This is a genomic window from candidate division WOR-3 bacterium (genome assembly GCA_039804165.1).
In the GTDB taxonomy this organism is placed as follows: Bacteria; Hydrothermota; UBA3072; order UBA3072; family UBA3072; genus JAFGHJ01.
In genome coordinates, this window is record JBDRZZ010000001.1 from 115,343 (window position 1) to 222,642 (window position 107,300).

The following is a 107,300-nucleotide window of genomic DNA, read 5'->3' on the forward strand; positions in this document are numbered from 1 at the left end:
AAATAATCGGAGAAGTTTTGAAGTTGAGGATAAGAAAACCGGCATTAAATTAGAGTTTTATATTTCGCCTATTGGCGTTATGGAGGTGAGGAGAAAATGAAAAGAGGATTTACTCTGATAGAACTTATTGTCAGCATATTAATTTTTACTATTGTAATGGTTGGGGTTGTTATGTTTAATGCCCAGAATAGCCGTTCGATTACGAAGTCAGAAAGAGACGCAAGGAAAGCTCTTCTTAGAGAAAGAGCAATTGAGGAATTTAAGGGGTGGTTAAAAGCTTCACCTGTTGCGGGAGAAAGATTTGATTTTATTTGGAATAATCTTGCTATAGGAGACTCTATTGGAGGAGCTATTGATTCTGGAACAGGGATAAGAGTGAGATTAGAAGTTGGTTCATTTTATCCTGAGAAAGAAGTTAATTTAGGTAGACCAGGGGTATATTTAGGAGTTAGAACGATAACTTCTGATCCAAGGAGTAAGGTTGATACACAGCTTGTTTTTATTTCCAGGCATAATTAGGAGGAAAGATGAAGAATAAAGGTTTCACTCTTATTGAAATTGTTGTAGTTGTGGTTGTGCTTGGGATAGTGGTTGGGATGATATATGAAAATTTCTTTTATAATGAGAAGGCTTTACGAAGGCAAAGATCGTGGTCTGAGATGAATACAAAAGCAAGAAAAGCTTCTACATATATTTCAAAAGAAATTAGAATGATTGGTTATTCTGGAAAGGATCCTGGGAGACCTTCGCAGTCTTTTGGAATAATAAGTGGAGAGCCAAATAGACTTGTTTATTCTCACGATATTGATGGTCCTGAGTTAGGAGTTGTTGATTCGGTAGATATTCATTCTATAGAATTGAGGCATGATACATTATATATAGATGGGAATTTTGCAATGGATAATGTAATTTCGCTTAGATTTACCTATGTGGATGAAGCTGGAAATGAGGTTAATAATTTCCCTATTAGAGAAGTTGATCCCTCAGGAAATTGGATTTTTCCTCCTGGAGCTTCTTTAGTAGACCATATAGAATATCATCTTCAAATTTTGAATCCTTTTGTTTCAGTTAGAGACACAATTCATTATAGAGGTCTTGCATCTTTAAGAAATAGTAGACCAAATTAGGAGGTTCAAATGAATGAGAAAAGCAAAGAAGGTATTTCAATGGTAATTATCCTCTGGATTATGGCAATTCTTACAATTTTAACAACTGCGACAGCTCTTATGACAAAAGGAGATATAGCTTCCACTTTAAACTTAATAAAAAGAAAAGGAGCTCTTCAACTTGCTGAAAATGGAGCGGAATATTTTATTGCAATGATTCCAGATGTTAGTTTAATAGATTCTGTGATAACTTCTAATGATTCAATGGAGGTTTTTCCAGGAGATGAAAAAATAGGTGTTCACAGAGTTTATATGGAAGGCGATACGATGAGGTCTTTTATTATTGCTCCAGTCCCAATAGTTTACAGCAACGAACGAGGAAATAATCCTTATGGGCCTGTTTCTTCGGGTGGTTCTGGAAGTTATTGGGTTTATGAATTTACCACAGGAGGATTAATGGGTAGGCCAGAGGCACCCCAGAAAGTTGTTGAAGTTGCAGCAGGTTGGTGGACGCCTCTTGGTGAGAGTTCTTTTGGTCATACAATGTATTAAAAAGGAGGGAAGATGGTTTTATTTTTATTGTTCTCTATAGGATTAAATGAGATTATGAAGCCTATTGAAAAAGAGATATTTAAAGGATACCGGGGGACAGTTATGGTAACTTACGAACAAGGCGGGGGAGAAATGCAGATAATAAAGTCAGGGAAAGAGATATTGATTCAATATGTAATTCCGACTGAACAGTTGGAAAATATGCCCTTAGATTATTTTTCTCTCGATATACCCCCTATAAATGAAGAAGTGGTTCAGATGAATAGGAAGGATAAGAGTGCAAGGAGAACCACGATAGAAATTCCTGTTATTTACTCTAATGGTGAGACTTTTATTGGAGGAGACATAAGTAAACTTCTCTCTTATATATTTATAGGTTATAGAAGCTCTCTTTTACATTTAATAGATGAATACAGAGAGGAGGACTTCAGATTGATAGGAGAGAAGTATGGATACAGAATTGAGTTTGAGCGTGGTTCATGCTTACCAATGTATATTAAAACACCAGGAAAAGAAATAATATTCGATGGATGGAGAAAAGTGGAAGGATTGGGCTATTTACCTGAAAATGTGGAAGTCTGGATAGGTGGTAAAAAAGCTGGAGAAAGAAAATTGAAATCTGTTACCAACCCTATGCTCGAAACTTCGTTCTTTTCTGTTAAAAAGAACAAAATTCCAATAGTAATGGAGTAAGGAGGGGCCTATGAAGAAGATATTTGTTATTTTAACTTTATTGTGTTTTGTGCCAAAGCTTGGCAGTCATCTACAGGATGAAAAATTTTTCTCTCAATTTGTGGCTCCTTATGTTATGATAATTTTAGACTCTTCCGGCAGTATGACTGAGAATATGGCAGGTGAACTTTGTGACGGTGATGGAACGGTTGGGGGAGCGAACACTATAGATGGTCATTATATTGAAAATCCGTTTTACGGAAGATCTCCGGGTAAACCAAGATGGCAAATTAGAACGTGGCCTAGGAGAGATTCTACTCTTATAGAGGATCCTGATCGTTATGGAGACAAGTCAAGACTATATATAGTTAAGAAGGCAATTTGTCAAGTTTTGGATGAGATCGGAGGTGATGTCCGGTGGGGTCTTGCAACATTTTATCAGCAGAAGAATCCAGAGGCTCACTGGACTGTGAATTTTTATAAAGGTTATTACGGTCATAGAGATAATCAATATGTAACGCCTGAGCTGCAATGGAATGGTGCTAAAACCACTTACGCAAATGAGCAGTTTATGTTAAGAGTAACCATTTCTGAAGCAAAGGGTGAAAACGAATCTCATATAAACAATATAAAAAAATTTATGGATAGTAAAGTAAATAGCTACGAAGACCAAAATGAAGTGAGGGGTTCCTGCTGGACTCCTATAGCTCCGGCTCTCCGTGGTGCGAGATACTGGTATGCAAATGAAATCAAAAATCTGAATAGTGAAGAAAAATGGTGTAGAAAATATTATGTTATCCTTCTAACGGATGGAGAACCTACAGTCGGTATATTGCAGACAGATTATGGGAAGAAAGGTGATAAGGCAGGATTAAGTGGAACGGACGGAAGTAGCCCTCAATGGATGAAAGACCAGTGTTACTGGGAAGCCGAGTCCCTCCGTAATACTTTAGTTCCTGCGCATGGAGGACATCCTGCTACAACTTTTGATATTAAGACCTTCGTTATAGGAATTGGAATTGCAACTCAGACCCTTGATAATATCGCCATAAGAGGGGGAACTAAGCATTATTATTATGCTGGTTCTCCTGAAGAGGTTGTTAAGGCATTAAGAGATATTTTGGCTCAGATTATCGAAGAAGCGCATTCATTCGCAGCTGGAGAAGTTACAAGCATTGAAGAGGAGTTTATCTCTACTAAATATGAAACAAGGTTATATCTTGCTTCTTTTTATCCGAGTTCGGGGCCATTCTGGGAGGGACATTTTAGGGCAATAAAACTTGATTCTTTGAGCTCAATTAATTTTGATTCTATTCCTTCAAGGTTTGTTGTTTGGAACGCAGGAGATTTACTTAGAAAAAGGGATCCTTCTACAAGAAATATATATGGAATAAAAAATGGGAGTATGATTCCATTTACTGCTTCATATATCACTCCGGCAGACCTTGGTGTTTTTTCAACTGCAAGTAGGGATACAATAATAAATCTTGTTAGAGGAGGTTCTCCTACTTCTACTACTACTTCCTATCTGGGGGATATCTTCCATTCTTCTCCTCTTAGAATTGGAACTCCTAATTTCTTTTATCATGATGATGATTTTTATAAATATAGAGAATTAATGAGTAAATCAAGGTCTGCTGTTATTTATGCTGGAAGTAATACTGGGATGTTGCATGCCTTTTCTGATTCTACAGGAGAGGAACTATTTGCTGTTATTCCTGAGAATTTACTCCCTGATTTGAAGACTTTAAAAGATTCTCATAGATTTTATGTAGATGCAGAGCCAATGGCAGCGGACGTCTGGTTTCCTTCCAGTTATGATGACGATTTTAAAGATGCAACAGAGTGGAGAACAGTTCTTGTGGCTTCTCAGGGTGAAGGTGGTAGAGGAATGACTTTTCTTGATGTCACAAATCCAAGCTCACCTTCCCATCTATTTAGTTTTTATCCTGCTTTAATGGATGGAAATATTTTAGGATTTACAACTTCTGTCCCTGTAATACATAAGGTGAAGAGAGAAATTTTAGGAGATACTGTTGAGAGATTTTTTGCTTTCTTTGGAGGAGGGGAATGGCCAGATTCCTTGAATGGGAAACCTTTGTTTAATAGATATGATCCTCTTTCTTCTGATTCTCTAAGAGGAAATGTTATTGTTGCAGTTGATGTTTATGATGCTGCTACTAGAGGTCTTTCTTATGGGAATAATTATTGGTATATACCTCCTGCACCTGGAGACGAGAACAAGATGTTATATCCTTTTGCTGCAGCAGGAAGTATGATAAATTTGAATCCGAAAATGGATAATTGCTATGATTTGTTATATATTCCGGATCTTGCAGGACAACTGTGGAAAGTTGATGTTCGTTCTCCTGATGTTTCAAGTTGGAAAGCAAGATGTATCTTTAAGCCTCCAATACCAACTAAGAAAGCAGATGATACTCCTTCCAAAGTTCCTTCTCAACCTGCCTTCTTCCATCCAATAATTCATAGAGATGCTATTGGTTTCCTCTGGATATTTTATGGAACTGGAGATAGGGCTAAGGTATTTAGGAAAGGTGTTTCAAATAGATTCTATGCTATAATAGATAGTTTGGGAATAGGGGAAAGCTATCCCTTGACAGAAGGGGATCTCAAGAAGGTTTCTCCAGGTGGTTCTTTTGATGTATTTAAAGATTTTCCAGGAAAGAAAGGTTGGTATATCTTATATGATGATTATGGAAGAGTTGATGAAAAGACAGTGGCTGCTCCTATTATGTTTTTAGACACCCTTAATTTTGTAACTTTCTCTCCAAGTACAACAAATGATCCTTGCAATCCTTCTGGTGGTTTGGCAACAGAATATTCTATTCATTTTAGAAGTGGAACCGGAAGGATGAGAAATATTGGAACTGGGATTCCACAATCTCCAAAGTATCATATTGGTATTGATGGAGAGGTAATTAAGATTGGACAGACTTCTGATTCTCTATGGATTGAGAGAGGAAGAGGAGTTGGAGCTCTTAAGAGGATTTTGAGATGGAAAGAAAGATAAAAATTTTGATTTTCCTTCTTTTTCTTATATCTGGATGCGGAGGGTCTTCCTCCGCATCTAAAAAAGAAGGGAGAGTGATTTCAGGAGATTTTTCTCCTACGAATCCTACTTCTTCAGATGTTATAACCCTTAAAATCACAACCTTAACTTTAAAATCTCCCGAATTTCGTTGGACTGTTAATGGGGGTCTTGTTCCTGTTAATAAGAATCAACTTGAGCCAAAATATTTTTCAAAAGGCGATACTGTGTGGTGCTCTATTTTAATTGAAGGGGTGGAAAAGAAAAAAATCGGTCCAATTGTAATTAGAAATTCTCCCCCAAGGATTAATTCTGTTGAGATTTCTCCACCCGGTCCAAGAGCAGGTAGAGAACTTTCTGTGAAAGGAGAGGCTGTGGATGTGGATGGAGATGAGGTGGAGCTTATTCCGAGGTGGTTTATAAATGGAAAGGAAGTTGGAGAGAAAAAGATTTTAAGCGGGTCTGAGATTAAAGCAGGTGATGAGGTTTATGCTGTTGTTACACCTTTTGATGGGGAGGAGAAGGGTTTCTCGGTTAATACAAATTTGGTTGTTGTTCAGAATACCCCTCCTGAATTTGTTTCTTTTTCTTCTTCTACGGAAGATAAAATATTGAGGTATGAAATTCAGGTTAAGGATATAGATGGGGATAAAGTTGAGTTAGTTCTTCTTGAAGCTCCTTTAGGGGTAAGACTTGATGGGAGCACCCTTATTTTGGATGCTCCAGAAAGGGATACTTCTTTTCTTGTTAAGATAAAAGCAAAAGACGAAAGAGGTGGTGAGACCACTAATACTATTAATCTGAATATTAAAAAGAGAGAAGAAAAATAAATTTCCTTCCTTTCTTGCGGTTTTCGGGGCTTGTTCTTAATGAACAAGCCCCCTTTTTAATTTTGGATATGGTTGTATGGTTAGTATAAAATAAATGAAAAAATAAAAAAAGAAATTTAGGAGTTCAGCGAATTATACAAAATATTTTTATTTGAATAAATGATAAAGAAGGAAAATTCATTTTTGGAGTCTACATTTTAAGCTTTATGGAAAACTCTTTAGATTTTTTTAGAATTTCATAATTTAGAAGCTAAAAGAGCTTTTAAAGTTCAAAAAGATAAATGATTCTATTTTTGAATTATTTTTAAAAATTCTTCCTCGGTAATGGTTTTTACGCCTAATTCTTGGGCTTTTTTGAATTTTGAGCCAGGATTTTCTCCTACAACCACAAAATTAGTATTTTTTGAGACAGAGCTTGTTGCTCGCCCTCCTAATTTTTCAACAATCTCTTCGGCTTCTCTTCGAGTGTATTTTTTTAACTCTCCAGTAAAGACAAATATTTTTCCTTTAAGAGGGAGATCTTTTTCTTCTATTTTTTCGCTTTCCATTTTAACGCCAACCTTTTTTAATTCCTCGATAACTGAAAGATTCTTTTCGTTTCTAAAGAATGAAAATACAGAGGAAGCCGTGTTTTCTCCAATTCCTTTTATTCTTAATAGTTCTTCCATTTTAGCGTTTTTGAGTTTTTCTATACTTGGAAATGCTTCTGTTAAAAGTTTTGCCGCATAAGTCCCTACAAATGGAATTCCAAGAGAATATATCAGACGATCAAAAGGTCTATTTTTGCTATCTTCAATGCTATTTAAGAGATTTTGGGCTGATTTCTTTCCCATTCTTTCAAGATTTTCAATCCCTTCAATTTTTAAATGATAGAGATCTGCGAAATTACTTACTAATTTTTTTTCTACCAATTGATCTACAAGAACATCTCCTAATCCTTCTATATTCATTCCATCCCTACTTCCATAATGGAGAATTTTCTTTTTTATTTGAGCTGGGCATTGAATGTTTATGCACCTATAATAAGCTTCTCCTTCGGGTCGAATTAATTTTTCTCCACATTCAGGACATTTTTCAGGGAATTTGAATTTCCTTTCTGTTCCTTTCCTTGCAAGCTTATTAACCCCGACCACATATGGGATTATGTCTCCACCTTTTTCTACAAAGACTTCATCTCCAACCCTTATATCTTTCTTTTTTATTTCATCTTCGTTAAAAAGAGAAGCCCTAGAGACCGTTGTTCCTGCGATAAGAACAGGTTCAAGAATTGCAACTGGAGTTGCAATTCCGGTTCTCCCAATAGAAATTTTTATTTCTTTTAGATAAGTGGGCTTTCTTTCTGCAGGAAATTTAAAGGCAACAGCCCATCTTGGAGATTTCGTTGTTGTGCCGAGGCGTTCTCTAAGCTCAAGGTCATTTACTTTGAAAACAAGGCCATCTGTTTGGTAAGGTAACTCAAATCTTTTCTCTTTCCATTCTTCTATTAAATCTTTCGCAAGTTTTACACCACGCCGCACTTCCCTTAGGGGGCTAATTTTGAAACCTAATTTTTCTAAGAAATTGAGGGCTTCTATATGGGTTCTGATTTCTTTTGGTAGCTTTCCGTATGAATGTATATAAATGTCGAGATTTCTTTCTGCCACGACTTTAGGGTCAAGGCTTTTTAGTGTGCCTGCTGTTGCGTTTCTTGGATTTGCAAAAAGAGGCTCTCCTTTTTCTTCCTTTTCCTTGTTTAGGGTTATAAAAGAAGAAATTGGCATAAAAACCTCTCCTCTTACTTCAATCCGGTCATACTTTTCTCCTTCTTCAAATAATTGGAGAGGAAGACTCTTAATTGTTCTTAGGTTTTGGGTTATATCGTCTCCTGTTGTTCCATCTCCTCTAGTTGAACCCCTTACAAATTTTCCTTTTTCATACTCAAGAGAAACAGCGACTCCATCAATCTTTTGTTCAATTACCCATTCTATAACTTCAACGCGGTCCTCAAGATGTCTTAGAACTCTTTTCTCAAACTCTTCAAGCTCTTTTTCCTCATAAGTGTTGTCTAAAGAAAGCATTGGAGGATCGTGGATTACATGGGAGAAACCCTCTAATGGTTCTCCTCCCACTCTTTGAGTTGGAGAATTTGGATCCCAGGCTTCCGGATATTCTTCTTCAAGTTTTTTTAATCTCTCCATTAATTTGTCAAATTCGTAATCAGATATTTCTGGCTCGTTCAAAACGTAATATCTGTAATTGTGGTAATTTATTTTTTTTCTGAGTTCTTCAATCTCTTTTTTTATCTCGGGTGGAATCATTTTATCAATCTATTTGTTTACGTAAAAATGTTGGAATGTCAAGATCTTCCACAACCTTTTTCTCAATATTTAAGTTTTCTTTTAATTTGTTTAATTCCCCTAAGCCATCGAACTCTTTTTGGGAAAAGATATTTTTAAAGTCAATCTTTTCTATTTCGTCTTTTTCTGGTTCACCGATACCAGTGGCAATTAAAGTTATTTCTGCTTCCCTTTTATTTTCTTCAAAAACTACTCCAATGAATATTTCATTTTCATCATCATTTACATCAAGAGCTTCTCTTATTACTTCCATTGCTTCTTTCATATCTTTTACAGAGAAGTCTTCTTTGTCAACTGTGAAATTAACAAGAGCTGCTTTTGCATTAGATATATCTGTGTCTTCAAGTAAAGGAGAATTGATTGCACTTTGGGCGGCTTCTAAGGCTTTGTTTTCTCCAGAACCAGTTCCTATTCCCATTAAGGCTTTCCCTCTTTTTGACATTACGGTTTTCACGTCGGCAAAATCCAAGGTCCAATATGCATCTTTAAATAATAGTCCTGTAATACTTTTTACTGCTTTCATTAATACATCCATAGAAACTTCGCTTAGAGCTTTTGAAAGGGGAGTATTCCCCATACTCATTAGTTTGTCGTTTGGAACCACAAGAAGTGTATCAACGATTGGACTGAGTTCCTGGAGACCTCTTTTAGCTTTCTTTATTCTACTTGATTCGTAATAGAAAGGAGTAGTTACAACTCCTACTGTTAAGATTCCTTTTTCTTTTGCCAAAGAAGCAATTACAGGGGCAGCTCCTGTTCCTGTTCCGCCTCCCATTCCAGCAGTAATAAATAACATATCAACATCTTCTGTTAGAATCTGAAGGTCTTCAATGCTTTCTTCTGCGGCTTTTCTTCCAAGCTCAGGATCTCCTCCTGTGCCTCTACCTTTCGTTAATTCTTTTCCTATTTGGATTTTGTCTGTTGTTGGGACTAAATTTAAGTCATGGACATCAGTATTTACAGCCCAGAAATCAACACCTTCCATTCCTGAGTTAACCATTGTTGTAACTGCATTTCCTCCACATCCTCCAACTCCAACAACTCTAATTTTAACCGGACAATAAGTTTTTGCTTTTGATTTAAACATTTCTTTCCTCCTTTTTAAAAGAATTCTTCAAACCATTGATTCATTCTTTTTAAGATTGAATCAAACATATTTTTCCCTTGGAGTTTTTTTAATTTCTTATCTGCATTTTCTAAGGCATATTTTATAAGACCAACTGATGTTGCAAAAGCAGGATCTGCGACAGCATCACGAAGTCCAACAAGACCCTCAGAAGGCACTCCAACTCTGACAGGTAATCCAAATATATCTTCTGCCAGTTCTGTAATTCCTTCAAGTTTTGCAGTCCCCCCTGTTAAGACAACACCTGCAGAAAGTAATTCGTATATAGGATCACTACTCAATTCTCTATGGGCTAACATTAGGATTTCTTCTACTCTTGGCTTTACAATTTGCTGGAGGAGGTCGAGGGTTACTTGTTTTTCTTTAGTTCCAGAAACTCCTTTTACAGAGATCATTTCTTTTCTTTTTTCTGGAGAAAGTTCTTTAACTGTTGCAAATTCGGTCTTTATTCTTTCTGCTTCTGGATGGGAACATCTTAGACCCACTCCAATGTCGTTTGTAATATTTTCTCCACCTAAGCCAATCACCGCAGTTTTTCTTAAAGTTCCGTTATAAAAAACCGCTAAATCTGTTGTTCCCCCTCCAATATCAATGAGGATAACTCCACTTTCTTTTTCTTCTGGAGATAAAACAGCATAAGAAGAAGCAAGGGGTTGAAGTACAATATCATTTACCTCATAACCTGCTTTATTCACACATTTGCAGATGTTTTTGGCAGAAGTTACTGCCCCTGTTACTATTACAACATTTGCTTCTAATCTTTGGGCAAACATACCCACTGGATTATCTATCCCTCCTTGGCCATCTAATATGAAGTCCGTAGGGATTACATGGATTACTTCTCTATCGATGGGTAAGGCCATTGATTTTGCTCCTTCTAAGACCCTTTCCACATCTTCAGGGGTTACCTCATTATCTGGACCGGTTACCGCTACAACTCCTCTACCTTGGACATTTCTTATATGGTCGCCTGCAATTCCTGTAAAAACTCCATCTGCTTCTCTTCCTGCCATCATTTCTGCTTCTCTCATTGCTTTAAGTATTGATTGGACAGTTTTATCTATGTTTATAACAATTCCTTTCCTGAGTCCTTCTGATGGGTATTTACCTACACCTATAATATTTACCTCTCCATTTTCTACTTCTGCAATTACAGAAGCAATTTTGGTTGTTCCAAGATCAAGACCTACAACGATATCATTTTCTTCTGCCAATTTTTACCTCCTTAAAATTGCCATATTTTTGAACCTTAAATCAATAGTGCCTTTGAGATTATTTTCTTTTTTCTTTAAGATGGCTTTTAGAATTTTGTATTCTTTCTCAAATTCCTGGGTGTCCCATAAGACTATAAAATTAGGTAATTCCGTTTTTATTTCTTTCTTTTTTATCTCAAGATTTTTTATTTTTGATAACTCAGGAAATTCAAGAATTTTAATTGCCCTAGCCAATTCTTCTTTAGAGAGTCTTTTTTCTATTTTTATGATTGGTAGGTTCTCAATATTATCAGCGTTTTTAAAAGTCACTCCTTCTTTATCTATGAATGTGCTGTTTTGCCCTGCAATTTTTCCTATTGGTTCTCTTGGGATGAGGTTTATTTTTAATTTCCCTAAAAGACTTTTTTCCATTTTTACCGATTTAATCCAAGAAAGATTTACAAGAGAGTCTTTTAATTCTTTTAGATTGTCCAACTCTATTCTTTTAATTATTCCGCTCACCTCCGCTTGTTTTTCTTTGGAAACCATTCCTCTATAAGAAACTTCTGCATTTTTAATTTTAAAAGAGAAAGGTCCAATTTTATATAAGAAATATATAAGTCCAATTATCAATATGTAGCGGAGCCTAAATTTTAATTTCTTTTTCTTTCCCAATTATAATCACCTCCAATTCTAAATCGATTTTAAACAAGTTTTTTACTTTTTCTTTTACAAATCTTACAAGCTCAAGAAAGTCGGAAGAAGAAGCCCCAGGTTCTACAAGGAAATAATTGCAGTGATCATTGGAAATTCTTACTCTTCCAATTTTCGTTCCTTTAAGTCCAGCTTTTTCTATTAATTCTCCTGCAGAAAGACCTAATGGATTTTTAAATACAGACCCGCAGGTTCCTATTCCTTCTGGTATAAAAGGTTGTTTTTCTTTTCTTAGTTTTATTACTTCTTTAATTTTTTCTTCTATTTTTTCTTTCTCTTCTTCTTTTAAGATTAACTCAACCTCCAGGACAACTTCTCCTTTAAGGTTTGAGCTTCTATAACCAAACTGAATTTCCTTGATCTTCTCTTCTTTATTTTTTCTTAGGACTTTTATAGAACTAACAAAATTACCAATTTCGCATCCGAAAGCTCCTGCATTCATAACCACAGCTCCGCCGATGCTTCCTGGTATTCCCCAAAGGGATTCAATTCCTGAAAGAGAGTTTTCTTTTGCAGTATTTATGACTTTTGATAAAGAGGCTCCAGCCTCGGCTATTAATTTAGGAGGAATAACAGTTATTCTTTCTAAATTTAATGTGCTTATAACAATTCCAGAAAATCCTTCATCTAAGAAAAGCAAATTTGTTCCTTTTCCTATTATAAAGAAAGGAATTTCTTTTTTTTCTGCAAATGATATTGCTTTTGCAATATCATTTGTGGTTTCTGCAAATAAAAAATATTTTGCCTTTCCTCCCAAGTGAAGAGAGGTGTGAGACGAGAGAGGTTCATTCATTAAAATTTTACCCTCTGTTTTTAATTCCATTAAGGATCTCTTTTCCAATCTCATAAATATTTCCTGCTCCAAGTAGGATTACCATATCTCCTTCTTTTAGTTGAGGTATTAAGAATTCTGGAATTTCTTCTTTTTTTTCTATGTATTCTACATCTTTATGCCCAAAATTTTTACATTGTTCTTTTATTATTTCTCCAGTGATTCCTGGAATTGGTTCTTCTCTTGAGGGGTAAATATCTGTAATTATTACTTTATCAGCTTGGAAGAAAGCTTTCCCGAATTCTTTTTTTAAGAGTATTGTTCTTGAATACAAATGAGGTTGGAAAACAGCTATTATTCTTCCATTCCATCCCGCTCTCGCTCCAGAAAGAGTTGCTTCGATTTCTCTTGGATGATGAGCATAATCGTCTATTACAAGGATTCCCTTTTCAAAACCTAATTTTTCAAATCTTCTTGCTATACCAGTGCAGCTAGTAATTCCCCTTTTTATGTTCTCTCCATCAATTCCTAGTTCTCTTGCGACAGAACAAGCAGCTATTGCATTTATTACATTGTGCGCACCAGGTAAGTTTATCTTGACATTTTCTATCTTCTCTCCGTTTGTAACAATATCAAAGTAATGGATGAATCCCTCTCTTCTTATATTCAAAGCTCTAACATCTGCATTTGGAGAAAGTCCAAAGGTTACAACTTTTCTTTCAATTTCTGTTCTTATGGATATAGAAGAAGGATCATCCATTGAAAGATGCACAGAACCATAAAATGGAACAGAATTGGCAAATTTGCAAAATGCATCTTTAATATCATCAAGATCTCTATAAACATCGAGATGTTCTGCATCAATATTTGTAATAACTGCTATTGTTGGAAATAATTTTAAGAAAGAACGATCACTTTCATCTGCTTCAGCCACAAGATAGTTACTTTCCCCTAATTTTGCAGTATTGCCTGTGCTTCTTAAAATTCCTCCAACAATTATAGTAGGGTCAAGATTGCTTTCTTTTAAAATTGAAGCGATAAGAGCCGTTGTTGTTGATTTTCCATGAGTTCCTGCAACTGCTATAGAGAATTTTATTCTCATCAACTCTGCTAACATTTCAGCTCTTCTACTTATGGGTATCTTTCTTTCTCTTGCTTCTTGAAGTTCCACATTGTCCTTAGGGATTGCAGAGGAATATACAACAACATCCGCCTTTCCAATATTGTCTTTGTGATGGGGAATGTAGATTTTTATTCCTAAAGCTTTTAGTCTTTTTACATTTTCAGACTCTCTAATATCACTTCCTGTTATGATAAAACCCATATTGTGGAGGAGTTCTGCGATTCCGCTCATTCCCATCCCACCAATTCCAACAAAGTGAATTTTTTTAAATTTTCCAAACATAATTTGAAATCCTTTCTGCGATTTTTTGGGCAGAAGAGTTTTCTTTTGGTGGTTCTTTTCTTAGATAAAGTTTCTCTATTAATTCTGGTAAATCTTCTACGACAACCTCTTTTTCTCTAATAACAACTATATTTTTTCTTCTTGAAGCAAGCCTTTTCGCGTTATAAAACTGATGGTCAGACGCAGCAAAAGGATAAGGTATTAGGATGGCTGGTATTCCTAAAGCTTCAATTTCCGCTATAGTTATAGCTCCTGCTCTTCCAATTATTACATCACTTATGGAATAAGCAAGGTCCATTCTATCTATAAAAGGAAATTCTCTTAGAAGTTTGGATTTGATTTTTAGGTTAAATTCACCTCTTTGGACAATAAACTGCCAATTTTTGCCCATTAGTGGGATTAACTTTTCCGCAAGTTGGGCAAGGAACCTTGCTCCTCTACTTCCTCCTATTATTAAAAGAGTTTTCTTACCCTTTTTAAGAGAAAAATATTTTAGAGCTTCTTCTGGATTACCTTTTAAGATTTCCTCTCTTAGAGGAATCCCTGTTATGGTTTTTTTCTTTCCAAAAATTAAAGGAAAAGTTCCTTCATAAGGTAAAAATATCTCTTTTGAAAAATGGGAAAGTAAAGTTGCGGCCTTACCAGGTTTTGAATCAAGAATTAAAGTAAAGATCGGGACTCTCAAGAAGATTCCGGCTATACTAATAGGTAAAGATACAAAAGCTCCTGTATTAAAGATTGCAAAGACTTTTTTTCGCCATACAAGAAAAAGAGAAAAGATAAATCCGGGAACAAATCGAAAACTTGAAAGCACTTTCTCAATAAATGTTTTACCTACCCAACCTGTTGTTGGTAGAAGGAACATTTCTTCCATTTTGACAATGCTTTTTTCCAGGCCACTTTTACTCCCTATATATATTACATTAAATCCTTTTTTTTCTAATTCCTTGGCTACCGCGAGTGCCGGATAAATGTGGCCTCCTGTTCCTCCACCCGATATAATTATTGTTTTTTTGGATAGAGACAATAATACCTCCTGCCATATAGGCTATTATTAAAGCTGTTCCTCCACTTGAAATAAAAGGTAGGGGTATTCCGGTTACTGGGAAAATTCCTGTTGATACATAGATGTGAATCAGGGTGAAAGCTCCTAAAAATATTATTAATCCTAACCCTAAGAGCATTGTATATTGATCTTTGGCTTTCAAACTTACCTTTATAGCACTTATAAGATAAATTAGAAATAAGCCGGCCACAAAAATACAACCTGCAAATCCCAATTCTTCTCCGATAATTGAAAATATAAAGTCTGAATCTGGCAGAGGGATATAGAAAAATTTTTCCATTCCACTTCCTAACCCAAGGCCTGAAAAACCTCCATGAGAGATAGCTTGAACAGTTGCAGTAATTGCTTCTTTAGAGAAGTGGTTTGTGAGCCTTCTAATTGCATATCCTTTTGTACTTATGAAAAGTATCCCTAAGAGCATTGTTGTTAAAAAGAAAATGCCGAGATTTCTAATTTCCGTTCCATTTAAGAAAAGCATTATTGTGCCAAGAAGTAAGGAAAGAAGAGCCATAGAGATGTCAGGCTGAATAATTATTAAAGCCATTATGATGGAGATAATGGAGATGGAAGTCCAGAAATTTCTCTTCTTTGCCAAAAAGAGGATAAGAGAGAATTGAGCAAAAATAGAAGGTTGAAAAGAGAACTTTAAATGGAAGGCTTTTATTAATAGCCATCTTTTTGCTCCGTTTATTTCTACTCCACAAAGATGGGTTAAAATTAAAAGGAAAATTGCAAGTATTGTGAAGAATAGACTGAATTCTTCCCAAAATTTTGGTTTTATTTTTGATATTAAAAAGAATAATGTAAGGGCAAATGCAAATATAATTAATTGCTTGATGAAAGAGTTTGGGATTACAGTCTTAAAAATTGATATTCCAGAGCTAGCAGAGAAAACCATAACAAGCCCAAAAGCTCCAAGAATTAAAGGGATAATTTCCACAGGTGTTATGCTTACTCTTTTTATTTTATACATAATAATCTCTTTACCTCTTTTTTAAAGATATTACCTCTTTCTGCAAAATCTTTGAACCAATCAAAGCTTGAAGCTCCTGGAGAGAGAATAATTTTTTCGCAATTTGAATTTAAAGCCTTTTCTATAGCTTCTTTCATTGAGGAAGCGGAGGAAAAATTATTAAATTTTGCCCTTTTTAGAGCTTTTTCCATTTCTGGAGTTGACTCTCCAATTAACACAACAAACTTAGCCAAATTTTTTATTGCGAAGATAATTGGGTTAATATCTTTTACTTTCATTCTTCCTCCAACTATAACGCAAGAAGCGGGAAAACTCTGGAGAGATTTTACAAAAGCGATTGGATTTGTGCACATAGAGTTATTTATTATCCATAAATCTTTTCTCTTAACCACCGTTTCCATTCTATGAGGGACTCCTTTAAATGTTTTAATTCTTTTTCTTATTTCTTTTTTATTTACTCCTATAATACTTGCGATTAGAGACGCAATCATTCCATCTTCAATAAATGCTTCTCCCTTGATGAATAAATCTTCTTCCTTAAAGATTTCTCCCCCTTCTCTATCTTTTATAGATGAACCATTAAGATATATGTCTGCGTTTCCCTTAAGGGAGAAATATAGAGTTTTTGAAGATAACTTTAAAGAAGATAAAATTTTATCGTCTTTATTGAGAATGGAATAATCTTCTTTTCTTTGATTTTTAAAAATGTTTAATTTTGCTTTTAGATACTCTTCTAAGCTTGAATGTCTATCTAAATGGTCTGGGGAGATGTTAGTAATTGTGGCTATCCATGGGTGAAATTTTTCTATTCTTTCAAGTTGATACGAGGAAACTTCTATCACGGTTATAGAATCTTCTTTTGTTTTTTCTACAAGGCTACTTAAGGGTTTTCCTGGATAGATGTTTCCTCCTAAAAGAACTCTTTCTTTGAGGGGTCCTTTTAGAATGTGGTGAGTTAAAGCTGCTGTCGTTGTTTTCCCATTTGTTCCTGTTATTGCTATAATCTTTCCTTTTATGTATCTTGAGGCAAATTCTATTTCTCCAATAATAGGGATTTTTTTCTCTTTCGCTTTTAGAAGAATTGGGATATTAGGAGAGACTCCAGGAGAAACAACCAATAAATCCATTTGGAGTAATTTATCTGTGTGTTTCCCTGTTTCGTTAGGATATGGGATCTCGGAAGGCTTATGAGTTAAATCACTCACAAAAGGAGTTTCTCCTAATTTTTCTATTAGTTTTGCAACCGCTTTTCCGCTTCTTCCAAAACCTATAACACCAATCATTTTATCTTATTTTTAAGGTGCTTAGTCCAAGTAAGGCAAACATAATTCCAAAAATCCAGAATCTTATTACTATTTTTGATTCAGCCCACCCTAATAGGTGAAAATGATGATGAATGGGTGCCATTTTGAAAATTCTTTTTTTTCTCAATTTGAAAGAGCACACTTGAAGAATTACAGATATTGTTTCTATTACAAACATTCCTCCAATTATAAATAGAAGAATTTCGTGTTTTAGAAGAACGGCAGTAAGCCCTAAGATTCCTCCAATACTAAGAGAACCTGTGTCACCCATAAAAATTTCTGCCGGATGAGAATTGAACCACAAAAATCCAATAGCGGCTCCTACAAATCCGGCACAGAATACAGTTATTTCTCCGCTTCCTGGTATATAAAGAATGTTAAGATATTTTGCGAATTTTGCATTTCCAGTGACATAAGCAATTATTGCAAAAGCAGATGCTATAATTCCAGAAAGACCGATTGCAAGCCCGTCCATTCCATCTGTTAAATTCACTGCATTTGTTGTTCCTAATATAACAAGAATGATAAAAGGTATATAGAAGAAACCAAGATTAATAAATACATTTTTAAAAAAGGGTATGGTTGTTAAAGTTTCGTAGCCAATTTTTGATGGGAACAAAATAAGAAGGAACCCTAAAAAGATGATAGGAATACTCTGGATAACTATTTTGGTAAGCACATTAAAACCTTCACCTCTTTTGACTTTTATGTAATCGTCAAAAATTCCGGCTCCGCCCATCCAGATAGTAATCCCAATAAGATATAAGATGAAAGGATTTCTTATATCTGCCCATAAGAGGACAGAAATAAGGAGGGAAGTTATTATTAAGATACCCCCCATTGTTGGAGTTCCTTCTTTTTCTTTATGAGTAGCTTTTATCCATTTTGAGATCGATTCTTTTAGGTTTTTTCTTTTTAAAAAGGCGATAAATTTTCTTCCAAAAATTAAAGAAAATAGCAAAGAAGTTATTGCGGCATAGGCGGCTCTAAATGTGATATAGCGCAAGAGGTTGAAGATTATGTGATTTTCCCTTAAAGGGGAGAGTAAGTAGAACAATTTTTTTCCTCCTTTATTAATTTATCCACTAAAGTTTCAAGTTTTAATGCTCTTGAGGATTTAAATAAGATTGTATCACCACAACGAAGAATTTCCTTAAGAATCTGGAGGGCTTCTTCTTTATCTTTTGCAAAGTGACCACCTGAGAATCCTTCTAAGAAACCTTTTGCTTCTTCTCCAATCACAATTAATTCGTTTATTAAAAGTTTAAGTCGTTCCCCCATTCTTTTGTGAAGGGAAAAGCTTGCTTCTCCTAATTCTAACATTGGTCCAAGGACAACGACTTTTCTCCCGGGCATAAGGGGAAGAAAAGCAATGGCATTTAAAAGGGAATCAGGATTACTATTATAGGTATCATCTATAATGTTATAGTCTCCTGTAATTTTTATTTCCATTCTATGAGGAGAATTTTTTATTTTTAAAAGCCCTTTTTGAATTTTTCTTTTTTCTAATCCATAATAAAGACCAATGCTAACCGCAAACATAGCACATCTAAGAAGTCCTCTGCTTGGAAGTTTGATTAAGAATTGTTTATCTTTAGTGGAAAAAATAGTGCCATTTATTGATTCCTCTATTATTTTAAAAACAAAATCATTGCCTTCAGAGAAGCCTACTTTTATTAGTTTATCCATTTTGATTTTTCTGAGGAGGGGGTCATCTCCATTTATAAATAAAGGCCCCTTAAGACCGCTTATTATATCGAGTTTCTCTCTCAGGACTCCTTCTTTATTTTTAAAAGCTTCTAAATGAGTTGAACCAATTCCTGTTATAACTCCAAGATCAGGTTCAACAATTTCAGATAATCTTTTTATTTCTCCAAATTTGTTTGTTCCTAATTCTAAAACTGCTATTTTCTCATCTTCTAATCTAAAAAGATTTAAGGGAACCCCGATAAGATTATTGTAATTTTTAAAACTTATAAGGGTTGGATAAGAAGTGCTGAAAACTGCGCCAATAAAGTCTTTTGTGGTTGTTTTACCTATTGAACCTGTCACTGCGATTGTGAAGACGTTCCTTTCTTTTTTATAATAAGAAGCCAAATCTCCTAAACTTTTTAAAGAGTCTTTAACAAGTATTATTTCACTTCCTTTTATTTCTTTTTCAGACACGGCGGGGAGTTTTGATTTTTTTGTCGCTTCTTTAATAAAATCATGCCCATCGAAGTTTTTACCTTTTAAAGCAAAAAATATTTCTTTCTCTTTTATTTTTCTTGAATCTACAGAAACTCCAGAAACAACTCTATTTTTTAAACTTTTATTTCCTATATACTTTCCCTTTAAGACTTTTATCACTTTTTCAAGAGTTATTTCTTTCATTTTTTATAAAACTCCTCAACGCATTCTTTGTCAGAGAAAGGGAATCTTTCCCCTTTTATTTCTTGATAATCTTCATGTCCTTTTCCTGCGATTAGGATAAAATCTCCTTCCTCTGCAATTGAAAGAGCTTTAAAGATGGCTTCTTTTCTGTCCACCAATCTCGTAGCGTTATTTTTTTCAATTCCCTTAAATATGTCATCAATTATCGCTTCGGGTTCTTCATCTCTGGGATTGTCTGAAGTTACAATTATTAAATCTGAAAGATTTGAAGCCACATTACCCATTAAACTTCTTTTTCCTTTGTCTCTATTTCCACCCGCTCCAAAGACTGTTATTATTCTTTTGGGATTGTATTCTCTAAGACACAAGATAGTAGAGAATAAAGCATCTGGAGTATGAGCGTAATCTATGAATACAGAAATTCCTTCTTTCGCTTTAACTTTTTGGAGCCTTCCAGGAGGAATAGGAGAATTTTCTATCCTCTCTTTTATTTCCGAGTCTTGTAGCTTCTCTAAAATTCCAATAGACGTAGCAGCGAGAATATTTAAGGCATTAAATTTACCCAAAAGGGGACTAGATATTTCAAAACTTCTTCCAAGACCTTCGATTTTTAAAACAATTCCATCTTTAGAATTTTTAAGAATTTCTCCTCTAATATTTCCTCTGTTTAGTCCAAAAGTCACAACCTTAGATTTTGAATTTCTAATTATGTTTGAAGAATTAGGGTCATCAGCATTTATTACAGCTATTTTATCCTCTTTAAGAGTTTCAAAGAATTTTGCTTTTGCATCAAGATAATTTTCGAAGGTTTTGTGATAATCCAAGTGATCTCTTGAAATGTTTGTGAATATAGCATAATCGAAGTCTATATCTTTAACTCTATCTTGGTCTATACCGATAGAAGAGACTTCAATAATGGCTGTTTTTAAATTATTCCTATAAGCTTCTTGTAATTCTTTGTGGAGAAGGATTGGAGAAGGGGTTGTATTTATGGCTTTTATATTACTTTTAATTCCAAAGTATTTCACTGTGGTGAAACAGATGGATGAGGGGAAGAGAGAAGAGAGGAGATAACAAGTTGTAGTTTTCCCGTTCGTTCCTGTTACTCCAATTACCTTTAATTTTTCTGAAGGATTACCATAATAATTAGAAGCAATCTTAGAAAGAGCAGTTCTTGTATTAGGAACAAGGATATAAGGAAAATTTTCCGGTGGTTCTTTCTCTACAACAAGGAGAGAAGCTCCTTTATTTAAAGCTTCTTGACAGAATTCGTGTCCATCAAATTTTTCTCCTCTTATAGCTATAAAGAGATTCCCCTTTTTCACTGTTCGAGAGTCTGTTGATATTCCTGTAATTTCTTCTATATTATAATTTCTTTTTATAATTTCAATTCCATTTAGTAGTTCTTCAATTTTTTTGTTCATAATAAATTTTCTCTATATCCTTTATATAAAATGATTCTTTTTACAATTTCTTTGAAAGCGGGACAGGCGGTTTCAGAAGCATAATAAGGAGTTCCAATATCATCTATAAATATTCCTAACACAAATTCTGGATCTGGGTAAGGAAAGAGTCCAATGAAAGAAGAAACATATCTCCCTTTTACATAATTCCCATCTTTTACTTTCCAGGCAGTCCCAGTTTTTCCCGCAATGGGAAGAAGAGAAAGATAAGCAGTGCTTCCCGTTCCCTCTATTGTCACCTCATGTAAGATATCAAGAAGAATTTTGCATTCTTCGGGATATGCAATTTTCCGAATTTCCTCTTTTTTACTTCTCTTTATGATTTTACCTTCTTTTCCAATGGCTTTCATAATTCTTGGTTTAAGAAGAATACCATTATTTCCTATAGCTTGGTAAATCATTACCATTTGGAGTGGAGTTGCTGATACTCCTTGGCCAAAAGACATTGTGGCAAGTTGGATGTTTTTCTCTTTTGGGAGATTTGGGAGTCTTCCTGGATATTCTGCGGGTAGATCCACTCCTGTTTTACAACCTATTCCCATAAGTCTTGCTGTATTGTAAAACGCTTTTTTCCCAATTTTTTCTCCGATTGTTATAAAACCAACGTTGGATGAATAAATTATGGATTCTCTAAAAGTATAAGCAGAATGAGGATGGACATCTTTGAATGTTTTTCCTGCAAATTTTATAATAGAGGTATCTACAATGGTGTCCTTTATTGGAAGCCCTTCTTTTATATAAGCAAGAGCAGGGATTAACTTGAAAATGGAACCTGGTTCAAATTCCCAAGAAATACAGGAATTAAGTTTCCATCCATTTTCTGGATTAAATTCGGGGATGTTTACCATTCCGAAAATTTCTCCTGTTTTTACGGAAACACAAATCCCCATTACTTGAGCCGCATTAGTTCTTTCTTTAAGTTTTTCTAATTCTTCATTTATGATATATTGGATTGGAAGGTCTATTGTAAGATAAATGTCGTAACCCTTTACAGGCTCTTTATGTCCAAATTCATATCTTTTTAGAAGACTTATCCCTGAACTCCTTGGAACCTCTAAAAAGTAAGCCCATCCATCCTTCCCTTTTAGAAACTCATTATATTCAGACTCAACGCCTGCTATACCTTTTCTTTCCCAATTAAGAGCTCCCAGAAAGCTTCTCCCTAAAGATTTTGAGGGATAGAATCTGAACCATTCTTTAACAGCGTATATTCCGGGAATATTTATTTTTTCTATAGTTGAGTCTGGAATTCCCCGGGCTATTTTTATAAATTCAGAATTGCTTTTAAGAAGGGAGAGGAGTTCTTCTTTTTTCCCTAAATTATGATAAGAGAGTTTTGTTGCAGTTTCTTCTAGATTTTTAATTGAGCCTTTTTTTGCGTAAAGAGTAAACATTTTTAAATCTGTGGCGAGAATTCTTCCATTTCTATCTAATATGTCGCCTCTACGAGCTTCTAACGAAAGTAATCTCAGCTGTTTTTCCTTTGTATATTTGCTTATTTCTTTAGATTTTATTAGTTGAAGGTAAAATAGCCTTCCCAAAATAAGAAACCATAAAAGGCAAAATAAAGTAATTATGATTTTTGCTTTTAATTTTGATTTTTCTATTTGCATAGTTTTTTTAAAAATCTTCAATTTTTAAAACCTCTCCTTTTTCTGGATATTTCATATTTAAAATATTTTGCGCCTTTTTCTCTATTGCTTCTGGATGAGTTTCTTCTCTCCACATTGATTCAAGAAACATTACACTTCTTTCCAGATTTTGGACTTCTGTTGTTAATTTAGATATTTTTATATTTAGGGAATTAATCAAATTTTTTTTAAAGATATGAAAGATAAAAGGAGATACAAGGAATAAAATTAAAATTAGTAGCTTTATTATTTTCATTTTTCAAACACCCTAAGATGAGCACTTCTACATCTTGGATTTTTTAAAAATTCAGCTTTTGAGGGTAAGATGGGTTTCTTTGTGATAAATTTCAAATTGTTTTCTCTTGTTTTACTACACACTAATTTTTCTTCTTTACTATGATAAGTTATTACAACGAGTTTTCCTTTTTCTTTTAAGAGATTTGCTGCAGAGTTAATCCCTTTTTCGATATTTAAAAACTCCTCATTCACTGCGATTCTTAAGGCTTGGAAAACCTTAGAAAGATGTTTGTGGGCTCTTTCTCTCGGCACACTTTTTCTTACAATAAGAGCAAGTTCAGAGGTGCTTTGGGGGATCTCTTTTTTTATTTTTTGAGCTATTACTTTGGAAAATTTCTCTTCTCCATATAGATAGAGTATTTCTGCTATTTTTTTCTCACTCCAGTTTTCAATTATATCTTTTGCGGTTGTTCCTCCTTTTCCGTATCTCATGTCAAGAGGTCCTTCTTTTCTGTAAGAAAAGCCTCTTTCAGGATCGTCCAATTGGTAAGAAGAAATACCGAAATCAAAGAGGATACCATCAACTTTAATATTTAGAAATCGATCCATATATCCGTAATTCCCTATAACTAATAAAACTCTTTTACCAAAGGCTCTTAATCTTTCAGAAGCAAGTTTAATTTGTTTTTTGTCAAGGTCAATCCCAATTACATTAGATTCAGAATTTTTTAATATTGCAAGAGTATGACCTCCCAAGCCAACTGTTGCATCAATATAAACTCCTTTTTTATTCCATAAGAGATTTTTAAGAACTTCATCCACCATTATAGGTAAATGGATGAGATTTTCTCCTCTTTTCATAAAATTTTTATATTCCAAGCTTTGAATACAAATCATTTATATCCTTAAATTCTTTTGAGGAATGTTCTTTAAAAACAATTGGAGACCATAATTCGATTTTGTCAATCGCTCCTAAAAAGAAAACTTCCTCTTCTATTTTGGCGTATTCTCGTAATTCTTTTGGGAGAACTACTCTTCCCTGAGAATCCATAGATAGCTGTTCTGCACCATAAGAGAAGGCTCTTATTGCTTCTCTAATGCTTTTTTGGGAATATTTTTTTTCAGAAAGACTTTCTATAAATTCATTCCATTTTGAAAGAGGAAAAAGTAGAAGAGAAGTCTCAAAACCTTTTACTATATAAAAACTATTTTTGTCTTCTTTTTTTAAAGCCACCCTGAATTTAACGGGAACAAAAACCCTTCCCTTGTGGTCTATTGAATATATTTCGTTACCGATAAAATACATAACCTCTCCTCTCTTTAATAAAATTCCCCACTTTTCCCCACTTATCCCCACTATTATAAACAAAAATATTTATTTTGTCAAGGGGGAGGTTTAAAAAATTTTTCTCTTGACATATTTTAATATTGTATTATATTTTTAATACAATATTAATGGAGATAGAGAAAGATAAGCCAATTTGGAAGCAGATAGTTAAGGAAGTTAAAGGAAGGATTGTGAGGAAGGAGATTATTCGAGAGCTTCCCGCGGTGAGGGCTTTTGCAGAGGAAATTAGAGTGAATCCGAACACGGTTGCGCGTGCGTATAGGGAATTGGAGAGAGAAGGAGTTGTTGAGAGTTGGGTTGGGAGGGGGACGTGGGTAAAAGAAGGGGTAACAGAGAAACTGAAAGAGAAAATGATTAAAGATGCTGTAGATAAATTTTTAAGGGATCTTATTTCTATAGGGTTATCAAAAAGGGAAATAAAAAAAATAGTGAGGGATTTATATGATAGAGATTAAAAATCTTGTGAAAAGATATGGTTCTATTTATGCAATAAATGGAATTAATCTTAGAGTGGAAGATAATTCTTTTGTTGGTTTGGTTGGCCCAAATGGTAGTGGCAAGACAACGCTTCTTAAACTTATTTTCGGTTTTTTGCGTCCAAGTTATGGAGAGATTAAGGTTGATGGAGAATTTCCTGGTGTAAGGTTGAGAATGAAAGCTGCTTTTTATTCTGAGAACGATTCCGTTTATCAGTGGATGAGGGTGGGAAGTTTAATTAAATGGTATTCAAGTTTCTTTCTTGATTGGAATAGAGAAAAGGAGGAAGAACTTCTTGATTTTTTTAAAATTCCTTCTCGTATGTATGTAGTTCATTTATCAAAAGGATTAAAGGCAAAACTGAGAATGCTCCTTATTCTTTCCAGAGATGCAAAACTCTTTCTTTTTGATGAACCTTTTTCAGGGGTAGATCCTGCTTCAAGAGAGGCAATTGCGGAAGGAATTTTAAAAGCTTATAAGGAGGGCAAGACGTTTATTTTATCTACTCATATAGTGAGGGATGTAGAGACGCTTTTTGAAAGAACCATATTTATGAAGGAAGGTAACATTTTAATTGATGATGAAACTGATAAACTAAGAGAAGAATATGGAAAATCAGTAGAGGAGATTTTTAGAGAGATTTTTAAATGAAAAAATTATTTAAAAAAGAACTTTTGGGAGAAAAGAACTGGATTATTGGTTTCTGTTGTTTTGTTTTTGGAGTTAATTTTCTTCTTTTCCCTTTAACAAGAATTACTGAAGGGTTTATGGCTATAATGGCAATCTTTTTAACTTTACCTGGTTTCTTTCTTATGTCTCTGGTAAGAGCTTTTCTTATATGGAAGGACGAATGGGACTCAAATACAGGCTTTACTCTTTTCTCTTTACCTGTGAAAGGATATAATTTAGTTTTAAGTAAAATGGGAGTTCTTGGAATAGAAATATTCCTCTATATTCTTTTTGTTTTTTTGGTTCCTTATCTAATATTAAAAGGATATTCTTATAATTTAAAAGTGGATTCTTTGACTTTTTTTAAATTGTGGTTCTTAACTGGTTTTAGGATTTTTCTTTTTGTGCCTTTTGCTATGGTATCATATCTTTTAGGTAGAGTTTTTTCTTTAGGAAGGGGATGGATTACCGCTGGGAGTTTTGTTGGGTTATTGATAATATATTCTCGTTATTTGTATTTTGGAAGAAAGATTTTTTCGAGCCTTCCAGAGGTTTTTATGAAAGTTACTATTATGGGAGATGTTGAAACTTTTAGTTTAAGTTTGGCAACCTTAATGGCTACATTTATATTTAGCGTTTTTCTTACTTTTGCCTCTTGCTTTTTGGTGGAAAAAGTAGAAATTTAGTTTAAAATTAGAAAGGAGGAGAAATGGAAAGTCATATAAAAGCTGTTGGAATAATTCATATAGTTTTTAGCGCTTTATTAATATTACTTGCAATTCTTGTATTCGGAGTGCTCACTTTGGTGGCGAAGTTACCCACTATAAATGAAGAAGCGGTTCGTATTCTTGAGATAATTGCATTGGCTATTTTATGGTTTTTTTTAATTCTTTCTTTACCGGGAATTATTGGAGGAGTGGGTCTTCTAAAATTTCAAGGATGGGCAAGGATTGTTGTTCTTATTTTATCATTTATTGAATTAGTGAAATTTCCTATTGGAACTGCAATTGGGATTTATTCAATATGGGTACTACTGGACAAAAAAACAGAGAAACTTTTTAAAAAGTAAAAAGATTTTAATTTAACTGGGTAAAAGTAGAAGAAAAGACTTTTAAAAATGGAATATAAGAATTTAACCCAAGAGGTAAAGATTCCTGTTCTTGGTCTTGGAACTTGGGAAATTGGAGGTAGGTTAAGTAGAGATACATCAAAGGATAAAGAGGAAATTGATGTTATAAAGAAAGCGATAGAACTTGGATATACTCATATAGATACAGCAGAAATGTATGGAGGAGGTCATTCAGAAGAACTAATTGGAATTGCGATTAAAGATTTTAAAAGAGAATCTCTTTTTATCACAACAAAAGTTTCTCCGGAAAATCTTCGTTACAATGATGTAATTAAATCCGCAGAAAAAAGTTTAAATAGGCTTAAAACTGATTATATAGACTTGTATTTAATCCATGTTCCAAATCCTAAGATTCCTATAAAAGAAACAATGAGAGCAATGAATTTCTTAGTTAAGCGGAAGATCATAAAATTTATCGGTGTGAGTAATTTTGGGGTAGAGCAATTGAAAGAAGCTCAAAGTTATTCTGAAAATAAAATTGTAAATAACCAGATAGAGTATAATCTTCTTACTAGACTTAAAGGTATGTATAACGATAATATAGAGTCGGAAATAATCCCTTATTGTCAGGAAAATAATATCATTATAACAGCGTGGAGACCTTTAGCCAAAGGTAAATTAATAGAAGGAAGATTCCAATTGTTAGAAGAGTTGGAAAGAAAATATAATAAAACAAGGGCTCAAATAGCAATAAATTGGTTAATTGGGAAAAAGAATATAATCACAATTCCAAAATCTACAAACATAGAGCATCTAAAGGAAAATTTAGGATCTCTTGGTTGGAGACTTAGTGAAGAAGACAATAAACGGTTGGATGAAGAGTTTTTATGAAAATTGGTTGCTTAGTAGGAAGGAAACGCTTGACAAAATCTCAATATTTTATATTTTTTGTATAGATGGCCCCATCGTCTAGTCTGGTCTAGGATATATGGTTCTCAGCCATAAGACAGGGGTTCAAATCCCCTTGGGGCTATTTATCTTGGGGAGTCGTCTAATGGCAAGACCCAGGACTCTGGATCCTGTTATCGGGGTTCGAATCCCTGCTCCCCAGCCAATTGAAAAATTCATATCTTAGATTGAAAGTATTGACTTTTATTTTTTAAATATTATTTTGTTTCAATCAAAGGGAGTTTTTAAAAGGAGGTATAATTTGGCAATTTCAGAAATTAAGCCATCAGATTTGTTTAAAAGATATGCAGGTAACCCAATATTGACTGCGAACGAATGGCCTTATTCTGTTAATTCCGTTTTTAACCCTGGAGCTACAATTTTTAATGGAGAGACGTATCTTTTGGTAAGGGCGGAAGATCATAGAGGTTTTTCCCATCTTACACTTGCAAAAAGTAAAGATGGGGTAACAAACTGGCATATCGATAATGAACCAACGCTGGATTATTATAAAGGTCATCCTGAAGAAAAATGGGGCCTTGAGGATCCAAGAATTGTTTGGCTTGAAGATTTGGAAAAGTATGCAATAGTTTATGTTTCTTTTTCTTCTGTGGGACCAAAGGTTTCTTTAGCATTAACAAAAGATTTTCAGGTTTTTGAGAAATTTGGAGCACTTCTTCCGCCTGAGGATAAGGATGCTTCTCTCTTCCCAAGGAAGTTTGATAATAGATTTGTTTTGATTCACCGGCCAATAGTGAGGGGAGAAGCCCACATTTGGATGTCTTTCTCTCCTGATCTCATTCATTGGGGAGATCATAGAGTCCTTTTAGAAAGAAGAGGAGGGTTATGGGATAGTGTGAGAGTTGGATTGGGTCCTCAGCCAATAGAGACTCCTGATGGTTGGCTTATAATATACCATGGGGTTCGTACTACTGCTGCTGGGGCTATTTACAGGGTTGGTCTTGCTTTACTTGATCTTGATGAACCTTGGAAAGTTTTAAGGAGAAGCGAAGAATGGGTTTTTGGACCAAAAGAATCTTATGAGTTTATTGGAGATGTTCCTGGGGTTGTTTTTCCTACAGGGGCTGTGATTAATGGAGATAAAGACGAATTGAGGTTGTATTATGGAGCCGCAGATTCAAGTGTTTGTGTGGCTTTCGCAAGTTTAAAAGAGATTCTTCGTTATTTAAAAAAATGTCCAAGGGAGTAGGGCTTAAACTACCTTTAATCTTTTGAAATCATAAAGATGCCAACAAGGGCAAAGAAATTTGGAAATAAATAGACTCTTTTTTTGAAACCCAAGAAATTTGCTTTTTCTATTTTGATTTTTCTTTCTTTACAGTAATCTATAAAGTCCGAAATACTTAGAAAATGAAGATTAGGAGTATCGTACCAGGAATAAGGAAGAGAAGGAGTAACTGGAGTTTTCCCTTTGAAGAAAATTTGGAATCTCGCTTTATAATGAGCAAAATTTGAAAAACTAATTATTACTTTTTTTCCAACCCTAAGAGCTTCTTCTATTACTTTCTCAGGCTGTTTAACAACTTCTGATAAGCTCTGTTGAAGCACAATATAATCAAAAGATTTGTTTTTGTAATCTGGTAAACCATATTCAATATCTTCATGGAGAACAGGAACTCCTCTTTCTACACATTTGTATATTTTCTTCTCATCTATTTCTATTCCTTGCCCTTTTACATTTTTATTCTTTATTAAGCGTTCAAGGAGTTCACACTCTCCACAACCTAAATCAAGAACAGAGGAACCTTCTTTTATGTAACTACATATTGTTTGAAATTCAAGTTCTCTAATATACCTTAACATATCAACTTTCTTTAACCACTCTTTCTAAGAAATGTTTGATTAATTTAGTTTCTTCTTCTACTTCAAGCAAAAATGCATCATGCCCATAAGTGGAATGAATTTCACAAAAAGTTGTATCTATCCCTGCAACTTTACATGCTTTCACAATTTCCTTAGATTGATAAGTAGGATAAAGCCAATCGGATTTAAAAGAGAGGACCAAAACTTTTGCTTTTACCCCATAAAGAAATTCTGCTAAGTTCCTTCCTCTTGAGGCATCAAAGCAATCTATTGCTTTTGTTATATAAAGATAAGAATTAGCATCAAACCTTTTTACAAAATTACTCCCTCTATAATGAAGGTAATTTTCCACTTCAAAACCTGTATTGAATTTGTGCTTACCTTTCTCTTTTCTAATTCTTCTGCCAAATTTTTCCATCATTGATTTATCACTCATATATGTTATATGTCCTACCATTCTAGCAAGAGCAAGTCCAGAAACAGGTCTTTTCTTTCCATAATAATCTCCGTTATTCCAAGCTGGATCAGAAATTATAGAGACTCTACCTACTTCATTAAAAGCTATTTGCTGTGGAGAGTGTCTGATTGCAGAGGCTATTATTATTGCGCTTTTAATTCTTTCAGGATAATTAGTTAACCAAGATAGAGCTTGCATTCCTCCCATTGATCCTCCTGCAACCGAGAGTAATTTTTGAATACCAAGATAATTAACTAGTTCTTTTTGGACTTTTACCATATCATTGATGCTTATAATAGGGAAGTCTAACCCATAAGGTTTTCCTGTTTCAGGATTTATAGAAGAAGGTCCAGTAGTTCCTGCGCAGCCTCCTAAGACATTGGAGCAAATCACAAAAAACTTATCCGTATCAAAAGCCTTTCCAGGACCAACCATTGAGTCCCACCAACCAGGCTTCTTATCTCCTTTATGGTATCCTGCAACATGAGCATCTCCGGAAAAGGCGTGGGTTATAAGAATGGCGTTTGATTTTTCCTTATTTAAGGTTCCGTAGGTTTCATAAGCTACTGTAATTGGTCCAAGTCTTTCACCACTTTCTAGTCTTAACTTTTTAGGAGGGTGGGCAAAAGTATAATACTTGGTTTCAACAATTCCAATACTTTTACTTTTTCTCATTTTGTGGCCTTTCGAAGAGCTCTGTCAAGGTCTTCTTTTATGTCTTCTATATTTTCTAAACCTATTGATAGACGAATGTAATCTTCTGTTACTCCTGTTGCCAATTGTTCTTTTTTTGTTAATTGTTGGTGAGTTGTGGAAGCAGGATGAATTACAAGGCTTTTTGCATCTCCTATATTTGCAAGATGGGAAAACAATTTTAGAGACTCAATAAATTTTTTACCTGCTTTTATTCCACCTTTTATTCCGAATCCTACCAGACCTCCATATTTACCATTTAAATATTTTTTTGCTGTTTTGTGACTTGGATGCTCAGGAAGTCCTGGATAATTAACCCACTTAACAGCTGGATGATTCTTTAGAAATTCTGCAACAGCAAGTGCATTTTCACAATGGCGGGCCATCCTTAGATGAAGTGTTTCAAGCCCTTGTAGAAATAAAAAAGCATTAAATGGACTTAAACAAGGCCCTAAATCTCTTAAAAGGTGATACCTTATTTTTGTGATAAATGCAATATTACCAAATTCTTTCCAGAAACTTATTCCGTGATAACTTGGATCTGGATCAACAAACTGGGGAAATCTTCCGTTATCCCAGTTGAATTTTCCAGAGTCCACAATCACTCCTCCAATTGATGTCCCATGTCCACCAATCCATTTTGTGGCGGAATGAACAATTATATCGGCTCCGTAGTCTATAGGTCGAGTAATTCCAATTCCAGCAGTGTTGTCAACCACTAAAGGAATTCCTTCTTTATGGGCTATTTTTGCAATTTCTTCAAAATCTGGCACATCAAGTTTTGGATTGCCAATTGTTTCAACATATAATAATTTTGTTTTCTTTGTTATTGCTTTTTTAAATTCTTCTGGTTTTGACGAATCAACAAAAGTAGTCTTTCTACCTAATTTTGGGAGAGTATGGTTTAGTAATTGATAAGTTCCTCCATAAAGATTATTTCCCGCCACAATCTCTTCGCCTAATTCTGTGAGTCCTAAAAAAGTAAGAGTTTCAGCCGCTTGTCCAGAAGCCACAGCTAAAGCTCCTTTTCCTCCTTCTATATCAGCCATTCTTTTTTCAAAGACTTCCACAGTTGGATTTGAGATTCGAGAATATATATGTCCTTCTTCTTTAAGTTCAAATAAATTTGCTGCATGTTGAGTATCTTTAAAGACAAAAGAAGAGGTTTGGTAAATAGGAACAGCTCTTGCCCCTACTTCTTTATCTACTTTTTCTTGTCCTGAATGTAAATTAATGGTTTCCGGTTTTCTTTTTGACATTTTCCTCTTTTAGATATATTAGTTTTTATTGATTAATTAGCAAGTCCTAAAAATTATCTTGAATTATTTTGCCTTTCTCCAAATATTAGAGTTCCTATTCTTATCATATTTGCACCTTCTTCAATTGCAATTTTATAGGAGTTACTCATTCCCATTGATAGGATTTCCATTTTAGAATTTATCGTTTGGACATCTTTTAGTTTTTCGAAAATTTTTCTTGTTGAGACAAAATAAGGTCTTATTTTTGAAGGCTCTTTTTCAAGAGGACCCATTGTCATAAGACCTCTAATTTCTATATATCTTAAATTTTCCATTTGAAGTAATGCTTCTTTTATGACTTCGAATTCAGGCATAAAGCCTGTTTTTGTTTTTTCTTTTGCGCTATTTATCTCTAAAAGGATTGGAACCATCACTCTTCCTGTTTCTTCAACTCTTTTATCAATTTGAATTGCTTTTTCCACAGAGTCTACTGTCTGAATTAGGTCGAAAATAGATAGAGCTTTATTTATTTTGTTTGTCTGAAGATGGCCAATTAGGTGCCATTTTACTTTAAGGGCAAGATCCCCTAATTCTTCATATTTTTTTAGAGCCTCTGGATAAACGTAATTTTCTCCTATATGTTCTGCCCCTGCTTCAATAACTTCTGAGATCTCTTTCACACTCCTTGCTTTTGTAGCCACAACTATTTTTATATCTTCTTTAATAGAATCGCGGAGTTTTTTGTAGTTATCTCCAATCCTACCCATTTTTAATCTCCTTTTTTAAATTTCGCAAGAAAAATTTATTTTTTCTAAATTTCACCATCCTTATTTCTCCCTCTTTAATTAAATTTTCTACAAGACTCCAATCCTTATTTGCTTTTTTGAGGATTTTTTGGACGTCTTCTTCTTTTAGAGGATGAACTGATGTAATATTAAGAATTTCTTCTTGAACATTGCTTATCTTTGGAAATCCATGTTCTGAAAAACCTGTTAGGAGTTCAGGATTAAGATTTTTCTTTAGGAAAATATCATAGGCAGTTTTAATTATCTCTTTTTTTGGTATTTTTATCGTTTTAACAGCAGGGGGTCTTGTGGGAACCGAAATATAAACCTTCTCTCTCTTTATCTTAGAAATGAAATCAGCAGTCTCTTCTATTTGTTCTTTATTAGTATTTATTCCTTCAACTAACATGGTTTCGGTGTTAAGACTTCCTTTATATTTATCGCTAAACTCTAAAATTCCCTCAAGGATTTCTTTAAGATTTAAATCTGGATGTGGGCGATTTATCTTTTTCCATATTTTCTCGTCCACTGTGTCAATTTTAATGGAAATCCAATTTGCTTTTAGCAAGTCTTCTTGCACATCTTTTAAATTTATAAGAGAGGAGTTGGTAAATACTGCAATTGGTATTTTTATTTCTTTGAGAAGCTCTATTTCTTTCCCTAAGTTTATGTCCAAAGTAGGTTCTCCATCTGAGACGAAACTTAAGAAATTAATTTCTTCTTTTCTTTTTCTTAATTCTGAAATTTTCTTAAGAACTTGAGTTTGAATTTCTTCTATTTTATAAAATTCTTTTCTTTCTTTAGAGAGAAGATAAGTTTCTCCTATTTGGCAATAAATGCAAGAATAAGAGCATATTTTAGGAGGAATATTATTTATTCCTAAACTCTTTCCCACTCTTCTTGAAGGGATAGGTCCAAATACTATTCTATTCTTCATCTTCTTCTAATCGCATATACTTTTTCTGTCTTTTCTGGAGTTTTTTTATTAACTCATGTTCAAATATTTCTCCAGAATAAAATCCAACACCTTTTCCCAAGTAATCTATTGCGATTACTTCTGCAATGGTTGCGATATTTTTTCCAGGAATTAGAGGAATTGTTATTTTTGGAATAGGCACACCTAATATTTCTGTTTCTTCCATTTCAAGACCTGTTCTTGTATAATCTTTACTTTTTTCCCACCTTACTAAGTCTAATTGCATTTCTACTCTTTTTTTCATTCTTATTGCTTTTACTCCAAAAAGTGCTGCCACATTTAGGATTCCTACTCCTCGTATTTCAATATTATGTCGTAGGATATTTTCTTTTTCTTTCTCTTCGCCAAAAAGAACGTCTCTTTTTCTTTTTATACAGACGATATCATCAGCAACGAGACGATGGCCTCTGTTTACTAAATCTAAAGCCAACTCGCTTTTTCCCATTCCGCTTTCTCCGGTAATAAGAAGCCCTATCCCAAATACATCAACTAGATCTCCGTGAATATAAACAACGTCTGCTAACCTTTCTTCCAAACAGTATTGAATTATCTCAGAGACTTTGGCAGAAGGAGCATCGGTTCTCATAAGAGGGATTTTTAGTTCTGAACACCCTTTTATTAAAGGAGAAGGGGCCTCATGACCCCATGCTATTACAATTCCTGGGGGATTAAAAGAAAGAAATCTTTCGATTTTCTTTTGGAGTTCTTCTTTATTGAGAGTAGAAAGATAGCCGATATCTCTATTTCCAAGAATTTGGATTGAATCAGCCGGGAAATGTTCTTCATAACCTGCTAAGAGGTATCCCGGTCTACTAATGTATTTTTCTGAGACTTTTCTATTTAACCCTTTTTCTCCAGCAATTATTTCTATATTAATATAACTCTTTACATCCTCGATTAACTCTTTAATTGTTATTTCATTTTTTCCCATGATGGTTAATTATTTTCTCCTCCACTTTTTTGAATTGTCTTATGATTTTATCAAAAGCTTCTGTAACAGTCTTAAAATCGTCTTCTCCTTCGGCTTTTGCATTTATTTTTTTGTGGTTCATTGATAGATTTATTTCTGTTTTCTTTCTACTTCCCTCGCTATCTATTATTATTTCAAGATGATTTATCCACTTTGAAAATCTTGCGAGTTTTTTAAGTTTTTTTGCTATGTGTTCTTCCAATTCCTTGGTTGGTTCAAAATGTCGGGTTATTAATTTGTAGTCCATAAATCCTCCTTTTTTAAAAAAGTGTGTTTTTTAAATTCTCTTTTCTCTTCAGGATGATCTTTATTGTAATGGAGGCCTCTGGATTCTTTTCTTGTTATAGCTGATTTTGTGATTAGGTAAGCTACTGTAGCGAGAGAGCGTAGTTCTATTAAATCTTTTGAAAGGCTACTTGTTTTATACAAATCTTCAATTTCTTCTAAGTACAATTCGAATCTTCTTAAGGCTCTATTTAAAAGATAGTCTCTTCTTACAATCCCTACGTAATCCCACATTGTTTGTTTTATTTCTTTTTTTGTGTGAATAGCCAGAACACTTTCTTCCATTATGGCTTTTTTCTTATTTTTAGACCTTTCTTTTTTAGGAAAAGTTTCGTTCTTCCATTCTTCTACTATACTAGCAGCTCTTTTTGAAAAAACTAAAGCCTCAAGCAAAGAATTACTTGCAAGCCTATTTGCTCCGTGAACTCCAGTGAAGGCCACTTCTCCAGCTGCAAGAAGTCCTTTTAAGTCTGTTCTTCCATATAGGTCCGTCCAAATCCCTCCACACATATAATGAGCTGCCGGAACAACAGGTATTGGTTGTTTTGTAATGTCAATTGAATATTTAAGGCATTCTTTATAAATGTGGGGAAAAGTCTTCTTTATAAATTCTGGGTCTTTATGGGAAATGTCAAGCAAAACATACTCATATCCCTTTTCTTTTAAGACATAGTCACAAGCACGAGCCACTACATCTCTTGGAGCAAGTTCCAGTCTTGGATCAAATTCTTTCATAAATCTATTCCCTTCAAGGTCCAAAAGAATTCCTCCTTCTCCACGAATAGCTTCTGAGATTAAGAATTGTCTTTCCCCATGGGTTGGCGTCCATAAAGTTGTTGGGTGAAATTGAAAAAATTCCATATTCACAATTCTGCATCCAGCATTATATGCAAGAGTTATCCCATCCCCAGTTGCAACTGAAGGATTAGAGGTATATTGATAGACTTGACCTGCACCTCCTGTAGCAAGGAAGGTTACTTTTCCAAGAACCTGGATGATTTCTCCTGTAGATACATCTAAGGCATAGGCGCCTTGAACACTATTATTTTCTTTAATGAGTTCAAAAGCAATGTGATGTTCAAAAATTCTTATATTTGAATGTCTTTTTATTACCGACATTAATTTTCTTTCTATTTCTCTTCCTGTTAGGTCCCCAGAGTGGACAATTCTTCTATGGGAATGTCCTCCTTCCATCCACAGCTCAATTTTTTGGTTTTCGTCTTTTGAAAATTCAACACCCCAATTAATCAAATCTTCTAAAACCGAGGGGCCTTCTTTAACCATAACTTCAACAGCTTCCTTTATGCAAAGTCCTGCTCCAACTTTGCAGGTATCTTCAATATGCGAAGAGAAGGAATCTTTGCTATCTAAAACAACAGCTATTCCTCCTTGAGCGTAATTTGTGTTGGCTTCCGTTCTTTCTTTTTTTGTAAGAATAAGAACATTCCCCTTTTCGGAAACTCTAAGAGCAAAATTTAAAGCTGAGATCCCGCTTCCTATTATTAAGAAGTCGGTTTCTATCCTTTTTGTCTCCATATGTGAGCACCTAATCTCCTTAATCTTTCTTCAATGCTTTCGTAACCTCTATCAATATGGTAAACCCTGCTTATTTCTGTAATTCCTTGTGCTGATAAACCTGCTAAAACAAGAGCAGCAGAAGCTCTGAGATCCGAAGCCATAACTTTTGCACCATATAGAGAAGGGACTCCTTTTACAATAGCACAGTCACCTTCCTTTTTTATATTTGCTCCCATTCTGACCAATTCAGAAATGTGCATAAATCTGTCTTCAAAAATTGTTTCTTTTATAACCGAGATACCGTCCGAGAGGGAAAGAAGGGCTGTAAATTGTGCTTGCATATCTGTTGGGAAACCAGGGAAAGGAGCTGTTTCTATATCTGTACTTTGGATTTCTTTTTCCATTTTTATTCCAATACCATCTTTTTCTATAATTATTTTTGCTCCGATTTCTTGTAGCTTCTTCAAGATAGATTGAAGATGGATTGGGATTGCACCCTTTAGGAACACATCACCCTTTGTTATTGCTGCGCCCACGGCAAAAGTTCCGGCTTCAATCCTATCTGGAATGACTTTATATTTGCAACCGTGAAGTTTTTTTACTCCTCTTATTTCTATTCTCCTTGTCCCATGACCTTTTATGTTTGCCCCACATTTATTTAGGAAGTTAGCAACATCTTCAACCTCTGGTTCCATTGCAGCTCCCTCAATAATTGTTTTTCCTGAAGAAAGAGTTGCTGCTGTCATCACGTTTATTGTTGCGCCAACTGATGGTCCATTTGGTCCTTCTAAGAAAATTCTTTTTCCTTTTAATCCATTTGCATAGGCATCTATATATCCTTGAGTGATTGAAATCTCTGCTCCTAATTCTCTAAGCCCTTTTATATGTAGATCCACAGGCCTTGTTCCAATCGCACAACCTCCAGGAAGAGAAACAAGAGCTCTCCCAATTCTGGCAATTAAAGGTCCAAGAACATAATAACTTGCTCTCATCTGGCTTACTAATTCATATGGAGCTTCATAACCAACAGCTCCTCTTGTGTCTATTTTTACCGTATTTTTTTCTATCTTTACTGAAGCCCCAAGGACCTCAAGAAGTTTTTTTATGGTGAAAATGTCTCTTACCATAGGGACATTTTCTATTAAGAATTCGTCTTCACAGAGTAGTGTTGCGGCAAGAATTGGAAGGGAAGAATTTTTTGCTCCTTTTATTTCTACTTCTCCTTCTAATCTATATCCACCTTCTATAATTAGCTTATCCATTCTTTTTAAGAAATTTTGAAATATCGTTAAGAGGGTAAGAATTTATAACCGCCTCAGCAGGAATCCAAGCTCTTCTTGCTATTCCAATTCCTAATTTTATCCATCTAAACATATCAAAATTGTGAGCGTCTGTATTTATACAAAATTTTATTCCTCTTTTATAAGCTTCTCTTGAATTTATTTCATCTAAGTCTAATCTATCATAGTAAGCATTTATTTCAAGGATCTTTCCTTTTTCTTTTGCTTTTTCCATTACCCTATCTAAGTCAACTTTGTATCCTGTTCTACTTGAGATTAAACGACCTGTTGGATGTGCTAAGATTGTAAGATAGGGATTTTCCAAAGCTCTTTCCATTCTTTCAGTTACATTCTTTTTGAATCCTGTATGAATAGCCCCTATTACAAAATCAAGTTTTTCTAATAGCTTGTCTTCAAAATCAAGAGAACCATCAGGTAAAATGTCACTTTCTATACCTTTTAATATTTTAAAATCTTTTGTTTGTTCGTTTAATTGGTCTATTTCATCTATTTGGCGTTTTAGCTCATCTTCTTTTATTCCTTTTGCATAAGAAGCTGATTTTGAGTGGTCAGAGATGCCTATATAGGAATAACCAAGATTTTTTGCGAATAGAGCGAGTTCTTTAATACTATTTTGCCCATCCGAGTAATCACTGTGAATGTGTAGGTCTCCTTTTATTTCAGTGTAGTCTATTATGGATGGTAAGCTATTATTGAGAGCTAATTCAACCTCTCCTCTGTCTTCTCTAAGTTCAGGGGGAATAAATTCCATTTTTAATAGTTCGTATATCTCTTCTTCAGTTTTCCCTGCTACCATTTCCTCTCCTCTAAAAACGCCATATTCGTTAATTTTTAATCCCAATTTCATTGCCAAACTTCTTATTTTAACGTTATGATCTTTTGAGCCTGTGAAATACAAAAGAGCTGCTCCGTAAGAAGAAGGAGAAACGATTCTGAGATCCATTTGTATATCAAGACCCTTTAATAAGACTGAAACTTTGGTTTTCCCTTTTTCTAAGACTTTTTTGATAATAGGAAAGGAAACAAAATTCCTTGCAACTTCTTCAGGATTTTCTGATTCTACAAGAATGTCAATGTCTCCTACAGTTTCTTTCATTCTTCTAAAAGATCCTGCAGGAGAAACTCTTTTAACTGATTTTAATTCTTTTAGTCTTTTTACTACTTCTTCAACAAGGAAAAAAACTTCTCCAAGAGTAAATCTTTTATTCTCACCAATCTTTTCTTCATATAATTTTATATTTTCCAAAATTTTTTCTGCTTTTTTATCGCCAAGACCTTCTACTTTTGCAAAACTTCCATCTTCAATGACTCTTTTAAGATCCTTTAAGTTTTTGACTCCTAATTCCTTATAAAGAGCGTTAATCGTTTTAGGACCTAAATCTCTTATCTGAAGAAGTTCAAAGAGGGATTCAGGTATGTCTTTTGAGACTTCTTCAAGCTTTGTCATTTTTCCTGTTTTTAGATATTCTTCTATTTTTTTTGCAATTCCAGAACCAACACCTTCAATTTCAGTGAGTTTTCCTTCTTTATATATTTTTTCAATGTCTTCTGGTAAATCTTTTATTGCTCTTGCTGCTCTTCTATAAGCGCGAATTTTAAAGAAATCTCCATTTGATAAATCCAGAGCATCAGCGATTTTAAATAGGAGATCTGCAATCTCACGATTCTTCATTTAGTAATATTATAAAAATTCTTTTATGAAAAGTCAAGATTTAAAAAACTTGGTGTAATTTGAAAGAGTTACGAGATTGAAAAAGATAAGTTATCAATAATTGTATTTAAGAGTAAATCCAATAATCTATTTTTAAATAGTTCTATTTTCACCTTCGCAACGCCTTGTTGGTGTAATTTCATGCATTCAAAAGTCTGAATCTGTGTTTTTATTAAATATTCAAATTCTTCTTGGTTGATTTTACCTTCTTCCAAAGCATTTGTCCATATTTTTACATCTTCTTTTAGGGAATCTAAAAATGCTTCGCACTCTTTTTCTGCTTGAATTATGTTTTCTTTTAACAAATCTTTTGCTAATTCAAGAACTTTCTTTTTTAAATCTTCAAATATTACTTCAAAGTTTATCATAAAGATTATTGTTTATAATTTTCAATAAAAGATTGAACTTCTTCTTTCTTAATTTTTTTGCTTTCTAAATCAATGATTAAATTAAAAATCTTTTCTACTTTTATCTTAACTTCATTAATAAAAAAATCATTCAGCCTTTCATTTTTTCTCCATATTTCAATAAACCCATTGAACATCTCTAAAATAATTTCCCACATTTTAGAGGTTTCGTAATTTTTAGGCTTATTTTTCTCGTATTCATATTGTTTTTTTAAGTTCAGTAAAACTTTCTCAATTTGATCTTCATACTTAAGATATTCTTTAGTTCCTTTACCCATTAGCTCCAAGGTTTCTACCTTAGCAGAGATAGTCTCTTTGTATGAATAACTGTCAAAATAGGAGATTGTTGGAGCACATTTAATAAAGAAAATGCTGAAAAAAAGAAAGAAAAAATTTTTCATCTTACTATTTTTGTGGCACCTGATAGAGCATCTATATTAACTGTTGAATCAAACATTGTTTCTAAGGGTGTTTTTTTGGTAACCTTCAAAAGCTTCCAATGACTAATTTTTATAGGTCCTTTAATCAATTCTGGGACATTATAATTTTTAATGTAAGTGTCGTAAAATGTTGGATCTTTTTGTGGCATTAAAAATGGCTTATAGGCATTTCCAAGAGAATCAACATAACTGAAATATAATCTGGAGCAAAGACCATCTTCTCTTTTACTTGCAAAAACAAACCAATGACTATTACTTGACCAACTATGATAGCTTTCGCTTTGTTCGCTATTTATATTGAGTTTCCAATACTTTTTTGTTTTAAGATCCAACATATAAAGATCACTGGATTTAAAATGTATTGAAAAATATCCATAATCACTCATACAGAATAGTAAGAATTTCCCGTTAGGGGAAATTCTTGGGAAAGAAATGCTTTTTCCTGTTTCTTTTGAAGTGAGAACTGGTTCCACTTCCCCCCATTCATTTTTTTCGAAATCATAGGGAATTCGCATAAGATCATATTTCAATTTTAATTCTTCTTTTCTTTTAAATTCTGGGGCACTAGTGAAATATAAATATTTCCCACAAGGGCTCCAGGTCGGTGTATTCTCTAATCTTTTTGTTGAAACTTTTGGGGATGTAGTTATTGTATTTGTTTTTATATTGTAAATAATTATATCAGAAGCCTTATCCCAAACATAAATGCTTTTGTCTTTTTGAGCATGGAATGATTGATATATTTTGTTAACCGAAAATGCAATGAGATTTCCATTTGGATGCCAGGAAGGATAAACCCCAGGAGACATTGTGTATTTTGTGCTAGTGTTTATTTTATTTATGCTACCATTTTTTACTAAAATTGTTCCAGGAAAATCGCCTCTTATATGGAAAATCATTTCCTCAGGGTTATTATTACAAAAAGAATGACAATTTATACAATTATGTTTTATAGCTCTATTTGTGAAAATTGGAGTTTCCTTAAAATTTTCAAGATTGCGCTCATAAATGCCCATTTCCCACCACAAAACATAGCCAGGATTTATTAATCTATAGACTACATAACTATCAATTTCTTCTTTTGCAATTTTGTTCTGAATTGTTTGAAACTTGCTCCATTTATTATTTTTACTTTTCAAGTATATATCTATATATAGCTCTTTTCCCCGATTCTCAGACAAAAGTTTTTTCCATTTTTTTATCGGAATCTTTACAATATTTTTATGGGTTTTTATCCAGATATGCTTTTTATTCTCTCCATAAATATCTATAAAGAATTCTAAACCTTCTTCTTCAATCTTGAAATTTAAAGGGGCGATATTTGGAGGAATAATTATTTCAGTGTAATCAGGGCTAATATGGGGGGGACGGTTATTCTCTATGTAATTTGAAATAGACTTGGTACAACTAAAGACAAGGGTTATTAGGAGTGCTATTATTAATTTACAAAATATCCTCATCGGCTATTTTACTCCTTAATTCAAGTTTTGTTCTTTTGGGGTTAAGATAAAGTAGGTAATACCAATAAGTGTTGTGAAATTCTTTCTCAAGATATTCTTTTGCCTTTTTGTCTCTTTTTGATTTAATTTTAGCTATATTGAAAAGTTTAAATTTTTCAATTGTCTCTGGACTGATTCTCCATTCTTTCATATTGATTTTTGATGGCGCACCAATCATAATTACTAAAATAGCTTCTTCTATATGACGAGGGAGTTTCTTATAACCTAAATTTTTAAATTTATCAAAATATTCCAATAGGTCTCCTAACCTTCCTTCCAGTAAATAATATGCAATTAAGTATTCAAAAGCCATTTTGTTTTTTTCGTCTTGCTTTAATAATTTTATTAGATCAAGATTTGGAGTTTTATTAGTAATGAAGAAATCAAAGTCAGGCCTTTGCATTCTTTTCAATTTAATCAAGCTGTCTTTTTCTATTAAGGATTTGTCAAAAATATAGTTTTTGTAATATTTGGCCCATTTTCTATGTAATATACTTTTATAAAGAAGATCTAAAAATTTCTTTGCGGCCACGTAATTTTCATTTATAATATTAGTTAAAGCCAATCTTTTTAAAACCCTTGGATTATATTTAAATTTTGTCTGAGCCTCATAAGCCATAACTTGAGATGCATTTATATGTCCTAAATCAAAATATAGGTCGCTTGCAGGGATTGCAACTTGACTTGCAATTATTCTGTCAATAAATAAGCCATCACTTCCTAAAAGTTGAGGATAATCAAATAGTGAATCAAGTAATTCTCCTTTATGATATAATGCTCTATTTACATTGAAATTTACAAGCCTATCGTAACTTTTTATACTCTTGGAGATATTTAAGAGTTCTTTCCACTTACCTTTATCTGCGAGGTAATCAATTTGAATTTTCTTTTTTTCTTCTTCTTCAAAAGAGAAATAAAGGATAAGAAATCCAAAAAATATTATAAAGATCGATTGTGCTAATAAACTATGAGGTATTTTTGCCAATAATTTATTTTGCTTTCTCTTTTTGCTTTTTATATATTTCAAATAAACAAAAAGACCAATTTTCAAAATTGGTAAAGAAAGGAAAAACAGATAAAAATATAAACCTGGTTTAAATAGAAAAGGTTCACGATAGAATTCATAAGGAGCAATGTAAAAATAAGCTTCTTTAAGAGTAATTATAAAGAGAAATTTTGCAGCAATGTAAGGGTATAAGAGACATCCTATAAGATTGAAAATAATGTTAATATATTTTCTTCTTTCTTTTGAGAAAAGTATTTCGTGTAAAATAGATAGAGCCACAAAAAATAAAAATACCCATCCTCCTAAGAAATAATAAATTAAAAAAGAAGGAAGAATCATAAATATTCTGTATCTATTTGGAATTTTTATGTAAAGGGAGTAAAAGAGAAGAGCAATAAAGAATTTAAAACTTATTACAAAAGGGAAATTGTAACGGTTTTGTCCGATAAGGTAAAATATAATAGGAAAGAAAGAGAGAATTAAGGAATATTTGAAATCTCCAAATTTTTTAATAAGGTTATAGATAATAATGAAAATAGATAAAGAAAGGATAGAAATTATTATTGACCCAACCAGATTAAAATATAAGAATTGGGAGAAGAATTGAGCAATCCAATCTGATAATCCTCCAGGATACATAATAAATTCTCTCAAGAATGTGTTCTGAAAGAGAAAAATAGGTTGATAAAGATGATAGAATAGAGATGGTTTAAAGACAATGAGAAAGTAAAAAAATATTAAAAGAAAGAAAAAAATAAAAAAGGAATTTGGATTATAGATTAATTCTTTTAACTTCATAATCATTTTAAATTTATTAGGGCTCAGAAAAAAGTCAAGCTTTATGATCAAATTTAAATTGGGTTTCCCAAAGTTGTAAGGCATTGACAAATTTTTTATTTTTTTTAAATTCCATAGAAAAATAGGAGGTTTTATGAAAAAATTTTTTATAATCTTTTTGTTTTTTTGCTTTTTTCTGTTGACCTGTGGTTCTTCTAATGAGGTGCCTACTCAACCAGAGCCAGATACTACACAGCCAGACACTACACAACCTGCACCTAAGAAGCTTTGTGCTCTTACCTTTGACGATGGACCTGATTTGGTTAAGACTGCTTTAGTCTTAGATAAGTTGGAAAAACATAATGTTGTGGCTACTTTTTTTGTTATAGGAAATAAGGTAAATAAAAATACGAAGTCTGTCTTAGAACGCGCTGTTTTGAGGGGGTGTGAGATAGCAAACCATTCTTTTGAACATGCAACTATGACCTCCTGGAAGCCAAAACAGATTAAAGAGTCAGTCCAAAAAACCAATGATTCTGTATATAAGTATGCTAAAGTTCTTCCTAAGTTCTTTCGTCCTCCAAACCTTGCTGTAAATAACACAATGTTTGAGGCAATAGATCTTCCTTTTGCTGAGGGTATTCTTGGATATGATTGGGCAGCATGTAATACCACAGCTTCAGAGCGAGCGGATAGCATTCTCAAATATATAAGAGACGGTGCTATAATTCTGCTTCACGATTTTCAACCTGATCCTCATCCAACACCCGAAGCGTTGGATATTCTTATCCCTGCTCTTAAGGACCTTGGCTATGAGTTTGTTACGTTGAGTGACTTATTTAGTAGAAAAGGGATAAATCCTTTTGTTGAATACAAAATGTGGAAATATGTAGAATAGCAGTTTTCTTTTTTATCTAATTAAAATCATTTTTTTCGTCTCAGAGAATTTTTTGTCTTTTGCTTTAATTATGTAGAAATATACACCGTTGGGTAATTGCGATGCATCAAATTTTGCAGAATAAATTCCTGGAGATAACTCCTCTTCTCTAAGGACTGCGACTTCTTCACCAAGAAGATTATATACTTTCAAGGAGATAAAAGATTTTTCAGGAACTCCAAAATTAATAGTCGTATAAAGAGAGAAAGGATTAGGATAGTTTTGCTCTAAGATGTAGGTTTTGGGAATTTTAGATGAGAAATCCTCTTCCACATAGGAAAGAGAGGTATCTCCTTCGATTAAAAACTTGATAGTTTTAAGTTGGAAAAGTCTATCCGTGCCACTTCCTTTGAATTTTAAATAAACGTCGTGGTTACCAGAAACAGGATCTACTTTTGTCTTAAATACCTTAAAAGTTTGCCAGTCACCTGTAGTGGTAATCTCACATTCTGCAATTTTTCTCCCAGTGTCAAGAGAATCAAGCCAAACTTCAATAATTCCACCAGAAGTTGCGGATGAGGCTGAAAATCCAAGAGAATCCGGGGCTTTTGGATAATCAGAATTTCCTCCAAATTCAACCCCTGCATATAAAGCCCAGTCATTATTATGAATGCTATCTAAGAATTGGGGTCTTCTATAAGTTCCAAATTGGTTTGCTGGGCAAGCAGCCATCATTGGTGTGTATGCATCTCGATAAATATATAGATCAAAAAATGCAGGAGTATCCCCTTTAACATATAATCCCTGCCTTGTTCCAGTGAATGTCGTGTAGTCAGAATATGAATCAATTATAGAAATATTAATGTTTCCCCCCAGTTTTATCCAATTGATTCCATCTTCGCTGTAAAAACCACTAATGTTGTGGTTATTCCTAATAATTCTGAGCCATAAAGTATCTCCTATTAAATTAGGGACTTCGTATTTTGTATTTTCAAAACTAAATACAATTACTTTTTCTCCATTATCATTTACAGAGCTATATAATTTTAAAAACTTTGTTTCATCTCCTCTCATAATCCAGAGTCCTGCCTCATCATTTTGTGATTGTGGAGTAAAGTCAAGGCGGGTTATAAGTGAATAATTATGTTCTCCATCATTCTTTATAATTGTGGTTGGTTTTGAACTGCTCTTAGGAGATAACCGCAACCATCCAGGACGTTCAGTAAGAGAATGTTTTTCTTCTGGGGTGTAACCTAAAAATGACCATTCTGGATTTAACTCTAGAGAATCAAAGAAATCAGAATGTGGGACCATCCATGGAATGCCACTACTTGGCAGATTTGGTGCGGTGAAATAAGTATTTATGGGATAATCGGCGGTGGGTTTTAAATTTTCGTCATAATGAACTTGATTTAAAAGTCCTTGTCGCCCTTGTCCTTTCCAATCATCTTTTGCATAAAGAGGATGGAGAACCCAGTGGGTGCTATCATCAAGCATTACAACAGGGGAAGCGTGATTTGGTCTTGTAAAAAGAGAAGTGTTTTTCTTAGGGTCATTCTCATTGAAAAAATCACCCAACATTTCCCATGAGGAAGAATCATCAGTAAGAATAGGGCTTCTCATTACATATTGCCCTCCACCTAAATCCCTCGCAAATGAATAATAGTAATAACCTTTATATTTCCACATTACAGGTCCTTCTGCCCAACTGTATGGGTAATTAGGTGCTGGATTTAACCAGGATAGATTATAAACCACACCTGTAGGTTGTCCCGTAGAGTCCAATTCTACAATTGCATTATTCGGTTGGAGATTTTTTACAAGAAGATACCATTTACCATCATCGTCAATGAATATTGAATTGTCATAGCCTAATGTGTAGGGAAGTTGTGGAGGATCGTTAATTGTTACTGGATCGCTCCAAGGTCCTCTGGGGTCCTCTGCTGTCACATAGCGCATATGCCCTCCAAGAGAGAAGAAATGCCAGTATTTACCTTTATAGTAAACCATATGACCTCCCCAACATCCACCCCCAGGTTGATCCCCATACTCTGGCCAGGAGGCCCTTACAGGTTGAGCAATTGCTTCCCAATGAACTAAGTCTGTAGAGTGATAAATAACTGGTGTTACGTTAAAAGAGGAGCCTGTTGTATAAAAATCGTTTCCAACTCTTGTTAAAGTGCAATCCGGATGGTCTCCAGGGATTACAGGGTTTATATAAGTTTGAAAAGATGGCGACCCCCCATATCCATATATTCCGATAATTAAATAACAACTTACTAATACAAAAAATCTTTTCATTTTTCCTCCTTTTTTCTTCCTAATACCCTTTTTATAATTATAAATATTATTCCAGATTTGTCAAGATTTTTATTATTTGGATAAAAAATTAAGTCAATCAAAAAAGTTCCAACTTGACATATTGGAAATAAAATCTAATATTCCTATATGGATTTAGTTATTAGGGTAGTTAAGAAGAGATACTTTCCTAAGTTTGTATGTAAATTATTGATAAAAGAGAGTCATAAGATTGAAAGTAAGATTTCTCTCTCCTTATTGTTTTTTGCTTCTATTTTGCCTTATTATAAGGTTTTTTTGAAAGGAATCTCTCTCAAAGAGTTTTGGCTTGGAAAGAAGGATTCTATTTTTGGTCAAACTTTAGATCTTTTGAGTTTATTGAAGGAGGAACTGTAACAATGGAGATCTTTAAGAATGGATAGAGAAATTCATGTTTCAGTTTCTATTCTTGCTGAGGATTTTTCTAAACTTGGAGAGATTTTAAGAATAATAGAAGACTCTGGAGGAGATTCTGTCCATCTTGACGTGATAGATGGGGTTTTTGCTCCAAACATTACTTTTGGGCCAGTTGTAATAAAAGGGATTAGAAAATTATCAAAGCTCCCTCTTCATGCTCATTTAATGATAAAATATCCTGAAAAATATCTTGAAGATTTTGTAAAAGCAGGGTGTTCTTGGATTTATTTTCATCTTGAGGCAGAAGGTGAACCTTTAAATATAATAAACAAATTAAGAAAAATGAATGTTAAAAGTGGAATTGTATTAAATCCAGATACTTCAGTTGAAACTGTAAAGCCTTATTTAAGGGAGGTCGATTCTATCCTTGTTATGAGTGTTTATCCTGGTTTTTCAGGTCAGAAATTTATTCCTGAAGTTCTCAAGAAGATAAAGGAACTTAGGCAAAGTTCTCCTACTCTTGATATAGCTGTGGATGGGGGAATTAATGATGAGACAATCGATTCGGTGCTTAGTGCAGGAGCGAATGTAATAATTGCAAATTCTTATATATTTTCTTCTAAGGATAGAGCTTATGCCATAAGGCGACTTAAGGGGTTAAAGTGAAAGAAAGAATTGTAATTCTTGATTTTGGCTCTCAATATACTCATTTAATTGCAAGGAGAGTTAGGGAATTAAAGACTTATGCTGTGATTCTACCTCCGGACACTCCCCCAGAAGATCTCGCTGACGCTAAAGGAATAATCCTCTCTGGAGGACCTTGGAGTGTTTTTGAAGAAGGAGCTCCTTTCCCTCATAGAGAGATTTTTGAGTTAGGTTTGCCAATTCTTGGTATTTGTTATGGATTACAGATTTTGGGTAAAGTTTTTGGTGGGGAAGTTTTAAGTTCTAAATTAAGAGAATATGGAGGAGCAGAATTTTTCCCCGGAGAAGATCCGATTTTTAAAGGATTGTCAAAAAAAACAATTGTATGGATGAGTCATGGAGATAAATTAACTAAAATTCCTCCTGAATTTAAGGTTATTGGGAAAACACTTAACTCAGAATTTGCAGCAATAAAAAAGGGAAATATTTATGGGCTTCAGTTTCATCCTGAGGTTACTCATACTAAGGAAGGGAAAAAAATTTTAAGAAATTTTCTTTATTCAATTTGTAAGGTTGAGGGTGAGTGGACTTCTTCTTCTTTTCTTAAAATTGCTAAAGATACAATAGTAAACGGATATAAAGGAGATGGTAAAGCTGTTTTGGCTTATAGTGGTGGGGTTGATTCTACAGTTTGTGCTGTCCTTGCAAGGAAAATTTTGGGAGAAAAATTTATTCCAATATTTGTGGATACTGGTCTACTAAGGAAAGGGGAAAAAGAGGAAATAAAAATGATGGCCGAAAGATTGAGCCTTGGAATAAGAGTTATAGATGGAGAGAAGACCTTTTTGGATGCTTTAAGAGGAATTGTAAATCCTGAGGAAAAGAGAAGAATTATAGGAAAAAAATTCATAGAACTTTTTGAAGAAGAGGCAAGAAAAATAGGAGCTAAGTATCTTATTCAAGGGACCTTATATCCAGATAGAATAGAGAGTATGCCGAGTGTAGGACCTTCTCATACGATAAAAACCCATCATAATGTAGGAGGTCTTCCAGAAAATCTCAATCTTATTTTGATAGAACCCTTAAAAGATTTCTTTAAAGACGAGGTGAGGAAGATTGCCAAACTTTTGAAGATCCCAAAAGAGTTTTACAAAAGGCATCCTTTTCCAGGACCAGGTCTTGCTGTTAGAATTATAGGTGAAGTAACTAAGGAGAGATTGGAAATTTTAAGAGAAGCTGATTATATATTTATAAATACTTTGAAAAGTCTAAATCTTTATAACTCAATATGGCAAGCTTTTGCAATTTTTGTTCCTGTTAAGACTGTTGGAGTAATGGGAGATACAAGGACCTATGAGAATCTAATAGCTCTTAGAGCTGTAAAGAGCTCTGATGGAATGACTGCCGATTGGTTTCCTTTTAAGAAGGAAGCTCTTAGTAATATTGCCAGGCGAATAATGAATGAGGTTCCGGGAGTTAATAGAGTTGTTTATGATGTAAGTTCAAAGCCTCCAGCTACTATTGAATGGGAATAATAAATTTTATTTTATCAATTTCTGAGTTAATTCTTCCTTCTGGTGTTCAAATTTTTAAAGACGAAGAGTGTTCTGTTCCAAAGATTTCTGTGGGTTTTGAGCTAAGCCCAATAGCTAAAATTATTCAAGATAAGATAGATCTTTTCGAGAGAGATGGATATAATTATTATTATCTCAAAAATCCTCAATCTATTTATAGCTTTTCTGAGTTTATTTCTTTACTTTGTAAAGGGGAAATTTTTTTTGTTGAGAAAATTGAAGAACCTATAAATCTTCTTAGACTTGTCCTTAAGGATTTTCCTCATTGTTCTTCTCCTATTGTGAATCTATCAATAGGGATTACTGGAGATATAAATGAGGAGGAAGTTATAGAATTGGCAAGATTAATTCCGGATTCAATTATTTCTTTACATAATTCATATTATAATTTGGAGAGAGTTTTTGGAAAACACATATATAGAGGCAAAGAAAATTTTATTGCCAATTTTTCTCCTCCCCCTTATTCAGAAGATTTCTGTTCTTTCCTGGTTTTTCTTAAAGTTATGAATAATAGAGAATTTAGAGTTAGGTTTTCTCCAGAGACCGCTCCCTCTCCTTTTTTTATTTATCTATCTATAGAGAAAGTTCCTTTTCTGACTTTATATCCCTCAGAAAAAGAAATAAAAAGGGCTGCTTTAGACTTGTTAGGTTGGGTAGTTAGTTTAACAAAAGAAGAAAGTAGAAGTAAACTTTTAGTTTTTATGGCCTCAATGGGTGTTGAAATGGACACTTTTAAAAATTGGATTCTTGAACTTGAAAGTTTGGAAGAAGAGAAAGTTATTAATATGTGGAAGAGATATTTGATGGATGGATTTGTGGCTTGTTGTGATTCAATTCTAATTAAAAAGCTTAAGGAAGTTTTTCCTGAAAGTGAAGTTTTAGAATGAAAATAAGGCTAACTCAATGGTTTATTTTGTTTCTTCTTTTAATAGGAATTTTTCATCCCGTTTTTCTTTTTAAGAAAAAAGTTCCTATTTATGGGGTATTGCTATTTGATAGAAGTGAGTCAATGAAAGGTGCTAAAGATGTTGAGATTGTTTCTCAATACCCACTAAAAAAGGTTTATTTTGGGGAGGGGAGAGAGGGGACGGATATTGGAGAAGCTCTTCTTGATGTAAAAAGAAAATATGAAGAGGCGAGGTTCATCATTCTTTACTCTGATGGTTCTAATACAAAAGGAGAAAATCCTGTTGAAGTGGCAGCAAGACTTGGGATTCCTGTTTATTTTTTAATTCCAGAGTTTGATAAAGGTGTTTCTGGATTTATTTCGGTTTATGGCCCTTCTTCTAGTACCTTTGGAGATTCTGTTAAGCTTACATTATACTATTATAATGTTGAACCAAAAGCTTTATTAGAAATAAATTATAACGGAACGATTGAAAGAAAAGAGGTAAGAAAAGAAGGAATCTTTGATTTTTCTTTTTTCCCTTTTGTTGGGGAAAATAATATTGAGATTTTTCTTTTGAGTGGAAAAGACACTGTGGATAAGGTTAGTTGGACGGTTAAAGTTAAGGATAAGAAAAAGCTTCTAATTGTGGAAGAGGTTCCTTATTGGAACCATAAATTTATAAAGAGATATTTTGAAGATAAAACTTGGAAAGTAGAGGAAGGGAGAAATTTCAAGATAGATAACGATAAATATGATATTATTTGTATTTTGGAAGATCCTTCTAAATATATTGAGGAAATAGAAAGGTATCTTGGGAAAGGAGGGAATGTTATTATTGTAAGTGAGGTTCCTGTAGAACTTAATTTTTTACCTGTGATTGCCGGAAATTTAAGTAAGTCTTCTGGGAAGCTTCCTGAAAGTTTTTGCATAAAACCCGGAGGAATAAAAAGGGCTTCGAAAGAGATTGAGGTGGAAGGGGAGATTGTGGGCTATAAGATGCTTTTTAAAAGAGGAATGGTTATTCAGTTTACTTATCTTGAACTTTGGAGGCTTGCTATTTTAGGAGGTCTACAAGAGGAAAATCTTTTTAGAAAGGTAATGGATAATTTAGTGCGGGAGTTGATAGAGGAGGAACCAAATTTTTCTTATTCTAAGAAAATACTTGAAGGGGATGATTTCATTCTCCGTTTTAATAAGCCTCTGGAAGGTGTCTATTCCTTTTTCTGGGATGGGAAGAAAAAATTGTTAGGGGGCGATTCGGTAATAGTTAAGAGTCTAAAAAGAGGAAAACACTATTTTAAAGTTGAATATGATGGTGGGGTAATGGAAGATGAGATAGAAGTTGTGGAAAGAAAGAAGGATAAAATTGGGATAGATACTTTTCTCCTCTCTGGGATAGGGAAAGTTAGTGGAGGTGGAGAATGGAAAGGGGAGGTAAAAATGGAAGATTTTATGTTTAAAGAGAGGGAAATTTTAATAAATCTTCGTCACAACTGGTTTTTTATTTCTTTTTTAATCTTGCTTTTGTTTTTCGATTGGTTTTTGTGGCTAAAGGAAAAAAGTTAAAAGGAGGATTATTTTGCATGAATGGGCTTTAGCAGAAGCTATTGTAAATACTGTTTTAAGATACAAAGAAGAAAATAGGCTTTTAAAAGTTAATAAGGTTCTTGTTAAGCTTGGAAGTTTACAAGAGATAGAGAAGGAAGTTTTAATTTCCGCATTAGAAGAATTTTTAAAGATGAAAAAATTAAAAGTGCAATTTATAATAGAGGAAGAGGAAGCTTCTTTTAAATGTAGAATTTGTGGAGAAAAATGGAATTTCAGGGGAAGTCCCTTAAATGAGAGTGAGAGAGAGAGAGTTCATTTTATTCCAGAATTGATTAAAATTTATTGTAAGTGCCCTTCCTGTGGGAGCTCTGATTTTGAGGTTTTAAAAGGAAGAGGAGTTTGGATTGAGTGGATAAAAGGAGAAAGTCTACCTTAAAAATTTATTTTTATGGATCCAAGATTTAATATTATTGATGAGAGACTTAAAGAAGTAAAAAGAATAATTGGTATTACAGGAGGAAAGGGAGGTGTTGGGAAGAGTTCGGTTGCTTCTCTTATGGCTCTTCTTTTTAAAGATCTTGGAAAAGAAGTTGGGCTTTTAGATCTGGATTTTAGTAGTCCAGCTCTTCACATAATTCTTGGATTTGAAGACGTTTTCCCTAAGGAAGAGAAAGGAATTATTCCACCCATTGTAAAAGGAATTAAATTTATGTCTATTGTTTATTTTGTAGGAGATAACCCTTTACCTCTTAGAGGGGAAGATTTCTCCAATGTTTTAATTGAACTTATGGCAATAACAAGATGGGAGAAGCTTGATTATCTTTTTATTGATATGCCTCCTGGAATTGGAGACTTAATGTTAGATGTTATTAGGGTGATAAAAAATATAGAATTTGTTATGGTTGGGAATCAGTCTAAGTTGAGTTTTGAAACTTTGAGGAAAGTTCTATTAGTATGTGAGAAGCTAAGTAAAAAGGTAATTGGATTAATTGAAAATATAAATCTTCCGAAAGTAAGTTATGAAGAAAACAAATTGAATTTACTTAAAATACCCTTTTTGGGAAGAATAAATTTTGATAAAGAATATGAAGAATGTTTTGGCGATCCCGAAAAACTTCTAAGTACAAATTTTGCAAAGGATTTGAGAAAGATAATTAATATGAGTTTATTGAAAAATTCTTCAAAACTGGGGATATAGAGAATCTCGTAAAAGAGCTTTTAGGAAATAACCTTTATTATTGAATGGGATAAAAATCCAGCCTTTTTGACTTTTGATGTAGAATTTTTGGGTGGACAACTATTCCTTTGCACTTGACAAAAATATAAAATATGATACTTTCAAACAAATATATTTTTAAAGGGCGCTTTTCGGACCTAAAAGGAGGAAAAATGCCTGATAAAGTTTATGTTTTTGATACAACCCTTAGAGATGGTGAGCAGGCCCCAGGGTTTAGTATGAATGTAGATGAGAAAATAAAAATGGCTCTCCACCTTCAAAAATTAAATGTAGATTGTGTGGAAGCAGGTTTTGCAATTGCTTCAGAAGGAGATTTTGAAGCGATTACAGAAATTTCGAAAATTTTGAAGGGTCCGGAAGTAGCCAGTCTGGCTAGGGTAAAAGAAGTAGACATTGATCGCGCTTGGGAGGCTTTAAAATACGCTAAAAGACCCCGTATTCATGTGTTTATAGCAACATCTCCTATTCATATGAAGTATAAGTTAAAAATGGAGCCTGAGGAAGTTCTTGAAGCAGCTGTAAAAGGTGTTGAATATGCAAAGAAATACACAGATAATGTTGAGTTTTCTGCAGAAGATGCAACAAGATCAGAGCCAAAATTTCTTGCAGAAATTTGTAGGGCTGTGATAAGGGCAGGGGCAAGATATATAAATATTCCTGATACTGTTGGATATACAACTCCAGATGAGTTTGCCAATTTGATTTCTTTTCTTAAAGATGAGATAAAGAATGAGGCAGTTATAAGTGTTCATTGCCATAATGATCTTGGGCTTGCTGTAGCGAATTCTATTGCAGCTGTGAGAAGAGGGGCAAGACAAGTTGAATGCACAATTAATGGGATTGGAGAAAGAGCAGGAAATGCTTCTATGGAAGAGATTGTAATGATAATTAAAACAAGAAAAGATATTTTTGATGTTAAAACAGATATAAACACAAAGCAAATTTATCCTGCAAGTAGAGCACTTTCTTTAATTACAGGCATTCAGGTTCAGCCTAACAAAGCTATTGTTGGGCGAAATGCTTTTGCCCATGAGGCAGGTATTCACCAGGATGGAGTCCTTAAAGAAAGAAGCACATATGAGATAATAAAGCCTGAGGATATTGGACTTCCTTCGAATAATTTAGTTCTTGGAAAGCACTCAGGTAGACACGCTTTTAGGAAAAAATTAGAAGAGCTTGGGTATCAATATTCCGATGAGAAAATAGACGAACTCTTTAAAAGATTTAAGGATCTTGCTGATAGTAAGAAGGAAATATATGATGAAGATATTGAAATGCTTGCAGCTTCTGAGCTTTTTGTAAAGAAGGAAAAATATAAACTTATTTCGGTTAGTTTTTATGGGGGAACAAATATTATTCCTTCTGCTACTGTGGAACTTGAGGTGGAAGGAAAGTGTTTTAAGGAAACCGGTTCTGGAGATGGTCCTGTTGATGCGGTCTATAATGCTATTCGTAAGATCGTTCGTGATAAGGTTACTCTTAAGCAATTTAGTGTTAGTGCAATAACTGGAGGTTCAGATGCTCAAGGAGAAGTTACTGTTCGTATTGAAGAAAAAGGGATTGATTCTGTAGGAAGAGCTGCGAAAACTGATATTGTTATTGCAAGTGCTGAGGCTTTTGTTAATGCTTTGAACCGTCTTGAGATAAAAAAGAAAATGAGAGAAAAAGAAGGAGAGGGAGTTTAATTTATGGGGCACACAATAACGGAGAAAATTCTTGCTGCACATGCTGGTTTGGAAGAAGTTAATCCTGGAGACCACATTTTTGCTTCCGTTGATTTTATGGTGGCAAATGATATTACTGCTCCATTAACAATTGATATTATAGAGAAGATAGAAACAAAAAAAATAAAAAATGATAAAATTGCTCTTACTCCAGATCATTTTACGCCTAATAAGGATATAAAATCTGCGGAAAATGTGAAAAAACTTAGGGAGTTTTCGAGAAAGTGGGGGGTTAAATATTTCTTCGAAACAGGTAGATGTGGAGTTGAACATTGTCTACTTCCTGAGTTAGGTCTTGTTGTCCCTGGAGATCTTGTAATAGGAGCTGATAGCCATACTTGCACATATGGAGCTCTTGGATGTTTTGCAACTGGTGTTGGTAGCACTGATCTTGCAGGAGCGCTTTTGACAGGGAAAATCTGGCTTAGAGTTCCTGAGACAATTAAAATTGAATATACGGGAAAGTTGAAAAAATGGGTTTATGGTAAGGATTTAATTCTTATGACACTAAAAGAGCTTGGAAATATTTCTGGAATATATAAAGCTTTGGAGTTTGGGGGTGAGGTAGTTTCATCTCTGAGCATATATCAGAGACTCACAATGAGTAATATGGCAGTAGAAGCAGGAGCGAAAAATGGAATATTTATTCCGGATGAAGTGGTTGAGGAATATGTAAAAGGAAGAGCAAAAAGGGAATATAAGTTCTATAAAAGTGATCCTCAAGCTAAGTATTCGGAGATAAAAAATTTTGATGTTTCCGAACTTGAACCTCAAGTTGCTTTACCTCATCTTCCTTCTAATGCAGAAAGTGTTTTAAATATAGGGAAGATAGAAATTGATCAAGTATTTATTGGTTCTTGCACAAATGGTTGGTATGAGGATCTTGAAATAGCTGCTAAGATTCTGAGAGGTAAAAAAGTTGCTCCCTCTGTTAGGTTGATAATAGCACCTCCAACACCCGATATTTATCTTAAAGCTCTTAAGAATGGATTACTTGAAATTTTTGCCGAAGCTGAAGCGGTAATTGGTCCCCCAACTTGTGGACCTTGTCTTGGAGGTCACTTTGGAGTTCTTGCTGAAGGTGAAAGAGCTCTCGCAACCACAAATCGTAATTTTGTGGGAAGGATGGGTCATTATAAAAGTGAAGTTTATCTTTCCAACCCCGCAGTTGCAGCAGCTTCTGCAATTGCAGGAAGAATTGTTCATCCTGAAGAGGTTGTATAATGAATAGAATAAAAGGCAAAGTCTGGAAATTTGGAGATAATATAGATACTGATGTTATAATTCCAGCTCGTTATCTTAATATCACAAATCCAGAAGAGCTTGCGACACACATTTTTGAGCCTCTTAAAGGGGAGAACTTTAATAAGGTGATCGCAAAGGGAGATATAATAGTGGGAGGAGATAATTTTGGTTGTGGTTCTTCAAGGGAACATGCTCCTATTGCTATAAAGGAAAGCGGGATTTCGTGTATTATAGCTAAAACATTTGCGAGAATTTTCTATAGGAATTCTTTTAATATAGGGTTGCCTCTTATAATTCATCCTGAAGCTTCCCAGGAAATCCAAGAAGGAGAAGAATTAGAGATTTCTTTTGAAGAAGGAAAAATTCTCAATAAGTCTCAAGGGAGAGAATACTCTTTTCCACCATTTGGGGATATGATTTTAGAACTTATAAAATGTAACGGATTAATTCCGTATATTTTAAAGAATTATCCTGAAATTAAAAGAGATTGGAGGGAAAGTTGAGAAGTGATGCAATAAAAAAAGGTATTGAGAGAGCTCCTGCAAGAGCTCTTCTTTATGGATGTGGATTTGATCCTAAGGATATAGATAAACCTTTTATTGGAGTCATTTCTTCTCTTACTAATATAATTCCGGGGCATATCCATTTGAGGGATATTCAAGAAGCTGTTATAAATGGTATTTATGCAGGGGGTGGAGTTCCTTTTTATTGTTCTGTTCCTGGAATTTGTGATGGAATTGCAATGGGGCATAGTGGAATGAGTTACAGCTTACCTTCAAGAGAGTTAATAGCTGATTTTGTTGAGACTTTCATAAATGCTCATCAGCTTGACGGTATTGTCCTTATTACTAATTGTGATAAAATTACTCCAGGTATGATAATGGGTGCTGCAAGACTTAAATTACCAACAATAGTTGTAACAGGTGGTCCTATGTTAAGTGGAAGATATAAAATGAGGAAACTTTCTCTTGTTCGCAATACTTTTGAAGCAGTTGGTGCTTATAAAGCAGGTAAGATCACTCAAGAGGAACTGTTTGCTCTTGAGAAAGAAGCTTGTCCTGGAGCAGGATCCTGTCAAGGCTTATATACTGCAAATACAATGGCTTGTCTCACCGAGGCTATGGGTCTTTCTTTACCTGGTTGTGCCACAGCTTTAGCTGTTTCTGCTGAGAAAAGGAGAATAGCTTATCGCTCTGGAGAAAGGATTGTTGATTTAGTTAAGAATAATGTCACTATTGATAAAATTTTAACAAGAAAGTCTATAGAGAATGGGATCAAAGTAGATATGGCTTTAGGAGGTTCTACAAATACAGTTTTGCATATTCCTGCTATTGCATACGAAGTGGGTATAGATTTGCCATTAGAAGTTTTTGATGAGATAAGTAAAGATACACCAAATATAGTTAAGATTGAACCAGCAGGAGATTATTATATGGAGGACTTAAATTATGCTGGAGGGATTCCTGCCGTTCTCAAAGTCCTTAAATCGAAGATAAATGATTGTATCACTGTTAGTGGACTTACCACAAAGGAAATAGCAGAGAATGCTGAGGTTTATGATAGTAATATAATTAGGTCAATTGATAATGCTTATGGTCAAGAAGGTGGGATTGCAATTTTAAGGGGTAATCTTGCTCCTGGAGGAGCTGTTGTAAAACAATCCGCTGTAGATGAGTCTATGAGATGTTTTACTGGGAGAGCAAGAGTTTTTAATTCTGAGGAAGAGGCAATCGAAGCTATTTTAAATAGGAAAATTAGAGAGGGTGATGTTGTTGTAATTAGATACGAAGGTCCAAGAGGTGGACCTGGAATGAGAGAAATGTTAAATCCTACTTCTGCAATTGCCGGTATGGGTCTTGAAAAGTCAGTTGCTCTTATAACTGATGGAAGATTTTCAGGAGGGACAAGAGGTCCTGCTGTTGGACATATTTCTCCTGAAGCTGCTCTCGGAGGCCCAATTGGACTTCTTAAGGAAGGGGATGAGATAAAGATTGATATTCCTAACAGAAGGATTGATGTTTTAGTGGAAGATGCTGAACTTGAGAAGAGGAGAAAAAAATTTAAGCCTTTGAAAAAACCTCTTTCCCGTGGATACCTTGAGAGATATTCCAAGATGGTTAAATCTGCTGGAGAGGGTGCAGTTTTTGAATAAAAATAATTCATAAAAAATACCCCTTGCATTTCTTTAAAGTGTGTATATTTTGTGGGCGTTAAAAATAAGATTGTCTTTTAATTTAATGTAAATTAATTTGTTTTTCCAAAGCAAAAAAGGAGGAAAATGAGATGGAAAAAATGGTGTACTTCTTTGGTGATGGGAAAGCAGATGGTAATATTAAAATGAAAAATATCTTGGGAAGTAAAGGGGCGGGGCTTGCAGAAATGACAAATATTGGAGTTCCTGTTCCCCCAGGTTTTACAATCACAGCAGAATGTTGTATTTATTATGAAAAACATAAGAAATATCCTGAAGGTTTGGAAGAACAGATAGAAGAGAATTTAAGGAAATTGGAAAAAGTAATGGGACAGAAGTTTGGATCTGAGGAGAATCCTCTCCTTGTTTCTGTTCGCTCTGGTGCGGCTATTTCAATGCCAGGGATGATGGATACGGTTTTGAATCTTGGATTGAATGAGAAAATAGCAAAAGCTCTTGCCGAAAAGGTGGATCCAAGATTTGCTTATGATAGCTACCGCCGCTTGCTTCAAATGTATGGAGATGTTGTTATGGGAGTTGATCATGATGATTTTGAAGAAATCATTCAGAAAAAGAAAGATGAAAAAGGTGTGAAGTCTGATTCTGAGCTAAAAGGAGAAGACTGGAAGGAAATTGCCGAGAAATTTAAGGCTCTTATTAAGGAAAAAACAGGGAAAGATTTTCCGGAAGACCCAAAGGAACAACTTAGAGGAGCAATTAACGCTGTTTTTGCCTCTTGGGATAACAAAAGGGCAAGAGAATATAGAAGAATTCATAATATTCCGGAAAATTTGGGAACGGCTGTAAATGTTCAGGCTATGGTTTTTGGTAATAAGGGAGAAGGGAGTGGAACTGGGGTTGCTTTCACAAGAAATCCCGCAACAGGAGAAAATACTTTTTATGGAGAATATTTGCTTAATGCTCAAGGAGAAGATGTGGTCGCAGGTATTAGAACTCCAGGGCCAATTACTCATAAACAGAAGATAGAGTCTGGTTCTCCTATAGAGGCTCTTGAAGACCTAATGCCAGATATATATGCTCAGCTTGAGGATGTTAGAAAGAAGCTTGAAACTCACCTAAAGGAGATGCAAGATCTTGAATTTACAATAGAAAATAATAAACTTTGGGTTCTTCAGACAAGAACAGGTAAAAGAACAGCGATGGCAGCTGTAAGGATTGCTGCGGATATGGTAGAAGAAGGGCTCATTACTAAGGAAGAAGCTATTATGAGGATTAGCCCTGAGCAGATTGATCAATTACTCCATCCGATGATAGATCCAAAAGCAAAGGTAGAGGTTATTGCGAGGGGACTTCCAGCTTCTCCTGGAGCGGCTTCAGGAGAGGTTGTTTTCACTGCGGAAGAAGCCGTGGAAAAGGCTAATAGTGGAAAAAAAGTGCTCCTTGTGAGGCATGTGACGTCTCCTGAAGACATTGCTGGGATGCACGCTGCTGAAGGGATATTAACTTCCAGGGGTGGAATGACGTCTCATGCAGCTGTGGTTGCGAGAGGAATGGGTAAACCTTGTATTGTTGGAGCAGAAAGTATAAGTATAGATTATAATAGTAAAAGTTTTAAAGTTAAAGATATTGTCGTAAAAGAAGGAGATTTTATAACAATTGATGGTAGCACAGGAGCTGTGATGTTAGGCGAAGTTCCTACAATAGAACCTGAAATTTCTGGAAGTTTTCAAAAAATAATGGAATGGGCTGATGAAATTAGAAGACTTGGGGTTAGGGCAAATGCTGATACTCCTACGGATGCTAAAAAAGCGAGAGATTTTGGAGCGGAAGGAATTGGACTTGCAAGAACAGAACATATGTTCTTTGGAGAAGATAGAATTCCTGCTATGAGAGAGATGATTTTATCTGAAACTCCAGAAGAAAGAGAAAGAGCCTTAAAGAAAATTCTTCCAATGCAAAGAGAAGATTTTGAAGGCTTATTTAGGGTTATGGATGGTTATCCTGTTATAATAAGGCTTCTTGATCCTCCTTTACACGAATTTTTGCCAGAGGATCCTAAGGCAATAGAGGAACTTGCTCAAAATATGGGTATTTCAGTGAAGAAAGTTGAAGAAAAGATAAAAAGTCTTGAAGAAGCTAATCCGATGTTAGGACTTCGGGGTTGCCGCCTTGGAATTTTAATGCCTGAAATTACAGAAATGCAAGCAAGAGCAATTTTGGAAGCAGCTGTAAATGTGGCTAAAGAGAATGTGAAAGTTCTTCCTAAAATTATGATTCCTCTTGCGGCAAGGAAGGAAGAAGTAGCTTCTCAAAGAGAAATCATTGATAAAGTAGCTAAACAAGTTTTTGAAGAAAAAGGTATGAGTGTGGAGTATCAAGTTGGGACGATGATAGAACTCCCAAGAGCAGCTTTGACAGCAGATGAGATTGCAGAAGTTGCTGATTTCTTCTCTTATGGGACAAATGACCTTACTCAGACAACCTATGGATTTTCCAGAGATGATGTTGGTAAATACACTCCTGAATATATAGAAAAGGGTATTCTTCCTAATGATCCTTTCCAAACATTGGACCAGGAGGGTGTTGGGCAGTTAATTGAAATTGGTCTAAAGAAAGGGAAAAAGACAAATCCAAAACTTGAGGTTGGTATCTGTGGAGAACATGGAGGAGATCCTGCATCAATTGAGTTTTGTCATCGTATAGGTCTTGACTATGTGAGTTGCTCACCATTTAGGGTTCCTGTTGCAAGACTTGCTGCAGCTCAGGCTGTTCTGAAAGAGAAAAATAAATAAAAACTATTTTGTTTCTCGTACACCTCTAGCAAAACAAGGGCAAGGGAGCCCTTGTTTTGTTTTTATAGGCCTAAATCTTCATATAAAATTCGGTGATTTAGAGGGATTGATTCATACATAAGAAAAGCAAGCTTTCTGATTTCCCAGAGAGCATTTTTACTTGTTCTTAACTGGAGAAAATTTCTGAAACTCCGCACATTTATACTCATAACTAACTCGGTTTTGAAAGATTCGGGTAGAAGATACTTTGCAATGTCATTAGGGATTTTGTACTTATTTAGAAATAAAAAAATGGACTTTAAATTCTGAGCGGTTGTCTTATAAAAACTTTTTAGAATTTTTTCTGGTAATTCTGGAACAACACAATATCTCTCAACAATTTTTTTATAGTCATTAAAGCTCTTTGCTTTTCCTATTTCTTCATCTTTTATAAGATCTTTTAAGGTGTATCTTGTTGAACGAACAGTATAACTTGCCATTCTATGTCGAACAAGCTCTTGGAGAAGAGCCCGTGAAACTCCTTCTATCTTAAAAGTATAATTACAGTGTTCAAAAATAGAGGTATGTCCCCATTTTATTAAATTCTTAATTAGATTTTTATCTTTTGGCCCCATATTGTCTGAGGTTGAACCGTGAGAAGTCCTTGCAGCTATTATGCATTTTTCTATTGGATCTGAGTCTATTAGAGAAACTTTCATTTTTATTTAACAAATTGCTTTATTTCGTTTCTGACAATTGCAGATATTTTGTAAGTTTTTTTTAAATCACTCAAGACCAAAGGAAATCTTTCTTTGGTAATTAAGATATTGACTTGAGAAAATTTTTCTCCTTTTATTATTGTTGGTTCATCAGCGCATAATTTGTTAGAAATTAGATAATTTCTAACTTTCTCAATGTTATTATTTGGAACATTAAATTTCACATCAAAATATTTTTTTGCCACAACTGCTCCATACAAATTTTGGAATATATCCTCAGCTTTTTTCCTTTTCCATTCTTTACAGGTTGGCCCTCCATAAAGTCCTGCAGAAGATTGCATAATTTCCTCTATTTCTTTCAGCCCATATTCTTTAAGTGTTTTTCCACTTTGGGAATTGTCTACTATAACATCTGCACCTTTTGCGATGTAACCTTCTGTTACTCCATCAGAGTTAATAATCTGAACCATTTCATTTTCTCCTTCTACAAGACCTCTAATTTGGACGATTGGGCTTTTTTCTCCATAAATTGAGGCATATGCTTCATTTTTTAAAATATAATCTCTTGTGATGTTTATGTATTCGGTAAAGCACAAAATTGGTTCATTTTTTCTCATATAGAAAAGTTCTTTAAATGAGTTATATGGTTTCTCTTTTGGAACAGCTGCAACCATTCTTATTTTTCCATATTCGAGATCTCCTATTTTAAAAACATTGTTTTTAGAATTTGCAAGACTTTCTTCTCTTACCCAGTCTTCTCCCACAATTGCTATGTCTAAGAGCCCTTTATTTAATTCAACTGGAGCACTTTGAGGTCTTACAAGATAAACTTCAATTTCTGGATCATTTAAAATTTTTAGATTTTTGTCTGATTCTTTTCCAGGTTCATACCCCCTTATTTCATAACCTGCGTCTACGAATAACTGATATGTGTTACCTCTATCTACACTATTTAAACTTCCTTTTGGAAGCCCCAATCTAATCTTATTCATTTTCTTCTCCTTATTTTTCAAAATATTAATTGTTTAGATCAGTATTGTCAAGTTCCAATTGTTGACTTTTTATAAAATTATTGTTATTATTTATTCAAATGAATAGGAGAGATTTCTTAAAAAAGTTATTTTCTATAGCAGTAATTGCAGGGGTTTCTTCTACTTTTAAAGGAAAATCTTTATTCGCAGAAGAAAGAAAAGAAGAGGTTTTCCCAGATCTTGTTGCGGTTAAAGGTGGGAGTCCTGAAAAAATGTTTGATGAAGGAATAAAAGCTCTTGGAGGGATGAGGAGATTTGTAAAAAAAGGAGAAATTGTTGTAGTAAAGCCAAATATTGCCTGGATTGCAAAACCTGAGAGTGCGGCGAATACAAATCCAGGATTGGTTAAAAGAATTATTGAGCATTGTTTTTGGGCAGGCGCAAGAAAAGTTTATGTTTTTGACCATACTTGTGATGACTCTTTTACAACCTATAAGATTAGTGGAATCGAGAGTGTAGCAAAAGAAGCTGGTGCCACTATTGCTTATGCAAATAAAGAGTCTTATTATCAGGAGGTAGTGATTCCAGAAGCTTATATTCTGAAGAAAGTGAAAGTTCATGAGTTAATTTTAGAAAGCGATGTTTTTATAAATGTTCCTATATTAAAACATCATAGTAGCGCGAAGATGACTTCTGCCTTTAAGAATTTAATGGGAGTTGTGTGGGATAGATTTTATTACCATAGAACAGATCTTGATAGATGTATTGCTGAGTTTCCTTTATATAGAAAACCGAACCTCACAGTTGTGGATGCTTATAATGTGTTAAAAAATGGCCCAAGATTTCGTTCTATGGAGGATGTTTTGAAGAAGGAGATCCAGCTTTTAGGAGTAGATATTGTAGCTTTGGATGTTGCTTCTTCAAAAATATTAGGGGAGAATCCGGAAAACATAAAATATATAATTTATGGAGAAAAACTTGGTCTTGGTAAAACTAATCTTGAAGAATTAAATATAAAGAGAATCACCCTCTGATGGAATGGTGAAAAATAAGTTAAGGTTTTTTCGTATTTTTTTTGAAATTTCTTTTTTTGTTTTTATAACCTCTTCTTTTTTTTGTTTTCCTTTAAGAGGGATACCTTCTAAAACTCAAATAGTTCCTATTTTATTTTCTGTTTTTAGTAAAGAGTTTTTCTTAAGTATTTTTTTTGTGATTTTTTTTATTTTTGTGACTTTCTTCTTCGGAAGAATATATTGCTCATTTTTTTGTCCTTTAGGAGGCTTTCAGGATATTTTTATAAGGGTTGGGAGATATATTAAAAAAAATAAATTTAAATATCAGAAGCCTTTGCTTTTTTTCCGTTTTACCATCCTTTTTTTCTTACTTATAAGTTTGTTTTCTGGTAGTTCTTATTTAATTAGTTGGCTAGATCCCTATAGTATTTTTGGAAAAATGATAAATTATTTAATAAAACCAATTTTTGTTGTGATTAATAATTTGGGAGAGTTTTTTCTTAGAAAGAGAGGGTTTTATTTTTTTCGAATATTGGATTTTCCTGACTTTAATCTTTTTATTATCTCAATCCTTGGGTTAATTTTAGGTGGAGTTATATATTTTTCTTTAAAAGAAGGAAGGTTTTATTGTAATTCTATCTGCCCTCTTGGGACTTTCTTAAGTTTGGTTTCTTTTCGGTCCTTATGTAGAATAGAGATAGATAAATTAAGATGCACTTCTTGTGGAATTTGTGAATTCAATTGTAAGGGAAGCTGTATAAATTCAAAAGAAAAAATAATTGATGATTTTTCTTGTATAAGATGTTTTAATTGCCTTTCTATATGTCCTTTTTCTGCGATTAGATTTAGATTTGTCTCATTTATAAAGAAGAGAAAAGAAAAAAATATAGAAAGAAGGAAATTTATTCTTTATTTGACTTATATTTGTTTTTTAGGAATTAATTTGTTTTTGAGAGAAAAAGGCAAAAAACTTTCTAATTCTTCACCACCTACTCCTCCTGGTAGTATAAGTCTAAAGAGATTTCTTAGTAAATGCACTTCCTGCTATCTATGTGTAAATAGATGTCCAACAGGTGTCCTTCGCCCTTCTTTATTTCAATACGGGATTTTCGGAGCTTTCGTTCCTTTTATGGATTTTAGAAGTGGTTATTGTTCTTATGAGTGTAATGAGTGTTTAAATATATGTCCAACCAATGCAATTTTACCTTTTAGATTGGAAGAGAAAAAGAAAATTCAAATAGGAAGGGTTAATTTCACTCAAGATTTTTGTGTTGTGTATAAAAACAAAACCAATTGCGGAGCCTGTGCTGAGATATGTCCTACAGAAGCCATCAGAATGGTTCCATATAAGGGTTTATTATCAATACCTTTTACAGAGCCCTCAATTTGTGTTGGATGTGGAGGATGTGCGTTTGTTTGCCCGGCAACTCCAAAAGCAATTGTTATAGAGACAAACCTCGTACATAGAGAAGTAAAGAGCTTTGAGAGATCAAAGAACAAAAAGGAAAACAGAAAAGAAGAATTCCCCTTTTAAAAATGGGTTGATTTTTAGAGATTATTTATTAGATTGATTTAATTAAGATTAAAAGTTTTTAAGGAGGAGTTTATGAGTTTTGGTGAAGGAAAAATTTGGTTTGATGGTAAATTTGTAGATTGGGAAGAAGCAAAGATCCATGTTTTGTCTCATGTGGTTCATTATGGTTCGAGTGTTTTTGAGGGAACCAGATGTTATAATACAAAAAAAGGTCCTGCTATTTTCCGGCACAAAGAGCATCTGAAAAGATTATATGATTCTGCGAAAATATATAGAATGGAAATTCCTTATACAATGGAGGAATTTGGAGATGCGATAATTGAAACCATTAGGGTTAATAAGCTCAAAGAGTGTTATATAAGGCCAATTATATTTAGGGGTTATGGACCAATGGGAGTTAATCCTTTAAAGAACCCAATTCATTGTGTTATAGCTGTTTGGGAGTGGGGGACCTATCTTGGAGAGGGAGTCCTTGAGAAGGGAATTTCGGTTCAGGTTTCTTCTTGGAATCGTTGTGCTCCAAATACAATGCCTTTTCTTGCAAAAGCTGGAGGAAATTATCTTAATTCTCAGTTGATTAAGATGGAAGCCACTATGAATGGTTTTGATGAAGGGATTGCTTTGGATTCTTATGGGTATGTCTCTGAGGGTTCTGGAGAGAATATATTTGTTGTAAGAAATAATGTGATTTATACTCCTCCCTCCAGTTCTTCCATTTTGCCAGGGGTGACCCGTCATAGCATTTTTATTCTTGCAAGAGACCTTGGCATCCGGATTGAGAAACATTTTATTCCCCGGGAAGCTTTATATATTGCAGATGAAATATTTCTTACAGGGACAGCAGCAGAGATAACTCCTGTTACTAAGGTGGATAATATAGTGGTGGGAGATGGAAAAAGGGGGCCAATTACAAAAAAGCTTCAAGATGAATTTTTTGGGATCGTGAGGGGTGAGAAAGAAGATCGACACAATTGGCTCACGTTTGTTTATGAATAAGGAGGGAAATTTGAAAAGGTCTTGTGCTCTTTTCCTTATAATTTGTCTTTTGTCCTTTTTCTGTAGCAAAGAAAAAGCCTCTTCAGTTACTCAAAGGGAAAATTTAAGCGAGGAAGATTTGATGGGAAAATATGGACCAAAGGATCTTTCTAAGGAGAAAGTAGATAGTATTATTGAATCTATAAAATGGACAACCAATGAAAATCCAACAGTTCTTGGAGATAAAAATGCAAAAGAGGGAGGGACTTTAATTATAGGAGAGACAGGGTATCCTGCAACATTAAGGCCAGTAGGAGAAAATTCAAGTTATGTTTTTAATTCCTTACTTCAAATGTTAATTTATGAAACTCTTCTTGATTTAGATCCTATAACTTTGGAATATAAACCTGTTATTGCAGATAAGTGGTGTATTACGGATGATAAAAAAACTTATTTTTATCACATAAACCCTGAGGCGAAATGGGAAGATGGAACTCCAATAACAGCATTTGATTTTGTTGCAACCTGGGATCTTTTAACAAATGAAGGGATAAAAGAACCCTTCCAAAATGATTTGTGGAATAAGTTTGAAAGGCCGGTTGCTCTTTCTAAAGAGATTTTAATGGTTAAGCCTAAGTTTCTTGAATGGAGACTATTTTTGAATTTTAGTGTAAATTTTCCTGTTTTTCCTGAACGGATTTTAAGCTCAATATCTATCGAGGATTATATGAAGGAGTTTAATGATAAAATGATGATGGGTTCAGGACCTTATGCTTTTGAGAAGGCGGAGATGAATCAGTTTGTGAGTTTAAGGAAGAATAAGTCCTGGTGGGGTAGGAATCTTAAGTGGAATAAAGGATTATTTAACTTTGATAGAATTAAGTTCATTTTTTATACAGAAGAAACCGTTATGGATGAGAAATTTAAAAAAGGTGACATAGATGTGATTTATGTAAGAGTTGCCAGAAAATGGGTTTCTGATTTTACTCCACAGAAAATAAATGCTATAAAAAATAACTATATTGTAAAACAGAAAGTTTATGATAACTCTCCAATTGGAATTTCAGGATTTCATTTTAATATGAGAGAAGAGCCTTTTAATGATATAAGGGTTAGAAAAGCTTTTTGTTATCTTTTAAATAGAGAAGAAATGATGGAAAAGTTGTTCTTTAATGAATATGAATATTTAAACTCCTTTTACCCAAATTCTATTTATGAAAACAAGAACAATCCTAAGGTTAAATATAATCCTGAAGAAGCAATTAGACTATTAGAGGAAGCTGGTTATTCTGGGAAGAGTTTAAATGAAGAAGGGTATATTGTGAAGGATGGAAAAGTTTTTGAGTTAGAATTAAATGATTATGATGGTGATACGAGAATAGAAACCATATTTCAGGAGGACCTTAAGAAAGTTGGTATAAAGCTTAATATAAAGAAAGTTACTTGGGCAAAACATATGAGAAGTCTGCATGAGTTTGATTTTAAAATAACAGGTATTGGCTTTTCTGGTTCTTTATTCCCAGATCCTGAGTTTGTATATCATTCTAAATACGCTGATAAAAAGAATTCTAATAACATATGGGGTTTAAAAAACAAAAGAGTGGATGAGATTTGTGAAGAATATTCAAGAGAATTTGATATAAATAAAAGGGTGAAACTTCTTAAAGAACTTGATTCTATTCTGGTTTCTCAATATATGATGGCTATGTTTTGGTATTCAGATAATGTTAGAATTTTATACTGGAACAAATTTGGAACTCCAGAATTTGTTTTGGATCGTTTTTCTGGTTCTTCCTATTGGGAACTTTCACCTATAAAATACTGGTGGTATGATGAGGATGCTCATAGTAGACTAAAAGAAGCGATGAAGAGTAATATTCCTCTACCAGAGAAACCGAAAGAAGTAAAATATTGGTTAAAATATAAAGGAGAAAATTTTATTAAGAAGTAATTTTTTATTTTTTGAGAAATACACAATTTAACTATTGACAAAATAGAGGTTTTTTTTATATTTATATTAATGGATAATGATTTAAAAAGAATAAAAGAAAGATTAGAACGAGATCCAAATTCACTTCTTTTTGCTCAATATGCAGATTTATTAAGAAGAGAAGGGAATATTGAAGAAGCCATAAAAGTTGCAGAGGAAGGTGTAAAAAAACATCCTGAATACGCTACTGGATTTTTAGTTTTAGGTAGGTGTTACAGTAAAAAGGGGGAAGTAGAAAAAGCAGTAGAAAATCTTGAAAAAGCTATAAGCCTTGACAAGCAAAGTATAATTGCTCTACAAGAATTAAGTAAACTTTATATAAAAACTGGGGAAAAGGAAAAGGCAAGAGAAACTCTTAAGAAGCAACTTGAGCTTGACCCTTTAGATAGAGATGCAAAAAGATTATTAAGGGAAATAGAAGAGGAAGAAAAAGAGGAAGATAGTGTGGGAACTCTTTCTTCTTTCTTTGAAGAAGAACTGGAAGAAGAAAAGATTTCTGGGGAAGAGAAAGAAGAAACTGAGGTTGAAGAAAGCTCTCCTGATATTGAAAAAGAGCTCGAGGAGATTTCTGAAGATTTAGAGTTTGAAAGTGTATCAAAAGAAGAATTTGAACTTGAGGGGAAAAGTGAGTTAGAAGAAGAAATTTCTGAAGAGGAAACGGAAGAAGAGGAAGAAGGAATTCCTAAAGAAGAAGTAGAAGAGGAATCTTTAGAAGAAGAGGAGGAATGGGAAGAGGAAGAAGAGGTTGATGAAAAAAGAACTTCCGAGGAGGAAGAGTTAGAGGAGATAGAGGAAGAGGAGGAGGAGGAAGAAGAAGAAGAAGAAGAAGAAGAAGAAGAAAAAGAAGAAGAGCCGAAAGAGGAGATGGATATTGGAGAAATTTTCGGTAAGAGTAGAGAGAAAGAGACTGAAGCGGTTGAAGAAGAATTTTTTGAATTGGAAGAGGAAGCCCCTGAGGAAGTAGAGTTAAAGGAGATAGAAGAAGGACCTCTTGGCAAAGTTGAAGAGGAGCTAAGCGAAGAGAAAGAAAAAAGACTTAGGGAACTCGCTAAGATATATGAAAAACATGGGTTTAGAGAAAAGGCAATAAATATATACGAGAAGCTTTATCAAGCCACTAAAAATGAAGAGTTTAAAGAAAGAATAGAAAGAATAAAGAGTTCTAAGGCAGAGGGGATTTTACATTTAGAAACTGAGGAAGAAGAGAGAGGAGAAGAAAGCCTTTTTGAGGAGTTGGAGAGTGAAGCTCCGTTAGATTTAGAAGAAGAAAAGTTAGAGAAAGAAGAGAAAAGAGGCGAGGAAGAAATAGACGAAAGTTTTCGTGAATGGATTGAAGGTTTAAACGGAACATCAAGTGAATGAAAGGATAGAAAAGCTACAAGCCCAATTTGAAGAAGAACATATTGATAGTTTCCTTGTAACCTCAAAAGAAAATATTTTTTATTTGACTGGATTCAGAGGAGATGCTGGAATACTATTTATTACTCCAAGAAAAGTATTGTTAATCACTGATTACCGTTTTCAAGGGGAGGTCGTTAATAATTTAGGTGAAGTAGAAGTTTGTTTAACTAGGAAGGGTTATATAGAAGAATTAGCAAAACACCGAATTGTGAGGAGAAAAAAGAGAGTAGGTTTTGAATCCAAAAACATTAGTTATAGTCTTTATTGGGAAATGAGAGAAAAATTAAATTGGTTAAAATTTAAGGGGTTTGATTCTTTTGTTGAAAATTTAAGGATGATAAAAGATAAAGAAGAGATAAAAAAAATAAAAAAGGCTTCAGATATATTAGATAAAGCTTTTGTTGAAACACTTAATTATATAAAAGAAGGTTTAAGCGAAAAAGAAATAGCGATTGAACTTGAATATAGAGTAAGAAAGTATGGGGGTGAAAAAATCTCATTTGAAACAATAGTAGCATCTGGATACCGTTCTTCAATTCCACATGGGGTGGCTACTGATAAAAAGATAAAAAAAGGAGATTTTATAACGATTGACTTTGGAACCGCATATGAGGGATATAACGCGGATATGACAAGAACGACTTTTCTTGGAGAACCAAAAGAGAAAGATAAAGAGATTTATGAAACAGTATATAAAGCTCAGGAATTGGCAATTCAATCGATAAAAGAGAATATAAGAGCTAAAGATTTAGATAAGATTGTGAGAGATTTCCTTTCTAAGAATGGTTTTGGAGAATATTTCTTGCATTCTTTAGGACATGGGGTAGGTCTTGAGGTTCATGAACCACCTTATATTTCTAAAAAAGGTAATTATTCCCTAAAAGAAGGAATGGTCTTTACAATAGAACCTGGAATTTATTTGCCTCAATATCAGGGAGTAAGAATAGAAGATACAATTGCTCTTAAGGATAGTAAACCTATATACTTGACAGAAACTAAAAGAGAATTAATTATTTTATAATGCCTACTATAACTGATATAACTAAAGGATTAATAATTAAATTTGAGAATTCTATATATGAGGTTTTGGATTTCCTCCATGTTAAACCTGGGAAAGGTCATGCTTTTGTGAGAACAAAAATGAGAAATTTAAGAGATGGAACTATAATTACAAAAAGTTTAAAAAATGGGGATTATTTTGAAATTATACCGGCAGAGGAAAGAGAAGTGCAGTTCTTATATAAGAGTGGAAAAGAGTATTTTTTTATGGATCTTGAGACCTATGAGCAATTTCCTATTAGTGAAGAAATAATAGGTGAGAATAAATTTTATTTGAAGGAAGAGTTGAATTGTAAAATTAGAATTGCAAAAAATGAAATTTTAGGTGTAATTATTCCAAACTTTGTTACCCTTAAGATTGTATCTACAGAACCAGGGGTGAGGGGTAATACAGTTCAGGGCGGTTCAAAGCCAGCTCTTCTTGAGACAGGACTTAAGATTAAAGTTCCCCTATTTCTTAAGGAAGGAGAGGAAATCGTTGTTGATACAAGAACGGGAGAATATATAGAGAGAAAACAATAAGGAGGGTCTTATGGAGAAGGTTAATGAGAGTATTGGATATGAAAGAGAATTGAAAAAGGGAGAGGTTTTATTTAAAGAAGGGGATACGGGAGAAGAGATGTATCTTATTAGGTCCGGGAAGATAAGGATTGTGAAGGAGATAGAGGGAAAAAGTAAAACACTTGCTATTATAGGCGAAGGGGAGTTTTTTGGAGAAATGGCTCTCTTGGATAAGAGTCCACGTTCTGCTTCTGCAATTGCTGAAACAGATGTAAAGCTTATTATAGTAGATAGAGAAGCTTTTTTAAATTCGGTTAATAAAAATCCTTTTATAAAATATATTATAGAAACTTTAACTAACCGATTGAGAAAAACAAACAATATGTTAAAGTATTTCTCGGTTCCAAACGAGAAGATGAGGGTGCTTTTATTTATTAAGGATAGATTGAGTAGGAATGAACCCCCAGATATGGATACAGGGTTAGATGCTGAGGGGCGAGAAATAGCAGAAGTTACTGGAGTTTCTTTGGATAAAGTAAAGGAGTATTTGGAAGAACTAAAAGAATACAATATTGCTGAATTAGGATCAACAATTACAATAAAATCTCCTGAAAAACTTAAAAAATACGAAGAGTATATTGCGCTTCAAGAGGAATTTAAAAGAGAGTAAGGAATAAAAATAACATTTTTGAATCAAAATGGATAAATATAATTTTATTAGTTTTGTAGGGATTTTCATTTTATTAGGTTTTGCTTGGCTTTTTTCTAGAGATAAAAAGAATATGAATTGGAAGGTTATTTTTTGGGGTATAGGTATTCAATTTATTTTTGCCTTTTTTATTTTTGTTTTTCCTCCTGGTAGTAAAATATTTCTCCTTCTGAATAATTTAGTGGTTAAAATCTTAAGTTCATCTACTAAAGGAGCAGAATTTATTTTTGGAAGATTAGCTCTTCCTCCAGGAGAAATGAATGAAACTGGTGAACAATCTTTAGGTTTTTTTCTTGCTTTTCAGGCATTTCCAACAATAATATTCTTCTCTGCTCTTATTTCTATTCTTTATTACTTTAACATTATGCAGTGGATTTTAAAAGGTTTTGCCTATGTTTTTACAAAATTGATGAGGCTTTCTGGAGCTGAATCTTTATGCACTGCAAGTAACATTTTTGTTGGGATTGAGTCTGTTTTAACTATTAAACCTCATCTAAAAGAAATGACACAATCAGAATTATGCACAATTCTTACGGCAGGGATGGCAACAGTGGCTTCGAATGTTCTTGCTATTTATATCTTTAGCTTGAAAGAACAATTTCCATCTATTGCTGCGCATCTTATTTCAGCTTCTATTCTCTCTGCACCCAGCGCTCTTGTAGCTTCAAAGATTATTTTCCCGGAAAAAGAATCTCCAAAGACACTTGGGGAATATGTTGATGTATATTATGAGAAAGAATCAAGCTTCTTTGAAGCAATAATAAATGGAGCAAATAGTGGAGTAAAATTAATTGTAGGCATTGTTGCTTTACTAATAGCTGTTTTAGGTCTTGTCTCTTTGGTGGATTTATTTATTGGAGGACTTGGTAATAAGATAAATGCTCTTTTTGGCATTAATATTGATTGGAGTATTAAGGGGTTTCTTGGATATATTTTTTATCCTTTTACATTGATACTTGGCGTTCCTCCTTCAGATGCTTTAATAATATCTAAGATTATTGGAGAAAGGGCAATCCTTACAGAAGTTCCTGCATACCAACATTTATCTATAGCTATCTCTTCCGGGTTGATTAAGAACCCCCGTTCTATAGTAATTGCAACTTATGCACTTTGTGGATTCGCCCATCTTGCTTCTATGGCGATTTTCGTTGGAGGAATTGCTACTTTGATCCCGGAGAAAAGAAAAATTCTTGCAAAACTTGGACCTAAGGCTCTTCTTGGAGCTACTATAGCTTGTTTACTTACTGCTTGTGTAGCCGGAACATTTTTTACTAAAAATTCAATTCTAATTAGGTGAGTCTTAAAATCAAAAGTCGGAAACTCTTAATATCAGGACTTTAAAAGGTTTCTGGGCTCAAATCAAATAATTGACAAATAATCGAAAATTAATAAAATTAAGAAGTGAATGAGCAAGTTAAAGTTAATGCTTTTATTTTCAGTAACTTTGTTATTTGTTTCTTGTAGTAGAAACAAATCTTTAATTGTTGTGAAGTCAAAAACCAATACATTGTCAAAATTTGAAACTTTTTATATTGAATTTTTTTTAAAATCTTCTTTTGTTAATCCCTACGATCCTGAGGATATAAAAGTGGATGCGATTATAAGGACTCCTTCTGGCAATATATTAACCTTACCCTCCTTTTATAAATTTGGTTCAAGTGGGAACTCTATCTGGGAAGCCAGATTTACACCAATGGAAGTTGGAACACATTCTTATCATATAGAGGTTGTAAGGGAGGGACAAACTTTTAAATCCGAAGAATTTTATCTTTCTGTAAAAGACTCTGATAAAAATGGATTTTTAAGAGTAAATAAAAATTCTCTTTATTCTTTTGTTTTTGACTCTGGGAAACCTTTCCGAGGTGTTGGAATAAATGTGGGATGGGAGGGTGGAAAGGGTTCAGATTATTCTTATGAGGCTTATCTTGATGCATTTAGAGAAAATGAGGCGAATTTATTTAGAACCTTAATGTGTCCTTGGAATCTTCCTTTGGAATGGACAAGATTTGTAAAAAGTTATGAGAATATTATTGTAGATGAGTTTGAAAATTGGAATAAAGTATTTTCTCATTCTGATGGATTAAAGATAGAGTTTAGTAAAACTCCATTTACAGAAGACGATACAAATAGAGTGCTGATTGACTCTACTCAAAACGAAGTGATAATTTATCAATTTAGAGATATAAAAAGATTTAAGATTAAATTATTTTATAATAAAATTCTCTCCAAAGATATGATAAGATGTTATTATTCTTCGGATAATGTTATATATAAACCTATTAATGTTGAATTTAGTGAAGTATGGGAAACTTCTTCAGGTTGGTATAGAATTTTTGTTGTTTATTTTTATGAACTTCCTTCTCAAGCAAATTATCTCAAGATAGAATTTTTGAAAGGGATTAAAGGTTCCCCACAAATTGGAAGTGTTGAGATTGAATATGGGAAGGAAAAGGAGGTTATTAATGCGCTAGGCCTTGGTAAGTATTACCAAGAAACAGCAGAGAGAGTGGATGAGCTTATTAGATTAGCAGAAGAAAGAGGGATTTATCTTATTCTAAGCTTTGATTATCATGGTATTTTTAATTCATTTGTTGACCGTTATGTTTCTAAGACAGAATGGAGAGAAAACCCTTATAATGTTGCTAATGGAGGACCTTGTGAGAATCAGGTGGATTTTTTTACAGATCCTATTGCAAGGAAAATATATAAAAATAAACTAAGATATATTGTAGCAAGATGGGGTTATTCTACAAGTATTGCGTTATGGGAATTTTTTAATGAGATTGACAATATTATTGATAGGATGAATGTTTCACCTCAAGATGTAGTAAATTGGCATAGAGAAATGGCAAACTACTTAAAGGAAGTTGATCCTTATAAACATATGATTACAACAAGTGTAAGAGATAAAGAAATAATAGAACTATGGGAGATTGAAAATATAGATGTTATTCAACTTCATATCTATGGTTCTACTGAGGAAATGAGAGAGATCCTCTTGAGAGACACCAAGAAATTTAAAAAGCCTGTTATTGTAGGAGAATTTGCTGTTGGAGATAGAGGTCCAGGAAGAGATTTCTCTTTTGAGTTTTATGAGAGTGCATTCCATGATGGCTTGTGGGAAGGAATTTTTTCTCCCACTCCTATTGTACCTCTTTCATGGTGGTGGGAATGGTTTTATCAAAAGGATCTTTTTTTTCACCTTAAAGGAGCCTCTATGTTCGTTTCTCTAATGTTGGAAAGCGGAGGAGATTTTGAGGAGATTTTTGTGGATGTTAAAGATAAAGAAGTGGGAGTGATAGCCCTTAAGTCTGGAAATGAGATATTTTTATGGTTCAAAAACTTGGGAAATAAAGATAAAAATAGTGTAGTTATTGATCTACCTGATTTGGATTATCCATTATACCTTCTTAGGTACTATAACCCTTGGCTTTGTGAATTTTCTGAAGATAGAGAGGTTAATATTTTGAATAATGAATTAAGATTAGAGAATATTTCTCTGAAAATTGGAAAAGACATAGCTGTTTGGCTTAGGCCAAATATTTGAGTGGAGAGTACTGATGCCTGCTAATTTACCTCAAATTTATCATAAAATAGAAGCAAGGCTCAAATTTGCAACAACGCCTGAGGAGAAAATTTCTATTTTGAAAGAAATGCTTGCTGTGATGCCAAAGCATAAAGGGACAGATGGTTTACGAGCAGAATTAAATAGCAAAATAGCAAAATTGAAAAAAGAAGCAAAGAAAAAACCTCAGGTTCAACGTCTTGATATATATAATGTTCCAAAGTTAGGAGTTGCACAGGTAGTTCTTATGGGTCCTCCAAATTCTGGAAAATCAACCCTCCTTTCTTACCTTACGAACGCAAAACCAGAAATAGCAGCTTATCCTTTTACGACGCAAAAACCGAATGTTGGTATGATTGAGTTCGAAAATATCCAAATACAACTTGTAGATACTCCTCCTCTTTGTGAAAGTTTTCACCCTCCTTGGCTTTTTGCGCTTGGGAGAAGTGCAGATATTATTATAGGGATGATAGATGGAAGGAGTGGAAGCCCGGAGGGAGAGCTTAATTCTCTTCTGAATAGATTAGAAGAGGGTAGCATCTTTCTTCAGTCTAAAGATATTTATAAAGGAGAAGAATTGATGAAGAAAAATGGCTTTATTGTGGTTTCTGGAGGTGAAAGAAAAATTATTGAGAATTTGGAAAAATTATATGGAGCGAGATTAGATATATGGCACTTTAGTTTAACTTCGGATCCTCAACCATTGAAGAAGAAGATTTATGATTCTCTTCATATCATAAGAATTTATACTAAACCTCCAAGGAAGGAAGCGGATTTTACAGAGCCAATCGTTCTTCCTGAAAATTCTACAGTTCTTGATGCTGCTTATGAAATTCATAGAGATTTTGCAGAAAAAATGAAATATGCAAAATTATGGAGGGGGAGTAATAATCCTAGGCAAGTAGGTCCGGAAGAGATTTTGAAGGAAGGGGATATAATAGAATTTCATAACAAATGAAAGTGTTTTTCGCTCTTGACTTTTTGAAAAGCCCTGGTAATATTGAGAATAGAAGGAGGGTTAGTCTAATTGGTAAGGCACCGGATTTGAAATCCGGCGGGTTTTATAAACCCTTGGGGGTTCGAGTCCCTCACCCTCCGTTGGAGAGGTGGCCGAGTGGCCGAAGGCAACCGATTGCTAATCGGTTGAGGGGTCAAAAGCTCCTCCCAGGGTTCGAATCCCTGCCTCTCCGTTAGAAAGGAGAAAAATGCGGAAATTTGCTTTTTTTACATTTTTTTTATTATTTTCTTTTAACTGTAAAGGGAGGTCAGAAATGGTGAGAAAACCAGTTTTCGCTGGAAGCTTCTATCCCAGAGATTCTTCCCTACTTTCTGGAACAATTGATCAATATTTAAATCAAGCTGAGGTTAAAGTGGAAGAAGAAATTTTTGGATTAGTATCTCCTCACGCAGGTTATGATTATAGTGGCCTTGTAGCAGCTTTCGGTTATAAAGCATTGAAAGGGAAAAATAAAAAACTTGTGATACTTTTAGGACCATCCCATCGTTACTATGTTAAAGGCTTTTCAGTTTATGGAGGAGGTAAATGGGAAACACCTCTGGGGGTGGTGGAGATAGATAATGATTTTGCTTCAAGGATTGTTAGTCAGAGTAAATTGATAATTAATGAACCAGAGGCACATTCTCAAGAACATTCTCTTGAAGTCCAAATACCTTTTTTGCAAAAAATTCTTAATCGAGACTTTAAAATAGTTCCAATTGTTTTTAATACTGAAGAGAATTCAAAACTTAAAGAACTTGTGAATGCTTTAGCCAAAGAATTAGAAGGTAGGGAAGACTGGATTATTATAGCTTCTTCAGATCTTTATCATGGTTATGACTACGAGGAAGCAAAAGCGGTTACTGAAAGGGTAAATAATTATATAGAGAGGTTAGATTATAGAGGACTGCTTGAGTATGATAGATTGAAAAGAGAGGAGAGCACTTGTGCTGCTTGTGGTTGTTCTTCTATTGCTGTTTTGCTCCAGGTAATGGAAAAATTGGGGATGAAAAAAGTAAAACTTTTGGCTAAGACAACTTCAGGAGATGTAACAGGGGAGAAAAAAGGTTATGTTGTGGGTTATGGCAGTTGGGCTTTTTTGAAAGAGAAAAAAGGAGAAGAAGAAAGCAAAGAGTTGGAAAGTCTTGGATTTAATTTGACCTTAGAGGATAAGAAAATTTTATTAGATATAGCTCGTAAAACGATTGATGAATATGTAAAGAATAATAAAGTCTTAGAAGTTACGGTGAAAAGTGAGGTTTTAAAAAGACCTTGTGGGGCTTTTGTAACGTTAAAAAAGAAAGGGAATCTACGGGGATGCATTGGGAGAATAGTTGCAGATGAGCCTTTATACCTTGTAGTAAGAGATATGGCAATTGCCTCAGCTACGGAGGATCCAAGATTTCCTCCATTGGAGGTTTCCGAATTAAAAGATATTAAGATTGAAATATCTGTTCTTACCCCTATGCAGAAAGTTAATAATGTGGATGAGATAGAAGTTGGAAGAGATGGTCTTATGATAAGGAAAGGTTTTAGAAGTGGTCTTCTTCTTCCTCAGGTTCCTGTTGAGCAGGGTTGGGATAAGAAAACGTTTCTTGAACATACTTGTTATAAAGCGGGTCTTCCATCCGATGCGTGGAAAACTTCAGAACTTTGGAAATTTCAAGCAATTGTGTTCTCAGAGGATTAATTAAGGATTGGTCTTATCTTCTTCTTTTTTCTCCCAACCCTTATAAATAAGAGAAACTGGTATTAAGATTGCATATCCAAGAACTAATAAGATGGGAGATAAAGTGAGAGAACCTCGAGCAAGAAATATATATCCCAAAATTATTGAGAGAATCCCGCTTAAAAAAATAATTGAGTTTATTTTGCTCCAGTAAATATCAGCTTCTTTTTTCTTTTTCACAAAGACCTCCCTATTTTATAAGTTTAAAAGTCCCATTAGTTATGAGATAAAAACGAATTCCTTTTGATGCTTTAGAGAGATTGATAGAACCTGCAGTTAATGGAATATTATCTAATTTTTTGTTTGGATTTTCTAATAATTCACTCATTAAAATTGCGGCGTCATAACCAAGGCAGGCATATCTATCGGGTTCTTTTCTAAAGAGAAACTTAAACTCTTCTAAGAATGATTCAGACGGATTAAAAGGATTATCTGTTATTATAATTCCTTCCAAAGCACTTGGATCGACTTGTTGTTTAAAGATCTTTTCGGATTTCCAACTGTCTGTACCAAGAATTTGGGATTTTATTCCACAATATTTTATATGACTGGCAATTGCAGGAACATCTTGGGTGCTTGCAGGAATATATATGGCTTCAGGTTCTGTGGATTTTATTCTGTTTAATTCGCTTTGGAAATCTCTTTCTCCTTCTCCATATGAAATAGAACTTACTATTTTCCCCCCAAGTTCTAAGATTTTATCAGAAAATACACTTTCAAAAGTCTCTCCATAATCGGAGCGAGGATATAATATTGAAAAGGTTCTAAGACCTAACTCCTTAACAGCGTATTCTGCCATAGCAATAGCCTGTTGTTGGATCGTTTTATTAATTATAAAAACTTTTGGACCAACAGAGTCTATGAATTCCTTTGTTGCAGTTGGAGATATAAAAGGGATTCCTTTATAATCGGCAACGCAGGCAATAGCAAAACTATTTTTAGAAAGAAGAGGCCCAATAATTCCAGACACTTTTTCGTTTTCTATTAATCTTACTGCTTCTTTATAGCTTTTTAAAGGATCTTCTCTTGTATCTACATATATTGGAATAAACCTTTCTTTTGCCCCTATTTCTATTCCATTTTTTACAGAGGTTCCTTCTTCTATATAACTTCCTGAGAGAGGAAGTAATACTCCGACTTTCTTTTTCCCCTTAGGATAAGTAATATATTGGGCCTTTCTTGCATATTCGCTTTTTGGAAATTCTATTATAATTTCTTCAAAGTATTTCTTACTTTCTTCTGTTCTCCCTTCACTTTGTAACTTCCTGCCGATTGTATATAAAAGAAAAGGCTTGAGTTCTTGGGATGCATAAAGAAGAGATTTCTTTAAAGAATTTTCGTCTACCAAGATTGCCAATTCTTTTACACTCTCGGTTGTATTTATTCCATATTTACTTGCAGCCACATAGTTTACAAGAGCTTCTCCATTATTTCCAATCGCTTTATTAATTTCTCCAAGGTAAAAGAAGGAATTTCCCATTAGTTCTCTTGGAGGATTTGTCTTAGTTACCTCTGCAAATAACTCTTTTGCTTTTTTGTAATTCTGATCTGTATAAGCTTTCATTGCTTTTTCATATAACTTTTTGCTATCCTCAGGGGGGCTCACCTCTGGGATGCAATTTAAGATAAGGAATAAAATCCCTATAGGAATTGATAATTTTGCCCTCATTTTAAGAGAATTTACTCGGTGAAGCTAATTTGTCAAGATGAACTTTTTATTGGCTTATCTCTAAAATTTTTTTTCTCATTGCCTTAGGATCGAAGCTTCTTTCTCAGACTTTTTGATTAACGCCCATCCTTATAATTATCACAGGAAAATAAAAATTATCCACTTATTTTAAGTTATGAGTCTCTTGGTGCTATAATGCTTTGAGTTTATAAAGGAATAGAGTCAAAATCCATTTAAGCAAATTTCCTTTGTATTTAAATTAAATAACAATCCTTAATACAAATCTGTTTATTTTTAACATTTCTCTTTTTGAGGAAGAAAATAATTGAATTGTAATCAATGGCTTGACATAGTTAAATTTATTTTTATAATTAGCCGGAAGTTAGATGAGAAAAAATTACATTGTTTTCCTGTTGGTAACAATTTTTATTGGAAAACTCAAAGGGGCTGATTCTCCCACAGGTCGCAACCCAATGTTGGCGTGGACACAAGACCAACAAGAGATATGGAATAGGATGAAAACTGATAATCATATATGGTATCAGGCGGTAAAATATGTTGCGGATGCAAATGTTGGACAAATCTGGAATGATTATGGCCAAGCTAATGTAATGATGTACCAGATCACCGGCGATACTAATTATGCCAGAACAGCAATCCAAAAGATGCGAGCAACCTTGTTTACAATAAATTGGAGTCTTGATAATACAAGAGAGTGGTTCATACACTCTGTAATTATGTATGATTGGTTGAAACCTTATTTATCACTCCCATATCATACTGCGGATAAGAATGATTTTCTCAATTGTCTTAAAAAATTGGCTAATGCAGCTCGGTGGTCTTGGAGAGAATACAGATGGCCTTACTGGTATTTGGATACGGACCAGCTTATTGGTACATATTTTGGCACTATTCTTTATTACTATGCTACAAAGGATGAAAATCCGCATGCAGATACGATCTATTCTGATCCCGTAGTGGGAGGAATACAAGCAACAGGATGCAATTTTGAAACAATGCGGAATACCATTGCAAAGTACTGTGAAATGGGAAAAGGTGGTGAGTTTATTCCAGGTAGTCAATATTCTAATGGAGATACAAGATTACTTATGATGGGATATTATGCAATAAAAACATGCTTAGGACAGGAGTATTTTCCAGAGGTTCGGGATTTTATCAGGGAGCTTGGTCTACAAAAAATATATTGTATGGCAGGCAATCTCGAGCATGTCTTTGTTTGGGGAGAGGCTGAAAGTGGCTATTGGGATTATGGCAAGTTTTCTCCAGATTCGTGGCTTGTAAGTGTTGCAATGGTTCAAGGTTTAACCCAAAACGATTTTCAGGTTGGACCATACCTTACTCAACTTATGGAGGATCTTACATCGAAGTATAGCTCGAATATAAAGAATTGGCTCAATTCCCGCGCTTTGTTGACTTACAACCCATATGCAAGTAAGTCAGACTGGCGAACGCTTCCTAAGTTCTATCAATCGCCTTCGCAAGGGTTAAATTATTTTCATAATGGTTGGAATGCAAACAGCACTTTTGTTGGCTTTCATATGCGTCCAAAACAAATGGAAGGCATGGATCACGCGAACTATTTCTTCTCTGATCTGCAAATTTTCAGAAAAGGTGAATGGGCTTTTCATCACCCTTTATATTACTCTAGTGTAATTTCCCATAGTGAATTTGAAAATTCCATAATTATTGGTGGCTTACCAGCGATGGAGGAAAATAGGGTTGTGTATGCGAATGAATCGGGTGAAGATTATTTTTATGCATCTGGAGAAACTAGTGGACATTTTAGGCCTGAGACTTATGGCGAGTGGTATCCAACACCGAATTTTGTCCCCGAATGGACAAGGAGTATGATATATCTGCCGTCTGGTGATGGAAAGTCGGAAACAGTTGTTTTACACGACAGAGCTAATGTGCTTGATCCTCGTTCCATGCCAAATTTCAATAATTTCTGGTCAACCCATAAAACAAGAATACTTGAGGCGTTCGAAAATTTTTCAAGAAGCCAGCTCGTTTTTCACTCTCCTGTGCCTCCAACAAAATCATTTGGGAATACATATACATGGTCAACAAGTAGTGGCCAAAATGTAAAGGTCGTTAGTCTAATTCCTTTAATACCTAGAGATACAATAATAAATGAAAAATTACGATATACAAGTGATGATTGGGGATATATTGATACAGCATTACTTAAATGGCAATTTCGAATAATGCCAATAACGGAAAAAGTGTGGAATACTTTTTTAACAGTTGTTCAGGTGTTAGATAATGGGGTGTCTGTTACGAGCTCGTTGGTCAAAAGCTCTGATAACAAGTCAGAGGGAGTGCTAATTAAAAATTTTGGTAGAAATGATTGTCTTGTTATGTTTAATGCAGATTCATCCACAAGATTTTTAAATACTGGTTATTCTATTTCGTGGGCTTCTGAGACAAGCACAGATGTCTTCTTAGCCCAACTGAATCCGGCTCGTGAATGGAATGTGTCTATAGATGGTTCCTTACCCATTCATATGTCGGTAAGTGAAGGCGGTTTAGGCAGAGTGACGGTGTCTGGGCAGGGTAACCATCAACTGGTTTTGAATCCGGGCAATGAAATTCCCTTACCTTCTGCACCAACAAATTTAGAGATAAATTCGGTATCCGTGGCGAGTGTAGAACTCAGTTGGCAGGATAATTCCAACAATGAAACAGCTTTCTATGTTGAACGTTCTTATGATGGGGCCAACTTTACAAAAATTGGAGAAACTTCTTCTAACGAAACGAGTTATGTTGATTCTTCTATTTCTCCTGGAAGTGATTACTTTTATCGGGTTAGAGCTCATAATTCAGCAGGTAACTCAGCTCCCTCTAACATCGTTCAAGTAACAACTCCTAGTGGTATTGATGATAAAGAAAAAGAGAAGGGCTCTTCTAAATTCTTACTTGGACAAAATTATCCCAATCCATTTAATTCAAGGACAACTATAAATTATAGTGTAGCAACAAAAAGTTATGTAAGTCTAAAAATATATGATCTCTTAGGTCGTGAAATCGCTACACTTGTAGCTGGTGTAAAAGAAAGAGGAAAATACTCGGTAGAATGGGATGGGAAAAAAACATCTGGACAAGAGGTAGAGAGTGGGATATATTTTTATCAATTAAAGACAAATACCGGTTTTAGAGAAACAAAGAAAATGATATTTTTTAATAAGATTTAACCTAAGTTGAGAGATTTTTGTCTTAATTTCCATAACTCAGCTTTGAAATAAATCCTAATCCCAGACTCGGGAACCAGAAATTTAATGGTTAGGTCTTATTTTCAACAATGAAAGTAGGATTTATGTCTAAAAATAGTAAACCGAAGAAACTGTTGGTCTTTCTTCTCACATCTTTGATTTTAATCCTCGGATGTTCGGGCAACATGTTGGAAACCAAAAGTGTGTGGTTGAGAGGTAATATAAACATAGATGGCTCACTCGGGGACTGGGAAGAAATCCCTGTGGTTTCTGCCGACGATAATGGTATTTTTAACTTCAAATTATGCAATGATAACGACTATCTCTATGCGGCTTTCTATTCAAGAAATTTGCGGTTAGGAGGTCAGATAAAAATGATGGGCATGAAACTCTGGATAGATAGTGCCGGTGAAAAAAATAAAAGAATAGGACTTTTTTTCAGAGGAGGGCCAGAATTTTCCCAAAAGAGAGATTCGACTATGCCGAAGAAAACATTTGGAGGTAAGGGAATGGAATTCCCGGGAAAGAATGACCCAATCGAAAGAGAAACATTTGCCATAATAAATAACAAAGGTGATGCGGATTTTATTTTAAAAGACGGTTCAAACGGTCCTGCAATAGAATACGGGATTTTTAATGGGGCTCTTGTTTATGAATTTAAAATACCCCTGAGGATAAAGAGTGTAGAAAGTTTTGCTATTGGAGCTAATCCCGGAGATATTGTAAGTCTTTGTCTTGAACTGGAAGGAGGGAGACCCGAAGGTATGAGGCAAAGACCGGAAGGTGGACCACCAGGTGGATGGGATATGATGAATGAACAGATGGGAGGGGGTATGCCACCCGGAGGTGGAATGCATGGTGGTGGAATGCCGCCTGGAGAAAGCAAATCTTCGGGAAAAGAGATTTGGATAAAAGTCCATCTTGCTTCGAATCCTGAAGATTATAAAACAATTGATTAGATAAGTTTAAAGAGTGCTCTATTGAAATTTAATGATTCCTTAGAGCTTCTCGTTTCAAAAAATTTCCTTGACAACTAGGTTTTAATCATTATAATATTTGAAATATTATTATAATCATATTTTTTATGATTATAATAATATTTTGTATTTTAACCATTTAATAAATAGGAGGTATTATTATGTTTAAATTTATTCTCGTAATCCTTGTTGTTGGGTTATCCCTAGTGGCGGAACAGTTGAAATTCGTTGAAACAATCGGTATCGGCCCATGGTACTACGAGAACGGAGCTCTGGAGATTATAAAAACTTCTGATGATGGTTATGCTATTGCTGGTAGAACAAATTCTTATGGAGCAGGTGGGTATGATTTAATCCTCTCGCGATTTAACAAAATCGGTAAACATCTCTGGACCCGGATAATTGGAGGACCTGGAGAGGAAAGTCCTCTAAACTATGACGCTCTCTCATTGGTTGAAACAAAAGATAGTGGTCTCGTAATTGCGGGAGTAACCAATAGTTTTGGTGCAGGTGATTATGATATTTTGCTGGCGAAGTTTGACGCTTCTGGAAATTTTCTCTGGGCTAAGACAATCGGAGGAGCAAGTGGTGACGATACTCGGCACATAATTCAAACCGATGATGGTGGTCTTATAATGACTGGTTATACTTGGAGCTTTGCCTATCGTCGCTCAGACATATTTGTTGTCAAACTTGATTCCCTATCAAACCTTTCATGGGCAACAAGCATACACTGGGAGTATTGGGATGAATGTGGTAATGCCATTGTTCAGACTCAGGACAATGGTTATGTGGTAGCCGGTGGTTCCTGGAGTTTTGGTTCTAACCATATGTGCCCGGTTCTCACCAAACTCGATAGTGCAGGTAACTGGGTGTGGTCCACACAGATAGACATCGGGGGAGGTGTTAATGTTAATTCTGCCAATACCATCCTGGAGGACCCTGACGGTAATTTGTTTATCGCAGGAATAACGGAAGAATTTAGTTCTGGTGGTGCAGCAGATTGCTTCCTTTCCAAGTTCGATGCCTCGGGAACATATCTCTGGACAAGAAGCTGGGGTGGTACCAATAAGGAAGAGGCATCCCATATGGTAATGACTCCTGATGGCAGAATTGTTATTACGGGATATACCGAGAGCTATGGTGCTGGTTCGAAAGACATCTTTTTAAGTAAATTCGATACCGCCGGAAATCACCTATGGTCGAGGACTATCGGCGGAATTTACTCAGATTATGGATACTCCGTTACCTTAGCCGGTGATAGTGGTCTTACAATTGCCGGATATGCCGTAGGTTTCGGTCCAGATTCTATTGATATGATTCTGGTAAAATGTGATTCTCTTGGTATGACATGCATAGGCGATACCGTAACCCCTGTCGTGGGTTCCCCATCCCCCAATAACGGCTCGGATGCTCCTTATATAACAAACTCCACACCAACAGTGATGGATATAACACCAGAGGTAGCCGTTGTAACTCCCGATATCAACTTCATCTGCAAGGAGTCATCGCCACCAATTCCTTTTAACCTTATCTCTCCTCCAGATTCAACTGAGTTTGCAATTGCAAGACCAACATTTGTCTGGGAATCATCATTTGCTTTAAGTGGTCTGGCGAATTATGAAGTGTATATTAGAGATACCTTGAGAGCAACAACTCTAGATACCTTCTGGACTTCGGATTACAATCTCAGCGAAGAGTTTAACGATTGGTATGTGATTGCTTATGATAATTTTGATAATCCAAGAAAATCCAATCAAACCTGGACTGTTATTGTTGATACCTCTGGTCCATTTATTGACTCTACAACAATATGGAAAGACTCGACAACTTATAAAGGACCTTACCCGATATATACGAAAGTTACGGGACTAAATCAAATTAACAAGGTGAAACTTTGCTACAAAAGAAGAGGAGACCCAGGCTGGTTTTTCAAGGATATGACTCCGGGAGAGAAGAACTGGTACTACGAAGAGATTCCTGGTGTTTTGGAATATAACGATACAGTTAAATATTATATATATGCGGTAGATAACTTACCGGACGAAGCAACCGACCCTAAAAAAGCTCCTTCAAATTACTACTCTTTTATTGTTGTGGAACCCTCCGGTGTAGAAGAGAATGAAACCCCCGGAAAATTCTCACTCTCGGTCAATTCTCCTGCGAAAGACAAATTGCTTTTCAGATTTTCTCTACCGGAAAAAGCAAGGATTTCGTTGGTTGTCCGTGATGTAATAGGTCGAACTGTCTGGGGGGTAAAATCGTTTGAATACCCAGAAGGAGTTCACGAGATACCTTTTGTTCCTAAAAGAAAAGGTATTTATTTCTACGAGTTTAACTCTCCATTTAAGGTTATGAAAGGTAAGCTGGTTATCTTATAGGCAAAGGCATTTAGAGTTATACTCTTAATCGAGAGAAAAAGAGGATAATTTGGTTTAAACCAAATTATCCTCTTTCCATATTTTTTACTTTTTCCAGAATGGAGGGTCGAGCCGATTCCATCATTTCCCGAAAATCTTCATACCTCATTGTTCGGCTTTCGAAAGTTCACTTCTCAAGAGCCGTAAGGAAACGGGCTTTGTAAGCATTGTTGGAGAGAAAGAGGTAAAAGATTGTTCTATTTCGTATTTCCTCTTCTTTAAAATTACATAATTTTTATATTTTAGGAAAAGACTAACCTCTTTTTCTGATTATTTGCAAAAAATTGGGTTGACAAAAATCAAAATTGAATTTATTTTTGATTGAAAAATATTAAACTTAGAAAGGAGGTTTAAAATGGGGATTTTGTCTTGGATTATTATGGGATTGGTAGTCGGTGCTCTCGCAAAGTTAATTATGCCTGGTAAGGATCCTGGGGGAATTATTATTACCATCCTGTTGGGAATTGCTGGTGCTTTTGTAGGAGGCTTTATTGGCTCACTTCTTGGTATTGGAAAGGTGACTGGATTTAATTTGAGAAGTTTTTTGCTCGCTTTGGGTGGAGCACTTCTCTTGTTAATTATCTATCGTGCTGTAAAAAGGAAATAAGGCTTCTTAATCTCTTTCTATTGTCCTGCGATAATTAAATCTGTTAGGCGATTAATATTTCTGTTTTTAAGAGTTTTTAATCGCTAACTAGAAAAAAGGAGATATTTTTTAATTTAGATAATTTGAGAATAATAGTTTTTCCTTTTTAAAATTCTAACTCTGTGAGCAAAATATTTTCTTTTTATCCTTGACATTTTAATGGATTTTGTTTATTATTTTTATAATGAAAGAATTTGAATGTAAAGGGTGTGGTAATTTTATATGGATTCCTGGAGAAAAAGAAAGAAGCCCAGTTTGTTCAGAGTGTCGAAGTGTTATGGAATTTGTTGAAAATGTAAAAAATTCTTCTTATCAAGAAAAAATTATATGCCCTGAGTGTAATGAAATATTTTTTGTGAAAAAGGGGAAGCTTCCTTATAAATGTGTTTTTTGTAACTACACTTTCTCGGTTTCACCGGGGTTAAAACAAAAAGAAAGGTTATAAAATAAAAGGAGGTGTTTTATGAAGTTTTGGAGAGCTTTTTTGGTAGTAGTTGGGCTCCTATTAGTTGTTACTTCTTGTGGGAAGAAGGAAGTCTCAAAAGATGAGACAGAAGAGTTTCTTGCGGGTCTTTCTACAACGTTTGCCCAAGCTATGATGAGTGAAGCCAATCAAGTTCTATATGATTTTACTCAATATGAACCACCTCTTCCTGGAGTAAGCAGTTATGTTCCTACATTAGAGGCGAGTCTAACCATGAAAAAGCTCAGAGGATTTAGACAGCCACCTGGATTTGAGTCACTTTATGGAACTTGGGAATATGATGTGGATTCAGCATGTTGGGTTCATAAAAATCCAAACAATCCTTCTAACGGTATTTTGTTCCTGTGGGTCTTTATAGATACAGTTGGTAATTCTCATCCTGCAAGTCTTTTTGTAGATTCATTTGCTTTCTACCAGGATACTTTGCCAAAGAAAGTATGGGCGAAATTGGGATTGGATAATAAAGACCTTGCTTGGATAAAGTTCAAAGCTGAATATAATTCACCCGAAGAAATAAAAAATCTTTCCTTAATCTATGAAATTATTGGATGCTTCCAGATAGGTTTCTCAATTTTGACTCCTATTGCTATAAATACACTTGACTCTGAATTTGTAGGAACCCTTCGTTTTTGGGCTATTAACAGAAAAAGCAATGATTATCGAGTTGATTTAACTCTTACCAGAAAAGAAGATGATTCTGGGGTTATTGTTCTTGAAGATTCGGATGATTGGAAAATGACGGTGAACATTTCAAAGCCTATTTATGAAGGGGATTATGAGAAAAGAACTGTGAAAGGAGAAATTACAAAAGACGGTGCTCATGCTGCGGATATAGAAGGAGTTATCTGGGATCCTGAGGATATGGAACATCAGTCTGTGGTAATGGTAATATTCTCAGATGGTTCTGAGGAACCTCTTGCAACTTATTTACCCATTGAAGATATAGAACTTTAAATTAAGGGATCTATGAGAAGGAGGTAGGGTGTTCTTTACACCCTACCTCCTTTTTTCAATTTTTTAGTTTTTAAAATCTAAGAAGTTCAAGAAGCTTAGCAAAATTTTTCTAAGAAGAAGTATTGGTTTCTTAATCCTAATTTCCTAATTATTATTAATTTCTTCTTTAGATTTAACTCTTTTGGTTCAGTATAAAGTAAAATATCTTGACTTAGATATTTTCTTTATTATACTGAGCTTTGTAATAAATAAGGAGGAATTGATGGAAAAGAATAATAGAAAAAAATCAAAAAAAACTACTAAGAAATCAAAAAAATTAACAAAGATAAAGAGAGACAGGAAAAAAATTGTAGAAAAATTTAAACAGAAAAAAGTGTGGATTTTTGCAACTGTTATTATAGGCTTAATATTAATTGCATTTTTGTTTTATCCGAAGATAAAAATCAACAAGAAACTGATACTTTCCAAAGAACCGGTAAGCGGAACAACTATTTCATCCAGAGAACTTACGGTAACATCATACAATCCCAAAGGTGAAACATATGGACAGGTTCAAATAAGTATAAATTTTAACAATCCTTTAATACCCCTTGCTACTTTAAGTGATGCAAAGAGAGATTCGATTTTGAGTCATTTCAGTCTTGAGCCTGCGGTTGAAGGCAAATTTAGAATTCTTGGAACTTCCGAAGTTGTTTTTGAACCTGAACACAGCCTACCAATGTCAACTCACTATATTGTGAAAGTTAAAAAGGGTCTTAGAGATATTTTCGGAAATGAACTTAAGGAAGATTTTACCTGGGAGTTTAAAACTCCATTGCCTCGAATAGAAGTCTATCCATCTGACAAATCTCATCATATTGACCTTGACCAAGAAGTTAGAATTACGAGTAACACCTCTTTAGATACAAGCTCTTTGAAAAGTAAAATAGAATTTTTCGAAACTGAAACAGAAGAAAAAGTTGTATATAAATTTCTCGAAGCAAAAGGGAATCCAAGAGATGAAGAAGATATTGGTATGTATTACCTGAGATATAATTATATTCTAAAGCCAGTAAAAAATTTGAAAAAGGATACCAAATACACAGTCGTGCTTCATTCTGGAATTAAGACAAAAAGAGGGAATAGGCTGACAGAGCAGGAATACTCTTCGACTTTCAGAACTTATCCTCCATTTAGATTTATAGAGACCTCTTTCTGTGGACATTGTGGATATAAGCTTACAACAGTTCCTTATCTCTCTTTTACCAATACTCCTGATTGGGAAAGTGCAAAAATAAATATCTCTCTTTCCCCAAAAGGAGAAAAAAATCCATTGAGTGAATACTCTCCCTGTTGGGATGACTATTATTATTTTCTTGGACTTAACGAAGAATATCTGGAGCCAAAGACTAAATATAGAGTAATTATAGGTCCAGACCTTATAGACATTTATGGTCAGAAAATAGAAAATCCCCAAGTAACTTCTTTCGTAACTGGAGAACTGACTCCGAAGATGTGGGGGCCATCTGGTTATCAACTTATAACACCAAATATAGAGCCAAAACTTGGGGTAAAGACTGTTAATATAAATAAAGTTTTCTACGTAATGCAGAGGTTAGAACCTAAAGATATTCTTGTTAGAGAGAGACTTTCTTCTTACTACATTATAGATGAATTGATAAAAAATCTTAAGGTAAAAGAATCTTATAGGGATATAGAATTAAATGAGGAAAAGGTTGGGAAAATATATTTTGACCTTGCTCCATATCTAAGAGGAGGAAAATTTGGTGCGGTTGCCTATAAATTCACCTCCCCAGAAGTATTGTGCTATTCTCAACCGATAAGATTTAATGGGTTAATTCTCCGAACGAACATTGGAATATACACTCAGTTTCATCCGACAGGGGGCATTGTTAAATTAAATCAGCTTACAGATGGGAAGCCTATTGCTGGGGCAAAAGTTAAAATATACAGAGAGGATGACCTACCAAGACTTGAAAAAATCTGGGATCTTATCACAGATAAAAATATAGATAGAATATCTCCCTGTTATGTGGGGGCAACAGATGAAAAAGGAATGCTTATCCTTTCTGCTTCTGAGATGCAACGATGTACAAAAAGAAGGATAACTAATAAAGTGTTAAATGAACTTTATCCACCTGAGGCAGACCCTGATGATATTCTATACGACATTGAAAAATATGGATTCGCTGAACCTCCAACACTTCTTATCGTAGTAGAAAAGGATGATGATTGGACTTTTATCCATACGGAGGAATATGGGAATCCATCCCTTTGGGATTTTGGAATAGAACCTGACTGGGAAGCAGAAAGGCCTATTTGTCGTGGAGTGATATTTTCAGATCGTCATCTGTATCGTCCAGGAGATACTGTTCGATTAAAGGGAGTCGTAAGATACCTCCTTTATGGAAAGTTGCATACAGGGGAAGGATTATCCTTTACAGTGAAAGTAAGAGACCCACATGGAGGAGAAAAGGAGGTTACAGAGGTTAAGGTTAACGAATTTGGAACTTTTAACTTTGAAATTCCAACAAAAGAGGATCAGCCTCTTGGTTATTATTATATCACTGCCGAAAACATAAGATACAACTTGAAAATTCATGGTAATTTTCGTCTTGCTGAATTTAGGGTTCCGGAATTTGAAGTCAAGATGAATGTGGGTAGAGAGATAGCAGTTCTGGGGGAACCCATTGAAATTTCATGGGAAGGAAAATATTATTTTGGATCTCCTATGGGAGGTGCACTCTCTTCTCTTAACATAACCCGTAGAAAAACGGTCTTTATCCCAAAAGGTTGGGAAGAATTTTCTTTTGGAGTTCCGGATTACTTACTTGAGAGGCGTTCTTCTTTAAGTGCTACATATCTTAGAGAAACGAAAAAGCTGGATAAGAAAGGTAAGGGAGTTAAAACAATTATTTTTAGACCAGAAGATGTTCCTTGTTATATGAATTATCTTTTCGATGTGGAAGTTACAGATGTTTCAAATCAGACATCTTCAGCAAATAAAAGCATTACTGTTTTACCTGATAGAAGATTAATTGGCATAAAACTTAATAATTGGATAGTAGCCGCAAAAGACACATTTAAGGTAGACGTTATAGTTTCTTCTCCAGAAGGAAAGGCTCTTTCTGGAATACCTGTAACTGTAAAGTTAATTAAGAGAGAATACCATTCTGTTAAGACGCAAAACCCGGATGGTGAATTCAGAGTTGAAAACACAATGATAAAGAAAGTTGTTGCTATAAAAGAAATAATTAGTGATGACTCTCCAAAAGAAGTTAGTTTTTCGCCTGAAGAGGCAGGTTCTTACGCTGTATTTGCAGAGCTAAGGGATAATCCGAATAGCGGAACTTCTGCAGCGACTTCGGTTTGGGTAGCAGGAGAAAGTTATGTTCCCTGGGAAGAAACAGGAGAGGACAAACTTGAAATCATAATGGATAAGAAGGAATACAAAGTTGGAGATACGGCAAAGGCTTTCATAAAATCACCTTTCCCTCGTGCAGAACTTTTCATCACGGTTTCGAGAGAAAAGATTTTCCTTAAAGATTCAAAAGAAATTAAAGGTGGAGGTTTTACCTATACTTTTGTTGTAACAGAAGAGATGCTGCCAAATGCCTATGTTGGGGCTGTGCTTTATCGTCTTGGAGAACCCATTGTTCCTGTGGAAGAAGAAACAGGGAAGCATCTTGAGAAGATTGGATTTTCGATATTTAAAGTCTCAATTGCCGATAGATATCTCAATGTAAAGATAACACCATCGAGCAAAAAACTCAGGCCTCAAGAAGAACTAAATGTCAATGTAAAAGTCACCCGTAAGGATAAAAAAGGACACAGGAGTGAATTGACTGTTATGGTCGCAGATGAAGCTATTCTTTCTTTAACCGGATACACTCCTCCTGACCTTGTGAAACTTGTCTACGCTCATAGAGGTTTATCCGCGAGAATAACAGACAATCGCCCATTTATAATAACAAAAGAGGAACTTCTGCAAAAAGGTTATGGTTATGGAGGAGGAGCAGAAGCAATGGTTGGAGAACCCATAGTTCGAAAGAAATTCCTGAGATTGGCTTATTACAATCCGAGTCTGGTTACAGATAAAAACGGCGAGGCGTCTTTCCGATTTAAACTCCCGGATAATTTAACGACATGGAGAATAATGGTTGTTGCAGTTGGAGAGAATAATTTTTTTGGATATAAGGATGAGAAAATCGTTGTAACTCAACCTTTTGTTTTGCGTCCTGTTCTTCCGAGATTTGCTCGTCTTGGAGACAGTTTCAAGGGAGGAGTTGCAATCACGAATTCTACAGAGGCAGAAGGCTCTGTTAAGGTTTCTGCTGAAATAGGAGGGAACTCGTTAATATTCAAACAGGATGAACCATTGATAAAAGAAATCTCTTTAAAGCCAGGACAATCAAAATCGGTTCTTTTCCCCTTTGAGGCAGTTAAGAAAGGGGAAGCAATTTTAAAGTTTACAGCCTATTTTACCGGAACTTTTGGTGGAAAGGAAATAAAAGAGTCTGATGCGGTTGAGACAAAACTCGAAGTTCAGGAATTGCTAACAACTGAGACTGTAGTAGCTGTTGGAGAAACAAAAGATAAAGTAGAGGAGGCAATAAAAGTGGATGGGAGTGTTCGAAAAGATATGGGTGGTCTTGAGATAACTCTTTCAAGCACAGCTCTTGCTAATATAGGAGAAGGAGCAAAATATCTTGTTGAGTATCCCTATGGATGTTTAGAACAGACTTCAAGTAAACTCCTTGCTTTAATTATGCTTAAATATCTCTCTGATAAATATGGATTTGAGCTTAAGGCAGTGAAACCAGTAGATAGAGTAATAGAGGCAAACATAAGAAAAATTCTTTTGATGCAAAATTCGGACGGAGGGTTTAAATTCTGGCCAACAAGTCATGAATCGGATTGTTACCTTTCTCCTTATGTTGCTTATCTTTTCAAAAGGTCAGAGGAATTGGGATACAAGATTCCGAGTGAGGTAAAGGAAAGTCTCCTCAAATTTTTTGAATATACCTTGAGAAATCCCTGTTATACTTTCTATTCCTGGCAATCTCTTGCAGAATACAGAATTAACATCTTGCTTGGTATGCATTACCTTGGGAAAACCGATGAGACTTACTTTGAGGAATACTTCAATCGAAGAAAGGAATTAAGTTTTGGAGCGCAAATTTCTCTTGCTTATCTCCTTTATAAATCGGGAAGATGGGGAAGGGAAGCAAAAATACTCTTGAAAGAGATCAAAAATGGAATATTCGTTACAGCACAAACCGCTCATTTCGAAACTCCGAAAGACTTACCTCCTTCATGGTTATTTATGTCTTCTCCTGTAATAACGACCTCCGAGGCTATAAAGTTATTTCTCGAAATGGAACCTGAAAGTGAATTCATTTCCAAATTTGCCCGTTATATTCTAAATGCAAGGAAAAATGGAAAATGGAGATACACCTACGAAAATGCAAAAGCAATTGATGGGCTTGTTGAAATTTCTCTTAAGAGGGAAACAAAGCCTCCAAAATACTCGGCTGATGTTTTTCTTGCAGGAGAAAAGGTTCTATCGCATATGTTCAAAAGCTATCAGTATAAACCTTTTGAGGAATTTGTTCCCATATCGAAAATACCTTCTGGGCTTAATAAGATTATCCTTTCCAAGAAAGGGGTAGGATATCTCTATTATGTTCTTTCTTACTCTTATAGATTAAAAGGGACTCAGAGCTCACGAAATGAAGGTCTTACGATAAAAAGAACTGTGAGAAATTTAAATACAGGCACACTTATTGGTGAATATAAGAAAGAACCTCTTCCGATGGTTAAAGTAAAAACTGGGGATATCCTTGAAGTGGAGCTTGAATTCAAAGTGCCACAGACTTCTTACCATCTCGTAATTGATGATCCATTACCTTCAGGCCTTGAGGTGATTGATGCTTCACTAAAGACAACCTCCATAAGATACAATATTAAATCGCAAGGAACAGTTACAAGAGGAGGTTCCTGGAATCCGATAAATCATACGGAGTTGCGAGATGACAGAGTTGCACTTTTTGCGGACGAAGTAAGACCAGGGATATATAAATATAAATATCTACTCCGTGCCACCACTTCCGGTTATTTTCTCTGGCCATTTGCAAAAGTTAGTTTAATGTATGAACCTGAACAATTCGGGACTTGTAGCGAGGGATTTATAGAAGTAGTGGGTGAATGAAGTTAGGATATAGGGAAAATTACCTAGATATAGATTTTAGATCTATTTTTGAAAGGGATGGCTTTTAGAACTATAAATAAGAGAAAATTACAGTTGATTATTCTTGGATGTATACTTGCTATAATTTTTGGCTTTCGTTTTACCCCTTTACTTATTCCCATTAGAGAAGAAGACCTCAAGAGAAAAAGTTTCCATTCCGTGAGATTCTATGATAGAAACGGGAAATTGTTGCAAGAAGTTCTATCAGAGAATTCGACTCACTCGGTTTCTGTTGATTTAGATAAGGTTTCGCCTTATTTTATTCAGGCAATTATAGCTTCTGAAGATAAAAATTTCTACTATCATAACGGTGTTGATTATAAGGCGATATTTAGAGCGTTCTTACAAAATCTAAAGGCGAAAAAAGTGGTTTCTGGTGCTTCAACTATAACACTTCAACTCGCAAGGATGGTTAGACCTGGGAAGAGAACTTTCCTTAAAAAGATAAAAGAAGCATACTTTGCTTATCGCCTTGAGGCGGGATTAAGTAAAGAAAAAATCCTTGAGGCTTACGTAAATAGAATTCCTATGGGTGGAAATTTGTACGGTGTTGAAGCAGGTTCCAAAGCATATTTTGGTATTTCGTCTTCAGATTTAACTCTTGCCCAGGCTAGTTTTTTAGCTTCTATTCCCAATTCACCAACCCGCCTTAATCCTTATAAAAATTTGGAAGAAATAAGAAGAAGACAGAGATACATTCTTGAAAAAATGGCAAAAGGAGGGCTGATAGAGGAAGAAAGAATAGAAAGAGTCCTTAAAGAAGATATTTCTTTATTGCCTCAAACAGCATCTTTTGCCGCGCCACATTTTGTTTTTACACTCCTAAAAGATCTACCAGAAGAAGTTCAAAATGTCAGAGTCCCGATTGATCTTGAATTGCAAAAAATGGTTCAGGAACAGGTAAATAGAGTGATAAAGGCCCTTTCTCCTTTTAATGTAACTAATGCGGCTGTTATTCTACTTGACAACTTTACCGGTGAAGTTCTTGCCTATGTCGGTTCTGCAGATTTTTTTGATACAGAACACAATGGAGAATACGATGCTGTCCGGGCCCTTCGTCAACCTGGCTCTACATTAAAACCTTTTTTATATCTTCTTGCCTTTGAAGATGGTTTTACACCTGCCACAGTAGTTTCGGACATTCCAACTCACTACAGGATGCCAACAGGGATATACAGCCCCAAGAATTATTCTAAGGAATTTTATGGACCAATTAGAGTTCGTGAAGCCTTAGCAAATTCTCTAAATGTTCCTGCTACGAGAATTCTTGTAAAAGTGGGAATAGATAGATTTTTAAATCGCTTAAAGGAATACGAATTCAATTCTCTGGATAAAGATGCAGATTACTATGGTGTTGGTCTTGTTCTTGGAGGGGGGGAGGTTTCTCTATTTGAACTTGGAAGGGCTTATATGTGTCTTGCTAGACTTGGAAGTTTTATACCTATTAAAGAAATTCTTGAAATAGATGGAGAAGAAAAAAAATACCCTGAAAGTAATAAAATTATCTCTCGACCAGAATTGAATTATTTGATAGCTGATATCTTAAGCGATAAATTTGCAAGGACCTCTGAATTTGGTTTTAATTCTGTGCTGAATTTCCCATTTCCCTGTGCTGTAAAGACAGGAACTTCTTTTCGTTTCTGCGACAACTGGACTGTTGGCTTTACCGAAGATTATACTTTGGCTGTTTGGGTTGGTAATTTTGACCATACTCCGATGCAAAAAGTCTCAGGAGTTTCAGGAGCAGGCCCTCTTTTTGCAAATATTATGTATCTCCTTTACAGTAGAAAAGATTTTCCTGAAAAAAAACCTTTACCTGAGGAACTTACTAGAGTTAAAATCTGTCCTCTTTCTGGTAAGAAACCAACTCATTATTGTCCGTCTGTGGTTGAAGAAATAATCCCTATAGAGAATCTTATTGCGTATTACAAAGACAGTTGTGATATGCACAGTTTTGATAAAGGGAAAGTTTACACTGTTTTACCTGGTAAATACAAAGAATGGGTAGAGGGTTTTGAGGCAAAGAATACCTCAAATAAAATCATAGAGGAGGAAAGATTTAAAATAGTCCATCCCAAGGATGGAGCAATCTTTTACCGATTATCCAATGTAAAGCCTGAATATCAGTCCATAAAAATAGAACTTACAACCACAGAAGAAGGAAAAGTTCACTGGTTTTTAAACGGAAAACCATTAAAAGAAACCACTGGAGAACACAGCTTTCTCTGGCAGATAAAGCCTGGAAATTATTGCCTTCAGGCAGTATCAGATAAGGATAAAGATTTGTCAAGTCAGGTTAATTTTATTGTTAAATGAAAATACTTTCTTTAAGAAAAAGTTTTATTCTGAAAATAAATTTCTTAAAGAGCTCATCTTTAATGAACTGTATTTCTCAATAATAAAGTCGGCTTTTTTTAGATTCTGATTTCCTGAGTTTGGATTTTTAAATCCAATACATTTCATTCCCGCAGCTTTTGCAGCTTTAACTCCATTTTCCGAGTCTTCGATTACAACGCAATTTGCGGGTTCAACTTTCAAACGCTCTGCCGCTTTTAAAAAGATGTCTGGTGCAGGTTTACTTCTTTTCAATTCTTCACCCCCCACAATAGCAGAAAAATATTGACTTATTTTAAGTTTGTTTATTACAAGTTCAATCACTTCTTTTGGAGAAGAAGAGGCAATCGCCATTTTTATATTTGCTTTTTTGAGCCTTGAAAGCAAACTCACAACTCCTTCAATTCCTTCTATCTTTTCGTTCTTGATATAATTGATGTTCCCACTAACCTGCATATTGACGAGTTCTGAAACTGCTTGCGGTAGGTTGTATTTTCTCTTTATTTTACTCCACATATATTCGTGACTGGTTCCTATATAACTTTCGTATTCCTTTTCACTCATATTTATTCCAAGATGGGCAAAAATTTTTTTATTTACCTCATAGTGAAAAGGTTCGCTGTCTATTATAACACCATCTAAATCGAAAATCACGGCTTTTAACATAAATACATCTTATTTAAAATTTTGAAAACTTCAAGAGTCGTCAAAATTGACGGATTTTCCAAAATTGTCGAAAAGATGGTTTGTAGGATATAATATTGAGGTATTTTATCTTCTTGGGATTCAAGGTCATATTGCTTTAAAAAATTTATTTTATAAAAATGGAACAGAACTTGTATATTAAGATAAAAAAGGAGTAAGTATGGAAAGAGTTGAATTTATAAAAAAAAGAAAGGAGGTAAATTATGAAGAGGTTATTGTTGTTACTTACAGTGTTTAGTCCAATTTGGTTCCTTAGAGCTGCGGAGGTTGAACTTTTGGAAGATGAAGTTGCCATTGAAGGTGAAGTTATAGAGATAGAGGAAGTTTTGTCGCCTGAAAGTGAAGTTAGAACATTACAAGCGAAGATAAGAACGCAGGATGAGGAAATGGTTGAGGCTCATCTTGGTCCAGGATGGTTTTTAAATGAAGAGTTGGTAGTAGGGGAAAGGGTAAGGCTTTATGGGAAATTTGAAGGTTACAGGTTGAAAGTGCGAATAATGATAAAGAATGAACATAGATATGCTTTTAGAAATGAGAGATACGAGCCTCTCTGGGTAAGAACGAGACTTCATGAGAGGAGATACGTATACGATCCGAGAAAAGAGAAAAAGATTAAGGGAAAAATAGAATTTTTGTATATTGATGGAAAAGCTCTTAAATTCGAAGCTTTAATAAGAGTTAAGGAAAGAGAAAGAGTGAGAGTTCAACTTGGGCCAGAGTGGTTCTTGCGAAATAAAATTAGATGTGGAGATGAGATAGAAGTAAGAGGTTCTGAAGTTGATTTTGACGGGGGGAAATTATTGCTTGTTAGAGAAATGAGAAACCTTAGAAATAGGGAAGAAGTGACTCTTAGAAATAGGGAAGGTTTTCCAGAATGGGTGGGGGAGGAACTCCGTAATAGAGTTAGAACTCAGGAAAGAGAAGGAAGCAGGGTAGGGGAAATGCAGAAGAAGAGAACGGAAGAGAAAATACATAAAGGAAAGGGAAAATAAAATGGGTAGGAGAATAAGTGATAAAGTGGTAGGAGCAATTATGTTGCTCCTACCACTTACTTTGTTTGGGAAGGTTGGCTTATTAATCTCTAATTTGTATACTAATAATTTGTATTTTATTAGTGAGATAGAAAAAGGTGGTAACAAGACCGAAATTTCTCCTTTTTTTAGTTATTCTGGATTCTTTGATCTTGATTATTTGGGAACCTTCTCAATGATTGAATTTAATTTGGATGATATCTTTTTTGGAAATAAGATAAGTATTCAGAAGAAAATCAGTCTTCCGGAGCTTGGTAATAAAAATTTTGTATATATTGAGGGGTACAATTTTACTCCATTGACTTATGAACAGTATAGATTAAATAAACTCTCTATCGGAGATTCCATTTTAGTGAATTTTGGGAGATATTTATTATTCGTTGGGACGGAAGTCAAGTTAATGAATTTTAATTCTGATTCTATTAAAGATTACGTTAAGGGCGGATTAAACTCATATGTATCAATTCCGATGCCTTTTTTCTATCTTGTATCTAGGGGAGGAATGGGTTTAATGTTATATGAAAACGAAAAATTACCTTACCGGATGTTTTCACTTGAAATGGACTTTCCTTTAACAGAAGATTTTAATTTCTCTTTATCGGCTTTTTATTCTGTATTATCTGATCCAAAGGAATATCTTATTATAGATTCTCTTCTTTTAGACCCCTTCTTTGAGAGTGAAGGTGTTAAGAAAAATACGAATCTCACTTTTTTAATTAAAAAATCTTTTATTAAAGGAAAGTTTTATTTAGACCTGAGTTTAGATCTCTTTAGAAGAGATTTCTTTGAGATTGGTGAGATCCGACGTAAAGATTCAGGATGGCTTTTTGATTTCCAATGTAGGAGAATGCTAAGGGATAAATTTTGGTTATTTTTTGTTTTAAGTTCTATAGATAACAACTCCACCATAGAAACTTTAAATTATACAGAAAATAGCTTTGGGGTAGGAATTCAATTGATTTTTTGAAGATTTTTATTAAATTTTTATAATGAAATCAAAAATTTTAATTTTTGTTATATTGGTGGTAATAAGTGGGTTTGTTTTTACTATAGTAAGGATAACAAATAGAAATATAGAAGAGGCCTATAAAAATAGCTATAAAACAGCTTTTCAGTTATTAGCAGTGATGGCCGATAATTATTTAAAAGGCGAAAAAGAGTTAAATAAAGTAGAAATAAACAACTTGAAGGAAAAGGGATTTAAGATTCTTGAAGAATGGATAAAAGAAAAAAAAATATCTTTTCCGGAAGATATAGAGGGACTGTGGATTTTTAGAGATTCTGTGATTCTGGAAAACTTCATTAAATTTCCTGATTTAGAAGAGCCTATCCTGGATTTCTACAAAAGAGAATTAATGAATAAGCTTTATGGAACTTTATTAAATATAGGAGAGAGCTCTTTCTATTTAGTAAATATAACTCAGAAAGATTATAACATTCTTTTATTATCAAAGAAAGATTATGGAAGAGGAGAAATTTCTGAAATTTTCGATTCGCTTGTCACTTCTTCTAATCTTCTTTATTTTTCAATCCTTGATGAAAATAATTCTCCTATTCTTTACAGTTCTATTTATGAGGAATTCCTTCCTCTTAAAGGTGAAGGTCTTCATATTTTAGAAACTCCAGTTGGCAAAATTTTTCAGATTGAAGGGAGGAAGAATGGGGAGAGAATAATTGCTGGTTTTTCTATGAAACCCCTTTTAGTAGTAACTTCAATTAATATGTTTTTGCTTATATTGATAATATTAACTTTTTCTGTTTTAATTATTTTCTTTTTATACAAATTTACAAAATTTGAAAATTTTAGAATTGATAAAGAAAGAGAGATTCGTCATCTTGAGGAACTAAGTGCCCTCTCTTCAGGTTTTTCCCATGAGTTGAGGAATTCTCTTAATACTCTTTCTCTACTTGCTAAGCAAATAGAGAAAGAAGAGGGAAGGCTCCTTAAGGAAGAAGTTAAAAAAATGAATTTAGTTATGGATTCTCTAAGATTATTGACGCTTTCTAAAATTGATAAGAAAATTGTAGATCTTGAAAGTATTATTAGAGAATCAATTTCTCTTGTGAATAATAAAAAAGAAGTAGTAAAGTTTGAAATAGAGAGTTCAGGGAAATTAGTTGTGGAAGGTAATAGAGTCCTATTGGTTTCTGCTTTTTCTAATATAATAAAGAATGCACTTGAAGCAAAAGCAAGCAAGATAAAAATAATTTTAAAAAAAGCTGGAAATACTGGAAGAATCTTATTTGTGGATAATGGTAAAGGAATTGAGAAAGAGAAGATCCCTCGAGTATTTGAGCCTTTTTATTCGGATAAAAAACAAAGTGGGCTTGGTTTATATTTGACGAAGAAGATTATTGAGGCTCATGGGGGAAATATTAGGATTTCAAGTGGAAAAGAAACAATGGTTGATATTCTTTTACCTATAAATGGATAAAATAAATATTTTACTCATTGAAGATGAAGCCAATCAAAGAGAGTTATTGAGAAAGATTCTTCTTAAAGAAGGGTATTTTGTAGAAGAAGCCTCAAAAGGAGAAGAAGCAATTTCTATTTTTGGTAAAGGCTATTTTGATTTAGTTCTCCTTGATAGGAAGTTACCAGATTTATCTGGAATAGAGGTCCTAAAAAAAGTTAAAGAAATGAATCCTTTAATTCCAGTTATAATTATTACTGCTTTTGCAGAGGTCGATAATGCTGTAGAGGCAATGAAAGAAGGAGCCTTTGATTATTTAACTAAGCCTATTGATGTGGATGAACTTATTGTTGTAATAAAAAAGGCTTTGGATAATCTAAATCTTAAAAGAGAGAACTTGGAACTCAGAGAATCTTTGAAAGAAAAATTTCAATATGATAGGATAATTTATAGTTCTGGAATAATGGAAGATTTAATGTCTTTTGTTTTTAGGGCTGCCAAAAGTGATGCAAATGTTCTTATAACAGGGGAAAGTGGAACTGGTAAAGAGCTCATTGCAGGTGCAATTCACAATCTTTCAAAAAGAAATGATAAATTGTTTGTTGTTGTCCATCTTGCGGCACTTCCAGAAACTCTTATAGAATCTGAATTGTTTGGCTACGAGAAAGGGGCTTTTACAGGAGCTGATAAAAGAAGAATTGGAAAGTTTGAATTTGCTTCTTTTGGAACAATATTTCTTGATGAAATTGGAGAATTGTCAAAAGACGTTCAGGTTAAGTTATTAAGGGTAATAGAGGAGAAAAAAATAACAAGAATTGGCTCTAATAAAGAGATACCTATTGATGTTAGATTAATTTCCGCTACAAATAGGGATATAGAGAAGGAAGTTGAAGAAGGAAAATTCAGGGAAGATTTATATTATCGTTTAAATGTAATTCGTATCCAGGTTCCACCTTTAAGGAAGAGAAAAGAAGACATTCCTTTGCTTGTGGACCATTTTATAAAAATAGAGGCGGAAAAAGAAGGGAAAGAAATTAAGGGAATAACAGAGGAGGCTTTAAAAAAACTTCTTTCTTATGATTTTCCAGGAAATGTGAGGGAACTTGAGAATATTATTAAAAGAGCAGTTGTTTTTTGTCGGGGGAAATATATTTCTATAGAGGATATTCCGCTTTCAGTGGATAAAAAAATAAGGCATAGTGGAAAGTTAAGAGATGTAATTGAAAAAGTCGAAATGGAGATGATTTTAGAAGCTTTAGAGAGATACAGCTGGAATCAAAGTAGAGCTGCAAAAGAATTGGGTATTTCTGAAAGAGCGATTAGATACAAGATGAAAAAATATAGAATAAAATAAAAACCCGTGGCAGAAGCCACGGGTTTTTATTTTTGGTCCTGAGCTATTTCAGGACCGTTATTTTCTTTGCTACTTCGCTAGAACCTGCTGTTAGTTTGAGTAGATATACACCATTTGCAAGATCACTTACATCAAGCTCTGCTTCTTGTGTTCCAGCGTCCTTTACACCCTTAACAAGGGTCTTTACTTCCTGACCAACTAAGTTGTAAAGCTTCAAGTTCACAGAGCTTCTTGCAAGAATGGTGTATGAAATTTTCGCATTTGAATTAACAAGAGCTGGAGCAGAGAGTTTTACAGCAAGAGGAGCTTCGGCAACACCCAGAACTGATAATACTGCAGTTCCAAATAGACTTGGATTCTGCCAGGAGTCGTTGCTGTAAGACCACCATTTTAGCATATTTTGACGGTTTCCACCATCGTTCTCATTTATCTGGGCTTCCCAACCAATGATTTGTCCTTCTTGTAGAGGGAATAAGGGATTTCCATCTTTCTTGAGTGAATCAACTGGAATTACTAATTCAAGAGCCCAACCGTCTGAGGTTGATGTCCAGGCTATTGTCCCACCTGATACACTACCAGGTCCAGGGTTTCCAGTCTCTTCGTTATAGACATATCTCCATTGGACATCGTTACCATCATAGGAAGCAGCTTTTTCATTTCCACCATCAAAGTAAATTTCCCAGGAGTCACGTTCCCAAGGATTTTGGTGTTGAGTGTCTATTGAGTCATCAACAACTTTTCCATAGAAATAGATACCGTCTGCATTCCAAGCAATACGATAATATGAAGAAAGGTCAAATCTTCCTCCATCTGGATAGCTTCTTTCTCCACCCACACTCATTGTTATTGCTGGAACACCTTCCCAATCATCATCAAAACCATCAATACTTGCAGGAGGAAGTTCAATATATGGTATCTGAAGTTTTACATCATCATTAGCAAGTTTTGCAGTTCCAAATAGACTTGGATTCTGCCAGGAGTCATTGCTATTAGACCACCATTTTAGAATATTTTCGCGGTCTGCTCCATCGTTATCATTTACCTGAGCTTCCCAACCAATGATTGTTCCTTCTTGTAGAGAGAATAGCGGAGTACCATTTTTCTGTAGGGAATCAGCAGGAATCCAAAGTTCAATAGCCCAACCATTTGAAGTTAGTGTTGTTACAAACTCACCAGGTCCAGGGTTTCCAGTCTCTTCTCCATAGACATATCTCCACTGGACATCGTTACCATCATAGGAAGCAGCTTTTTCATTTCCACCATCAAAGTAAATTTCCCAGGAGTCACGTTCCCAAGGATTTTGGTGTTGAGTGTCTACTGAGTCATCAATAACTCTTCCATAGAAATAAAATCCAGGGGTATCTCCATCGACCCAACCTGCAATATAAAAACCGGATAAATCAGCCGCTCCATCAGAGGGGACTTGATCATCTACATAAACAAACATCCCAACATCTGGAAGATTTGGTGTATCTAACTCTTCATCTAACTCTCCATCAATTATTGGCTGAATAGCTAATTTTGGGATGTGGAGAACATTGTTAATTGTGCTTCCAGCATTTTGAGCAAAAAGCATTATGCTAATTAAACTTATTATTAATCCTATTAAACGTCTCATCGATCTTAACCTCCTTAATTTTTGTTTCTTTAATTACAATTACCTTTTTCTCATAATCATAAAACCATAGAAGAATCCTTAAAGAAATTTAGCCTTTTCTCCTAATAGAAGTAAGGAGAAAAGGCCTTATCTACCAAACTTTAATTTCATACTAAATCTCATTATACACCTCCTTTCTAATAAATTTCAGTTTATATTATAACAAAAAAAAATTAATTGTCAAGGGGGAAATATTGCATTGTTATTATTATAAATAAAATGTCCTATTTTAATTCCATAAATAAATGCCACATTTTGGGAGTAGAATATGACATTCATATTGAGAAAGAAAGAAAAAGGTTACCTCTTTGTCCAAAAGGAAGTAACTTTGTAAGCATATTCTCTTACCATGAAATATTAAAAACAAGAAATAATCGATAGTTGGCTTAAAAGAGAAATAAAAGATAATCAAGTAACCATTCTTTTAGTAGTTAGTTATCATCATGCTTTAAGGCTAAAAAGAGCTTATAAGGAGGAAGGTCTTAGAGGGATTATTTCTAAGAAAAAAGTCGGAAGAAAAGGTATTCCGGACCTTTTGAGAGGTTAACGGATTTATTCAAGGGAAAATATGGCAATAGATTTAATATTGCCTATTTCAAGAGAAGTTAGATGATTTAGAAGAGATACATTCCAGAGGAGTGGTATCTCATAACAATAAATAGATGATGCCACAAATGAATTATTGTTTGCAAAGTTTTCCCTAAAGATACAGCTTTTAACAATATGGAAGGGATAAGGAAAGTTATTGAAAATAAAGGTTTTTTATTCTTGTCTATTGATAAAGCATCCCATTTCAAACCCACAAGATATGGAGGACATTATAAAGTGAGTCCTGGGTAAGAAGAGACTCATATAGAGAAGATATTAAAGGACCTTGGTATTGTTGTAATACCGGCGAATTCACCCCGGGCGAAAGGGAGGATAGAGAGGGATTTTGGGACTCTTCAGGATAGACTTATAAATGAGATGTGGCTGGTAAAGATAAAAGACTATGAGGAAGCGAACACTTTTCTAAAGGATGTATTTTTTTTACTGGAATAAGAGGCTCAAGATAAGACCGAGGATAGAAGGAAGTGCTTATAAGAGTGTTTTTGGTATAAATCTTGATTTTAGTATTTACCGTATATAAGGTGTGTCTCGAGCGATGGCACAATAAGTTTTTATAAAGAGGAGATATTTCTTCCTCTAACGAGAAGGAAGCTAAATCCGACGAGAAAGGAAGTAGAAGTGGGGTTTTCTGCCGAAGGGACGATATGGGTTTTAAATGAGGGTAAGGTTATCTATCGAACGGAGATATCGGAGGAGAACTCTCTTGTGAAGAGAAACAAAGTAATAGAGGATATTTTGAAGAATAGAACATCCAGATGAAAATAGGACATTTATTTATGAAAAAATGTGACATTTATTCCGAAAAATAATAGGTGACATATTGCATGAAAACAACAGATAACCGTTCGCAGGCAAAGCCGCCCAAATGCAAAATTACAAATAAAAATTCAAAAATGAAACAGAACTTAGGATTCCAAATCCCAACTGTTAACCCGAAACACTAAACTCAAAACCCTGATTCACTATTCTTCTCTTTTCCGAAGAATAGAGAAATTTAAGTTTACGGATCTCGCCACCGGTAGATTGAGTTATATTTTCCAATCTGCCTTCCCTGCCCGTATTTCCTTCACTTCTACCTACAAATTACTCTTGCAAGGAAAAGATATACGAATATACCTATTTCACATAACAGAAGTATTCGTAGAACTTTTGTTTTATTTGGCACTTTTTGGGCAATCATAGAAATAATTCTATAGAGTAAAACTACCCAAACCCCCAAAAGTGGACCAAATAGGGTTATATCGTATCCTAGCAATGTTTCAACTTTAAATATAGAGGATATTAACCAGAAAATACCAAAGACCACCATAAAAAGCATTATGTCCAACGCATCAGCAAACTTTGTATAAATTGAATTTTTTTCGTCTATCTCATTTTTATGTTTTGAAAATGAAAATCGCATAGTCGTTATATACCCCCAGGTAAAAACAGAAATAAAAAAAACTAAACGATACATTTTAGTAGCCAAAAACAAGAGTAATATACCCAGAATGCAAACTAAAATTAACTGTGGAAGGTAAATCTGATTTTTCCAGTATCTTCGCAGCAAAAGAGGAATTATTAATCCCCCAATTGCTATCGTTCCAAGAACTAATAATAAAGCCTTCCCTATTTGTAATCCTCGGTTATAAAAACCCATATAAAACAAAAACAATGTAAAAACCAACCAGCTGAATCCATAAGTGAATATATCGTTAAACTTTGATTTTTTCATTTTCTCTGCTAATCCTCCTTTAATCTATTATCTTTTTCTTATTGTTAAAGTTTCTATATCTTATTTGTTCCCCATATTCGGAAGAGGGAGTGCATCTTTCCCTATTATTTTGAGTCCGCAAATCGTACACATACCGAAGCATATACCTGAAATTGGATCATCTTTGTGTGGCCAGAGTCGTTCACAAGGTATCGATTTTATACATTCTTTCACACATTGCTTATAGTCAGGAGCATATTTACATCCAACAAAACACCCAAACAACGCGCCACCTGCACAGGCACTGCAATATAAACAAGGATTAAAAGCTATTTGTACAATTTCACCAGTTGGATCCAAAATATTAGTAGGGTTATTAATAGCATATATATAAGCGTTTAATGCCTGTGGGCTTTCGACAGATGTAATCAACAAATTTATTTTTAGCCCACGACAGAGATTACAATTATTTAAACCCAATTCACCATTTTCTACATCCAACACCGGGTCCTCCTGGGTAAATCTGCCAATAGTAGATGCATAATATCTTGCTCTCAAATTGTAAAGCCCGGACGGTTCTTCATCCCTTTCCTGCCCGGTATAATAGTAGTGGTTGGGAACATTTTCGGTTTTCTTCCTGAAATTTCCGAAATCATCATAGAGATAAAGATTTCTGTAATTACCGGTAGAGTCACAAATCATTGTAATAGACCCCAATCCATCGTGGAAGTATTGATATAGTTTTCCATCCGAATCTATCCTTCCTACTAACATACCATTAGTATAGACATATTTGGATTTTAAGTCAAGATGGCCGTTGAGTTCGGCTACTGCAAACATTCCGTCGTAGACATAATAAGTTGTATCAACTTTGGTTGCAGAACTATCTATCTTCCTTATCCTTCTCCCTTCCGAGGAATACAGGAATTTAAGTTTATGGATTTGTCCACCTGTAGATTGAGTTATCTTTTCGAGTCTTCCTTCTCTGTCGTAGGAGAAAGTATATCCATCTGTTGCAGTAAGGAGGTCGCCTCTATTGTTGTAGGTATATTGTTCCCCGAGTTCGGTTATACTCAACAATCGGTTGTTGTCCGTGTTGTAGATATACTCCAGATGAGAAGGATAACCGATAGCAGTTCTTTCTGTCCTAT

The 107,300-nt window shown here is 34.4% G+C and carries 90 protein-coding genes and 4 tRNA genes (1 of these 94 cut by a window edge); 55 read left to right on the forward strand and 39 right to left on the reverse strand.

The annotated features are described in order from the left end of the window. The 7 genes in view from ABIN61_00590 to ABIN61_00620 are tightly spaced (at most 12 nt apart) and all read left to right on the forward strand, a layout consistent with a single transcriptional unit that may run on beyond the window. Positions 1-100, forward strand: the final stretch of a protein-coding gene (locus ABIN61_00590; GenBank protein ID MEO0292706.1) for a prepilin-type N-terminal cleavage/methylation domain-containing protein. It extends 347 nt beyond the left edge of the window; only the last 100 of its 447 coding nucleotides appear in the window; its start codon lies off the left edge, out of view; it ends in the stop codon at positions 98-100. Then, on the forward strand, positions 97-519 hold the full coding sequence (locus tag ABIN61_00595) for a type II secretion system protein (GenBank protein ID MEO0292707.1): 423 nt from the start codon (positions 97-99) through the stop codon (positions 517-519). Before ABIN61_00590 ends, ABIN61_00595 begins: the two co-directional genes overlap by 4 nt. 8 nt (positions 520-527) lie before the next feature. Continuing rightward, the gene (locus tag ABIN61_00600; protein MEO0292708.1) at positions 528-1,127 is read left to right on the forward strand and encodes a prepilin-type N-terminal cleavage/methylation domain-containing protein; all 600 of its coding nucleotides are present in this window, start codon (positions 528-530) and stop codon (positions 1,125-1,127) included. A gap of 9 nt (positions 1,128-1,136) precedes the next feature. Then, on the forward strand, positions 1,137-1,658 hold the full coding sequence (locus tag ABIN61_00605) for a hypothetical protein (protein ID MEO0292709.1): 522 nt from the start codon (positions 1,137-1,139) through the stop codon (positions 1,656-1,658). Between the two features lie 12 nt (positions 1,659-1,670). After that, positions 1,671-2,351 (forward strand): hypothetical protein, encoded by a 681-nt coding sequence (locus ABIN61_00610; GenBank protein MEO0292710.1) that lies wholly within the window; start codon positions 1,671-1,673, stop codon positions 2,349-2,351. A gap of 10 nt (positions 2,352-2,361) precedes the next feature. After that, positions 2,362-5,361 (forward strand): PilC/PilY family type IV pilus protein, encoded by a 3,000-nt coding sequence (locus ABIN61_00615; protein MEO0292711.1) that lies wholly within the window; start codon positions 2,362-2,364, stop codon positions 5,359-5,361. Continuing rightward, positions 5,346-6,209, forward strand: a complete 864-nt coding sequence (locus ABIN61_00620; protein MEO0292712.1) for a hypothetical protein — start codon at positions 5,346-5,348, stop codon at positions 6,207-6,209. Before ABIN61_00615 ends, ABIN61_00620 begins: the two co-directional genes overlap by 16 nt. A 287-nt stretch (positions 6,210-6,496) precedes the next feature. On the opposite strand, the gene ligA is transcribed toward ABIN61_00620, so the two are convergent. Genes ligA through ABIN61_00700 form a run of 16 tightly spaced genes read right to left on the reverse strand, consistent with a single transcriptional unit; the run spans position 6,497 to position 24,159 of the window. Further along, a complete protein-coding gene (ligA, locus tag ABIN61_00625) occupies positions 6,497-8,506 on the reverse strand; it encodes an NAD-dependent DNA ligase LigA (protein MEO0292713.1) in 2,010 nt (669 codons plus the stop codon). Between the two features lie 4 nt (positions 8,507-8,510). Beyond that, positions 8,511-9,632, reverse strand: coding sequence for a cell division protein FtsZ (gene ftsZ / locus ABIN61_00630; GenBank protein MEO0292714.1), 1,122 nt, complete (start codon positions 9,630-9,632; stop codon positions 8,511-8,513). Between the two features lie 14 nt (positions 9,633-9,646). Continuing rightward, on the reverse strand, positions 9,647-10,885 hold the full coding sequence (gene ftsA / locus ABIN61_00635) for a cell division protein FtsA (protein MEO0292715.1): 1,239 nt from the start codon (positions 10,883-10,885) through the stop codon (positions 9,647-9,649). Between the two features lie 3 nt (positions 10,886-10,888). Beyond that, complete coding sequence (locus tag ABIN61_00640; GenBank protein MEO0292716.1) at positions 10,889-11,539, reverse strand: cell division protein FtsQ/DivIB; 651 nt, start codon at positions 11,537-11,539, stop codon at positions 10,889-10,891. Next, positions 11,511-12,401, reverse strand: coding sequence for a UDP-N-acetylmuramate dehydrogenase (gene murB, locus ABIN61_00645; protein MEO0292717.1), 891 nt, complete (start codon positions 12,399-12,401; stop codon positions 11,511-11,513). The genes ABIN61_00640 and murB overlap by 29 nt, the downstream gene beginning before the upstream one ends. Continuing rightward, positions 12,379-13,755, reverse strand: a complete 1,377-nt coding sequence (gene murC, locus ABIN61_00650; GenBank protein MEO0292718.1) for a UDP-N-acetylmuramate--L-alanine ligase — start codon at positions 13,753-13,755, stop codon at positions 12,379-12,381. The genes murB and murC overlap by 23 nt, the downstream gene beginning before the upstream one ends. Then, on the reverse strand, positions 13,739-14,782 hold the full coding sequence (locus tag ABIN61_00655) for a glycosyltransferase (protein ID MEO0292719.1): 1,044 nt from the start codon (positions 14,780-14,782) through the stop codon (positions 13,739-13,741). Before ABIN61_00655 ends, murC begins: the two co-directional genes overlap by 17 nt. Then, positions 14,679-15,794, reverse strand: coding sequence for an FtsW/RodA/SpoVE family cell cycle protein (locus ABIN61_00660; protein ID MEO0292720.1), 1,116 nt, complete (start codon positions 15,792-15,794; stop codon positions 14,679-14,681). Before ABIN61_00660 ends, ABIN61_00655 begins: the two co-directional genes overlap by 104 nt. Then, complete coding sequence (gene murD / locus ABIN61_00665) at positions 15,782-17,077, reverse strand: UDP-N-acetylmuramoyl-L-alanine--D-glutamate ligase (protein ID MEO0292721.1); 1,296 nt, start codon at positions 17,075-17,077, stop codon at positions 15,782-15,784. Before murD ends, ABIN61_00660 begins: the two co-directional genes overlap by 13 nt. A 1-nt stretch (position 17,078) precedes the next feature. After that, positions 17,079-18,155, reverse strand: coding sequence for a phospho-N-acetylmuramoyl-pentapeptide-transferase (gene mraY, locus ABIN61_00670; protein MEO0292722.1), 1,077 nt, complete (start codon positions 18,153-18,155; stop codon positions 17,079-17,081). Then, positions 18,131-19,471 (reverse strand): UDP-N-acetylmuramoyl-tripeptide--D-alanyl-D-alanine ligase, encoded by a 1,341-nt coding sequence (gene murF, locus ABIN61_00675; protein MEO0292723.1) that lies wholly within the window; start codon positions 19,469-19,471, stop codon positions 18,131-18,133. The genes mraY and murF overlap by 25 nt, the downstream gene beginning before the upstream one ends. Further along, positions 19,468-20,895 (reverse strand): UDP-N-acetylmuramoyl-L-alanyl-D-glutamate--2,6-diaminopimelate ligase, encoded by a 1,428-nt coding sequence (locus ABIN61_00680; protein MEO0292724.1) that lies wholly within the window; start codon positions 20,893-20,895, stop codon positions 19,468-19,470. The genes murF and ABIN61_00680 overlap by 4 nt, the downstream gene beginning before the upstream one ends. Then, a complete protein-coding gene (locus tag ABIN61_00685) occupies positions 20,892-22,568 on the reverse strand; it encodes a penicillin-binding protein 2 (GenBank protein MEO0292725.1) in 1,677 nt (558 codons plus the stop codon). The genes ABIN61_00680 and ABIN61_00685 overlap by 4 nt, the downstream gene beginning before the upstream one ends. Then, positions 22,555-22,821 carry a hypothetical protein gene (locus tag ABIN61_00690; protein MEO0292726.1) on the reverse strand — a complete coding sequence of 89 codons (267 nt, stop codon included), beginning with the start codon at positions 22,819-22,821 and terminating at the stop codon, positions 22,555-22,557. The genes ABIN61_00685 and ABIN61_00690 overlap by 14 nt, the downstream gene beginning before the upstream one ends. Further along, positions 22,818-23,663, reverse strand: coding sequence for a 16S rRNA (cytosine(1402)-N(4))-methyltransferase RsmH (gene rsmH / locus ABIN61_00695; protein MEO0292727.1), 846 nt, complete (start codon positions 23,661-23,663; stop codon positions 22,818-22,820). Before rsmH ends, ABIN61_00690 begins: the two co-directional genes overlap by 4 nt. Before the next feature lie 7 nt (positions 23,664-23,670). Continuing rightward, entirely contained in the window at positions 23,671-24,159 is a 489-nt protein-coding gene (locus tag ABIN61_00700; GenBank protein ID MEO0292728.1) for a division/cell wall cluster transcriptional repressor MraZ, read from the reverse strand. 71 nt (positions 24,160-24,230) lie between these two features. Between ABIN61_00700 and ABIN61_00705 the strand changes: the two genes are divergently transcribed. The 8 genes from ABIN61_00705 to ABIN61_00740 all read left to right on the forward strand — a co-directional run bounded on the left by ABIN61_00705 (position 24,231) and on the right by ABIN61_00740 (position 28,523). Then, entirely contained in the window at positions 24,231-24,605 is a 375-nt protein-coding gene (locus ABIN61_00705; protein MEO0292729.1) for a GntR family transcriptional regulator, read from the forward strand. Further along, entirely contained in the window at positions 24,592-25,278 is a 687-nt protein-coding gene (locus ABIN61_00710) for an ABC transporter ATP-binding protein (GenBank protein MEO0292730.1), read from the forward strand. Before ABIN61_00705 ends, ABIN61_00710 begins: the two co-directional genes overlap by 14 nt. After that, the gene (locus ABIN61_00715) at positions 25,275-25,982 is read left to right on the forward strand and encodes a hypothetical protein (protein MEO0292731.1); all 708 of its coding nucleotides are present in this window, start codon (positions 25,275-25,277) and stop codon (positions 25,980-25,982) included. Before ABIN61_00710 ends, ABIN61_00715 begins: the two co-directional genes overlap by 4 nt. A 23-nt stretch (positions 25,983-26,005) precedes the next feature. Continuing rightward, entirely contained in the window at positions 26,006-26,365 is a 360-nt protein-coding gene (locus ABIN61_00720) for a hypothetical protein (GenBank protein ID MEO0292732.1), read from the forward strand. A gap of 48 nt (positions 26,366-26,413) precedes the next feature. Beyond that, positions 26,414-27,256 carry an aldo/keto reductase gene (locus ABIN61_00725; protein ID MEO0292733.1) on the forward strand — a complete coding sequence of 281 codons (843 nt, stop codon included), beginning with the start codon at positions 26,414-26,416 and terminating at the stop codon, positions 27,254-27,256. 67 nt (positions 27,257-27,323) lie between these two features. Then, a tRNA-Glu gene (locus ABIN61_00730) sits at positions 27,324-27,398 on the forward strand. Positions 27,399-27,405: 7 nt separating this feature from the next. After that, positions 27,406-27,479, forward strand: a tRNA-Gln gene (locus tag ABIN61_00735). 96 nt (positions 27,480-27,575) lie between these two features. Then, positions 27,576-28,523 carry a glycosidase gene (locus tag ABIN61_00740; protein ID MEO0292734.1) on the forward strand — a complete coding sequence of 316 codons (948 nt, stop codon included), beginning with the start codon at positions 27,576-27,578 and terminating at the stop codon, positions 28,521-28,523. A gap of 14 nt (positions 28,524-28,537) precedes the next feature. On the opposite strand, the gene metW is transcribed toward ABIN61_00740, so the two are convergent. From metW to ABIN61_00810, 14 genes are all read right to left on the reverse strand, one after another. After that, a complete protein-coding gene (gene metW / locus ABIN61_00745) occupies positions 28,538-29,137 on the reverse strand; it encodes a methionine biosynthesis protein MetW (protein ID MEO0292735.1) in 600 nt (199 codons plus the stop codon). A gap of 1 nt (position 29,138) precedes the next feature. Further along, the gene (locus ABIN61_00750; GenBank protein ID MEO0292736.1) at positions 29,139-30,269 is read right to left on the reverse strand and encodes a homoserine O-acetyltransferase; all 1,131 of its coding nucleotides are present in this window, start codon (positions 30,267-30,269) and stop codon (positions 29,139-29,141) included. Continuing rightward, positions 30,266-31,546 (reverse strand): O-acetylhomoserine aminocarboxypropyltransferase/cysteine synthase family protein, encoded by a 1,281-nt coding sequence (locus tag ABIN61_00755; GenBank protein MEO0292737.1) that lies wholly within the window; start codon positions 31,544-31,546, stop codon positions 30,266-30,268. Before ABIN61_00755 ends, ABIN61_00750 begins: the two co-directional genes overlap by 4 nt. Before the next feature lie 53 nt (positions 31,547-31,599). Then, positions 31,600-32,292 carry a YggS family pyridoxal phosphate-dependent enzyme gene (locus tag ABIN61_00760; protein MEO0292738.1) on the reverse strand — a complete coding sequence of 231 codons (693 nt, stop codon included), beginning with the start codon at positions 32,290-32,292 and terminating at the stop codon, positions 31,600-31,602. Then, positions 32,285-33,247: a radical SAM protein gene (locus ABIN61_00765; protein ID MEO0292739.1), complete on the reverse strand. Its 963-nt coding sequence runs from the start codon at positions 33,245-33,247 to the stop codon at positions 32,285-32,287. The genes ABIN61_00760 and ABIN61_00765 overlap by 8 nt, the downstream gene beginning before the upstream one ends. Then, the gene (gene hprK, locus ABIN61_00770) at positions 33,237-34,217 is read right to left on the reverse strand and encodes an HPr(Ser) kinase/phosphatase (protein MEO0292740.1); all 981 of its coding nucleotides are present in this window, start codon (positions 34,215-34,217) and stop codon (positions 33,237-33,239) included. Before hprK ends, ABIN61_00765 begins: the two co-directional genes overlap by 11 nt. Continuing rightward, positions 34,204-34,503 carry a ribosome-associated translation inhibitor RaiA gene (gene raiA / locus ABIN61_00775; protein MEO0292741.1) on the reverse strand — a complete coding sequence of 100 codons (300 nt, stop codon included), beginning with the start codon at positions 34,501-34,503 and terminating at the stop codon, positions 34,204-34,206. The genes hprK and raiA overlap by 14 nt, the downstream gene beginning before the upstream one ends. After that, positions 34,488-36,077, reverse strand: coding sequence for an L-aspartate oxidase (nadB, locus tag ABIN61_00780; GenBank protein MEO0292742.1), 1,590 nt, complete (start codon positions 36,075-36,077; stop codon positions 34,488-34,490). The genes raiA and nadB overlap by 16 nt, the downstream gene beginning before the upstream one ends. Beyond that, complete coding sequence (gene murA, locus ABIN61_00785) at positions 36,059-37,321, reverse strand: UDP-N-acetylglucosamine 1-carboxyvinyltransferase (GenBank protein MEO0292743.1); 1,263 nt, start codon at positions 37,319-37,321, stop codon at positions 36,059-36,061. Before murA ends, nadB begins: the two co-directional genes overlap by 19 nt. Next, on the reverse strand, positions 37,314-39,032 hold the full coding sequence (gene polX, locus ABIN61_00790; GenBank protein ID MEO0292744.1) for a DNA polymerase/3'-5' exonuclease PolX: 1,719 nt from the start codon (positions 39,030-39,032) through the stop codon (positions 37,314-37,316). The genes murA and polX overlap by 8 nt, the downstream gene beginning before the upstream one ends. A gap of 68 nt (positions 39,033-39,100) precedes the next feature. Then, positions 39,101-39,439 (reverse strand): hypothetical protein, encoded by a 339-nt coding sequence (locus ABIN61_00795; protein ID MEO0292745.1) that lies wholly within the window; start codon positions 39,437-39,439, stop codon positions 39,101-39,103. A gap of 5 nt (positions 39,440-39,444) precedes the next feature. Further along, a complete protein-coding gene (locus tag ABIN61_00800) occupies positions 39,445-39,879 on the reverse strand; it encodes a hypothetical protein (protein MEO0292746.1) in 435 nt (144 codons plus the stop codon). Further along, positions 39,876-41,378 (reverse strand): hypothetical protein, encoded by a 1,503-nt coding sequence (locus tag ABIN61_00805; GenBank protein ID MEO0292747.1) that lies wholly within the window; start codon positions 41,376-41,378, stop codon positions 39,876-39,878. The genes ABIN61_00800 and ABIN61_00805 overlap by 4 nt, the downstream gene beginning before the upstream one ends. Further along, a complete protein-coding gene (locus ABIN61_00810) occupies positions 41,362-43,305 on the reverse strand; it encodes a DUF6057 family protein (GenBank protein ID MEO0292748.1) in 1,944 nt (647 codons plus the stop codon). The genes ABIN61_00805 and ABIN61_00810 overlap by 17 nt, the downstream gene beginning before the upstream one ends. A gap of 49 nt (positions 43,306-43,354) precedes the next feature. On the opposite strand from ABIN61_00810, the gene ABIN61_00815 reads away from it, so the two are divergent. Next, positions 43,355-44,098 (forward strand): polysaccharide deacetylase family protein, encoded by a 744-nt coding sequence (locus ABIN61_00815; GenBank protein MEO0292749.1) that lies wholly within the window; start codon positions 43,355-43,357, stop codon positions 44,096-44,098. 12 nt (positions 44,099-44,110) lie between these two features. Here the strand turns inward: ABIN61_00815 and ABIN61_00820 are convergent, their stop codons facing one another. Next, positions 44,111-46,378, reverse strand: coding sequence for a family 43 glycosylhydrolase (locus ABIN61_00820; protein MEO0292750.1), 2,268 nt, complete (start codon positions 46,376-46,378; stop codon positions 44,111-44,113). 147 nt (positions 46,379-46,525) lie between these two features. Here ABIN61_00820 and ABIN61_00825 point away from each other — a divergent pair, with 147 nt between their 5' ends. The 12 genes from ABIN61_00825 to ppdK all read left to right on the forward strand — a co-directional run bounded on the left by ABIN61_00825 (position 46,526) and on the right by ppdK (position 60,577). Then, positions 46,526-46,771, forward strand: a complete 246-nt coding sequence (locus ABIN61_00825) for a hypothetical protein (GenBank protein MEO0292751.1) — start codon at positions 46,526-46,528, stop codon at positions 46,769-46,771. An 18-nt stretch (positions 46,772-46,789) separates the two neighbouring features. Further along, positions 46,790-47,437 (forward strand): ribulose-phosphate 3-epimerase, encoded by a 648-nt coding sequence (gene rpe / locus ABIN61_00830; GenBank protein MEO0292752.1) that lies wholly within the window; start codon positions 46,790-46,792, stop codon positions 47,435-47,437. Beyond that, complete coding sequence (gene guaA / locus ABIN61_00835) at positions 47,434-48,951, forward strand: glutamine-hydrolyzing GMP synthase (protein MEO0292753.1); 1,518 nt, start codon at positions 47,434-47,436, stop codon at positions 48,949-48,951. The genes rpe and guaA overlap by 4 nt, the downstream gene beginning before the upstream one ends. Beyond that, positions 48,942-49,877, forward strand: a complete 936-nt coding sequence (locus tag ABIN61_00840; protein MEO0292754.1) for a hypothetical protein — start codon at positions 48,942-48,944, stop codon at positions 49,875-49,877. Before guaA ends, ABIN61_00840 begins: the two co-directional genes overlap by 10 nt. Continuing rightward, complete coding sequence (locus tag ABIN61_00845) at positions 49,874-51,445, forward strand: hypothetical protein (GenBank protein ID MEO0292755.1); 1,572 nt, start codon at positions 49,874-49,876, stop codon at positions 51,443-51,445. The genes ABIN61_00840 and ABIN61_00845 overlap by 4 nt, the downstream gene beginning before the upstream one ends. Positions 51,446-51,458: 13 nt before the next feature. Beyond that, complete coding sequence (gene hypA / locus ABIN61_00850) at positions 51,459-51,863, forward strand: hydrogenase nickel incorporation protein HypA (GenBank protein ID MEO0292756.1); 405 nt, start codon at positions 51,459-51,461, stop codon at positions 51,861-51,863. Positions 51,864-51,875: 12 nt separating this feature from the next. Beyond that, on the forward strand, positions 51,876-52,625 hold the full coding sequence (locus ABIN61_00855; GenBank protein MEO0292757.1) for a P-loop NTPase: 750 nt from the start codon (positions 51,876-51,878) through the stop codon (positions 52,623-52,625). A gap of 191 nt (positions 52,626-52,816) precedes the next feature. Then, positions 52,817-54,349, forward strand: a complete 1,533-nt coding sequence (locus ABIN61_00860) for a 2-isopropylmalate synthase (GenBank protein ID MEO0292758.1) — start codon at positions 52,817-52,819, stop codon at positions 54,347-54,349. Between the two features lie 3 nt (positions 54,350-54,352). After that, the gene (gene leuC, locus ABIN61_00865; protein MEO0292759.1) at positions 54,353-55,612 is read left to right on the forward strand and encodes a 3-isopropylmalate dehydratase large subunit; all 1,260 of its coding nucleotides are present in this window, start codon (positions 54,353-54,355) and stop codon (positions 55,610-55,612) included. Continuing rightward, positions 55,612-56,136 (forward strand): 3-isopropylmalate dehydratase small subunit, encoded by a 525-nt coding sequence (locus ABIN61_00870; GenBank protein ID MEO0292760.1) that lies wholly within the window; start codon positions 55,612-55,614, stop codon positions 56,134-56,136. The genes leuC and ABIN61_00870 overlap by 1 nt, the downstream gene beginning before the upstream one ends. Next, positions 56,133-57,785 (forward strand): dihydroxy-acid dehydratase, encoded by a 1,653-nt coding sequence (ilvD, locus tag ABIN61_00875; protein ID MEO0292761.1) that lies wholly within the window; start codon positions 56,133-56,135, stop codon positions 57,783-57,785. Before ABIN61_00870 ends, ilvD begins: the two co-directional genes overlap by 4 nt. A 131-nt stretch (positions 57,786-57,916) precedes the next feature. Continuing rightward, positions 57,917-60,577: a pyruvate, phosphate dikinase gene (gene ppdK, locus ABIN61_00880; protein ID MEO0292762.1), complete on the forward strand. Its 2,661-nt coding sequence runs from the start codon at positions 57,917-57,919 to the stop codon at positions 60,575-60,577. 62 nt (positions 60,578-60,639) lie between these two features. Here the strand turns inward: ppdK and thyX are convergent, their stop codons facing one another. Further along, positions 60,640-61,275: an FAD-dependent thymidylate synthase gene (gene thyX / locus ABIN61_00885; protein ID MEO0292763.1), complete on the reverse strand. Its 636-nt coding sequence runs from the start codon at positions 61,273-61,275 to the stop codon at positions 60,640-60,642. Positions 61,276-61,277: 2 nt separating this feature from the next. Beyond that, the gene (locus ABIN61_00890; protein ID MEO0292764.1) at positions 61,278-62,267 is read right to left on the reverse strand and encodes an ATP phosphoribosyltransferase; all 990 of its coding nucleotides are present in this window, start codon (positions 62,265-62,267) and stop codon (positions 61,278-61,280) included. A gap of 98 nt (positions 62,268-62,365) precedes the next feature. Between ABIN61_00890 and ABIN61_00895 the strand changes: the two genes are divergently transcribed. The 14 genes from ABIN61_00895 to amrB all read left to right on the forward strand — a co-directional run bounded on the left by ABIN61_00895 (position 62,366) and on the right by amrB (position 77,680). After that, positions 62,366-63,280 carry a DUF362 domain-containing protein gene (locus ABIN61_00895; protein MEO0292765.1) on the forward strand — a complete coding sequence of 305 codons (915 nt, stop codon included), beginning with the start codon at positions 62,366-62,368 and terminating at the stop codon, positions 63,278-63,280. Between the two features lie 418 nt (positions 63,281-63,698). Beyond that, positions 63,699-64,793, forward strand: coding sequence for a 4Fe-4S dicluster domain-containing protein (locus ABIN61_00900; GenBank protein ID MEO0292766.1), 1,095 nt, complete (start codon positions 63,699-63,701; stop codon positions 64,791-64,793). Between the two features lie 72 nt (positions 64,794-64,865). Continuing rightward, on the forward strand, positions 64,866-65,789 hold the full coding sequence (locus ABIN61_00905) for a branched-chain amino acid transaminase (protein ID MEO0292767.1): 924 nt from the start codon (positions 64,866-64,868) through the stop codon (positions 65,787-65,789). A 10-nt stretch (positions 65,790-65,799) separates the two neighbouring features. Further along, on the forward strand, positions 65,800-67,719 hold the full coding sequence (locus ABIN61_00910; protein ID MEO0292768.1) for an ABC transporter substrate-binding protein: 1,920 nt from the start codon (positions 65,800-65,802) through the stop codon (positions 67,717-67,719). Between the two features lie 69 nt (positions 67,720-67,788). Then, positions 67,789-69,120, forward strand: coding sequence for a tetratricopeptide repeat protein (locus ABIN61_00915; protein ID MEO0292769.1), 1,332 nt, complete (start codon positions 67,789-67,791; stop codon positions 69,118-69,120). Then, complete coding sequence (locus tag ABIN61_00920) at positions 69,113-70,180, forward strand: aminopeptidase P family protein (protein MEO0292770.1); 1,068 nt, start codon at positions 69,113-69,115, stop codon at positions 70,178-70,180. The genes ABIN61_00915 and ABIN61_00920 overlap by 8 nt, the downstream gene beginning before the upstream one ends. Continuing rightward, on the forward strand, positions 70,180-70,740 hold the full coding sequence (gene efp / locus ABIN61_00925; GenBank protein MEO0292771.1) for an elongation factor P: 561 nt from the start codon (positions 70,180-70,182) through the stop codon (positions 70,738-70,740). Before ABIN61_00920 ends, efp begins: the two co-directional genes overlap by 1 nt. Before the next feature lie 10 nt (positions 70,741-70,750). Continuing rightward, on the forward strand, positions 70,751-71,389 hold the full coding sequence (locus tag ABIN61_00930; GenBank protein MEO0292772.1) for a cyclic nucleotide-binding domain-containing protein: 639 nt from the start codon (positions 70,751-70,753) through the stop codon (positions 71,387-71,389). A 28-nt stretch (positions 71,390-71,417) separates the two neighbouring features. Continuing rightward, positions 71,418-72,725, forward strand: coding sequence for a nucleoside transporter C-terminal domain-containing protein (locus tag ABIN61_00935; GenBank protein ID MEO0292773.1), 1,308 nt, complete (start codon positions 71,418-71,420; stop codon positions 72,723-72,725). Positions 72,726-72,833: 108 nt separating this feature from the next. Beyond that, a complete protein-coding gene (locus ABIN61_00940) occupies positions 72,834-74,975 on the forward strand; it encodes a DUF5060 domain-containing protein (GenBank protein ID MEO0292774.1) in 2,142 nt (713 codons plus the stop codon). A 13-nt stretch (positions 74,976-74,988) separates the two neighbouring features. Next, complete coding sequence (locus ABIN61_00945; protein ID MEO0292775.1) at positions 74,989-75,951, forward strand: GTPase; 963 nt, start codon at positions 74,989-74,991, stop codon at positions 75,949-75,951. Between the two features lie 54 nt (positions 75,952-76,005). Next, positions 76,006-76,091, forward strand: a tRNA-Ser gene (locus ABIN61_00950). A 2-nt stretch (positions 76,092-76,093) separates the two neighbouring features. Further along, positions 76,094-76,183: transfer RNA gene (locus ABIN61_00955), tRNA-Ser, on the forward strand. Positions 76,184-76,264: 81 nt separating this feature from the next. Next, positions 76,265-77,680, forward strand: a complete 1,416-nt coding sequence (gene amrB / locus ABIN61_00960) for an AmmeMemoRadiSam system protein B (protein MEO0292776.1) — start codon at positions 76,265-76,267, stop codon at positions 77,678-77,680. Here the strand turns inward: amrB and ABIN61_00965 are convergent, their stop codons facing one another. Beyond that, on the reverse strand, positions 77,681-77,899 hold the full coding sequence (locus ABIN61_00965) for a hypothetical protein (protein ID MEO0292777.1): 219 nt from the start codon (positions 77,897-77,899) through the stop codon (positions 77,681-77,683). Between the two features lie 10 nt (positions 77,900-77,909). Beyond that, entirely contained in the window at positions 77,910-79,388 is a 1,479-nt protein-coding gene (locus tag ABIN61_00970; GenBank protein ID MEO0292778.1) for a penicillin-binding protein activator, read from the reverse strand. Positions 79,389-79,774: 386 nt separating this feature from the next. Here ABIN61_00970 and ABIN61_00975 point away from each other — a divergent pair, with 386 nt between their 5' ends. From ABIN61_00975 to pbpC, 8 genes are all read left to right on the forward strand, one after another. Then, entirely contained in the window at positions 79,775-82,603 is a 2,829-nt protein-coding gene (locus tag ABIN61_00975; protein MEO0292779.1) for a T9SS type A sorting domain-containing protein, read from the forward strand. A gap of 122 nt (positions 82,604-82,725) precedes the next feature. Further along, positions 82,726-83,580, forward strand: a complete 855-nt coding sequence (locus tag ABIN61_00980) for a hypothetical protein (GenBank protein ID MEO0292780.1) — start codon at positions 82,726-82,728, stop codon at positions 83,578-83,580. Between the two features lie 179 nt (positions 83,581-83,759). After that, positions 83,760-85,979 carry a hypothetical protein gene (locus ABIN61_00985; protein ID MEO0292781.1) on the forward strand — a complete coding sequence of 740 codons (2,220 nt, stop codon included), beginning with the start codon at positions 83,760-83,762 and terminating at the stop codon, positions 85,977-85,979. Positions 85,980-86,373: 394 nt separating this feature from the next. Next, positions 86,374-86,625 carry a GlsB/YeaQ/YmgE family stress response membrane protein gene (locus tag ABIN61_00990; protein MEO0292782.1) on the forward strand — a complete coding sequence of 84 codons (252 nt, stop codon included), beginning with the start codon at positions 86,374-86,376 and terminating at the stop codon, positions 86,623-86,625. Between the two features lie 223 nt (positions 86,626-86,848). Beyond that, positions 86,849-87,109: a hypothetical protein gene (locus ABIN61_00995; GenBank protein ID MEO0292783.1), complete on the forward strand. Its 261-nt coding sequence runs from the start codon at positions 86,849-86,851 to the stop codon at positions 87,107-87,109. An 18-nt stretch (positions 87,110-87,127) separates the two neighbouring features. After that, positions 87,128-88,102, forward strand: coding sequence for a hypothetical protein (locus tag ABIN61_01000; GenBank protein ID MEO0292784.1), 975 nt, complete (start codon positions 87,128-87,130; stop codon positions 88,100-88,102). Between the two features lie 262 nt (positions 88,103-88,364). Next, entirely contained in the window at positions 88,365-94,313 is a 5,949-nt protein-coding gene (locus ABIN61_01005; GenBank protein ID MEO0292785.1) for an alpha-2-macroglobulin family protein, read from the forward strand. A gap of 57 nt (positions 94,314-94,370) precedes the next feature. Continuing rightward, entirely contained in the window at positions 94,371-96,668 is a 2,298-nt protein-coding gene (gene pbpC, locus ABIN61_01010) for a penicillin-binding protein 1C (protein MEO0292786.1), read from the forward strand. Between the two features lie 24 nt (positions 96,669-96,692). Here the strand turns inward: pbpC and ABIN61_01015 are convergent, their stop codons facing one another. Next, positions 96,693-97,352, reverse strand: coding sequence for an HAD family phosphatase (locus tag ABIN61_01015; GenBank protein ID MEO0292787.1), 660 nt, complete (start codon positions 97,350-97,352; stop codon positions 96,693-96,695). A 242-nt stretch (positions 97,353-97,594) separates the two neighbouring features. Between ABIN61_01015 and ABIN61_01020 the strand changes: the two genes are divergently transcribed. From ABIN61_01020 to ABIN61_01035, 4 genes are read left to right on the forward strand one after another with little or no spacing between them, the layout of a single operon-like run. After that, on the forward strand, positions 97,595-98,383 hold the full coding sequence (locus ABIN61_01020) for a hypothetical protein (protein MEO0292788.1): 789 nt from the start codon (positions 97,595-97,597) through the stop codon (positions 98,381-98,383). 1 nt (position 98,384) lies between these two features. After that, on the forward strand, positions 98,385-99,389 hold the full coding sequence (locus tag ABIN61_01025) for a hypothetical protein (protein MEO0292789.1): 1,005 nt from the start codon (positions 98,385-98,387) through the stop codon (positions 99,387-99,389). Between the two features lie 22 nt (positions 99,390-99,411). Continuing rightward, a complete protein-coding gene (locus ABIN61_01030; protein MEO0292790.1) occupies positions 99,412-100,857 on the forward strand; it encodes a HAMP domain-containing sensor histidine kinase in 1,446 nt (481 codons plus the stop codon). Then, positions 100,850-102,190 carry a sigma-54 dependent transcriptional regulator gene (locus ABIN61_01035; protein ID MEO0292791.1) on the forward strand — a complete coding sequence of 447 codons (1,341 nt, stop codon included), beginning with the start codon at positions 100,850-100,852 and terminating at the stop codon, positions 102,188-102,190. Before ABIN61_01030 ends, ABIN61_01035 begins: the two co-directional genes overlap by 8 nt. A 43-nt stretch (positions 102,191-102,233) precedes the next feature. Here the strand turns inward: ABIN61_01035 and ABIN61_01040 are convergent, their stop codons facing one another. Continuing rightward, on the reverse strand, positions 102,234-103,808 hold the full coding sequence (locus tag ABIN61_01040; GenBank protein MEO0292792.1) for a sugar-binding protein: 1,575 nt from the start codon (positions 103,806-103,808) through the stop codon (positions 102,234-102,236). Between the two features lie 1,266 nt (positions 103,809-105,074). Here ABIN61_01040 and ABIN61_01045 point away from each other — a divergent pair. Further along, on the forward strand, positions 105,075-105,215 hold the full coding sequence (locus ABIN61_01045) for a hypothetical protein (protein MEO0292793.1): 141 nt from the start codon (positions 105,075-105,077) through the stop codon (positions 105,213-105,215). Between the two features lie 313 nt (positions 105,216-105,528). Here the strand turns inward: ABIN61_01045 and ABIN61_01050 are convergent, their stop codons facing one another. After that, positions 105,529-106,170, reverse strand: a complete 642-nt coding sequence (locus tag ABIN61_01050; GenBank protein MEO0292794.1) for a hypothetical protein — start codon at positions 106,168-106,170, stop codon at positions 105,529-105,531. Positions 106,171-106,230: 60 nt separating this feature from the next. Beyond that, a complete protein-coding gene (locus ABIN61_01055) occupies positions 106,231-106,923 on the reverse strand; it encodes an RHS repeat-associated core domain-containing protein (GenBank protein MEO0292795.1) in 693 nt (230 codons plus the stop codon). Positions 106,924-107,300 lie beyond the last annotated feature (377 nt).

Excerpts from the sequence above, each read along its gene's own strand:
- ABIN61_00595 (MEO0292707.1), top strand. The coding sequence starts at position 97 with ATGAAAAGAGGATTTACTCTGATAGAACTTATTGTCAGCATATTAATT.
- ABIN61_00600 (MEO0292708.1), top strand. The coding sequence starts at position 528 with ATGAAGAATAAAGGTTTCACTCTTATTGAAATTGTTGTAGTTGTGGTT.
- ABIN61_00605 (MEO0292709.1), top strand. The coding sequence starts at position 1,137 with ATGAATGAGAAAAGCAAAGAAGGTATTTCAATGGTAATTATCCTCTGG.
- ABIN61_00610 (MEO0292710.1), top strand. The coding sequence starts at position 1,671 with ATGGTTTTATTTTTATTGTTCTCTATAGGATTAAATGAGATTATGAAG.
- ABIN61_00615 (MEO0292711.1), top strand. The coding sequence starts at position 2,362 with ATGAAGAAGATATTTGTTATTTTAACTTTATTGTGTTTTGTGCCAAAG.
- ABIN61_00620 (MEO0292712.1), top strand. The coding sequence starts at position 5,346 with ATGGAAAGAAAGATAAAAATTTTGATTTTCCTTCTTTTTCTTATATCT.
- ligA (MEO0292713.1), bottom strand. The coding sequence starts at position 8,506 with ATGATTCCACCCGAGATAAAAAAAGAGATTGAAGAACTCAGAAAAAAA.
- ftsZ (MEO0292714.1), bottom strand. The coding sequence starts at position 9,632 with ATGTTTAAATCAAAAGCAAAAACTTATTGTCCGGTTAAAATTAGAGTT.
- murB (MEO0292717.1), bottom strand. The coding sequence starts at position 12,401 with ATGGAATTAAAAACAGAGGGTAAAATTTTAATGAATGAACCTCTCTCG.
- murC (MEO0292718.1), bottom strand. The coding sequence starts at position 13,755 with ATGTTTGGAAAATTTAAAAAAATTCACTTTGTTGGAATTGGTGGGATG.
- ABIN61_00660 (MEO0292720.1), bottom strand. The coding sequence starts at position 15,794 with ATGTATAAAATAAAAAGAGTAAGCATAACACCTGTGGAAATTATCCCT.
- murD (MEO0292721.1), bottom strand. The coding sequence starts at position 17,077 with ATGATTGGTGTTATAGGTTTTGGAAGAAGCGGAAAAGCGGTTGCAAAA.
- murF (MEO0292723.1), bottom strand. The coding sequence starts at position 19,471 with ATGAAAGAAATAACTCTTGAAAAAGTGATAAAAGTCTTAAAGGGAAAG.
- ABIN61_00680 (MEO0292724.1), bottom strand. The coding sequence starts at position 20,895 with ATGAACAAAAAAATTGAAGAACTACTAAATGGAATTGAAATTATAAAA.
- ABIN61_00690 (MEO0292726.1), bottom strand. The coding sequence starts at position 22,821 with ATGAAAATAATAAAGCTACTAATTTTAATTTTATTCCTTGTATCTCCT.
- rsmH (MEO0292727.1), bottom strand. The coding sequence starts at position 23,663 with ATGAAAAGAGGAGAAAATCTCATCCATTTACCTATAATGGTGGATGAA.
- ABIN61_00710 (MEO0292730.1), top strand. The coding sequence starts at position 24,592 with ATGATAGAGATTAAAAATCTTGTGAAAAGATATGGTTCTATTTATGCA.
- ABIN61_00715 (MEO0292731.1), top strand. The coding sequence starts at position 25,275 with ATGAAAAAATTATTTAAAAAAGAACTTTTGGGAGAAAAGAACTGGATT.
- ABIN61_00720 (MEO0292732.1), top strand. The coding sequence starts at position 26,006 with ATGGAAAGTCATATAAAAGCTGTTGGAATAATTCATATAGTTTTTAGC.
- ABIN61_00725 (MEO0292733.1), top strand. The coding sequence starts at position 26,414 with ATGGAATATAAGAATTTAACCCAAGAGGTAAAGATTCCTGTTCTTGGT.
- metW (MEO0292735.1), bottom strand. The coding sequence starts at position 29,137 with ATGTTAAGGTATATTAGAGAACTTGAATTTCAAACAATATGTAGTTAC.
- ABIN61_00750 (MEO0292736.1), bottom strand. The coding sequence starts at position 30,269 with ATGAGAAAAAGTAAAAGTATTGGAATTGTTGAAACCAAGTATTATACT.
- ABIN61_00755 (MEO0292737.1), bottom strand. The coding sequence starts at position 31,546 with ATGTCAAAAAGAAAACCGGAAACCATTAATTTACATTCAGGACAAGAA.
- ABIN61_00760 (MEO0292738.1), bottom strand. The coding sequence starts at position 32,292 with ATGGGTAGGATTGGAGATAACTACAAAAAACTCCGCGATTCTATTAAA.
- ABIN61_00765 (MEO0292739.1), bottom strand. The coding sequence starts at position 33,247 with ATGAAGAATAGAATAGTATTTGGACCTATCCCTTCAAGAAGAGTGGGA.
- hprK (MEO0292740.1), bottom strand. The coding sequence starts at position 34,217 with ATGGGAAAAAATGAAATAACAATTAAAGAGTTAATCGAGGATGTAAAG.
- raiA (MEO0292741.1), bottom strand. The coding sequence starts at position 34,503 with ATGGACTACAAATTAATAACCCGACATTTTGAACCAACCAAGGAATTG.
- nadB (MEO0292742.1), bottom strand. The coding sequence starts at position 36,077 with ATGGAGACAAAAAGGATAGAAACCGACTTCTTAATAATAGGAAGCGGG.
- murA (MEO0292743.1), bottom strand. The coding sequence starts at position 37,321 with ATGGATAAGCTAATTATAGAAGGTGGATATAGATTAGAAGGAGAAGTA.
- polX (MEO0292744.1), bottom strand. The coding sequence starts at position 39,032 with ATGAAGAATCGTGAGATTGCAGATCTCCTATTTAAAATCGCTGATGCT.
- ABIN61_00795 (MEO0292745.1), bottom strand. The coding sequence starts at position 39,439 with ATGATAAACTTTGAAGTAATATTTGAAGATTTAAAAAAGAAAGTTCTT.
- ABIN61_00800 (MEO0292746.1), bottom strand. The coding sequence starts at position 39,879 with ATGAAAAATTTTTTCTTTCTTTTTTTCAGCATTTTCTTTATTAAATGT.
- ABIN61_00805 (MEO0292747.1), bottom strand. The coding sequence starts at position 41,378 with ATGAGGATATTTTGTAAATTAATAATAGCACTCCTAATAACCCTTGTC.
- ABIN61_00810 (MEO0292748.1), bottom strand. The coding sequence starts at position 43,305 with ATGCCTTACAACTTTGGGAAACCCAATTTAAATTTGATCATAAAGCTT.
- ABIN61_00815 (MEO0292749.1), top strand. The coding sequence starts at position 43,355 with ATGAAAAAATTTTTTATAATCTTTTTGTTTTTTTGCTTTTTTCTGTTG.
- ABIN61_00820 (MEO0292750.1), bottom strand. The coding sequence starts at position 46,378 with ATGAAAAGATTTTTTGTATTAGTAAGTTGTTATTTAATTATCGGAATA.
- ABIN61_00825 (MEO0292751.1), top strand. The coding sequence starts at position 46,526 with ATGGATTTAGTTATTAGGGTAGTTAAGAAGAGATACTTTCCTAAGTTT.
- rpe (MEO0292752.1), top strand. The coding sequence starts at position 46,790 with ATGGATAGAGAAATTCATGTTTCAGTTTCTATTCTTGCTGAGGATTTT.
- ABIN61_00840 (MEO0292754.1), top strand. The coding sequence starts at position 48,942 with ATGGGAATAATAAATTTTATTTTATCAATTTCTGAGTTAATTCTTCCT.
- ABIN61_00845 (MEO0292755.1), top strand. The coding sequence starts at position 49,874 with ATGAAAATAAGGCTAACTCAATGGTTTATTTTGTTTCTTCTTTTAATA.
- ABIN61_00855 (MEO0292757.1), top strand. The coding sequence starts at position 51,876 with ATGGATCCAAGATTTAATATTATTGATGAGAGACTTAAAGAAGTAAAA.
- ABIN61_00860 (MEO0292758.1), top strand. The coding sequence starts at position 52,817 with ATGCCTGATAAAGTTTATGTTTTTGATACAACCCTTAGAGATGGTGAG.
- leuC (MEO0292759.1), top strand. The coding sequence starts at position 54,353 with ATGGGGCACACAATAACGGAGAAAATTCTTGCTGCACATGCTGGTTTG.
- ABIN61_00870 (MEO0292760.1), top strand. The coding sequence starts at position 55,612 with ATGAATAGAATAAAAGGCAAAGTCTGGAAATTTGGAGATAATATAGAT.
- ppdK (MEO0292762.1), top strand. The coding sequence starts at position 57,917 with ATGGAAAAAATGGTGTACTTCTTTGGTGATGGGAAAGCAGATGGTAAT.
- thyX (MEO0292763.1), bottom strand. The coding sequence starts at position 61,275 with ATGAAAGTTTCTCTAATAGACTCAGATCCAATAGAAAAATGCATAATA.
- ABIN61_00890 (MEO0292764.1), bottom strand. The coding sequence starts at position 62,267 with ATGAATAAGATTAGATTGGGGCTTCCAAAAGGAAGTTTAAATAGTGTA.
- ABIN61_00895 (MEO0292765.1), top strand. The coding sequence starts at position 62,366 with ATGAATAGGAGAGATTTCTTAAAAAAGTTATTTTCTATAGCAGTAATT.
- ABIN61_00900 (MEO0292766.1), top strand. The coding sequence starts at position 63,699 with ATGATAAATTATTTAATAAAACCAATTTTTGTTGTGATTAATAATTTG.
- ABIN61_00905 (MEO0292767.1), top strand. The coding sequence starts at position 64,866 with ATGAGTTTTGGTGAAGGAAAAATTTGGTTTGATGGTAAATTTGTAGAT.
- ABIN61_00915 (MEO0292769.1), top strand. The coding sequence starts at position 67,789 with ATGGATAATGATTTAAAAAGAATAAAAGAAAGATTAGAACGAGATCCA.
- efp (MEO0292771.1), top strand. The coding sequence starts at position 70,180 with ATGCCTACTATAACTGATATAACTAAAGGATTAATAATTAAATTTGAG.
- ABIN61_00930 (MEO0292772.1), top strand. The coding sequence starts at position 70,751 with ATGGAGAAGGTTAATGAGAGTATTGGATATGAAAGAGAATTGAAAAAG.
- ABIN61_00935 (MEO0292773.1), top strand. The coding sequence starts at position 71,418 with ATGGATAAATATAATTTTATTAGTTTTGTAGGGATTTTCATTTTATTA.
- ABIN61_00940 (MEO0292774.1), top strand. The coding sequence starts at position 72,834 with ATGAGCAAGTTAAAGTTAATGCTTTTATTTTCAGTAACTTTGTTATTT.
- ABIN61_00945 (MEO0292775.1), top strand. The coding sequence starts at position 74,989 with ATGCCTGCTAATTTACCTCAAATTTATCATAAAATAGAAGCAAGGCTC.
- amrB (MEO0292776.1), top strand. The coding sequence starts at position 76,265 with ATGGTGAGAAAACCAGTTTTCGCTGGAAGCTTCTATCCCAGAGATTCT.
- ABIN61_00970 (MEO0292778.1), bottom strand. The coding sequence starts at position 79,388 with ATGAGGGCAAAATTATCAATTCCTATAGGGATTTTATTCCTTATCTTA.
- ABIN61_00975 (MEO0292779.1), top strand. The coding sequence starts at position 79,775 with ATGAGAAAAAATTACATTGTTTTCCTGTTGGTAACAATTTTTATTGGA.
- ABIN61_00980 (MEO0292780.1), top strand. The coding sequence starts at position 82,726 with ATGTCTAAAAATAGTAAACCGAAGAAACTGTTGGTCTTTCTTCTCACA.
- ABIN61_00985 (MEO0292781.1), top strand. The coding sequence starts at position 83,760 with ATGTTTAAATTTATTCTCGTAATCCTTGTTGTTGGGTTATCCCTAGTG.
- ABIN61_00990 (MEO0292782.1), top strand. The coding sequence starts at position 86,374 with ATGGGGATTTTGTCTTGGATTATTATGGGATTGGTAGTCGGTGCTCTC.
- ABIN61_00995 (MEO0292783.1), top strand. The coding sequence starts at position 86,849 with ATGAAAGAATTTGAATGTAAAGGGTGTGGTAATTTTATATGGATTCCT.
- ABIN61_01000 (MEO0292784.1), top strand. The coding sequence starts at position 87,128 with ATGAAGTTTTGGAGAGCTTTTTTGGTAGTAGTTGGGCTCCTATTAGTT.
- ABIN61_01005 (MEO0292785.1), top strand. The coding sequence starts at position 88,365 with ATGGAAAAGAATAATAGAAAAAAATCAAAAAAAACTACTAAGAAATCA.
- pbpC (MEO0292786.1), top strand. The coding sequence starts at position 94,371 with ATGGCTTTTAGAACTATAAATAAGAGAAAATTACAGTTGATTATTCTT.
- ABIN61_01015 (MEO0292787.1), bottom strand. The coding sequence starts at position 97,352 with ATGTTAAAAGCCGTGATTTTCGATTTAGATGGTGTTATAATAGACAGC.
- ABIN61_01020 (MEO0292788.1), top strand. The coding sequence starts at position 97,595 with ATGAAGAGGTTATTGTTGTTACTTACAGTGTTTAGTCCAATTTGGTTC.
- ABIN61_01025 (MEO0292789.1), top strand. The coding sequence starts at position 98,385 with ATGGGTAGGAGAATAAGTGATAAAGTGGTAGGAGCAATTATGTTGCTC.
- ABIN61_01030 (MEO0292790.1), top strand. The coding sequence starts at position 99,412 with ATGAAATCAAAAATTTTAATTTTTGTTATATTGGTGGTAATAAGTGGG.
- ABIN61_01035 (MEO0292791.1), top strand. The coding sequence starts at position 100,850 with ATGGATAAAATAAATATTTTACTCATTGAAGATGAAGCCAATCAAAGA.
- ABIN61_01040 (MEO0292792.1), bottom strand. The coding sequence starts at position 103,808 with ATGAGACGTTTAATAGGATTAATAATAAGTTTAATTAGCATAATGCTT.
- ABIN61_01050 (MEO0292794.1), bottom strand. The coding sequence starts at position 106,170 with ATGAAAAAATCAAAGTTTAACGATATATTCACTTATGGATTCAGCTGG.
- ABIN61_01055 (MEO0292795.1), bottom strand. The coding sequence starts at position 106,923 with ATGTTAGTAGGAAGGATAGATTCGGATGGAAAACTATATCAATACTTC.